Source organism: Pseudomonas sp. TH49, assembly GCF_016650625.1.
GTDB lineage: Bacteria > Pseudomonadota > Gammaproteobacteria > Pseudomonadales > Pseudomonadaceae > Aquipseudomonas > Aquipseudomonas fluorescens_H.
Genome location: NZ_JAEKFL010000001.1, coordinates 280,340 through 395,682 on the forward strand (window position 1 = coordinate 280,340; position 115,343 = coordinate 395,682).

Sequence of the window (115,343 nt, forward strand, 5' to 3'; positions counted from 1 at the left end):
CCGCCAGCGCAGCATAAAGCGCGGCGAGACCGGGTGCGGTTACCCCATCGTCGTTAGAAATCAGAATACGCATGGGCTGTCCGTCTGCCCCACCGGCACCAGATCAACGAGTTCGCGCACCAATACGGTGGCGAAGCATCCGGCCGGGAGGACGAATTCCAGTTGCAGAATGTCAGGCTGGGGATAATGCCACGACAACCCGCCAATGGGCAGTCGCAGGATGCGACGTTCGTGGCTCATTCCGGCATTGATCAACCAATCGCGCAGATCCGCCTCGCGCTCGGCAATCCCCTGCTCCAGGTCATGGACAGCGCCGGCAGTCGGTGAGTCACCTTCGCCCCACTGCGGGCCGGTCGGGTGCAGGTCGAGAATCGCCAGGCGCGGATCGTTGCATTCGGCCTCACCGGCCGGGAAGAAACTGCGGCTGTCGGTAAACGCCAGCAGGTCGCCGACCTGCGCTTGCTGCCAGGTGCCATCGGCCACCCGGGCGGCCAGCACCTGATTGAACAGAAAACTGCGCGCCGTCGACAGCAGCCGCGAACGCACATTGCGCTGCTCGGGCAATGCCTTGCGCGCCGCCCAGGCACGCGCATCAACGACGTTGCCGCCGTCATGGCCGAAACGCTGGGCGCCGAAATAATTGGGAATGCCTTGCCTGGCGATCAGTTGCAGACGCTGTTCGATCGCGTCCTTGTCGCCGGCAAACTGGGTCAGGCGCAAGGTGAAGCCGTTGGCCGAATGCGCGCCGCGTTGCAGCTTGCGCTTGTGGCGCGTGGTCTTGAGGATCTTCAACGTGTCGTTTTCCGCCGCCGACAGATCCGGGTCGGCCTTGCCCGGCAGTTGCACGCTGAACCACTGACGGGTCAGTGCCTGACGATCCTTGAGCCCGGCATAACTGACGGTGCGCAATGGCACGCCGGCGGCCTTGGCGATGCGCCGTGCCGCTTCTTCGGTGTTCAGACCACGCTTTTCGACCCAGATCCACAGGTGTTCGCCATCGCCGCTGAACGGGATGTCGAGCACTTCATCGACCTGGAAATCTTCGGCGATGGCTTTCAGTACCGCAGTGCCGAGTGGTTCGCCATAGGCGCGCGGGCCGAGCAATTGCAGTTCGTTCATGCGCGCAGCAACAAGGCAACGGAGTGTACGGCGATGCCTTCTTCGCGACCGACAAAGCCGAGTTTTTCGGTGGTGGTAGCTTTCACGTTCACTTGATCCAGCTCAACTTGCAGATCGGCGGCGATCAACGCGCGCATCGCTTCGATATGCGGGGCCATTTTCGGCGCCTGAGCGACGATGGTGTTGTCGACGTTGCCGACTTTCCAGCCCTTGGCGTGGATCAGCGCGACCACATGCCGCAGCAGCACGCGGCTGTCGGCGCCCTTGAATTGCGGGTCGGTGTCCGGAAAGTGCTTGCCGATATCGCCCAGCGCGGCCGCGCCAAGCAACGCATCGCTCAAGGCGTGCAGCAGGACGTCACCGTCGGAATGAGCGAGCAGCCCGAAGCTGTGTGCAATGCGCACGCCGCCCAGAGTAATGAAATCGCCTTCAGCGAAACGGTGAACATCGTAGCCGTGGCCAATACGCATAAAAAAACGCCCCGATTTTTGTCAGGGCGTGATTCTACCTGCATTAGCCGCGCAGAGCGCGTGCGTGATGCTGCAAGTGGTCGTCTATGAAGCTTGAGATGAAGAAATAGCTGTGGTCGTAGCCCGGTTGCAGGCGCAACGTCAGCGGATGATCCGCTTGTTTTGCCGCTTGTTGCAGGGCTTCGGGCTTGAGCTGGTTTTCGAGGAAATCGTCGCGATCCCCCTGATCGACCAGTAACGGCAGTTTTTCGGCGGCTTCAGCGAGCAGCGCGCAGGCATCCCATTCTTTCCACTTGGAGCGATCTTCACCCAGGTAACGGGAGAACGCCTTTTGCCCCCACGGACAATCCATTGGATTGTTGATCGGCGAAAACGCCGACACCGACTGGTAACGCCCCGGATTGCGCAGCGCACAAACCAGTGCACCGTGGCCGCCCATGGAATGGCCGCTGATGCTGCGTTTATCCGACGCCGGGAAATGCGCTTCAACCAGTGAAGGCAATTCCTGCACGACGTAGTCATGCATCCGATAGTGCCGCGACCACGGTTCCTGCGTGGCATTCAGGTAGAACCCGGCTCCGAGGCCGAAATCCCAGGCGCCATCCGGATCACCCGGCACATCCGGGCCACGCGGACTGGTGTCCGGCGCGACGATGATCAGACCGAGTTCAGCGGCCATGCGCATCGCACCGGCCTTTTGCATGAAGTTCTCGTCGGTGCAGGTCAGGCCGGACAGCCAATACAGCACCGGCAGCTTGCCACCCTGCTCCGCTTGTGGCGGCAGATACACGGCAAACACCATGTCGCAGCCGAGCACGTCGGAACGGTGGCGATAGCGCTTGTGCCAGCCGCCGAAACTTTTCTGACAGGAGATGTTTTCCAGACTCATGTAAAGACTCCTACGCGGCCCCGGCTACAAACCTTCAAGTTCTGTAGCTGGGGCGTCGCGATTGATCAGAAATGAATGACGGTACGGATGCTCTTGCCTTCGTGCATCAGGTCGAAGGCCTTGTTGATGTCATCCAGACCCATGGTGTGGGTAATGAAAGTATCCAGCGGAATCTCGCCGCTCTGCGCCATGTCGACATAGCTTGGCAGCTCGGTACGGCCACGCACGCCACCGAACGCCGAACCACGCCAGACGCGACCGGTCACCAGTTGGAATGGACGGGTGGCGATTTCCTGGCCGGCACCGGCAACGCCAATGATCACCGACTCGCCCCAGCCCTTGTGGCAGCATTCCAGCGCGGCGCGCATCAGTTGCACGTTGCCGATGCATTCGAAGGAGAAGTCGACGCCGCCATCGGTCATGTCGACGATCACTTCCTGGATCGGACGATCGAAGTCTTTCGGATTGACGCAATCGGTAGCGCCCAGCTGCTTGGCGATTTCGAACTTGGCCGGGTTGATGTCGATGGCGATGATCCGCGCAGCCTTGGCTTTCACTGCGCCAATGACTGCCGACAGACCGATGCCGCCGAGACCGAAGATCGCCACGGTGTCACCTGGCTTGACCTTCGCAGTGTTGATCACCGCGCCGATACCAGTGGTCACGCCGCAACCGAGCAGGCAGACTTTTTCCAGCGGCGCATCCTTGGCGATTTTCGCCACGGAGATTTCCGGCAGCACGGTGTATTCCGAGAAGGTCGATGTCCCCATGTAGTGGAAAATCGTTTGGCCCTTGTAGGAAAAGCGCGAAGTGCCGTCCGGCATCAGACCTTTACCCTGAGTAGCGCGAATCGCCTGACACAGATTTGTCTTGCCCGACTTGCAGAATTTGCACTGACCGCATTCCGGGGTGTACAGCGGAATCACGTGGTCACCAACCGCAACAGACGTCACGCCCTCACCGATGGCCTCAACGATCGCACCGCCTTCGTGGCCGAGGATCGACGGGAAGATGCCTTCCGGGTCAGCACCGGACAGGGTGTAGGCGTCGGTGTGGCAAACCCCGGAAGCCACTACGCGCAGCAACACTTCACCGGCCTTGGGCATGGCCACATCGACTTCTACGATTTCCAGCGGCTTCTTGGCCTCGAACGCAACAGCGGCGCGCGACTTGATCATGCTGACTCTCCAGTGAATCCATTGAATAAAAAAACCAGATCGGCAGTGTAGTACAGCGCGATCTGATGAATAATCCGGACAAAAGCAAAACATTATTGCCATACAGGGATAATCCCGATGTCGGAAAACCGCTGGGAAGGCATCGACGAGTTCGTCGCCGTCGCCGAATGCAGCCAGTTCACCGCCGCAGCAGAACGCCTCGGGGTTTCGTCCTCGCACATCAGTCGACAAATCGTACGACTGGAGGAGCGATTGCAGACGCGTCTGCTCTATCGCAGTACCCGTCGCGTGGCTCTGACCGAAGCCGGACAGACCTTTCTGCAGCATTGTCAGCGCCTGCAGGACGGTCGCGAAGAAGCCCTGCGCGCGGTCGGCGATCTGACCAGCGAACCCAAAGGCATGCTGCGCATGACCTGTGCCGTGGCGTATGGCGAACGGTTTATCGTGCCGCTGGTGACGCGGTTCATGGGGCATTACCCACAACTGCGGATCGATATCGAGCTGACCAACCGCCAGCTCGATCTGGTGCATGAAGGGCTGGATCTGGCGATTCGTCTGGGTCGGCTGCAGGATTCGCGGTTGGTCGCCACCCGCCTGGCGCCGCGTCGGATGTATCTGTGCGCGTCCCCTTCCTACGTTGAACGGTATGGCCGCCCACACAGTTTGTCGGAACTGAGCCGCCACAATTGCCTGATCGGCAGCTCGGATCTGTGGCAACTGGAACAGAACGGTCGGGAATTTTCCCAGCGCGTGCAGGGAAACTGGCGCTGCAACAGCGGGCAAGCGGTGTTGGATGCGGCGCTGCAAGGGGTAGGCTTATGCCAGTTGCCGGACTATTACGTGCTGGAGCATTTGCACAGCGGGGCGCTGATTTCTTTATTGGAGGCGCATCAGCCGCCGAATACGGCGGTGTGGGCGTTGTATCCGCAGCAGCGGCATTTGTCGCCGAAGGTGCGCAAGCTGGTGGATTTCTTGAAGGAAGGATTGGCCGAGCGGCCGGAGTATCGGAGCTGAGTTATGCGGTGCCTGAGCAGCCGTCTTCGCGAGCAAGCTCGCTCCCACAGGGGATCCGTAGTGGATGCAGATTGGGTGTCAGGCGCCAATCAAATGTGGGAGCGAGCTTGCTCGCGAAGGCGGCAGAACAGGCGCCACAGCATTCAGCGCCGATTGGCCCAACGCTGACGCAACCACTCCAGGTCTTCCGGCCGGGTGACCTTGAGGTTGTCCGCCCGCCCTTCGATCAGTCGTGGCGCCAGACCGGCCCACTCCATCGCCGAGGCTTCATCGGTAATCACGGCATCCGCCACCAGACTGTCAGCCAACGCTCGATGCAACGCACCGAGGCGGAACATCTGCGGTGTATACGCCTGCCAGATCACGCTGCGATCAACGGTTTCGAGCACACGACCGTGCTTGTCGACCCGCTTCAGGGTGTCCCGCGCTGGCACGGCCAGTAAACCGCCAACGGCATCGTCCGCCAGTTCAGCCAACAACTTGTCGAGATCGTCACGACTCAGGTTAGGTCGGGCCGCATCGTGGACCAGCACCCAGTCATCGTCATCGGCACCCTGCGCATGCAAATGCAGCAAGGCATTGAGCACCGACCCGGAACGCTCGGAGCCGCCCTCGACCCGCTGAATTCGCGAGTCGCTGGCGCAGGCGAGGTTCGGCCAATAGGGATCATCAACAGCAAGACTGACCACCAGGCCTTTGAGGCTCGGGTGATCGAGGAAACAGCCGAGGCTGTGTTCAAGAATTGTGCGCCCGCCCAGTTGCAGGTATTGCTTGGGACGGTCCGCGGCCATTCGGGCACCGACGCCCGCGGCAGGAATCACGGCCCAGAAGGCCGGCAGAGAATCGATCATTGCGCGAGCTGGTAAAGGGTTTCACCGTCCTTGACCATGCCCAGCTCATGGCGAGCCCGCTCTTCAACGGTCTCCATGCCTTTTTTCAGCTCGCTGACCTCAGCGTCCATCACCCGGTTGCGCTCCAGCAGGGCTTCGTTCTCGGCGTGTTGATCAGCAATCTGCTGATTCAGCTCGGCGACCTGCGCCAGACTGCCATTGCCCACCCACAGGCGGTACTGCAGACCGGCCAGCAGCAAGAGCAAAACGAGAAACAACCAGTAAGGACTGCGCATCGAATATCAGGTATCCAGTGAAAAAAGACAGCCACGCGAAAACTTTGAAACGTCTGATAGCACGAAGCCTGGAAGATCCAGGCTTGTGCATATAAGGCATCAGATTAGTGGCAAATCCATCGCTGTCACGACTTTTCCGACACAATCCGGTGTCTTTTTACCATTTACCACTCAGCCGCGGAACTCGCTGCGACCGTTGTACTTGGCTTTGCCATTCAACTGCTCTTCGATACGCAGCAGTTGGTTGTACTTGGAAACGCGGTCGGAACGGCACAGCGAACCGGTCTTGATCTGGCCAGCCGAGGTGCCCACAGCCAGGTCGGCAATGGTCGAGTCTTCGGTTTCGCCCGAACGGTGCGAGATCACGGCGGTGTAACCGGCAGCCTTGGCCATCTGGATGGCTTCCAGGGTTTCGGTCAGGGTACCGATCTGGTTGAACTTGATCAGGATCGAGTTGGCGATCTTTTTATCGATGCCTTCTTTCAGGATCTTGGTGTTGGTCACGAACAGGTCGTCACCGACCAGTTGAGTCTTCTCGCCGATCTTGTCGGTGAGGATCTTCCAGCCAGCCCAGTCGGACTCGTCCAGACCGTCTTCGATCGAGATGATCGGATAACGTTCGGTCAGACCTTTCAGGTAGTCGGCGAAACCTTCAGCGGTGAACACCTGGCCTTCGCCGGACAGGTTGTACTTGCCGTCTTCGTAGAATTCGCTGGCTGCGCAGTCCAGCGCCAGGGTCACGTCGGTGCCCAGCTTGTAACCGGCGTTGGCCACGGCTTCGGAGATCACTTTCAGCGCGTCTTCGTTGGACGCCAGGTTTGGTGCGAAACCGCCTTCGTCGCCAACGGCGGTGCTCAGGCCACGGGCCTTCAGCACAGCTTTGAGGTGATGGAAAATCTCGGTGCCCATGCGCAGACCTTCCGAGAAGGTCTTGGCGCCAACTGGCTGCACCATGAATTCCTGGATGTCGACGTTGTTATCGGCGTGCTCGCCACCGTTGATGATGTTCATCATCGGCACCGGCATCGAGTACACACCCGGGGTGCCGTTGAGGTTGGCGATGTGTGCGTACAGCGGCAGATCCTGGTCCTGTGCAGCCGCCTTGGCCGCAGCCAGGGACACCGCGAGGATGGCGTTGGCGCCCAGGGTTGCCTTGTTTTCGGTACCGTCGAGCTTGATCATCGCGTGGTCGAGGGCTTTCTGGTCGCTTGGGTCAGTGCCCAGCAGCAGATCGCGGATCGGACCGTTGATGTTGGCTACCGCCTTGAGCACGCCCTTGCCCAGGTAACGGCTCTTGTCGCCATCACGCAGCTCGAGCGCTTCACGCGAGCCAGTGGATGCACCGGACGGCGCGCAAGCGCTGCCGATGATGCCGTTGTCGAGAAGCACGTCCGCTTCCACGGTGGGATTGCCACGGGAGTCGAGAACTTCACGACCTTTGATGTCGACGATTTTTGCCATTGTTGTAAACACTCCAAAGTTGACGAAAACGACGCAGCTAGAGGAAATCTTTTTACCGTCGGCAAGTGGTGTGCAGCGGGCAGCTTGCAGACGACAACGCACATGCCCGAGGGCATGTGCGACAAATCGTGCGGTACTTTACCGGAGAAATGAGGTTTACGCGGTTTCTACCGTCGGAAAACTCTTCACCAGTTCGTCCAAAGCTTTGAGCTGGGCCAGAAATGGCTCCAGTTTGTCCAGACGCAAGGCGCAAGGGCCGTCGCATTTGGCGTTGTCCGGATCCGGATGCGCTTCGAGGAACAGACCGGCCAGCGCCTGGCTCATGCCGGCCTTGGCCAGATCCAGAACCTGTGCACGGCGACCGCCGGCGGAGTCGGCACGACCGCCAGGCATTTGCAGCGCGTGGGTCACGTCGAAGAATACCGGGTACTCGAACTGCTTCATGATGCCGAAGCCGAGCATATCGACCACGAGGTTGTTGTAGCCGAAGCTCGAACCACGCTCGCAGAGGATCAATTGATCGTTACCCGCTTCCACGCACTTGTTCAGGATGTGTTTCATCTCCTGAGGCGCGAGGAACTGGGCTTTCTTGATGTTGATCACAGCGTTGGTCTTGGCCATCGCCACGACCAGATCGGTCTGGCGCGACAGGAAGGCCGGCAGCTGGATGATGTCGCAGACTTCAGCGACGACCGCGGCCTGATCAGGCTCGTGGACGTCGGTGATGATCGGCACGCCGAAGGCTTGCTTGATGTCCTGGAAGATGCGCATGCCCTCTTCCAGGCCAGGACCGCGATACGAGGTCACAGAAGATCGGTTGGCCTTGTCGAAACTGGCCTTGAACACGTAAGGGATACCGAGTTTCTCGGTGACCTTCACGTACTCTTCGCAAACCTGCATGGCCATGTCACGGCTTTCCAGCACGTTCATGCCGCCGAACAGCACCATGGGCTTGTCGTTGGCGATCTCGATGTTGCCAACGCGGATGATCTTCTGTGCCATCGGGTTACGCCTTCTTCTGGTGTTGAGCCAACGCAGCTTTCACGAAACCGCTGAACAGCGGGTGACCGTCACGTGGCGTCGAGGTGAACTCCGGGTGGAACTGGCAAGCGACGAACCATGGATGATCCGGTGCTTCGACCACTTCAACCAGCGCGGCATCAGCGGAGCGACCGGAGATTTTCAGGCCGGCTTCGATGATTTGTGGCAGCAGGTTGTTGTTCACTTCGTAGCGGTGACGGTGACGTTCGACGATCACGTCCTTGCCGTAGCAATCGTGCACCTTGGAGCCGGCTTCGAGCAGGCATTCCTGAGCGCCGAGGCGCATGGTGCCGCCCAGATCGGACGCTTCGGTACGCACTTCAACGGCGCCGGTGGCGTCTTCCCACTCGGTGATCAGACCCACGACCGGATGGCCGCTGGCGCGATCGAACTCGGTGGAGTTGGCGTCTTTCCAGCCCAGCACGTTACGGGCGAACTCGATGACCGCCACTTGCATGCCCAGGCAGATACCCAGGTATGGAACCTTGTTTTCACGAGCGTACTGAACGGCAGTGATCTTGCCTTCCACGCCGCGCAGACCGAAGCCGCCCGGAACGAGGATCGCGTCGACACCTTCGAGCAGCGCAGTGCCCTGGTTCTCGATGTCTTCGGAATCGATGTAACGCAGGTTGACCTTGGTACGGTTGGTGATGCCGGCGTGACTCATCGCTTCGATCAGCGACTTGTAGGCGTCCAGCAGCTCCATGTACTTGCCGACCATCGCGATGGTGACTTCGTGCTCTGGGTTGAGCTTGGCATCGACGACCTTTTCCCACTCGGACAGGTCGGCGCCATTGCATTGCAGGCCGAAACGCTCGACGACGAAATCGTCCAGACCCTGAGCGTGCAGCACGGCCGGGATCTTGTAGATGGTGTCGACGTCTTCCAGGGAAATCACCGCACGCTCTTCAACGTTGGTGAACAGCGCGATCTTGCGACGCGACGACACATCCACCGGATGGTCGGAGCGGCAGATCAGCACGTCTGGCTGCAGGCCGATCGAACGCAGCTCTTTAACCGAGTGCTGGGTTGGCTTGGTTTTGGTCTCGCCAGCGGTGGCGATGTACGGAACCAGCGTCAGGTGCATCAGCATCGCGCGCTTGGAACCGACTTCCACACGCAGTTGACGGATGGCTTCGAGGAACGGTTGCGATTCGATGTCGCCAACGGTACCGCCGATTTCCACCAGGGCCACGTCGGCATCGCCGGCACCCTTGATGATGCGACGCTTGATTTCGTCGGTGATGTGCGGAATCACCTGGATGGTTGCACCCAGGTAGTCACCACGGCGCTCTTTGCGCAGCACGTGCTCGTAGACACGACCGGTGGTGAAGTTGTTGTTCTGGGTCATGGTCGTGCGGATGAACCGCTCGTAGTGGCCCAGGTCCAGGTCGGTCTCGGCGCCGTCGTGGGTGACGAACACTTCACCGTGCTGGAACGGGCTCATGGTGCCCGGGTCGACGTTGATGTACGGATCCAGCTTAAGCATGGTGACCTTAAGCCCCCGCGCCTCCAGGATGGCCGCCAATGAAGCCGAGGCAATGCCTTTCCCCAATGAAGAAACAACACCGCCCGTGACGAATATGTAGCGCGTCATGAAAAACCCTAGAAGTCTGCGTTAAAGCGGTACGAGCCGCCGGGGAAAGCGAAGGAAGGCCGAAGCCCCCGATCACCTGCATTAATCACAGTGCACCTTTCAAAAAAACCGCCGCGTTGGGACAGACCGGCAGATGAAACACCGGTACGTTGCTCGCTACACATTTTTTGGAATCGCCCAGCAAAGACTGCTTGGTAATCGGCAACTCCTGCAATTCAGGCGAATCCACAGAAGTTGTATCAAGAAGGGAGCGTAGTCTACCGGAATGCCCCTTTCATCTCAAACCTTGATCTTCGTCTGTTGGCTGCCAATGCAATTTCCAGCCGTCCGGCCCCTGCCCGTCAAGGCCTGGCAGGTTCGCCACGGCGAGCAATTCTGCGCCGCGAAACAGCAGCGGCAATCTGCCACGGACGAAGCCCGGTACCGCGCGCTCATTGAGCAGGCGCTTGAGATCGCGGTGGCCACGCCCCGACAGATGCATCAGCTCGCCGCCCTGCCGATAGCCAATCCGCAACGGCCCGACCGGAGTCTGCCCGCTGAACATGACACGCCCGTTATTCGCCAAGCGTAGCGCTGTCGACGGGTCAGGCCAATCGACGCCGAGCGCTGGCGCGCGCAGCCAGTCGCCGCTCAGCCACCATAGCCGGCCGGCGCTGCGCTGCAATTCGCCATCAGCCAGACGCCAGACCGGCGATGCATCGCTGGCAGCGCCGCAGAGGTCATCCCAACCCGACCAATGGTCGGTGTCAGGCAGCCGGGTCAGCAGTTCGAGCCAGTGACTGAGTGCATTGCGTTGACGAGCGGCAGATAAACGCGCCAGCGGCGCCAGTTCCAGCGACGGCAGGCCCAGCCATGCAAACTCACTCGGCGTGGCGGCTTGTGCCAGATCGAGCTGCGCCAACTCATCGAGCAAACCTTGCGCCTCGCGCAGATGCGCCGCGCTGCGAGCCATGCTCGCCTGCGCCTGCGGCCAACGCGCCGTGAGCATTGGCAGCACCTGATGGCGCAGATAGTTGCGCGAGAACTTCCGATCTTCGTTCGAAGGGTCTTCGATCCAGCGCAACTGGTGCGCGCGGGCGTAAGCCTCAAGCTCGGAGCGCGTCACGTCGAGCAATGGGCGCAGCAGCGTGCCCTGCCCCAACGGCCGCTGCGCCGGCATCGCTGAAAGTCCGCGAACGCCGGCACCGCGCATCAGGCGAAACAGCAAAGTCTCCGCCTGATCATCCCGATGCTGACCGGTCAGCAACAAATCCCCGGCCTCGGTCAGCGATGTGAACGCCGCATACCGCGCCTCCCGCGCTGCTCGCTCCAGGCTGGCGCCGGGTTGCACCGTCACCCGCACCACTTGCAACGGGACGTCCAGTGCGTCGCAGACCGACTGACAATGCTCCGGCCACGCATCGGCCGCAGCCTGGAGGCCGTGGTGGATATGGATGGCGCTGAGCGCCGGCAGAGAGTGGTGTTGAGCGAGATGGGTCAGCAGATGCAGGAGGACGGTGGAATCCAGACCGCCGGAGAAAGCCACGCGCCAAGTCTTGGCATTGCGCCAAGCTGCAAGATTGCGCAGAAGCCGGGAAGGCAGATCATTCACGGACTGACCCATATCTTTCTCTTGGCCCAAATCAAATGTGGGAGCGGGCTTGCTCACGAAGGCGTTTCAACATTCAACACATCTGCCGAATGTTATACCGCTTTCGCGAGCAAGCCCGCTCCCACATTGGGTATTGCGAGATCTGTCAGAGACCGTAGCTCATCAGACGATCGTAACGACGCTTGAGTAGCGCTTCGTTGTCGAACTTCTTCAACATCGCCAGTTGCGAGCTCAGTTCGGCACGGATCGACGCAGCGGCAGCCGCCGGATCACGGTGAGCGCCGCCGAGTGGCTCGCCGATAACCTTGTCGACGATGCCCAGGCCTTTCAGGCGCTCGGCGGTGATGCCCATGGCTTCAGCGGCATCCGGTGCTTTTTCGGCGGTTTTCCACAGAATCGAAGCGCAACCTTCCGGCGAGATCACCGCGTAGGTCGAGTATTGCAGCATGTTCAGCTGATCGCAGACACCGATCGCCAGCGCACCGCCGGAACCACCTTCACCGATAACGGTGGCGATGATCGGGGTCTTCAGGCGCGACATCACGCGCAGGTTCCAGGCGATGGCTTCGCTCTGGTTGCGCTCTTCAGCGTCGATCCCAGGGTAAGCACCCGGGGTGTCGATGAAGGTCAGGATCGGCATCTTGAAACGCTCGGCCATTTCCATCAGACGGCAGGCCTTGCGGTAGCCTTCCGGACGCGGCATGCCGAAGTTGCGGCGTACCTTCTCGCGCACTTCACGGCCCTTCTGGTGGCCGATGATCATCACCGGCTGGTCTTCCAGACGTGCCACGCCACCCACAATGGCGGCGTCGTCGGAGAAGTGACGGTCACCGTGCAGTTCGTCGAACTCGGTGAAGATGTGCTCGATGTAGTCGAGGGTGTACGGGCGTTTCGGGTGACGCGCCAGGCGTGCGATCTGCCAGCTGGTCAGCTTGCCGAAGATGTCTTCGGTCAGCGTCTTGCTCTTGTCCTGCAGGCGGGAGATCTCATCGCCGATATTCAGCGAATTGTCATTACCGACCAAGCGCAACTCTTCGATCTTGGCTTGCAGGTCGGCGATCGGCTGTTCGAAATCTAGAAAATTCGGGTTCATAGGCGTCCGTCTTGGGTCGTGTCCCAAATGAGCTTGGGCCGGCCGGTTGTCTATTCGCGCCTACCTTAAGGGAGAGGCGCGCTGAGGTCGAGATTAAAAATTCAGGTTGTGGGCAAGCGCAATGATGGCACTTGCCGGTCAACGGTATTGGAGGAAGACGTTGTCTCGCCCGAACTGGTCACGCAGGGCTTGAATCAACGCATCCGCCGGGTCGATTCGCCAGGTCTCGCCAAACTGCAGCAAGGTCTTCGCATCGGGACTGGTGTACTCCATGGTGATCGGGCACGCCCCGCGGTGACGCTTGAGCAGTTCACCCAACCAGCGTAGCTGATCGCCTTTCAAATCCTGAGTGTGCAGCTTCAGGCGCAGGCTCTCGGCCAGATTGGTGCGTGCATCTTCCATGCTCATCACCCGCTTGACCCGCAGACGCAAGCCGCCGGAGAAGTCATCGTTACTGACTTCGCCTTCGACCACCACCATCGCGTCGGTCTGCAACAGCGATTGCGCGGAGTGGAACGCATCGGCGAACAGCGACGCTTCGATCCGTCCCGAACGGTCATCGAGGGTGATGAAGCCCATCTTGTCGCCCTTCTTGTTCTTCATCACCCGCAGGGCAATGATCATCCCGGCCACGGTTTGCGTGTCGCGGGCCGGCTTCAGGTCGATGATGCGCTGCCGGGCGAAACGGCGAATTTCGCCCTCGTACTCGTCGATCGGGTGACCGGTGAGGTACAGGCCCAGAGTGTCTTTCTCACCCTTGAGGCGTTCCTTGAGGGTCAGTTCCTTGGCCTTGCGATGGGTCGCGTAAACGTCGGCATCTTCCTCGCCGAACAGCCCGCCGAACAGGTCGGCGTGGCCACTGTCGTGGGTGCGTGCGGTCTGCTCGGCAGACTTGATCGCCTCTTCCATCGCCGCCAGCAGCACGGCGCGGTTGCGGTCGATGTTGGCCTGATAAGCCTTTTGCTCATCGTGGAAATAAGGCCCGAGACGATCCAGTGCACCGCTACGGATCAAGCCGTCCAGCGTACGCTTGTTGATGCGCTTGAGGTCGACCCGGGCGCAGAAGTCGAACAGATCCTTGAACGGGCCGGCCTGACGCGCTTCGGTGATCGCTTCCACCGGGCCTTCGCCGACGCCTTTGATCGCGCCCAGGCCATAGACGATGCGGCCGTCGTCGTTCACCGTGAACTTGAACTCGGAAGTGTTCACGTCTGGCGCATCGAGGCGCAGCTTCATCGTGCGCACTTCCTCGATCAAGGTCACGACCTTGTCGGTGTTGTGCATATCCGCCGAGAGTACCGCGGCCATGAACGGCGCCGGGTAGTGCGCCTTCAACCATGCGGTCTGGTACGACACCAGGCCATAGGCGGCGGAGTGGGATTTGTTGAAGCCGTAACCGGCGAATTTTTCCACCAGGTCGAAAATGTTACCGGCCAGGTCGGCGTCGATGTTGTTGGTCGCGCAGCCTTCAATAAAGCCGCCACGCTGCTTGGCCATTTCCTCGGGCTTTTTCTTACCCATGGCTCGACGCAGCATGTCCGCACCACCGAGGGTGTAACCGGCCATGACCTGGGCGATCTGCATCACCTGTTCCTGATACAGGATGATGCCGTAAGTCGGTGCCAATACCGGCTTGAGGCCTTCGTACTGGTAGTCCGAGTGCGGGTACGCCAGTTCGGCGCGACCGTGCTTACGGTTGATGAAGTCGTCCACCATGCCGGACTGCAGCGGGCCCGGACGGAACAGGGCTACCAGTGCGATCAAGTCTTCCAGGCAGTCGGGCTTGAGCTTTTTGATCAGCTCTTTCATGCCGCGCGATTCAAGCTGGAACACCGCGGTGGTTTCGGCTTTCTGCAACAGGCTGTACGTCGGCTTGTCGTCGAGCGGGATGAACGCGATGTCCAGCGGCTCTTCGCCGACCTTGGCGCGGTCGCGGTTGATCGTTTTCAGTGCCCAGTCGATGATCGTCAGGGTTCGCAGGCCGAGGAAGTCGAACTTCACCAGACCGGCCGCCTCCACGTCGTCCTTGTCGAACTGGGTTACCAGACCGTCACCGGCCTCGTCGCAATAGATCGGCGAGAAGTCGGTCAACTTGGTCGGGGCGATTACCACACCACCGGCGTGCTTGCCGACGTTACGCACCACGCCCTCGAGCTTGCGCGCCATCTCCCAGATTTCCGCCGCTTCTTCATCGACCTTGATGAAGTCACGCAGGATCTCTTCCTGTTCGTAGGCTTTTTCCAGGGTCATGCCGACTTCGAACGGAATCATCTTCGACAGACGATCCGCCAGACCATAGGACTTGCCCTGCACCCGCGCCACGTCACGCACCACAGCCTTCGCGGCCATGGAACCGAAAGTGATGATCTGACTTACCGCATTGCGGCCGTACTTCTCGGCCACGTAGTCGATCACCCGGTCACGACCGTCCATGCAGAAGTCGACGTCGAAGTCGGGCATCGAGACCCGTTCCGGGTTAAGGAAACGTTCGAACAGCAGGTCGTATTCCAGCGGGTCGAGGTCAGTAATCTTCTGCACGTAAGCCACCAGCGAGCCGGCACCCGACCCCCGGCCAGGACCTACCGGCACGCCGTTGTTCTTGGCCCACTGGATAAAGTCCATCACGATCAGGAAGTACCCGGGGAAGCCCATCTGGATGATGATATCCAGCTCGAAATTCAAGCGATCGACATAGACCTGACGCTTGGCTTCGTAGTCTTCGGTGGTGTCCTTGGGCAACAGCACCGCGAGGCGTTCTTCGAGACCTTCGAAGGACACCTTGCGGAAATATTCGTCGATGGTCATGCCATCGGGAATCGGGAAGTTGGGCAGGAAGTGCGTGCCCAGTTTCACCTCGATGTTGCAACGCTTGGCGATTTCGACGGTGTTTTCGATGGCGTCGGGAATGTCGCTGAACAACTCGGCCATTTCCTCGGCGCTTTTGAGGTATTGCTGATCGCTGTAATTCTTCGAACGCCGCGGATCGTCGAGCGCGCGGCCCTCGCCGATGCACACGCGGGTTTCGTGAGCGGCGAAGTCTTCCTGCTTGATGAAGCGCACATCGTTGGTCGCTACCAGCGGCGCGCCGAGCTTGTCGGCCAGGGCCACCGCACCGTGCAGTTGTTCTTCGTCGTTGGGACGGTTGGTGCGCTGGATTTCCAGATAGAAACGATCCGGGAACACCGCCATCCATTCACGCGCCAGCGCTTCGGCCTCGGCCGGGTTGCCGCCGATCAGCGCCATGCCGATCTCGCCTTCTTTGGCGGCGGACAACATGATCAGGCCTTCGTTGGCCTCGGCGACCCATTCGCGCTCGATGATGATCATGCCGTTACGCTGGCCCTCGATGAAGCCACGCGAGATCAGCTCGGTGAGATTGCGATAGCCCTTGGCGTTCATTACCAACAGGCTGATCCGGCTCAATGGCGCGTCCGGATCCTTGTTCGACAGCCACAGGTCGGCACCGCAGATCGGCTTGATGCCCGCGCCCATGGCGTTTTTATAGAATTTGACCAGGGAACACATGTTGTTCTGATCGGTGACTGCCACCGCCGGCATGTTCATGCCGGTCAGCGCCTTGACCAGTGGCTTGATCCGCACCAGCCCGTCGACCAGGGAGTATTCAGTGTGCAGGCGTAGATGAACGAATGAAGCCGGCATAGTGATCCTGTCCAGTTACATAGAGACAACAAGGCCCGGATTGTACCGGGCCTCGAACAAAACATCAGCCTTGCGCCTAAACCTGCGTCAGACCTTCCAGCGCCTCGTAAGCCTGACGCACCGGGGTGAACGAGCGCCGGTGAATCGGCGTCGGGCCAAGCCGCACCAACGCTTCCAGATGAACGGGCGTCGGATAGCCTTTATGGCCGCCGATGCCGTAACCCGGATAGATCAATTCGAACGCCGACATCTCCCGGTCGCGACTGACTTTGGCCAGAATCGATGCGGCGGCAATCGCCGGCACCTTGCTGTCGCCCTTCACCACCGCTTCGGCGCGCATCGGCAGTTTCGGGCAGCGGTTACCGTCGATCATCGCCAGTTTCGGCTGAATATGCAGCCCGGCCACCGCACGCTGCATGGCGAGCATGGTCGCGTGCAGGATGTTCAGCTCGTCGATTTCTTCGACTTCGGCGCGGGCGATGCACCAGCTCAGGGATTTCTCGATGATCTCGTCGTAAAGTTTCTCGCGCCGGGCTTCGGTGAGTTTCTTCGAGTCATTGAGACCGAGAATCGGCCGGTTCGGATCGAGAATCACCGCCGCCGTCACCACTGCCCCGCACAACGGGCCGCGACCGACCTCGTCGACACCGGCCACCAGCTCTTCAACTTCGGCGACCAGAGTGAAATCCAGGCCCATCTGCATCGTCTTGCTCATGGTTTCTGACCGATCAGGTTGAGGACGGCATCCGCCGCCTGATTGGAAGCATCCAGCCGCAATGTGCGGTGGATCTCGTCGAAGCCTCGGGTCTGCTCTTCGCCACCTTCGATCAGCGGCGCCAGGGTCTGGGCCAATGCTTCGACTGTCGCATCATCCTGCAACAATTCCGGTACCAGCAGACGCTGGGCCAGCAGGTTCGGCAGCGACACGTAGGGGCTCTTGACCATGCGCTTGAGAATCCAGAAGGTCAGCGGCGCCAGGCGATACGCAACGACCATTGGCCGCTTGTACAACAATGCTTCAAGTGTCGCCGTGCCGGAGGCGATCAACACCGCGTTGCACGCCGCCAGGGCCAGATGCGATTTGCCGTCGAGCAGGGTTACCGGCAAGTCGCGGCCAACCAGCAACTCTTCGAGCTGAGCGCGACGCTCGGCATTCGCGCACGGTATGACGAAGCGCAACCCCGGGCGCATGGCCCGCAGGCGCTCGGCCGTATCCAGGAACAGCGCACCGAGACGGCCGACTTCACCACCGCGACTGCCGGGCATCAACGCCACCAGCGGCCCGTCGGGCAAGCCGAGTTCGGCGCGCGCTGCGGCGCGATCGGCTTGCAGCGGGATGGTATCGGCCAGCGTATGACCGACGAACCGCACCGGCACGCCCTTCTCTTCGTAGAATTTTGCTTCGAACGGCAACAGGGTGAGCATCAGATCGCAACCTTCGCGAATCTTCAGCACACGCTTCTGGCGCCACGCCCACACCGAAGGGCTGACGTAATGCACGGTCTTGATCCCGGCCTGACGCAGCTTGAGTTCGATGTTGAGGTTGAAATCGGGAGCGTCGATGCCGATGAACACATCCGGTTTCTCGGCAATCAACGTGGCGATCAGGTGCTTGCGGCGCTTGAGCAACTCGCGCAGCCGCCCGAGCACTTCCACCAGCCCCATGACCGACAGACGCTCCATAGGGAAATAAGACGTCAGGCCCTCGGCCTGCATCAACGGACCGCCGACACCGATGAACTCGACTGCCGGGTGTTGAGCCTTGAGGGCGCGCATGAGCCCGGCGCCCAAAATATCACCGGAAGCCTCTCCCGCCACCAGCGCAATACGCAGACTGGCCATGATCAGCGGGTGATGCCGCGAGTCGACGACTGGATCGAGTCACGAAACACCGCGACTTCCGGGAACTGCGCAGCAGGCTCGGCCAACTCGGCCAACGCTTGCTCCACGGTCAGGCCCTGGCGATACACCGTTTTATAGGCGCGGCGCAGCGCATGAATCGCGTCTTCGCTGAAACCACGACGGCGCATGCCTTCGAAGTTCATGCTGCGCGCTTCGGCCGGGTTGCCGAACACGGTCACGAACGCCGGAACGTCCTTGCCGATGGCAGTGCCCATGCCGGAAAAACTGTGGGCGCCGATGTGGCAATACTGATGCACCAGGGTGAACCCGGAAAGGATCGCCCAGTCGTCGACATGTACATGCCCGGCCAAAGCCGTGTTGTTGACCAGAATGCAGTGGTTGCCGATCACGCTGTCATGTCCGATGTGGGCATAGGCCATGATCAGGTTGTGATCGCCAAGGGTGGTTTCCGAACGATCCTGAACGGTGCCACGGTGAATCGTCACGCCTTCGCGAATGACGTTGTGATCACCGATCACCAAACGGGTTTCTTCACCCTTGTACTTCAGGTCGGGAGTGTCCTCACCGACCGAGGAAAACTGGTAGATGCGATTGTGCTTGCCGATGCGGGTCGGGCCTTTGAGGACCACGTGCGGCCCGATCACAGTACCCTCGCCGATTTCCACACCTGCGCCGATGATCGACCACGGGCCGACCTCGACGCCGTCAGCCAGAACGGCCGACGGATCGATGATTGCGCGAGGGTCAATCAAACTCATAGCTTGCGTTCCGCACAGATGATTTCAGCCGAGCAGACCGGTTTACCGTCGACCGAAGCCTGGCATTCGAATTTCCAGATCTGACGCTTGCAGCTGATGAACTTGGCTTCAAGGATCAATTGATCGCCCGGCAGCACTGGCTGACGAAAACGCAGCTTGTCGGAACCGACGAAGTAGTAAAGCGTGCCATCGGCCGGTTTCACGTCGAGCATTTTAAAACCGAGGATCCCGGCAGCCTGGGCCATCGCCTCGATGATCAGCACGCCTGGCATGATTGGATGCGCAGGGAAGTGACCATTGAAGAATGGCTCATTGATGCTGACATTCTTGTAGGCGCGAATGCGCTTGCCTTCAGTGTCCAGTTCCACCACCCGGTCCACCAGCAGGAACGGGTAACGGTGAGGCAGGTATTCGCGAATCTCGTTGATGTCCATCATTTCGGGGGGAAGCCTATGTAAAGATTGGGAGCGCGACTGACGCGCACTCCTCTAGCAAATCAAGGAGGCAGTCTAGAGGCTGTGCACACTTGATATGGAAATGGTATCAGCCATCAGATGAAGCATTACTGCCGGGGGTCACTTCCCCAACGCGCTTTTCCAACTGCTTCAAACGTCGCGCGATGTCATCGAGCTGACGGATGCGGGCCGCGCTTTTGCGCCATTCGGCCGCCGGCTGCATGGCTGTGCCGGAAGAATAGGCGCCTGGCTCGGTAATCGAGTGGGTCACCATGGTCATCCCGGTCAGGAAAACGTTGTCGCAAATATCGATGTGCCCCACCAGGCCGACGCCACCGGCGAGCATGCAGTGCTTGCCGATCTTGGTGCTGCCGGAGATACCGACACACGCGGCCATGGCGGTGTGATCACCGACCTGGACGTTGTGCGCAATCTGGATCTGGTTGTCGAGTTTCACGCCGTTGCCGATCACGGTATCCGCCAGCGCGCCACGGTCGATGGCGGTGTTCACACCGATCTCGACATCGTCACCGATGGTCACGCCGCCGATCTGGGCGATCTTCTGCCAGACACCTTTCTCATTGGCAAAACCGAAGCCTTCGCCACCGAGCACGGCGCCGGACTGGATCACCACCCGCTTGCCGATGCGCACGTCGTGATAAAGCGTCACCCGCGGAGCGAGCCAGCCGCCCTCACCGATTTCACTGCGGGCACCAATGACGCAATGGGCGCCCAGGGTGACCTGTGCACCGATGCGCGCACCGGCCTCGATCACCACGAACGGGCCGATGCTGGCGCTTGGATCAACCACCGCATCCGGCGCAATCACCGCCGTGGGATGAACACCCGCGGTGGCTTTCGGTTTGGGATCGAACAGGTGAGAGATACGCGCATAAGCCAGGTAAGGATCCGGCACCACCAGCGCATTGCCGGCAAAACCTTCGACATCGGCTTCCTTGAGCAACAGCGCAGCCGCCTGGGAACTTGCCAGGTATTTGCGATATTGAGGATTTGCCAGAAAGCTCAACTGAGCTGGGCCAGCCTCCTGCAAGGTGGCTAGCCCAGTAATTTGCGTCTCGGGGTCGCCACGCAGGGTGGCGCCGAGGAACTCGGCCAACTGGCCGAGCTTGATAGTCACGGTCATGGGTTACTTCAGCTGATTCATGCGCTCGATAACCTGGCGCGTGATGTCGTACTGCGGTTTGACATCGATGACTGCGCCACGCTCGAACACCAGGTCAAAACCACCTTTCTTGATGACTTCTTCCACTGCGCTATCCAGTTTCGGCTTCAGTTGCTTGAGCATTTCGCGGTCGGCAACTGCCTTGGCTTCGTTCAGCTCCTTGGACTGGAACTGGAAGTCACGGGCCTTTTGCTTGAATTCAAGCTCCAGACGCTCACGCTCGCCCTGCTGCATCTTGTCGCCACCGGCCATCAGGCGATCCTGAATGCCCTTGGCGCTGCTTTCCAGCGTCTTGAGCTTGGTCAGTTGCGGACCGAACTTCTTCTCGGCATCCACGGCGTACTTCTTGGCCGCGTCGGATTCCAGCAGTGCCATCTGATAGTTCAGCACGGCGATTTTCATGTCGGCGAACGCCGGGCCTGCCACCAGTACGGAGGCCAGGAGAACCAATTGAGTCAACTTACGCACGATGCACTCCTACAAAATCCATTGTCGTTATCTTGGGTCAGACGCTTAGAACGTCTGGCCGAGGGAGAATTGGAACACTTGAGTTTCAGCGTTATCCGGCTTCTTGACCGGCATCGCCAGAGCAAAACTCAGAGGACCCAGTGCGGTGACCCAGGTCACGCCAACACCGACGGAACTTGCCATGTTGCTCAGGCTGATGTCGTTGCACTGAGTGTTGGCCTTTGTACCATCTGCGTTGGTGGTCGACTTGCAAGTCGAGTCGAACACGTTACCGACGTCCCAGAATACCGAGGTACGCAGGGAGCGCTGATCCTTCACGAATGGCAGCGGGAACAGGACTTCAACACCGCCCTGGATCAGCACGTTACCACCGAACGGCAGCGGGTCCTGGTCCGGGTCGGCCAGTGTACCGGCGTTACCTGTAACCCCGACGCCACGGCTAGGGGTACTGCGAGGACCCAAAGTGCTGTCCTTGAAGCCACGTACCGAGTTGAAACCACCAGCATAGTAGTTTTCATAGAACGGCAAGCCATCGGTCGAACCATAACCGTCGCCATAACCCAGCTCGGTGTGCAGACGCAGGGTGTAGTTTTCGGTGATCGGCTGGAACAACTGGCCACGGTAGTCGAGCTTGTAGAACGACAGGTCGCTGCCAGGAATCGTGGTTTCCAGAGTCAGGCTCTGGGAACGGCCACGGGTCGGCAACACGCCCTTGTTCAGGGTCGACTCGGACCAGCCGGCCGAAGCCTTGAAGTTCAGGTAGTTGTCGCCTTCCTTGTTAACGAAGTCGAAAATCTCGTCGACGGTGTACTGACCGGTCTTGATCTTGTCCTGCTGCGCGGACAGACCGAAGGTCAGACGCGAAGTCTCACTGATCGGGTAGCCAACGTTGACGCCGGCACCCAGGCTGTCTACCGCATAGCTCGCTACGTCGACGTCGAGGTCTTTGTAGTCGGTGGTGCGATAGAACGCGTTGTAACCCAGGCTCACGCCGTCGGCGGTCCAGTAGGGGTCAACGTAGCCGAAGTTGTAGCGGCTCTGGTATTCGCTGCGGGTCAGGCCCACGCTCACACGGTTACCAGTACCCAGGAAGTTGTTCTGGGTGATCGAACCACCGAGGATCAGGCCGGCGCTCTGCGCGAAACCGACGCTGGCGGTGATCGAGCCGGAGGCTTGTTCTTCAACGGCGTAGTTCACGTCAACCTGGTCGTCGACACCCGGAACAGCCGGTGTCTCGACGTTCACTTCCTTAAAGAAGCCCAGACGCTCAAGACGGGTCTTGGACTGGTCGATCAGGTAGGTCGAAGCCCAGCCACCTTCCATCTGACGCATTTCGCGACGCAGCACTTCGTCCTCGGACTTGGTGTTGCCACGGAAGTTGATGCGGTTGACGTAGGCGCGCTTGCCCGGATCGACGGCGAAGAGGATGTCCACAGTGTGATCGTCGTCATGCGGCTGAGGTATGCCGTTGACGTTGGCGAAGGTGTAACCCTCGTTACCCAAACGGCGCGTGATCAGTTCGGAGGTGGTGGTCATCAGCTTGCGCGAGAACACCTGGCCTTTCTGCACCAGCAACAACGACTTGACCTGGTCTTCAGGCACCTTCAGGTCACCGCTGAGCTTGACGTCACGAACGGTGTACTTCTCGCCTTCGGTGATGTTGACGGTGATGTAGACGTGTTTCTTGTCCGGGGTGATGGACACCTGGGTCGAAGCGATATCCATGTTGATATAGCCGCGGTCCAGGTAGTAGGAACGCAGACGCTCCAGGTCACCGGAGAGCTTTTCACGGGCGTACTTGTCGTCGTTCTTGAAGAACGACAGCCAGTTGGTGGTTTTCAGTTCGAACAGGTCGATCAAGTCGTCGTCAGGGAAAACCGTGTTGCCCACCACGTTGATGTGCTGGATGGCAGCCACAGTGCCTTCGTTGATCTTCACTTTCAGGGCTACGCGGTTACGCGGCTGCGAGACCACTTCGGTATCAACCGTAGCCGAATAGCGGCCCTGCGCAACGTACTGGCGCTGCAGCTCGTTACGCACACCTTCGAGGGTGGCGCGCTGGAAGATCTCGCCTTCCGAGAGTCCGGACTGCTTGAGGCCTTTCATCAGGTCTTCGGTAGAGATCGCCTTGTTACCTTCGATCTCGATACTCGCGACCGACGGGCGTTCGACGACCGTGATCACCAGAACGTTGCCTTCGCGGCCCAGCTGGATATCTTGAAAGAAACCGGTTTTGAACAACGCACGAGTGGATTCCACCAGGCGACGATCATCCGCCTGCTCGCCGACGTTCAACGGCAAGGCACCAAAGACGCTACCCGCGGAGACCCGCTGGAGGCCATTGACGCGAATATCAGAGATAGTGAAGGACTCGGCGTGAACTTCGGCGATCATCAATACGGTGAGAACCGCAGTTAGCAGCAGACGTTTCATGAAGTCCTTTCTTATTCCAACTGGCAATAAACAAACTGCCGCAAAATGCGGCAGATTCGCAATTCAGCGAAGCTTTACAGACGGCCCAGATCATTGACCAGAGCAAGCAACATCACTCCGACCACCAAACTGATACCGATCTGCACCCCCCAACCTTGCACCCGATCCGACAAGGGGCGACCACGCACCCACTCAATCAGATAAAACAACAAATGCCCCCCATCCAGTACAGGGATGGGCAGCAAATTCAGAACTCCCAGGCTAATACTCAGATAAGCAAGGAAATTCAGGAAATCAGCAACGCCCGACTGGGCAGAAGCGCCCGCCACTTTAGCAATGGTTATCGGCCCACTCAAGTTTTTTACCGAGAGCTCGCCAAACAGCATTTTCTTCAGTGAGTCCAGCGTCAGGATGCTCATGGTCCAGGTACGTCGGGCACCCTCGCCAATCGCGGCCAACGGGCCATAACTGACCTCGCGGATCATTTCCGGCGGCCAGTCCACGGCTTTTACGCCGGCCCCGAGATAACCGCTCGGCGCTTTGCTTTCGCCGCGCGCCGCCAAGGTCACCGGGACGTCGATTTGAGCACCGTCACGCTCGACGCGCAGCAAGATTTTGGTATCAGGACGCGTACGAACGGTATCGACCACTTGCTGCCAGTCACCCAGCGCCTGACCATCGAGCGACAGCAGACGGTCGCCGGTTTTCAGACCAGCGGCCTGCGCCGGACCTTTTGGATCGAGCTCGGCCAGCACTGGCGGCAGGGCCGGGCGCCATGGGCGAATCCCCAGCGAGCGAATCGGATCGGGCTCGTCCGCCCCTTTGAGCCAATGATCGAGCGCCAGTTCGCGCGGCGTATCCGCTGTAGAGCCCTGCTCACGCACGAGCAATTGCAGGGCCCCGCTTTCCCCAAGACGACGAACCAACTGCAAATTGACGGCCGCCCAGCCAGAAGTCGGCTCGCCATCAATGGCGACGATTTCCTGACCGGCACTCAAGCCAGCCCTGGCCGCGATGCTGCCGGACTCGACGGCACCGATGACCGGACGGATCTGCTCGCTGCCGAGCATGGCCAGCACCCAGAAAAACACCAGGGCCAACAGGAAGTTGGCGATCGGCCCCGCTGCAACAATAGCGATACGCTGGCGAACCGATTTGCGATTGAAGGATTGATGAAGCTGATCGGCCGGGACTTCGCCCTCACGCTCATCGAGCATTTTGACGTAGCCACCCAGCGGAATCGCGGCGACGACAAACTCGGTACCCTGCTTGTCGTGCCAGCGAAGCAAGGGCATGCCGAAGCCCACAGAGAAACGCAAAACCTTGACGCCACAGCGACGCGCGACCCAGAAGTGGCCGAATTCGTGAAAGGTGACCAGCACACCCAAAGCGATCAGGGTGCCGGCAATCATATAGAGCGCGCTCATCTACTTTCTCCGCAATCCTGTTCAGTGCCGCGTGAAGCCATGGTCCTGCAACGGCTATCGGCCGTGACGATCAAGCCATTGTCCGGCCAGAATCCGCGCTTTCGCGTCAGCGGTAAACACCGCGTCCAGATCCTCAAGCGCAACCACTGGCTCGAGATTCAGCACATCCTCGATGATACTCGCGATTTCCAGATAACCAACGCGTCCGTCGAGAAACGCCGCGACCGCCACTTCGTTGGCCGCATTGAGCATGGCCGGCGCGCTGTTGCCAGCCTCTGCCGCCTGTCGCGCCAGGCGCAGGCAAGGGAAGCGCTGCTCGTCCGGTGCTTCGAAATCCAGACGTGCAATGGCAAACAGGTCCAGCGGCGCCACACCCGAGTCGATCCGCTCAGGCCAGGCCAATGCGTTGGCAATCGGCGTGCGCATGTCAGGGTTGCCCAACTGCGCCAATACCGAGCCATCCACATAGTCGACCAGCGAGTGAATCACACTCTGCGGATGAATCACCACCTCGACCTGCGACGGCTTGGCGTCGAACAGCCAGCAAGCCTCGATCAACTCCAGGCCCTTGTTCATCATGCTGGCCGAATCCACCGAGATCTTGCGACCCATGGACCAGTTCGGGTGAGCACATGCCTGATCAGGCGAAACATGCGCCAGTTCGCTCATCGGCGTCTGACGGAAAGGACCGCCCGAAGCCGTCAGCAAAATCCGCCGCACGCCAACAGCGCCCAGACCACGGGAAAAATCCTGCGGCATGCACTGGAAGATCGCGTTGTGTTCGCTGTCGATCGGCAGCAATACCGAACCGCTCTTGTGCACGGCCTGCATGAACAACGCGCCGGACATCACCAACGCTTCTTTGTTGGCCAGAAGGATTTTCTTCCCGGCCTGCACCGCTGCCAGGGTCGGACGCAGACCCGCGGCGCCAACGATGGCGGCCATCACGGCATCGACTTCGGGCGCGGAGGCGACCTGGCACAGGCCCTCCTCCCCGACCAATACGCGAGTGGATAAACCGGCAGCACGCAGGTCGTCCTGCAAGCCACGCGCCGCCGCCACTTCCGGCACGACTGCGAATTGCGGCACATGGCGCACGCACAAGGCCAGCAACTCGCTCAGGCGCGTGAAGCCGCTCAGCGCGAAAACCTGATAACGCTCAGGATGACGAGCGATGACGTCGAGGGTGCTCAGACCGATCGAGCCGGTAGCCCCCAGAACGGTAATCTGTTGAGGGCGGCTCACGGCGCAGCCATCCACAGCAATACAGCGAAAATCGGGATCGCGGCGGTCAGACTGTCGATGCGATCAAGCACACCGCCATGACCGGGCAGCAGGTTGCTGCTGTCCTTGATGCCGGATTGACGTTTGAACATGCTCTCGGTGAGGTCACCCACCACCGAAATGAATACGATCAACGCAGCGCCGATCAGGCCCTTGAGCAGCTCGCCAACGGTCCAGTCACGCACCAGGCCGACGATCGCGGTAATCACCAGGCTCAGCGCCAGACCACCGTAAACGCCTTCCCAGCTTTTGCCAGGGCTGACTTGCGGCGCCAGTTTGCGCTTGCCAAAGGCACGGCCGGAGAAATAGGCACCGATATCGGCCCCCCAGACCAGCACCATCACCGCCATGATCAACCAGTTACCCAGCGGGTACTGCTTGATCTGCACCAGCCCTTGCCAGGCCGGCAGCAGGATCAGCAAGCCGATCACCAGTTTGGTGGCCGCCGTGGACCAGTGCTCGCTCGAACGCGGATAGGTCAGCACCAGATAGGTCGCCACCGCCCACCACAACACCGAGGCGCCCAACACCCAAGGGGCGAGGCCCGGCAGGACGTACATGACGAACAGCATCAGCGCGACGACAGCGGCAAAGCCGACACGGAACGACTGCGCGGTAAAGCCAGCCAGACGCGCCCATTCCCAGGCGCCCAGGCTCACGACCAGACCGATGAACAGCGCAAAACCAGACCCTTCGAGCAGGAAAAACCCGCACAGAGCGATCGGCAGCAGGATCAGCGCAGTGATGATTCGTTGTTTAAGCATTAAACCCGGGCTCCAGCTTCGACCTGTTCGCTCGTTTTACCGAAGCGACGCTGGCGCGAAGCGAAATCGGCCAGCGCGGTGCGCATGGCTTCGTGTTTGAAGTCCGGCCAGAACAGGTCGGAGAAGTACAACTCGGCGTACGCCAGTTGCCACAGCAGGAAGTTGCTGATGCGGTGCTCGCCACCGGTGCGGATGCACAGATCCGGCAACGGCAGGTCGCCGGTGGCCAGACAGGTCTGCAGCAGATCCGGAGTGATATCTTCCGGACGCAGATGCCCGGCCTGGACTTCACGCGCCAGACGCTGCGCCGCTTGGGCAATATCCCACTGACCACCGTAGTTGGCGGCGATCTGCAGGATGAAGCGGTTGGCACCGGCCGTCATGGCTTCCGCCTCGCGCATCGCCGCCTGAAGCTCAGGGTGGAAGCGCGAGCGATCACCGATGATGCGCAAGCTGATGTTGTTGTCGTTGAGGCGCTTGGCCTCACGACGCAACGCCTTGAAGAACAGATCCATCAAGGCACTGACTTCATCGGCCGGGCGCTGCCAGTTTTCACTGGAAAAGGCGAACAGGGTGAGCACTTCGACCTTGGCCTCGGCGCACACCTCGATTACCGCCCGCACAGCATCCACGCCAGCTTTATGCCCGGCGACACCCGGCATAAAGCGTTTTTTCGCCCAGCGATTGTTGCCATCCATGATGATCGCGACATGGCGCGGCACCGCGGACGGCGCAGACTGCTTGGTCTTGTCCATTTGAAACTCGACCCTTATACGGCCATCAGGTCTTTTTCTTTCTCGTCCGTGGCCTTGGTGATCTGGGCCTCGAAGTCTTTGGTCAGCTTGTCGATTTCAGCGGTGGCACGACGCTCTTCGTCTTCGCTGATTTCTTTATCCTTGACCAGTTTTTTCAGCTCACCCAGCGCATCACGGCGGATATTGCGCACAGCAACACGTGCATCTTCAGCGGCAGCACGCGCCTGCTTGGTGAAGCCCTTACGGGTTTCTTCGGTCAGGGCCGGCATGGAGATCAGCAGCAGTTCACCCAGGTTGGTCGGGTTCAGGTTCAGACCGGCGCTCTGGATCGCTTTGTCGACGGCCGCCAGCATGTTGCGCTCGAAAGCGACGACTTGCAGGGTGCGGGAGTCTTTTACAGTGATGTTGGCCACTTGAGTGATGGAAGTGTCTGCGCCGTAGTACGGCACCATCACGCTGCCCAGGATGCTTGGGTGAGCCTTGCCGGTACGAATCTGGCCGAATGCATGGGCCAGAGAGTCCAGGGATTTCTGCATGCGCTCTTGAGCGTCTTTCTTGATTTCGTTGATCATTGTTGACCTTCCTCGATCAGAGTGCCTTCAGCGCCGCCATGCACGATGTTCAGCAGGGCGCCGGGCTTGTTCATGTTGAATACGCGCAGCGGCATTTTGTGGTCGCGGCACAGGCAAATCGCTGTCAGATCCATTACACCCAGCTTGCGATCCAGTACTTCATCATAAGTCAGATGATCGAACTTCTCGGCATGCGGGTCTTTGAACGGGTCAGCGGTATAGACGCCATCGACCTTGGTCGCCTTCAGCACGACGTCAGCGTCGATCTCGATGGCGCGCAGGCAGGCTGCCGAATCCGTGGTGAAGAACGGATTACCGGTACCGGCGGCGAAAATCACCACGTCCTTGGAGTTCAGGTGGCGCATGGCTTTGCGGCGATCATAGTGATCGGTCACGCCAACCATGGAAATGGCCGACATCACGATGGCCGAGATATTGGCACGTTCCAGCGCATCACGCATGGCCAGGGCGTTCATCACAGTGGCCAGCATGCCCATGTGGTCGCCTGTCACCCGATCCATGCCAGCCTTGCTCAAGGCCTCGCCACGGAACAGGTTGCCACCGCCGATCACCAGACCGACCTGTACGCCGATGCCGACCAGTTGGCCGACTTCCAGCGCCATCCGATCCAGCACTTTTGGATCGATCCCGAACTCTTCCGAGCCCATCAGGGCCTCGCCGCTAAGCTTGAGTAGAATGCGTTTATAGCGAGCCTGATAACCACTGCCCTGCTGAGCCATTGCGAATCTCTCCTGCGGCGTATTTAAAAAATTCTTTGCAAGCTGTTTTACAGCTGGCGTTCACTCTAGCTTGGCGCTGCTTCAGCGCCATCGGAACCTGGCTTTGTAAGTCAGTTCCCAGTGGAAACCAATAAAAAATTGGTAACCCCATCTGAAAAGAGGCTGCGCGCGTGAGCGGGCAGCCTCTTTCGGGCGACAGTTGAAAAACCGTCTTATTGCTTGGCGGCAGCCAGCTGGGCAGCAACTTCTTCAGCGAAGTTGTCGACCGGCTTCTCGATGCCTTCGCCTACTTTGAAGTAGGTGAAGGAAACGATTTCTGCGCCGCCTTTCTTGGCCAGCTCGCCAACCTTGATTTCAGGGTTCTTGACGAACGCCTGCTCAACCAGGCTCGCTTCTGCCAGGAACTTGCTGATACGGCCTTTGACCATGTTCTCAACAATGTTTTCTGGCTTGCCCTTGATCTTCTCTTCGTTCAGCTGCAGGAACACAGCTTTTTCACGCTCGATCGCTTCAGCCGAAACTTGCGAAGGCAGCAGGAACTCAGGGTTGCTCGCAGCGACGTGCATCGCGATGTCTTTGGCCAGCTCGACGTCACCGCCTTTCAGAGCCACAACAACACCGATCTTGTTGCCGTGCAGGTAAGAACCTACAACGTCACCCTCGATACGGGTCAGACGACGGATGTTGACGTTTTCGCCTACTTTGGCAACCAGTGCTTCGCGAGCAGCTTCTTGCGAAGCGATCAGCGGAGCAGCGTCGGTCAGCTTGTCAGCGAAAGCTTTTTCAACGCTGGCAGCAACGAAGTTCTTGAAGTCGTCTTGCAGAGCCAGGAAGTCGGTCTGCGAGTTCACTTCCAGGATAACGGCAGCTTTACCGTCGTCCTTGATTGCGATTGCGCCTTCAGCGGCAACGTTGCCAGCCTTTTTCGCAGCCTTGATCGCGCCCGAAGCACGCATGTCATCAATGGCTTTTTCGATGTCGCCGTCAGCCTTTTCCAGGGCTTTCTTGCAGTCCATCATGCCTTCGCCGGTACGCTCGCGCAGTTCTTTAACCAACGCTGCAGTAATTGCTGCCATTTTCAAATTCCTCTTGGATAGGTTTTCAACCATTCCACCCGATCGAACGGGCGTTCAATTCTTCCCGAATCACCTTGTACCCGCCGCACGTTACAGATGCAGGGGCTGCGCCACCAGACACGGGCGCCAACAAACGGTTTTCGAGGTGGCAAAAAGGGGGCCAAGCCCCCTTTTTGCTTACTGAGTCAACGCCAGGGCGTCAATTACTCAGCTGCAGCCTGAGTTTCTTCAGCTGCGAACTCAACAGTGCCGCCAGCAACATTGTTGCGACCACGGATCACTGCGTCAGCCATCGAACCCATGTACAGCTGGATAGCGCGGATTGCGTCATCGTTGCCTGGGATGATGTAGTCAACGCCTTCCGGGCTGCTGTTGGTATCGACAACGCCGATGACCGGGATGCCCAGCTTGTTGGCTTCGGTGATCGCGATGCGCTCGTGGTCAACGTCGATCACGAACAGTGCGTCTGGCAGACCGCCCATGTCCTTGATGCCGCCCAGGGAGCGATCCAGCTTTTCCAGGTCACGGGAGCGCATCAGCGCTTCTTTCTTGGTCAGCTTGGCGAAAGTACCGTCTTCGGCTTGAACTTCAAGGTCACGCAGACGCTTGATGGAAGCACGAATGGTTTTGAAGTTGGTCAGCATGCCGCCCAACCAGCGGTGATCGACGTACGGCGAACCGCAACGTGCTGCTTCTTCAGCAACGATCTTGCCAGCGGAACGCTTGGTGCCGACGAACAGAATCTTGTTTTTGCCCTGGGCCAGACGCTCTACGAAAGTCAGAGCTTCGTTGAACATTGGCAGGGTTTTTTCAAGGTTGATGATGTGAATCTTGTTACGCGCGCCGAAAATGTACTTACCCATTTTCGGATTCCAGTAACGGGTTTGGTGACCGAAGTGCACACCGGCCTTCAGCATATCGCGCATGTTGACTTGGGACATGATAGTTCCTTAATAAGTCGGGTTTGGCCTCCACGTATCCCAATGACCAACCAGTGGCATAAAGCCAAAAGCACCCAGGTCATCGTGTCGACACGTGTGTGGATTTAAGCTTTTCGGGGTATCCCCGGAAAGCGGCGCATTTTATACCACAGGGTGCGCAGAAACGGAACCCGGAATCTGTAATCGCACCAAGGACATGGGCGCAGCCCCCTTGGAATCGCCTTCAGGCGCACCATTGTATAGACAGACGCGATGCACGCAGGCGCGGATTTGCTCCTTCCGTCTGATAGAATCGCGTTTTTCAGGGTCGCAAATCCTACACTTGCCACCCTCTCCGTATCAGTAAGCGCCGCCGAGCGCAGAGAGAGCCTGTATGACCGTCAACCTCAAAACCCCCGAGGACATCGCTGGCATGCGAGTCGCCGGCAAACTGGCCGCCGATGTGCTGGAAATGATTGCCGAACATGTCAAACCGGGTGTTACCACCGATCAACTGAACCAGATCTGCCACGACTACATCGTCAACGTGCAGCAGGCCATCCCTGCCCCGCTCAACTACAAGGGTTTTCCGAAGTCGATCTGCACCTCGATCAACCACGTGGTCTGCCATGGCATCCCAAATGACAAGCCACTGAAAAACGGCGACACGCTGAACATCGACGTCACCGTGATCAAGGATGGCTACCACGGCGACACCAGCCGCATGTTCCACGTCGGTGAAGTGCCGGTCTGGGCCGAACGTCTGTCGCAGGTCACCCAGGAATGCATGTACAAGGCGATTGAAATCGTCAAACCTGGCTGCCGCCTCGGCGACATCGGCGAAATCATCCAGAAGCACGCGGAAAAGAACGGCTTCTCGGTGGTTCGCGAATTCTGCGGCCACGGCATCGGTAAGGTGTTCCACGAAGAACCGCAGATCCTGCACTACGGCCGCGCCGGTACCGGCATGGAACTGAAGGCTGGCATGACCTTCACCATCGAGCCGATGATCAACCAGGGCAAGGCCGACACCAAGGTGCTGGGTGACGGCTGGACCGCGATCACCAAAGACCGCAAGCTCTCGGCACAGTGGGAACACACCCTGCTGGTAACCGACACCGGCTACGAGATCTTCACCCTGCGCGCCGACGACACCATCCCGCGCGTCTCGGCCTGATCCCAAGAACGCTCCCAGCCTTATAGAAGGAAAGCCAATCGATGCCGCAGGTGGATCCCGAACTGTTCGACCGCGGCCAGTTCCAGGCTGAACTGGCCCTGAAAGCGAGTCCCATTGCGGCGTTCAAGAAGGCGATCCGCCAGGCTCGCGAGGTCCTCGACACGCGTTTTCGCAGCGGCCGCGACATCCGCCGGCTGATCGAAGACCGTGCCTGGTTCGTCGACAACATCCTGCAAAAGGCCTGGGAGCAGTTCAACTGGAGCGAAGACGCCGACATCGCGCTGGTCGCGGTCGGCGGCTATGGCCGTGGTGAGTTGCACCCCTATTCCGACATCGACCTGCTGATCCTGCTGGACAGCGCCGACCACGAAGTTTTCCGCGATTCCATCGAGCGTTTTCTGACGCTGCTGTGGGACATCGGTCTGGAGGTCGGGCAGAGCGTGCGTTCGGTCGACGAATGCGCCGAAGAGGCCCGCGCCGACCTGACCGTGGTCACCAACCTCATGGAAAGCCGCACCATTTGCGGCCCTGAGCGTCTGCGCCAGCGCATGCTCGATGTCACCAGCACCGCACACATGTGGCCGGCCAAGGAGTTCTTCCTGGCCAAGCGCGCCGAGCAGAAGGCCCGCCACCACAAGTACAACGACACCGAATACAACCTGGAACCCAACGTCAAAGGCTCGCCCGGCGGCCTGCGGGATATCCAGACGATTCTGTGGGTGGCCCGGCGTCAGTACGGCACCCTGAACCTGCGCGCCCTCGCCGGCGAAGGTTTCCTGGTCGAGAGCGAAAACGCCCTGTTGGCCTCCTCCCAGGAATTCCTCTGGAAAGTCCGTTACGCCCTGCACATGCTCGCCGGCCGCTCGGAAGACCGCCTGCTGTTCGACCATCAACGAACCATTGCCGGCCTGCTGGGCTTTGAAGGTGACGACGCCAAACAGGCCGTCGAAAACTTCATGCAGCAATACTTCCGCGTAGTGATGAGCATCGCCCAGCTCAGCGACCTGATCATCCAGCACTTCGAGGAAGTGATCCTCGCCCCGGAAGACGAAGCACCACCGCAGCCGATCAACTCGCGTTTCCAGCTGCACGACGGCTACATCGAAGCGCGCAACGACAACGTGTTCCGCCGCACGCCGTTCGCCATGCTCGAGATCTTCGTGCTGATGGCCCAGCAGCCGGAAATCAAAGGCGTGCGCGCCGACACCATTCGTCTGCTGCGGGAAAACCGGCATCTGATCGACGACAATTTCCGCAACGACATCCGCAATACCAGCCTGTTCATCGAGCTGTTCAAGTGCAAGATCGGCATCCATCGCAACCTGCGGCGGATGAACCGTTACGGCATTCTCGGGCGTTACCTGCCGGAGTTCGGCTTTATCGTCGGACAGATGCAGCATGACCTGTTCCACATCTATACGGTCGATGCGCACACCCTGAACCTGATCAAGCACCTGCGTAAGTTGCAGTACAGCCAGGTGTCGGAAAAATTCCCGCTGGCGGCCAAACTCATGGCCAAACTGCCCAAGCCCGAACTCATCTACATGGCCGGTCTGTACCACGACATCGGCAAGGGCCGGCATGGCGATCACTCGGACATCGGCGCGGTCGATGCCGAAGCGTTCTGTCAGCGCCATCAGTTGCCGGTGTGGGACAGCCGCCTGATCGTCTGGCTGGTGCAAAACCATCTGGTGATGTCGACCACCGCACAGCGCAAGGATCTGTCCGACCCGCAGGTGATCCACGATTTCGCCCAGATCGTGGGTGACGAAACCCGTCTGGACTATCTGTATGTGCTGACCGTAGCCGACATCAACGCGACCAACCCGACCCTGTGGAACTCCTGGCGCGCCAGCCTGTTGCGCCAGCTCTACACCGAGACCAAACGCGCCCTGCGCCGTGGCCTGGAAAACCCGGTGGATCGCGAAGAGCAGATCCGCCAGACCCAGAGCGCGGCACTGGACATTCTGGTGCGCGGCGGCACCGATCCGGACGACGTCGAGCAGTTGTGGGCGCAGTTGGGCGATGACTATTTCCTCCGTCATACCGCCGGCGACGTGGCCTGGCACAGTGACGCGATCCTGCAGCAGCCGGCCGATGGCGGCCCGCTGGTGCTGATCAAGGAAACCACCCAACGCGAATTCGAGGGTGGCACGCAGATCTTCATCTACGCCCCGGATCAGCACGATTTCTTCGCCGTGACCGTGGCCGCGATGGACCAGCTCAACCTGAACATTCACGACGCCCGGGTTATCACCTCGAGCAGCCAGTTCACCCTCGACACCTACATCGTGCTCGACACCGACGGCGACTCGATCGGCGACAACCCGGCGCGGGTCAAACAGATTCGCGACGGTCTGACTGAAGCCCTGCGCAACCCCGACGACTACCCGACGATCATCCAGCGCCGGGTGCCGCGCCAGCTCAAGCACTTCGCCTTTGCGCCGCAGGTGACGATCCACAACGACGCCCAGCGTCCGGTGACGGTGCTGGAACTCACCGCCCCTGACCGCCCGGGCCTGCTAGCGCGGATCGGCGGGATCTTCCTCGAGTTCGACCTGTCGCTGCAGAACGCCAAGATTGCGACCCTGGGCGAACGCGTGGAAGACGTGTTCTTCATCACCGACGCCCACAACCAGCCGCTCTCCGACCCGCTGCTGTGCAGCCGCTTGCAGGACGCAATCGTCGAGCAACTGAGCGTCAATCAGGAACCGGATATCAAGCTTTCGCGCATCAGTATTTGATCCAGCAACTTCCCCCCTGTGGGAGCGGGCTTGCTCGCGAAAGCGGTGTGTCAGGCAACACATCATTCAATGACACACCGTTTTCGCGAGCAAGCCCGCTCCCACATTGAACGAGGCCCCCATGAACAACGCTCTGAACCAGCTCCAGCCCTACCCGTTCGAAAAGCTCCGCGCCCTGCTTGGCACGGTCACGCCGAACCCGGACAAACGCCCGATCGCCCTGTCGATCGGCGAGCCGAAACACCGCTCGCCAAGCTTTGTCGCCGAAGCGCTGGCGAACAATCTGGATCAGATGGCGGTGTATCCGACCACCCTTGGCATCCCGGCCCTGCGCGAAGCCATCGCCGGCTGGTGCGAACGTCGCTTTGGCGTACCGAGCGGCTGGATTGATCCGGCGCGCAATGTGCTGCCGGTCAACGGTACCCGCGAAGCGCTGTTCGCCTTCACCCAGACCGTGGTCAACCGTGGCGACGATGCGCTGGTGGTCAGCCCGAACCCGTTCTATCAGATCTACGAAGGCGCAGCGTTCCTCGCCGGGGCCAAGCCGCACTACCTGCCATGCCTGGACGAAAACGGCTTCAACCCGGATTTCGATGCGGTCTCGCCGGACATCTGGAAACGCTGCCAGATCCTTTTCCTGTGCTCGCCGGGCAACCCGACCGGCGCACTGATCCCGGTCGACGTGCTGAAAAAACTCATCGCCCTGGCCGACGAATACGACTTCGTGATCGCCGCCGACGAGTGCTACAGCGAACTGTACTTCGACGAACAGACCCCGCCGCCAGGCCTGCTAAGCGCCTGCGTCGAACTGGGCCGCAAGGACTTCAAGCGTTGCGTGGTGTTCCACAGCCTGTCCAAGCGCTCCAACCTGCCGGGCCTGCGCTCCGGTTTCGTCGCCGGTGACGCCGATATCCTCAAGGGCTTCCTGCTGTACCGCACCTACCACGGCTGCGCGATGCCGGTGCAAACCCAACTGGCCAGCGTTGCCGCATGGAATGACGAAGTGCATGTACGCGCCAACCGTGCGCTGTACCGCGAGAAATTCGATGCAGTGCTGGCAATCCTCAGCCCGGTAATGGACGTGCAGCGTCCGGACGGCAGCTTCTACCTGTGGCCGAACGTGGCCGGCGACGATGCCGCCTTCTGCCGCGACCTGTTCGAACAGGAACACGTGACCGTGGTGCCGGGCTCTTATTTGTCGCGAGATGTGGACGGCGTCAATCCGGGGGCCGGGCGTGTGCGCATGGCACTGGTCGCGCCACTGGCCGAGTGTGTCGAGGCCGCAGAGCGGATTCGCGCGTTCGTCACTCGCCAGTCCTAAGTTACTTTACCGTGCCAGTTCTGCTGGCACGGTAACCCGTCATAAAACCGCACACATATTCAATTTACCCACTCAAGTTCAGTCACTAGCATCCCTCATTCAAAGCGACTTGCCGGGAACACCAAGCAACCCGACAAGTTAAACCTGAAGAATGAAAACATGGATGTTCAGTTATGCACTCAACATGGCCTTACCCACGCAGAAAATCTGAAAACACACAAATATCCCGGCCTCTGAAACACGCTCGGGAGTTTCAGAAACATGTGGGCTAAAAAAAATCCGGCGAAATTCTGGACACCCGGCTGCACACTTCGCATCGCCTTCCTCAATGGCACGCAAGAATTCAAGGACGCGACCATCGCCGCCGCCAGCAACTGGTTGCCGCACATTAATTTGAAGTTTGATTTCGTCGAAGGTGAAGCGGGCGATATCCGCATACTCAGCCAGGAAGGAACGTTTTCTTCATTTATTGGTACCGATGCCCGGTTATTCCCCGATGAGCCGACCATGAGACTCTGGCCCCACCCAGCCGACAGCGCACGCTACTTCGCAGCCAATGTAATGCACGAGTTCGGCCACATGCTTGGCGCAGAGCATGAGCAAACCAACCCCACGGCAAACATCCCCTGGGACATGCCAGCCATTTATGAGGAACATGAATTAACTGCCAACCCGGAAGAAGACGACTACCGGGCCAGCGTGACGCGCAAACGCCTGCACGACTGGTACTTTGATCGCGGCAATCCCGACGAAAGCATCTATTCGGCGTACGATCGAACGTCGATCATGCACTATCGCATCAAGCAGTCCTGGACCCTCGGTGACTTTCAGCTCTTCATTAATCTGGATCTCAGCGAACAGGACAAAATCTTCATGTCGAACGCTTATCCTTACCCGGTGTGTGAGTGAACTTACCCCCTCAGGCTATTTGACCTGCCCCAGATTCGCCTCGCTCAAATCAAGTTCGCCCAATACTTCTCTGAGCACGTCATCACCAATCTGGTGATGACGGCTCAGGCTATACAACTCCAGGCGCTGCGCGCGCAGTGCCTTCAAGCGCAAACGGCGTTCCAGCAGATCCATCTGGAACGCCAGCGCCTGGGCTTCAGCCGAATCGTTGAACACCTCAAGCTGATGCCGATATTCGGACATGATCCGCGCCTTGAGTTCAGCCGAAAGCGCCGCCTGCGCGGCATCCTGCGGCGCAACTTCTTCGGTTTCCAGCGCATGGATTGCTGCTTCGGCGGTCTTGCGCCAGGCATCGCGCACTTCTTGACGACGCTTGTCGTCCGGACTTTTTTCGATACCGCGCAACAGCAACGGCAAGGCGATGCACGCCACAATCAGCGACAACAGGATCACCCCGGCGGCAATAAAGATCAGCAGATCACGCTCGGGAAACGCCTCAGCCCCCATCAGCATCGGCACCGACATCACACCGGCCAGCGTCACCGCGCCGCGCACACCGCCAACGGTCAGCAACCAGCAGGAGCGCGCCGTGGGTACTTGCGTCAGGTCACCCTTGCCGCGCAACCGCCGCAGCAGCACCGACAAACGCCAGATGCTCTGCACCCAGATAAAGCGCAGCAGCACCAGCGCGAGGAAAATCGCCACCACGTCGAGGCCGCGATACAGCAGGGTCGGCCACAACGTCGGTTCGTGGCTGACCACGGCTTTGATGATGTCCGGCAATTGCAGGCCCAGCAGCAGGAAGATCAAACCGTTGAAGGCGAACTCCAGCAATGACCAGACGCTACGGTTGAGCAGACGGGTGCTGGTCTGCCGTGGCAACAGATCGAGCCAGCTCTGCATCATCCCCGCCGCGACGGCCGAAAGAATCCCCGATGCACCCAGTCGCTCGGCCAGTACATAAGCGGCGAACGGCAACAGCAACATGAACACCACATGGGTGGCCGGATCGTCCCAGCCACGGGCAATCATCCATGCGCGCAAACGCCCGACCAGCCAGCTCAGCGCAACACCGACCGCCAGCCCGCCGACCGCCACCAGCACGAAGGTCAGGCTGGCATTGGCCAGCGAGAACACCCCGGTCACTGCCGCGACGAGGGCAAACTTGAACGTCACCAGACCCGAGGCGTCATTCATCAGCGCCTCGCCCTGCAACATGTGCATCAGCGGCGTCGGCAAACGGTTCTGCGAGATCGCCGAGACGGCCACGGCGTCGGTCGGCGACAGCACGGCGGCCAGCGCGAAGGCTACCGGCAGCGGAATGCTCGGCAACAGCCAGTGAATGAAGTACCCGGCGCCGACCACGGTGAACAGCACCAGGCCCACCGCCAGCGTCAGGATCGGCCCACGCAAATGCCAGAATTCGCGTTTGGGCATGCGCCAGCCGTCGGAAAACAGCAGCGGCGGCAGGAACAGAAACAGGAACAGTTCCGGATCCAGCGCCACGTGCAGGCCCAGCGTCGGCCAGGCCAGCAAGGCACCGGCGGCGATTTGCACGAGGGGTAGCGGCAGCGGAATGACCCGTCCAACCAGACGCGAAACGCTGACCAGCATCAGCAGGATAAGGACGGTGTAAGCGGTTTGCATAAAGCGGAAATCTCAGGCAATCGACAGCGTTGAACTGCCATATTAGCCGCTTAGGATGCGTCTGACCGTTGCACCTATGTCGCAGCCCTGTCGCAAATCCACTTGTAGGAGCGGGCTTGCTCGCGAATGCTGTGGGTCATTGAGCAATGATTTCGACTGACACGGCCCTTTCGCGAGCAAGCCCGCTCCCACAGGGTAATCTGCAAGCAGATAAACCTCGGCGCCGCGAAACCGTTTGGTCATGGCATAATCCGACACCATTTTTTTCCAGCACCTGTAAAGGGGGCGATTCCTTGACCGTTTCAAGTAAAACGTTGCACCTTTTCGGCATCAAAGCCTGCGACACCATGAAGAAGGCGCGCACCTGGCTCGATGAACACGCTGTCAGCTACGACTTCCACGATTACAAAACCGCCGGTATCGACCGTGAGCACCTGACCCAATGGTGTGACGAGCACGGCTGGCAAACGGTGTTGAACCGTGCAGGCACGACCTTTCGCAAACTCGACGACGAACGTAAAGCCGATCTCGACCAGTCGAAAGCCATCGAACTGATGCTCGCTCAACCCTCGATGATCAAGCGCCCGGTGCTCGATCTCGGTGACCGAACCCTGATTGGCTTCAAGCCAGACATCTACGCGGCCGCACTCAAGTAAAGCAGCCCGTCACTTATTGCTAGAGGTATTCACATGTCCAACTCTCTGTTCAGCATCGCCTTTGGTGTCGGCACTCAGAACCGTCAAGGCGCGTGGCTGGAAGTGTTCTACGCTCAGCCACTGCTCAACCCTTCGGCCGAACTGGTCGCCGCCGTGGCGCCGATCCTCGGTTACACCGAAGGCAACCAGGCCATCACTTTCACCACTGCACAGGCTGCGCAACTGGCTGAAGCGGTCAAAGGCATCGACGCCGTTCAAGGCAAGCTGCTGACTCGTCTGGCCGAGAGCCACAAGCCGCTGGTCGCCACTCTGCTGGCCGAAGACGCACAACTGACCTCGACGCCTGAGGCCTACCTCAAGCTGCACCTGCTGTCGCATCGTCTGGTCAAGCCGCACGGCGTAAGCCTGGCCGGGATCTTCCCGCTGCTGCCGAACGTGGCATGGACCAGCCAGGGCGCAATCGACCTGAGCGAACTGGCCGAAATGCAACTCGAAGCGCGTCTGCGCGGCGAGCTGCTGGAAGTGTTCTCGGTGGACAAGTTCCCGAAAATGACCGACTACGTGGTGCCGGCCGGCGTGCGCATCGCTGACGCGGCACGTCTGCGTCTGGGCGCTTACGTGGGCGAAGGCACCACCGTGATGCACGAAGGCTTCATCAACTTCAACGCCGGCACCGAAGGCCCGGGCATGATCGAAGGCCGCGTGTCCGCTGGCGTATTCGTCGGCAAGGGTTCGGACCTGGGCGGCGGCTGCTCGACCATGGGCACCCTGTCGGGCGGCGGCAACATCGTGATCAAGGTTGGCGAAGGCTGCCTGATCGGCGCCAACGCCGGTATCGGTATTCCGTTGGGCGACCGCAACACCGTCGAGTCGGGCCTGTACGTGACCGCCGGCACCAAGGTGGCGCTGCTGGACGAGCACAACAACCTGGTCAAGGTGGTGAAGGCGCGTGAACTGGCCGGTCAGACCGACCTGCTGTTCCGTCGCAACTCGGAAACCGGTGCCGTGGAGTGCAAAACCCACAAATCGGCGATCGAGCTGAACGAAGCGCTGCACGCTCACAACTAAGCAGCCACCCAATCCCCCTGTGGGAGCGGGCTTGCTCGCGAAGGCGGTGCGTCAGTCACCATTGATGTCGACTGACACGCCGCTTTCGCGAGCAAGCCCGCTCCCACAAGGTTCGGTGTACACCCGCCCAAGTTCACAGGGCTGAACAGATGATGATTCCCTCCCCCTGGCGCGCCGATTTTCCGGCCATCGCCGCCCTGCAACGGCAAGACCAGACCTATCTGGACAACGCCGCCACCACGCAAAAACCCCAGGCTCTGCTCGACGCGCTAACGCACTACTACGCCAACGGCGCAGCCAATGTGCATCGTGCGCAGCATCTGCCCGGCGCCCACGCGACGCAGGCGTTCGAAGACAGTCGGCTGAAAGTTGCCCAGTGGCTGAATGCCGGTGACAGCGGGCAGATCATCTTCACCCACGGCGCCACCAGCGCGCTGAATCTCCTGGCCTATGGCCTTGAGCATCTTTTCCAACCGGGCGATGAAATTGTCATCAGCGCCCTGGAGCATCACGCCAACCTGCTGCCGTGGCAGCAACTGGCACAACGGCGCGACCTGAAACTGGTGATCCTGCCGCTGGACGCCGACGGCGTGATCGACCTCGGCGCCGCTGTGCGTCTGATCACCCCGCGCACTCGCTTGCTGGCGGTCAGTCAACTGTCCAACGTGCTCGGCGCCTGGCAACCGCTGCCGGCGCTGCTGGCGATGGCCAAGGCGCAGAACGCGCTGACCGTGGTCGATGGCGCCCAAGGTGTGGTGCATGGTCGCCACGACGTGCAGGCACTGGGTTGCGACTTCTACGTGTTTTCCAGCCACAAACTGTACGGCCCCGATGGTCTCGGTGTGTTGTTCGGGCGCAACAAGGCGCTTGAGCAACTGCAGCCGTGGCAGTTCGGCGGCGAAATGGTGCTGGAAGCCAATTATCACGATTCACGCTTCCGCCCTGCCCCGTTGGGTTTCGAGGCCGGTACGCCGCCGATTGCCAGCGTGATCGGCCTCGGCGCCACTCTCGATTATCTGGCAGGGCTGGATCAGGACGCGGTGTCGGCCCACGAAGCGGCGCTGCACGCCTATCTGCTGCAAGGCCTGGCCGCGCGCAACGGCATTCGTCTGCTCGGCAAGCCGCAACTGGCGCTGGCGAGTTTTGTCGTCGAGGGTGTGCACAACGCCGATCTGGCGCATCTGCTGACTGAGCAAGGCATCGCCGTGCGCGCCGGGCATCACTGCGCCATGCCGTTGCTGAAAAGCTTTGAGCTGGCCGGTGCTATTCGTGTGTCGCTGGCGCTGTACAACGACTCCGAGGATCTGGAGCGTTTCTTCGAAGCGCTGGATCAGGCCCTGGAGTTGCTGCGATGAGCCTGCCGCTCGCCGCTGCCGAAGCGCTGCAGACCTTTCAGAATGCTGCCGGTTGGGAACAGCGCGCACGGTTGCTGATGCAGTTTGGCGATCGTCTGCCGCCGCTGGATGACGCGGACAAATGCGAGGCCAACCGCGTGCATGGCTGTGAAAGTCAGATGTGGCTGGTGGGGGAATTGCAGGACGGCCACTGGCAATTCAGCGCTGCCAGCGATGCGCGGATGATTCGCGGGTTGGTGGCGTTGCTGCTGTTGCGGGTCAACGGTTTGAGCGCTGCCGAGTTGCAGCAGGTGGATTTGCCCGACTGGTTCAATCAACTGGGGCTGTCGCGGCAATTGTCGCCGTCGCGCAGTAATGGCTTGAATGCCGTGCTCAAGCGCATGAATGAGTTGGCAGGCTGATCGCCTTCGCGAGCAAGCCCGCTCCCACAGGGGATTTGTGAACGCCACAGATCCAATGTGGGAGCGTGCTTGCTCGCGAAGAGGCCATCACTGACAACCTCAGACCTGAGGTTTGATGCGATCCGCCGGCCGCCGCACACCCGCCACAATCTTGTCCACAGCCTTGGTCGCCGCGACCATGCCGAACGTCGCCGTGACCATCATCACCGCGCCAAACCCGCCGGCGCAGTCGAGCTTCACGCCATCGCCGACAAAACTCTTCTGCAAGCAGATGCTGCCGTCCGGTTTCGGATAGCGCAGCTGTTCAGTGGAGAACACGCACGGCACGCTGTAATGGCGGGTCACGGTGCGCGAGAAGCCGTAGTCGCGGCGCAGGGTCGAGCGCACTTTCGAAGCCAGCGGGTCGTTGAAGGTCCGGTTGAGGTCGCAGACCTGAATCAGCGTCGGATCGATCTGCCCACCCGCACCGCCCGTGGTGATGATCTGAATCTTGCGGCGTTTGCACCAGGCGATCAGTGCAGCCTTGGCGTTGACCGCGTCGATGCAGTCGATCACGCAGTCGATGTTCGGCGTGATGTACTCGGCCATGGTGTCGCGGGTCACGAAGTCCGCCACCGCATGCACCGTACAATCCGGATTGATCCCGCGCAGGCGCTCGGCCATCACTTCGACCTTGGGTTTGCCGACGGTGCTGTCCAGCGCATGCAACTGGCGGTTGGCGTTGCTGACGCAGACGTCGTCGAGGTCGAACAGCGAAATCTCGCCCACGCCACAGCGGGCCATGGCTTCCGCCGCCCAGGAACCGACGCCACCGACGCCGACAATCGCCACATGGGCCGCACGCAGGCGCTCGAGGCCCTCGATGCCATACAAACGGGCGATGCCTGCAAACCGCGGATCTTCTGTACTCATGACCATTACCCCAAAAACCGGCGCGCATTATAGGGCCGTCGGCGGCCAAGAGCATCTTTGACGCTATGAACGGTGAACGCCGCCGTTTTGCGCAAGCCTTGTGGCGAGGGAGCTTGCTCCCGCTGGACTGCGAAGCAGGCCGCTTTTTGAAGGGCCGCTTCGCGACCCGGCGGGAGCAAGCTCCCTCGCCACGGGAATTGCTATAACTGAATAACAAAGTTTTCTCTTACAAGCTGTTACTAAAGAACTTAAATCAGGTTGGACTGCCCAATGTCGGGCATTTTCCTGCCCGGTGTACGAGCAGTGAACTGCCGGTGTAGGATTCGCGCCCTTTTGGCGTAAGCCGATCCGTTCCTTCGTTCCACAGCCTTTGGAACCCGAAATAGCTATGTCATCGCGTAAATTTGGTCTCAACCTGGTGGTGGTTCTGGCAATCGCCGCCCTGTTCACCGGTTTCTGGGCGCTGATCAACCGCCCGGTCTCCGCGCCCAACTGGCCGGAACAGATCTCCGGTTTTTCCTATTCGCCATTCCAGCAGGGCCAGTTCCCGCAGAAGGATCAGTATCCGACTGACGACGAAATGCGCCGCGACCTGGAGATCATGAGCAAGCTGACGGACAACATCCGCATCTACTCGGTCGACGGTTCGCTGCAGGACATCCCGAAACTGGCGGAAGAATTCGGTCTGCGCGTGACCCTCGGAATCTGGATCAGCCCCGATCAGGAACGCAACGAGCGGGAAATCCAGCGCGCCATCGAACTGGCCAACACCTCGCGCAGCGTGGTTCGTGTGGTGGTCGGTAACGAGGCGATTTTCCGCAAGGAAATCACAGCCGAGCAGCTGAGCGTGCTGCTGGATCGGGTGCGCGCGGCGGTGAAAGTCCCGGTGACCACCTCCGAGCAGTGGCACGTCTGGGAAGAACACCCGGAACTGGCCAAGCACGTCGACCTGATCGCTGCGCACGTTCTGCCGTACTGGGAATTCATCCCGGTCGACAAGGCCGGGCAGTTCGTCTTCGACCGTGCCCGTGACCTGAAAAAGCTGTTCCCGAAAAAACCGCTGCTGCTGTCCGAAGTCGGCTGGCCGAGCAACGGTCGCATGCGCGGTGGCGCCGATGCGTCGCCGGCAGATCAGGCGATCTACCTGCGCACGCTGGTCAACAAGCTCAACCGCCAAGGCTTCAACTACTTCGTGATCGAAGCGTTCGACCAACCGTGGAAGGCCAGTGACGAAGGTTCGGTGGGCGCCTACTGGGGCGTGTTCAACGCCGCGCGCCAGCAGAAATTCAACTTCGAAGGCCCGGTGGTCGCCATCCCGCAATGGCGCGTGCTGGCCATCGGTTCGGTGGTGCTGGCGCTGCTGTCGCTGACCCTGCTGATGATCGACGGCTCGGCCCTGCGCCAGCGTGGCCGGACCTTCCTGACCTTTATCGCGTTCCTCTGCGGTTCGGTGCTGGTGTGGATCGGTTACGACTACAGCCAGCAATACAGCACGTGGTTCAGCCTGACGGTGGGTTTCCTGCTGGCGCTGGGTGCGCTCGGGGTGTTTATCGTGTTGCTGACCGAGGCGCATGAACTGGCCGAAGCGGTCTGGACTCACAAGCGCCGGCGTGAATTCCTGCCGGTGGTGGGCGACTCGGATTACAGACCGAAAGTCTCGATCCACGTACCGTGCTACAACGAGCCGCCGGAGATGGTCAAACAGACCCTCGACGCCCTGGCCGCCCTCGATTACCCGGACTATGAAGTCCTGATCATCGACAACAACACCAAAGACCCAGCCGTGTGGGAGCCGGTGCGCGACTACTGCGCCACCCTCGGCCCGCGTTTCAAGTTCTTCCACGTCTCGCCCCTGGCCGGTTTCAAGGGCGGCGCGCTGAACTACCTGATTCCGCATACCGCCAAGGACGCCGAAGTGATCGCGGTGATCGACTCCGACTACTGCGTGCATCCGAACTGGCTCAAGCACATGGTGCCGCACTTCGCCGATCCGAAAATCGCCGTGGTGCAGTCGCCGCAGGACTATCGCGACCAGAACGAAAGCACCTTCAAGAAGCTCTGCTACGCCGAATACAAAGGTTTCTTCCACATCGGCATGGTCACCCGCAACGACCGCGACGCGATCATCCAGCACGGCACCATGACCATGACCCGCCGTTCGGTTCTGGAAGAGCTGGGCTGGGCCGACTGGTGCATCTGTGAAGACGCCGAGCTGGGTCTGCGCGTGTTCGAGAAAGGCCTGTCGGCGGCGTATTACCACGACAGTTACGGCAAGGGTCTGATGCCGGACACCTTCATCGACTTCAAGAAGCAGCGTTTCCGTTGGGCCTACGGCGCGATCCAGATCATCAAGCGCCACACCCGCAGCCTCTTGCGCGGCAAGGACACCGAGCTGACCCGTGGCCAGCGCTACCACTTCCTCGCGGGCTGGTTGCCGTGGGTCGCGGACGGCATGAACATCTTTTTCACCGTCGGCGCCCTGCTGTGGTCGGCGGCGATGATCATCGTGCCGCAACGGGTCGATCCGCCGCTGCTGATCTTCGCAATCCCGCCACTGGCGCTGTTCGTGTTCAAGGTCGGCAAGATCATCTTCCTCTACCGTCGCGCCGTGGGCGTGAACCTCAAGGATGCGTTCTGCGCGGCACTGGCTGGCCTGGCGTTGTCGCACACCATCGCCAAAGCGGTGCTGTACGGCTTCTTCACCAGCAGCATTCCGTTCTTCCGCACGCCGAAAAACGCCGACAACCATGGCTTCTGGGTGGCGATTTCCGAAGCACGCGAAGAGCTGTTCATCATGCTGCTGTTGTGGGGCGCGGCGCTGGGGATCTACCTGGTGCAGGGCATTCCGAGCAACGACATGCGCTTCTGGGTGGCGATGCTGCTGGTGCAGTCGCTGCCATACCTGGCCGCGCTGATCATGGCGTTCCTCTCGTCGCTGCCAAAACCTGCGACAGCGCCCGAACCGGCGCCTGTCGTCTAATTCCTCGACGAAGTACTAAACGGCGGCCAATGGTCGCCGTTTTGCTTTAAGATAACCGCCATTTTGCAGGGCACTCCTCTAATCCCTGTGGGAGCGAGCCTGCTCGCGAAGGCTTTGTAACATTCACCGATTATGTTGACTGACACACCGCATTCGCGAGCAGGCTCGCTCCCACATTGTTAGTCCGCGCCCACATTCATGACTCCGGAGTTTTCCATGACGGCCCACGCCGACCTTTCGCCGACCCTCCAACTCGCCATCGACCTGATCCGCCGTCCGTCCGTGACGCCGGTCGACGCCGATTGCCAGAAGCAGATGATGCAGCGCCTGGGCGATGCCGGTTTCACCCTGGAGCCGATGCGCATCGAGGACGTGGACAACTTCTGGGCCACCCACGGCAACGACGACGGTCCGGTGCTGTGCTTCGCCGGCCACACCGACGTGGTGCCGACCGGTCCGGTGACTGCCTGGCAGATCGAACCGTTCAACGCCGTGATCGACGAACACGGCATGCTCTGCGGTCGCGGCGCGGCCGACATGAAAGGCAGCCTGGCGTCGATGACCGTCGCCGCCGAGCGCTTTGTCGCCGACTACCCGAACCACAAGGGCAAGGTCGCGTTCCTGATCACCAGCGACGAAGAAGGCCCGGCGCACCACGGCACCAAAGCGGTGGTGGAACGTCTGGTGGCGCGCAAGGAACGTCTGGACTGGTGCATCGTCGGCGAACCGTCGAGTACCACGCTGGTCGGTGACGTGGTGAAAAACGGTCGTCGCGGATCGCTCGGCGCCAAGCTCACCGTGCGCGGCGTGCAGGGCCACGTGGCCTACCCGCACCTGGCGAAGAACCCGATCCACCTCGCCGCCCCGGCGCTGGCCGAACTGGCCGCCGAGCACTGGGATCATGGCAACGATTTCTTCCCGCCAACCAGTTTCCAGATTTCCAACCTCAACTCCGGCACCGGCGCGACCAACGTGATCCCGGGTGATCTGGTGGCGGTGTTCAACTTCCGTTTCTCCACCGAATCCACCGTCGAAGGCCTGCAGAAACGCGTGGCCGACATCCTCGACAAACACGATCTGGACTGGCACATCGACTGGGCGCTGTCCGGTCTGCCGTTCCTCACCGAGCCGGGCGCGCTGCTCGACGCGGTGTCGTCGAGCATCAAGGACATCACCGGCCGCGAGACCAAGGCGTCGACCAGCGGCGGTACCTCCGATGGCCGTTTCATCGCGACCATGGGCACGCAAGTGGTTGAGCTGGGCCCGGTCAACGCGACCATTCACCAGGTCAACGAGCGTGTGCTGGCGGCCGATCTCGACGTGCTGACCGAGATCTACTACCAGACCCTGATCAAGTTGCTCGCCTGATGCTCGCGTGCCCGATCTGCAGTGAACCGCTGAACAGCGTCGACAACGGCGTGGTCTGCCCCGCCGGCCACCGCTTCGACCGTGCGCGTCAGGGCTACCTGAACCTGTTGCCGGTGCAGCACAAGAACAGTCGCGACCCTGGCGACAATCAGGCGATGGTCGAGGCGCGCCGCGACTTCCTGAACGCCGGGCATTACGCGCCGGTGGCCAAGCGTCTGGCCGAACTGGCGGCAGGTTATGCGCCGGCACGCTGGGTCGACATCGGTTGCGGCGAGGGTTACTACACCGCACAGATCGCCGAGGCCCTGCCGGAAGCCGATGGCTACGCGCTGGACATCTCGCGCGAGGCGGTGAAGCGCGCCTGCAAACGCAACCCGGCGCTTACCTGGTTGATCGCCAGCATGGCGCGCGTGCCATTGGCGTCGGGCAGTTGCCAGTTTCTCGCCAGCGTTTTCAGTCCGCTGGACTGGGCAGAAGCCAAGCGCCTGCTCAGCGTCGGCGGCGGCCTGATGAAGGTCGGCCCGACCAGCGGCCACCTGATGGAACTGCGCGAACGCCTGTACGACGAAGTGCGCGAATACACCGACGACAAGCATCTGGCCCTGGTGCCGGAAGGCATGGCGCTGGCGCACAGCGAAACCCTGGAATTCAAACTGACGCTCGACAAGCCCGAGGATCGCGCCAACCTGTTGGCGATGACACCCCACGGCTGGCGCGCCAGTGCCGAACGCCGCGCCGCAGTGATCGAACAGGCCGAGCCGTTCGTGACCACCGTGTCGATGCGCTACGATTATTTCGTTCTTCAATAACTTTTGGTCTCGGGCAACTGCCCGGGGCCGGCTAAATCCGCGAATGGATTTTTCAGACCCGCAGTGAGGACATCCATGCGCCAACCGGATATCGAGATTTACCTGAAAGACGCCGACGTCGACCACAAGGCGATTTCCGCCTGGCTCGGCGCAGCCCTGGGCCCGTGCAGCGACTGGGTACAGAAAGGCCAGACCTACAAATGCAAGGCCGGCAATGTGCCGGTGACCTGGCTGCCGAAAGCCGTGGGCAAATGGAACAGCCTGTACCTGGAAAGCGATGCGACCCCATGGGACGACGACATCGCCTGCGCCCGCGCCGCCTTTGCCGCGCTGAACGTCGAAGTGCGTTGCGCACCGGGCACGTGGGTCGAGGAAGAAGGCGAAGAGACAGCGGATCGCTGGATTCGCATCAGCGAAGATGGTGAAGAAGAGATCACCTGGAAAACCGCGTAATCCCGGGCAACACAGATCTTATGTGGGAGCGGGCTTGCTCGCGAATGCGGTGTATCAGCTACAGATGTGCTGAATGACACGACGCATTCGCGAGCAAGCCCGCTCCCACATTTGGTTTTGGGGTGTTTTGGAGCGTTGTATTACAGACCTACCACATCCTCAGCCTGCAACCCCTTCTCCCCCGTCACCAGCGCATACTCAACCTGCTGACCTTCAGTCAGCGAGCGATGCCCTTCACCGCGAATCGCGCGGTAGTGCACGAACACGTCCACGCCGTCGTCGCGCTGAATGAAGCCGTAGCCCTTGGCGTCGTTGAACCACTTCACATTGCCGGTTTCACGTGTTGCCATCTGTTCATACTCCTTTTTTATTATTGAACAGGCTTTTCGCAGGAAAGCCTTTGCGGAACGTCAGACTGCGCCCGACGTCCATAAAGGGCCCCGGCGACAGATTGCCGAGTATATGACAGGCACGAAAACTCTCAACAGGAGTTTACTTCGCCGCTTTTTTGCCGATTTTCGGCGAATACGGCAAACTGTCGACCGCCCGAGCAGTTGCTCGGTTTTATTCACTCACGCAGAAGCCGTATGACCCGTTCCCCGTTCCGCCGTCTTGTGTTTGGCACCTTGCGCCGACTGTTGTATCTCTGGGTTCGCTCGGAGACGATCAACCAGTCGTCGTTCACCCTCAACCTCGACCGCAGTCGTCCGGTGTTCTACGTCCTGCAAAATCCCTCGCTCACCGATCTGGCAGTAGTCGACACCGAGTGCACCAAGGCCGGCCTGCCGCGTCCGGTGCTGCCGGTGTCGGTCGGGCCGTTGATCGAACCGGCGGCGTTTTTCTACCTGACGCCGGACCCGGACTGGCTCGGCCGTCAAGACAAGCGCGGCGCACCGCCGACCCTGACCCGCCTGGTCAGCGCCCTGACCCAGAACGCCGCCGAAGACGCGCAGATCATTCCGGTCAGCGTGTTCTGGGGCCAGTCGCCGGACAGCGAAAACAGCCCGTGGAAGCTGCTGTTCGCCGACAGCTGGGCGGTCACCGGGCGTTTGCGCCGGCTGCTGAGCATCATCGTCCTCGGGCGCAAGACTCGCGTGCAGTTCTCAGCGCCAATCCACCTGCGCGAACTGATCGACCACAACAAGGGCCACGAGCGCACCGTGCGCATGGCCCAGCGCATCCTGCGCGTGCATTTCCGCAACCTCAAAGCCGCGGTGATCGGCCCGGACATTTCCCACCGGCGCAATCTGGTCAAGGGCCTGCTCAACCAGCCACTGGTCAAGCAAGCGATCGTTGAAGAGGCCGAGCGCGAGAACATCTCTCTGGAAAAAGCCAAGGCCCAGGCGTTGCGCTACGGCAACGAAATCGCCTCGGACTACACCTACACCGCGATCCGCTTCCTCGAAGTGGTGCTGAGCTGGTTCTGGAACAAGATCTACGACGGGATCAAGGTCAACCACATCGAAGGCGTGCAGAAGGTCGCTCAGGGTCACGAAGTGATCTACGTGCCGTGCCACCGCAGCCACATCGACTACCTGCTGCTTTCGTACCTGCTGTTCCGCAACGGTCTGACCCCGCCGCACATCGCCGCCGGGATCAACCTCAACATGCCGGTGATCGGCAGCCTGCTGCGCCGTGGTGGCGCGTTCTTCATGCGCCGGACGTTCAAGGGCAATCCGCTGTACACCTCGGTGTTCAACGAATACCTGCACACCCTGTTCACCAAAGGCTTCCCGGTCGAATACTTCGTCGAGGGCGGCCGCTCGCGCACCGGGCGCATGCTGCAACCGAAAACCGGGATGCTCGCGATCACGATGCGCAGCTTCCTGCGCTCGTCGCGCATGCCGATTGTCTTCGTGCCGGTGTACATCGGTTACGAGCGCGTGCTTGAAGGTCGTACTTACCTTGGCGAACTGCGTGGCGCGAGCAAGAAGAAAGAGTCGATCTTCGACATCTTCAAAGTCATCGGCGCGCTCAAGCAGCGCTTCGGTCAGGTCGCGGTGAACTTCGGCGAGCCGATCAAACTCGCGGAGTTCCTCGACAGCGAACAGCCGGATTGGCGCCAACAGGAACTCGGCCCTCAGTACAAACCGGCGTGGCTCAACGAAGCCACCAATCGCCTCGGCGAGAAAGTCGCACAGCACCTGAACGAAGCGGCGGCGATCAACCCGGTCAATCTGGTGGCGCTGGCGCTGCTCTCGACCACTCGCCTGGCGCTGGACGATCGGGCGATGGCGCGGGTGCTGGATCTGTATCTGGCGCTGCTGCGCAAAGTCCCGTACTCGCCACACACGACCCTGCCGGAAGGCGATGGCCGTGCGCTGATCGAACACGTGAAGGACATGGATCTGCTGTCCGAGCAGAACGATGCGCTGGGCAAGATTCTCTATCTGGACGAGCAGAACGCCGTCCTGATGACCTACTACCGCAACAACGTGCTGCACATCTTCGCCCTGCCGGCGCTGCTGGCGAGCTTCTTCCAGAGCACCTCGCGCATGAGCCGCGAACAGATCCTGCGCTACACCCGCGCGCTGTATCCGTACCTGCAGGCGGAGCTGTTCATTCGCTGGAGCCTGGACGAACTCGATGCCGTGGTCGATCAATGGCTGGAAGCCTTCGTCGAGCAAGGCCTGCTGCGCTTCGAGAAGGACGTGTATATGCGTCCGGCGCCAAGTTCGCGGCACTTTGTGCTGCTGACCCTGCTGTCGAAAAGCATCGCCCAGACCCTGCAGCGCTTCTACATGACCGTGTCCTTGCTGCTCAACAGCGGCCAGCACAGCATCAGCGCCGAAGAGCTGGAAGACCTCTGCACCGTGATGGCCCAGCGCCTGTCGATCCTCCACGGCTTGAACGCCCCGGAGTTCTTCGACAAGAGCCTGTTCCGTCACTTCATCCAGACCCTGCTCGACCTCGACGTACTGCGGCGCGACGAAGCCGGCAAGCTGAGCTATCACGAACTGCTCGGCGAACTGGCCGAAGGCGCGGCCAAACGCGTATTGCCGGCGGAGATTCGTTTGTCGATTCGTCAGGTAGCCCTGCATCGCAGTGAAGATGCCGCCGAAACAGCGGATGCACCGCAAGTCTGAAACTTGCCGACAACTAACGGGGACGCACTGCAATGGCCCCGTTAGTTGATTCATGAATTAATAGGCGCCATCAACCAATCACGATACGGATATCGAGATGAGCCTGTTAAATCGGCAACCCCCCAGCGTCACTTTGAACTTCAGTCTGCCAGCGGACTTTGTTGCCCCACAGGGCGGCATCAGCGAAACGCGGGTCAGCGTCAAACGCCTCAACTCTGCAGCGCCCGTCACGATCAAGGACTGGCGCCATGCTTCGCTCTATGACGCCGGATGGAAGTTTGACTTTCCCCACCCTTACAGCGATGTGGGCGTGAAGTATCAGGTCAATGTCCAGATGATCCACAACCGCCAACCGTTGCTGATCGAGCTGGACTACTTCGTCACCGTCAACAAGGCGCCGCATCGTCAGACCTTGCACTTGAGCCCGATCGGGCAACTTTATGTCGAAGTACAGGAACCCACGACGGTCCCGGCTGAAGAAGCCGTGACCATCAGATTGCATCAACTCGAGCAGCCGCAAGTTGAACTGGTACGCGTCAACCATGACGAACAGACCGCCACTTCGTTTTATCTGAAATACGATCCCGAGAGTGTCATCCCTGGCAAACGTTATGTGCTGAGCGCCGTTGAAAACCGCTACCACCAAGCGGTTCCGGTTTCGCCGGGATCGATCGAACTGTCCCCTGTAGCACGCGAACAACAGGCGTGGTCATTTCAGGCCCTGATGCATTGGCTGGAAAAACCCTTACGTTTGTTCACTGACGCTGACGCCAAAATCCGCTAGATTTCCTTCGGCGCCGGGATTCTTCCGGCGCAAACGTCTCAGAGGTCCCCAATGAAAAAACTCACCCTCCTCGCCGCAGCCACCCTGTTGAGCGCCTGCCAGTCGACCACCCCCGCCGGCAAGGTCGGCCTCGATGGCGAAGTGTTCTACCTGCAACGCATCGCCCTGCCACCGAGTGCGACCCTGAGCGTGAGCCTGCAGGACGTATCGCTGGCCGACGCCCCGGCGGTGGTCCTCGACGAACAGAAAGGCCCGGTCAAAGGCCAGGTGCCACTGCCGTTCCACTTGAGTTACGATCCGGCCCAGGTCAAACCCGGCCACCGCTACTCGGTCAGCGCGCGCATCGAAGTCAACGGCGAGCTGATGTTCATCACCACCGAGAACCACGCCGTGCAACTGGACGGCAACGATCCGCAGCCGCTGAAAATCCGCGTCGACGCCATTCGCTAATTGTCTTTCAAGGAAGCTGCCATGCTCCGTCCTACCCTTCGCTTCGCCGGCCTGTGCGCGGGCTTGATGATCTCTGCCAGCGCCCTGGCACTGTCGCTCAGCGACCTCTCGCAACAAGACGCCACCGGCGGCCTCAAGGACGCCCTGACCCAAGGCGCGCAAATCGCCGTCAAACAACTCGGCACCCCGGGCGGCTTCAGCAACAACCCGGAAGTGAAAATCGAACTGCCGGGCAAACTCGGCAAAGTCGCCGGCAAGATGAAAGCCTTCGGCATGGGCGCCCAGGTCGACGAACTCGAAACCGCGATGAACAAAGCCGCGGAAAGCGCCGTGACCCAGGCCCAACCGATCCTCGTCGACGCCGTGAAGAAAATGACCGTGGCCGACGCCAAGGGCATCCTCAGCGGCGGCACCGACTCGGCCACCCAATACCTGGACAAAACCAGCCGCGAACAAATCCGCGCCAAGTTCCTGCCCATCGTCAAACAAGCCACCGACAAAGTCGGCGTAGCACAAAAGTACAACGCCTTCGCCGGCCAGGCCGCGACCCTGGGCGTGGTGGACGCAAAAAGCGCCAACGTCGAAAACTACGTCACCGAACAAGCGCTGAACGGCCTGTTCGAAATGATCGGCAAACAGGAAGAAACCATCCGCAAGAATCCCGCCGCTGCAGCGACGGGTCTGGCGAAGAAAGTGTTCGGCACCTTGTAATTTTTGCCGCTGCACGAAAAAACCCGCTGAACCTGTGAAGGTCAGCGGGCTTTTTATTGTGGGTCAGCCTTGCGGATCGACTTGATCGGGGACGCGGTTAACCGAGAGCTCAGCGAGCGATTTTTAAATAGACCAAAGAGGTTGGGTGGCTGGGCGGGCCTCTTCGCGAGCAAGCCCGCTCCCACAGTTGGATTGGGTGCAGGCAGTTGGAGATTGGTCGGCTCATAGGCCGCCATCGCTGGCAAGCCAGCTCCCACATTTGGATTGGGTGCAGGTAGTAGGAGATTGGTCGGCTCATAGGCCGCCATCGCTGGCAGGCCAGCTCCCACATTTTGGATTGGGTGCAGGTAGTTGGAGATTGGTCGGCTCATAGGCCGCTATCGCTGGCAAGCCAGCTCCCACATTTGGATTGGGTGCAGGTAGTTGGAGATTGGTCGGCTCATAGGCCGCTATTGCGAGCAGGCTCACTCCTACAGTGGGATTGGGTGAATCAGTTGGCGATTGGTCGGCTCGTAGGCCGCCATCGCTGGCAAGCCAGCTCCCACAGTGGGATTGGGTGCAGGCAGTTGGAGATTGGTCGGCTCATAGGCCGACATCGCCGGCAAGCCAGCTCCCACATTTTGGATTGGGTGCAGGTAGTTGGAGATTGGTCGGCTGTCAGGCCGCCATCGCGAGCAGGCTCACTCCTACAGTGGGATTGGGTGCAGGCAGTTGGAGATTGGTCGGCTCGTAGGCCGCCATCGCGAGCAGGCTCACTCCTACAGTGGGATTGGGTGCAGGCAGTTGGAGATTGGTCGGCTCGTAGGCCGCCATCGCGAGCAGGCTCACTCCTACAGAAAAGCAAAAGTCGACCACATGCTTTTCACCACTCAACAGGATGAGCGCAAGCTCGGCTGCAGCTCTTGATCTTGCCGTGCCGGCCCCATCGGCAGGCTGAGTGGAGGGGTTCATCCGGGGGTGGGAGCGCAGCGACCGTTTGGCGAAGCCAAATGCATCGAGAGGAGGTGCAGCGAAGCAAACCGGAGGCGATGCCCCCGGATGAACCCCGCAACGAAGGAACCCGAGCCCAAGCGAGGGCCGTACGCCGGGGCCAAGACCTTTGCTTCCTTTGGGGCGTTTGCCAAAGGGAATCGCTGTAAAAGCGAAACCGCCAGCGGCAGCACCCGAAGCAATGGATATTCACAAAGAACCCCCAGAACCTGGTCGGCCCAAAGGCCGCCACGTCCAAAACCATCAAGCGTCGCGACGAACCCTGAACCAAGCCGCATACAAAGCAGGCAAAAACAAAAGCGTCAAAGCCGTAGCCACAATCAACCCCCCCATAATCGCCACCGCCATCGGCCCGAAAAACACACTCCGCGACAAAGGAATCATCGCCAGCACCGCCGCCAAAGCCGTCAAAACGATCGGCCGAAACCGCCGCACCGTCGCCTCGATAATCGCCTGCCAAGGATTAAGACCAGAGGCAATATCCTGCTCGATCTGATCCACCAGAATCACCGAGTTACGCATGATCATCCCCGACAGCGCGATCGTCCCCAGCATCGCCACAAACCCGAACGGCTGGCGGAACACCATCAGAAACAACACCACCCCGATCAACCCCAGCGGCGCCGTCAGAAACACCATCGCCGTGCGCGAAAAACTGCGCAGTTGCACCATCAGCAACGTCAGCACCACCACAATGAACATCGGCACCCCGGCATTCACCGACTTCTGCCCACGCTCCGAGTCCTCCACCGTACCGCCAACATCCAGCAGATACCCGTCAGGCAATTCGGCGCGAATCGGATCCAGCGTCGGCTGAATCTGCTGCACCAGCGTCGCCGGCTGCTCCTTGCCGTAAATGTCCGCGCGCACCGTCACCGTTGGCAACCGATTGCGATGCCAGATGACGCCTTCCTCAAACCCATATTCCAGCGTGGCAATCTGCGACAACGCCACACTGCGCCCGTTATCCGTCGGCACCGCCAGGCTCGGCAGCAACGACAACTCGGTGCGCTCATGCACGGTGCCGCGCAGCAGAATCTCGATCAGTTCGTTGTCCTCGCGGTACTGGCTGACACTCGAACCCGTCAGCGAACTCTGGAGGAATTTCGCCAGATTGGCCGTGCTCACACCGAGCGCCCGTGCACGGTCCTGATCGATGTTCAGGTACACCACCTTGCTCGGTTCTTCCCAATCCAGGTGCACGTTGACCACGTGCGGGTTCTCGCGCACCTTGGCCGCCACTTTGCGCGCCAAGGCGCGGACCTCTTCGATGTGTTCACCGGTGACGCGGAACTGCACCGGATAGCCAACCGGCGGGCCGTTTTCCAGACGCGTGACCCGCGAACGCAAGGCCGGGAATTGCTCGTTCAACGTGTCGATCAACCAGGTGCGCAGGGTCTCGCGCTCCTCGATGTTTTTCGCCAACACCACAAACTGGGCGAAGCTCGCCGCCGGCAGTTGTTGATCCAGCGGCAGGTAGAAACGCGGCGAACCGGTACCGACATACGCCACATAGTTGTCGATGCCGGCGTGATCCTTGAGCATCGCCTCCAACCGTTTGACCTCCGCCGTGGTGTTGGCCAGCGACGCCCCTTCAGCCAGTTTCAGATCGACCATCAATTCGAGCCGGTTGGAGGCCGGGAAGAACTGCTGCGGCACGAAACGGAACAGCATCACCGACGCAATAAACAGCCCCACCGTCAGCACAATCACGGTTTTACGGTGCGCGACGCACCACTCCACCAGACGCCGGACCCGTTGATAGAACGGCGTGCCATACGGGTCGGCATGCCCATCGGTCGTGCCGTGTTTGGCCGCATGAATCTTCGCCAGATCCGGCAAGAGTTTTTCCCCCAGATACGGCACGAACATCACCGCCGCCACCCATGACGCGAGCAACGCGATGGTCACCACCTGGAAGATCGAACGGGTGTATTCGCCGGTGCCGGACTGCGCGGTGGCAATCGGCAGGAAGCCTGCGGCGGTGATCAGCGTGCCGGTGAGCATCGGGAACGCGGTACTGGTCCAGGCGTAGCTCGCAGCCTTGATCCGGTCGAAGCCCTGCTCCATTTTGATCGCCATCATTTCCACAGCGATGATCGCATCGTCCACCAGCAAGCCCAACGCCAGCACCAGCGCGCCGAGAGAGATTTTGTGCAGGCCGATGCCGAGGTAATACATGCAGGCGAACGTCATCGCCAGCACCAGCGGAATGGTCAGCGCGACCACCATGCCGGTGCGCACACCGAGGGAGAAGAAGCTCACCAGCAACACGATCGCCAGCGCCTCGACCAACACCTGGACGAATTCGCCGACACCGGTTTTCACCGCTGCCGGTTGGTCGGACACCTTGCGCAGCTGCATTCCGGCCGGGAGGTTCTTTTGCAGGCGCGAGAATTCGCCCTCCAGCGCTTTACCCAGTACCAGAATGTCGCCGCCGTCCTTCATCGCCACCGCAAGACCGATGGCGTCCTCGCCCATGAAACGCATGCGTGGCGCCGGTGGATCGTTGAAACCACGACGCACATCGGCCACATCGGAGATGCGGAACGTCCGATCACCGACCCGGATCGGGAAGTTCTTGATCTCGTCGACCGTCTGAAAATTCCCCGAGACCCGTAGCTGCACACGCTCGCTGCCGGTCTCGAAGAAGCCGGCGGTGGACACCGCGTTCTGTTCTTCCAGCGCCTGCTGTACCGCCGCCAGTGGCAAGCCAAGGGTGGCGAGTTTGACGTTGGACAGCTCGACCCAGATCTTCTCGTCCTGCAAACCGAGCAGATCGACCTTGCCGACATCCTTGACCCGTTGCAGTTGGATCTGGATGCGGTCGGCGTAATCCTTGAGCACCGCGTAGTCAAAACCGTCGCCGGTCAGCGCGTAGATATTGCCGAAGGTGGTGCCGAATTCATCGTTGAAAAAAGGCCCTTGAATCCCTGGCGGCAAGGTCTGGCGAATGTCGCTGACCTTCTTGCGCACCTGATACCAGAGGTCGGGAATGTCCACCGAATGCATGGAGTCGCGGGCAATAAAGGTGACCTGGGATTCACCCGGGCGGGAGAACGACACGATGCGTTCGTACTCGCCGGTTTCCATCAGTTTCTTTTCGATGCGTTCAGTGACCTGACGCGAGACTTCCTGCGCGGTCGCCCCCGGCCAACGGGTCTGGATGACCATGGCCTTGAAGGTGAACGGCGGGTCTTCGCTCTGGCCAAGTTTGGTGTAGGACAAGGCGCCGACGATGGCCAGCAAAAGCATCAGGAACAGTACGATCTGGCGATTACGCAACGCCCATTCGGAAAGGTTGAAGCGCATCGGGACTTACTCCTTGTCCGCCAGATTGACCACACGGTTGGAGCGATCCACAGGCCGCACCTGCTGACCTTCGAGCAATACGTGAACGCCGGCGGCAACTACCCAGTCGTTGGCGTTGAGGCCTTCGAGCACCGGCACGCTTTTCTCGCCGAACGGGCCGATGCGCACCGGGGTCTTTTTCAGGGTGTTGTTGGCGCTGACGACCCAGACGTAGGTCGCGCCGTTTTCCGCGGTGAGCGCCGAGAGCGGCACCGACAGTGGCACGGCATCCGCCGATTGCACAAACACCCGGGCGCTCTGCCCGAGTTCCGCTGGGACCTTGCCACTGGTGAACGAGATGCGTGCAGCGAAGGTACGGGATTTCGGATCGGCTGCCGGCGACAGTTCACGAATCTGCCCGGCGAATCGCTGGTTCTGCTGCGTCCACAGTTCAACGGACACTGGCTGGCCGACCTTGAACCGTCCGAAGCTCTGCTCCGGCAGGCTGATCGACACTTCGCGCTCGCCATCGGTGGCGAGGGTGAACACGGTTTGCCCGGCGGCGACCACTTGCCCGACTTCCACCGAACGCTTGGCCACCACGCCGTCCTGCGGCGCGCGCAGCACAGCGTAACTGGCCTGGTTGGTCGAGACGTTGAATTCGGCTTTGATCTGCTTGAGACGGGCTTCGCCGGAGCGGTAGAGGTTTTCCGCATTGTCGTAGGCGGAACGGCTGACCATCTGCCGCTCCATCAGGGTCTTGTAGCGGTCACGCTCGGCGCGCACCAGATTCAGATTGGCTTCAGCGGCGGCGACCTGTGCGCGGGTGGCTTCGAGTTGCAGGCGCACATCCTGCGGATCGAGTTCAGCCAGTGGCTGATCGGCTTTGACCCGCTGACCTTCTTCGACCAGTCGTCGGCTGACTTTGCCGCCAATGCGGAACGCCAGATCGGGTTCGTAGCGCGCGCGCACTTCGCCCGGATAACTTTCCATCGCCTGCGCCGAAGGCTCTGGCTGCACCACCATGGCCGGTCGAACGCTGACTTGCGTCGCCTCTTCCTGACCGCACGCGGACAATAAAAAAGCCAGGCTGACTGGCACGGCAAAGCACAACGCATGGCGGAACATGGTGACGGACCTTTCGCTAATGGTGCTTGGAATATTTATACTGGCCGGTATGGTATTAATAGCAAACTCACCAGTCCAGTATTAAAAGCGAAGAATGTCGAACAATCTTTCAGCTCCAAACGGCCCGGGCCGTCCGAAGGACCCGGCCAAGCGCCGGGCGATCCTCGATGCGGCGAAAACCCTGTTTCTGAGTCACGGCTACGCCAACACCAGCATGGACGCGGTCGCCGCCGAGGCTGGCGTGTCGAAACTGACGGTTTACAGCCATTTCAACGACAAGGAGACGCTGTTCTCCTCCGCCGTAATGGCCAAATGCGAGGAGCAGCTACCGCCGCTGTTCTTCGAATTGCCCGCCGGAATCCCCGTGGAAAAAGTGTTGCTGAACATTGCCCGGGGCTTTCATCAGCTGATCAACAGCGACGAGTCGGTGAATCTGCACCGTTTGATGATGGCGCTGGGTACGCAAGATCCGAAGCTGTCGCAGATTTTCTTCGAAGCCGGTCCCGAGCGCATGGTGCAAGGGATGGAGCGGCTGCTGAAACGCATCGACGAAACCGGCGCGCTGCGCATCGATCAGCCGCGTAACGCGGCCGAGCATTTCTTCTGCCTGATCAAGGGCGCGGGGAATTTTCGCTTGCTGTATTGCTGCGGTGAGCCGCTGAGCGAAGAAGCTTCAGAGAGTCACGTGCAGGAAGTGGTGGGGTTGTTCATGCGGGCGTATCGGCCCTGATTCTACGGTGTTTTTGCGGACGCCTTCGCGAGCAAGCTCGCTCCCACATTGGATTGCATTTCAAATGTGGGAGCGAGCTTGCTCGCGAATGGACGCAACTCGGTCTTAAGGTTTTAACGCTTTCTTCGGGTAAATGTCATACCGACTGGATTTGCCATCCAGCGCATGGCTCGGTTTCGGCCCCTCGATGCACTGCGCCTTGCGCGGACGCTTGACCACCACCCGATGCGTCGCCAGTGCCAATGCCGCTTCGAGCAGCGCCGGTGCATCCGGATCATCCCCGACCAGTGGCCGGAACAGGCGCATTTCCTTCTTCACCAGCGCGGTTTTCTCGCGGTGCGGGAACATCGGGTCGAGGTAGATCACCTGCGGCGGCTCGCCCTCCCAGTTGCGCATGACTTCGATGGAGTTGCCCTTGAGCAGCTTCATCCGCGCGACAATCGGCGCCACATCGAAATCTTCCGCCGCCCGCGCCAGACCATCCTCCAGCAGCGCGCCGATCAAGGGCTGACGCTCGATCAGGCTCATCTCGCAACCCAGACTGGCCAGCACGAAAGCGTCCTTGCCCAGCCCCGCCGTAGCGTCCAGCACCCGTGGGCGCACGCCCTGGGCGATGCCGACCGCCTTGGCGATCATCTGCCCGCTGCCGCCGCCGTACAGACGCCGATGCGCCGCGCCCCCCTCGACGAAGTCCACCCGCACCGGCCCCGGGGCATCCGGGCCGAGCTGTTGCAGCTGCAAACCCTGCTCGCCGACCTGCAAGGCAAACTCGCCGTCGTCCACCTGCAGCGGCAGGCCCAGACGCTCGGCCCACTGCTCGGCCTGCGCTTCAAACGTCGGGGCAAGGGCCTGGACATGGATGCGGCAGGCCGCGGGTTGCTCAATCATGAAAACACGCTCAAAAAAGTTAAGGATCGGCAAAAAGTGGCCGATAAACCAATCAACGCGCATTTTGCCAGAGCTGAGCGTCAACCGAAAAAAATGTCAGGCATTCTTCCCACATCGATTGGCTACATTTCGCCCAAGGGCGACTTCAGCCGTCATAACACTCAAGCATTGGGCGGCGTCAGTCACCTGTGGCAGGATTTCTTTGCCCAGGCTCTGGCCGAACAGACGAGTGATGTGGTGCCGGCCTGTGGCACCTTTCCACCGGTTGACCTGAACAGCCCGGAAGAACCGACCCTGGGCAGCGAGCTGCACGCGCACATCGTCGAGCAGCGTCAGTGCGACGTGGTCGACACCGAAGTGCGTCCGCCAGAGCCGCTGTTCCTGCCGATCGCCGAGTTCGAAACCGACCTGCTGGACAAGCCGTTCCCACCGTTCCCGCCAGAAGAACTCAAGGCTCAGCAAGAGCAGCAGGATTTTGACAGCAGTTGGGTCCGGCCGATCGTGATCAACAACGGTCAGCCTGTGCCAGAGCCTGGCCCGGCGCCGCAGAAAAAGCCGCTGTACCTGCCGATTGCCGAATTCGATCTCGATCTGCTGCAAAAACCTTATCCGCCGTTCCCGCCGGAAGAAATTGCCGAGCAACAGAAGGCACTGGACTTCGATAACGGCTGGGCGCGCCCGATCGTGTTGCAGAACCTGCGCCTCGCCGCCTGACACCTCAGCGACACACGCTCCAGCGCCCGACATCGACATGGAAATGATTGCGATGGGCGGCGTTGTAATCCGGACTCAACACCACATTGAACGCCTCACAGGCGCCATCGCGCACCTGACGCAGAAACTGCGCATCCTGATTCTGTTTCGGCCAGTCCTTGAGCACGCTGATGCTGCGCCCGTCCGCCAGACGAAAACCGGCAATGTCCAGCGCATCGGCACTGGCATGCCGGCTGAGCGCTCCGCTCTCGCGGTTATAGACATTGCGACAGGCAAAGCTGCCGAGGTGATCAAGCCGCGCCACCCTCTGCCCGTAAACAGATTGCGCGGCGGGTTGCAGGGTATGCCGCTCAAACATCGCGTAAGCCACCGCCAGCGGGCAACTGGCGAGGAAGCTGCTGCTCAGCGCCACCTCGCCGCCCTGCACGCGCACGGCGTCAATCAAAGGACACTTGGCGTCGGGGCTGTCGGCTTGCGCTGTGACGCGCAGACCCGAGCGGCTCAGGACTTGTGCGCATAACTCGGGATTGCCGCGCAGGCGCATCAGCTTGAAACCGGTCAGCCAGTTCGGCGCGGCCGTCACGTCCAGCGGCGCCCACGGATTCCACTCGACCGGTACGTTGAGCCAGCCACGCCAGACGCTGACCACGGCGCCAGCAATCATCAACAGTACCGACAGCGCGATCCAGCGGCCCATGCTCAGCCTTTGAAAAACTGATTGGCCTTGGCGTAAGGCATCGATTGCGACGTGAAGCCGAACGTGCCGTGCTGCTGGATTTCTTCTGCCGCGCGGAAGAACTCACCGAACGCCGCCAAGGCCAGGGCCGAACCGGTACTGATGCGCCGCACGCCCATTTCTTCGAGCTCCTTCACGGTCAGTTTCAAACCGCCGGACATCAACACATTGACCGGTTTCGGCGCCACTGCGCGCACCACCGCCAGCACTTCTTCGGCGTTACGCAAACCCGGCGCGTACAGCACGTCGGCGCCGGCCTCGGCGAAGGCTTGCAGGCGGCGAATGGTGTCGTGGAGATCGGGATTACCGTGCAGGTAGTTTTCCGCGCGAGCGGTCAGGGTGAAGGGAAATGGCAGCGTGCGCACGGCGGCGACGGCAGCTTCGATGCGTGCCACGGCATGTTCAAAGCAGTAGATCGGTGCGTCGGCACGGCCCGTGGCGTCCTCGATCGAACCGCCCACCGCGCCGGCCTCGGCGGCACGCAGCAAGCTTTTGGCGCACTCGGCCGGGTCATCGGCGAAACCGTTTTCCAGGTCCACCGCCACCGGCAGATCGGTGGCCGCGACAATTGCCCGGACGTTGGCCAGAGTGTCATCGAGACTCAAGGCGCCGTCGGCCTTGCCTTGGGAAAATGCGTAACCGGCACTGGTGGTCGCCAACGCCTGATAGCCCAGACTGGCGAGCATCTTCGCCGAGCCGGCATCCCACGGGTTGGGAATCACGAAAATCCCCGCACCTTCATGCAGAGCTTTGAAGGCTTGGGCTTTGCGGGCTTGTTCGTTACGGGCGTGGGCGTCCATCGGCAGGCTCCTGAGCAGGGAAAATCCGCCTCAGAGCAAGCCGAGTTGCTCGGCGGCGGGTTCTCTGTATAGCTCAGGCAGGGATGGCAGGCCAGGCAAACGTTGCATCAATTGTGCGTGAAAACGTTGCGCCAGCTTCGCCGCCATGACGTTGTCGGCGGTGTGCAGGAAGATGTAGGGCGTGCGGCCCTCTTCGATCCACTCGGCAATTTTCGCCACCCATGGCACCAGGAACGGGTCGTTGGCCTCAAGCTCGGGGTGGCCGATGAAGCGCACCTGCGGGAACTGGGTGAACGCCGCCGGACGGGTCGGTACCCGGGGCTTTTTCGATTGCGCGTGGATCACCGAAGACTCGGTCGACAGGCAACTGAACAGCGCCCGTGGATCGAGGCAGATGCGTTCTACGCCACGGTCGAGCAGCAAGCGATTGAGCAGGCGTTCGCTCTCACCCTTGGCGAAGAACTGTTCGTGACGCACTTCCACCGCCAGCGGCCGGTCCAGCGCGTCGATGAACGCGGTCAGCTCCGGCAGTCGATGCGGGGTGAAGCTTTTCGACAATTGCAGCCACAGCGGCGAAACACGTTCGCCGAGCGGGCTGAGCAGGTTGACGAAAGTTTCGGCGGCGGTCAGTTGATCGCGCAGGTCACCGCTGTGGCTGATGTCGCCGGGAAACTTGGCGGTGAAGCGAAAGTGTTCGGGCATGGTCTCGGCCCAGCGCTGCACGGTGGCCGGCGACGGACTGGCGTAGAAGGTCGTGTTGCCTTCGACGGCGTTGAACACTTGCGAATAAAGACTGAGGAAGTCCGAGGTCTTGGCGTCTTCGGGGTACAGATACTCGCGCCAGGCGTTTTCACTCCAGGACGGACAACCGAGGTAGTAAGGCAGATCCATCAGATGTACAGGTCGAGGCCCAGCACATCCGCATCCCAATCGACAAAACCGGCGGTGCTCAGGTAGCTGGCGAGGGCCATTGCTACGCTTTTGCTCATGGCACGGTGATAAATCATGTCTTGCTGACGGGCAGGCAGATTGGCAAGGCGTTGTGCGGAGGCTTTGGCAGCGCGGGCGGCCAGTTGCTCTTCAGTCGGGAATTCCAGCTCGCCGTCGATATCGTCGACGGATTCATCCAGCGCCACATTGCCTTTGCGAGGCTTGCGCTTGATGGGGTAGGACTGAGAGGAGAGGCCGTCTATACGCATAAATTCATGCTCGGTATCGATGATGGCAATTTAGCGGCACTTGACCGACTTAGCAAACTGCCGAGTGATAACTAGAACACATAAAGCGTAAAAGGTTTAAAGCGCGGGGTTGGAAACTGACGATTGGCAGTGACTTTAATTGAACATCGGATCTGTGGGAGCGGGCTTGCTCGCGAAAGCGGTGTGTCAGGCACCTGGATAGAGACTGACATGGCCTCTTCGCGAGCAAGCCCGCTCCCACAGGTTTTGTGGTGAATCAGCGAGCCTTCGGGGTGGCGACTTTGTCGCGCAGATAAACCGGTTGCGCATCATCGGCAGGGATCGACTCACCGCGTTCCCAGGCAAACCGCGCCAGGGTCAGCAGGTCTTCAGCGTGAGGCAGCATGCCGGCGTCCTGACCAGACAGACTGACCGCGATCCGCTCACCATAGCCCCACCCGGTACCGGCACCGAACCACTCGCCGCTGGCATCGGCCGGCAATGCCGCCACTTCCGGCGGCAGTACCGCTTCGACACCGACCAGACGCATCTCGCCCGCGGTTTCGCGGTAGCAGCCCCAATACACTTCATCCATCCGCGCATCGATGGCCGCCGCAACCTGGCTCACGCCGTGTTCGCGATACGCACGTTGCGCCAGTACGGCCAGGTTCGACACCGGCAGCACCGGACGATCCAGCGCGAACGCCAGCCCCTGCACCACGCCGATGGCAATCCGCACGCCGGTAAACGCACCCGGCCCGCGACCGAACGCGATCGCATCCACCGCTTGCAGCGTGGTGCCGGCATCGGCCAGCAGTTGCTGGATCATCGGCAGCAGTTTCTGCGCGTGCAAACGCGGGATCACCTCGTAATGGCTCGTGACCTTGCCGTCATGCAGCAAGGCAACGGAGCAAGCTTCGGTCGCGGTGTCCAGGGCCAGCAAGGTGCTCATCGATGTATCCAAAACAGGTGGTGGAAAAAGTGCGTCAGTATAAACAACTACGGCCCGCAAGCGGGCCGAGGATGATGCAGCCAATCAGCTTTTTCAGCTCAGCGCTTCGAGCACCTTGGCGGTGATCGCTTCCACCGAACCAACGCCCGGGATGTGGCTGTACTTCGGCTTGCCGTTGGCAGCGGAGAGCTTCTGGTAGAAGTCCACCAGCGGCTTGGTCTGCGAATGGTAGACCGACAGGCGATGACGCACGGTTTCTTCGGTGTCGTCCTTGCGCTGCACCAGATCGTCGCCGGTAACGTCGTCTTTGCCAGCCACTTTCGGCGGGTTGTAGACGATGTGGTAAACGCGGCCGCTGGCCTCGTGAACGCGACGACCGGCGATACGCTGAACGATTTCTTCGTCTTCAACAGCGATTTCAACCACGGCATCCAGCTCGACGCCGGCGGTTACCAGTGCTTCGGCCTGTGGAATGGTGCGCGGGAAACCGTCGAACAGAAAGCCGTTGGCGCAGTCTGGTTGAGCGATGCGATCCTGCACCAGCGCGATGATCAGGTCATCCGACACCAGACCGCCGGCATCCATGATGCTCTTGGCTTGAACGCCCAGCGGAGTGCCGGCCTTGACCGCAGCACGCAGCATGTCGCCGGTGGAGATTTGCGGAATGCCGAATTTCTCGGTGATGAACTTAGCCTGAGTACCTTTACCGGCCCCGGGAGCTCCCAGCAGAATGACGCGCATCGATGTGCTCCTCAATTTTTTATATAGAAAACAACAGGATTCGCCTCTTGGGGCGGATCTTAAAAATATGGGTCGTGGCCGCACAAACGGCCAAAGGCTGATCAAGATACACAGCAGGCTGCGCCCACACAAGACGCCAAAAGTCGGAGAAACCGCCGCCTGCCGCGACCTTGCGACCCGGTGAGCCAAGTCGCAACCCCATCACTAACTGTCGCCTGCCCGCACTTGCTCGCCGTATACAAGGCGACACCCGGCCTGTGCACCGGGCGCCTGACACGACAGCAAAAACCTTAGCCGGTATTACGCAAACCGGCGGCGATCCCCGCCACAGACACCAGCAGCGCCTGTTCCACCGGGCTGCCCTGCTCGACATTCTGTTGCCGCGAACGGGCCAACAGTTCGGCCTGCAATAGATGTAGCGGATCGAGATAGGTGTTGCGCAGACGGATGAATTCCAGGGTGTCCGGGCTATGTGCCAGCAACTGCGACTGGCCGGTCAGGCCGAGTACCACCGCGCACGCCTGCGACAATAGGTCGCGTAACTGCGCGCCCAACGGCAGCAAGTCCGGCTCGACCAGACGCTGATCGTACGACAGCGCGATGTCGGCGTCGGCCTTGGCCAGAACCATTTCCAGCATGTCGATACGGGTGCGGAAGAACGGCCACTGTTCGCGCATCTGCCCGAGCAGTTCGCCCTCGCCACGCGCCAGCGCCTTGCTCAACGCGGTTTCCCAGCCGAGCCAGGCCGGCAGCATCAGACGGGTCTGGGTCCAGCCGAAAATCCACGGAATCGCCCGCAGGCTCTCGATCCCACCGGCACGGCGCTTGGCCGGACGGCTGCCAAGGGGCAAGCGCCCCAGTTCCTGCTCCGGCGTCGATTGGCGGAAATACTCGACGAACTGCGGATTTTCCCGCACCACGGCGCGATACGCGGCGACGCCGTCGGCGGCCAGTTCATCCATCAGGTGGCGCCATTCGGGCGTCGGTGGCGGTGGTGGCAACAACGTCGCTTCCAGCACGGCAGCCAGATACAGATTGAGGTTCTGCTCGGCGATGTCCGGCAGGCCGAATTTGAATCGAATCATTTCGCCCTGCTCGGTGGTGCGGAAGCGCCCCGCCACCGACCCCGGCGGCTGCGACAGAATCGCCGCGTGCGCCGGACCGCCGCCTCGGCCCACGGTGCCACCGCGACCATGGAACAGCAGCAGTTCGACTTGCTGCTCGCGGCAGATCTCCACCAGCCGCTCCTGGGCGCGATATTGCGCCCAGGCCGCAGCGGTGGTGCCGGCGTCCTTGGCCGAGTCGGAATAACCGATCATCACTTCCTGCGGGCCTTGCAGCCTGGCGCGGTAGCCCGGCAACAGCAACAGACGTTCCATCACCGGCCCGGCGTTGTCGAGGTCGGCGAGGGTTTCGAACAGCGGCACCACGCGCATCGGCCGCAGCACACCGGACTCTTTGAGCAGCAGTTGCACCGCCAGCACGTCGGAGGCGGCGCCTGCCATCGAGATCACGTAGGAACCCAGCGATGCACTCGGTGCGACAGCGATTTCCTTGCAGGTGGCGAGCACTTCAGCGGTGTCGGCGGACGGTTTGAAATGCGCCGGGAGCAGTGGCCGACGATTGCTCAATTCGCGGGTGAGGAAGCTGATGCGCTGTTCTTCGTCCCAGTCTTCGTAGCGACCGAGGCCGAGGTAGTCGGTGATTTCAGTCATCGCCGAGCTGTGTCGCGTCGAATCCTGACGCACATCGAGGCGCACCAGGAACAGGCCGAAGGTCACCGCCCGGCGCAGGCAATCGAGCAACGGCCCGTCGGCGATCACGCCCATGCCACATTCGTGCAACGAGTTGAAACACAGTTCCAGCGGATCGAGCAGATCGCGATTGTTGTGCAACACGTCAGCCGGTGCCGGCGTGTTGGCCGTCAGCGACGCCTGTGCCCAGTTGCGCGTGGCGCGCAGGCGTTCGCGCAATTGCTTGAGCACCGCCCGATAGGGTTCGGCGCTGTCGCCGGCCTTGGCCTTGAGCGCGTCGCTGGCCTGCTGCATCGACAGTTCAGCAGCGAGGTGATCGACATCGCGCAGGTACAGATCGGCAGCCATCCAGCGCGCCAGCAACAGCACCTCGCGGGTCACCGCTGCCGTGACGTTCGGGTTGCCGTCACGGTCGCCGCCCATCCACGAAGCAAAGCGGATCGGCGCCGCTTCCAGTGGCAAACGCAGGCCGGTGGCAGCAAACAACGCCTGATCGGCCTTGCGCATGTGGTTGGGAATCGCCTGCCACAGCGAGTGTTCGATCACCGCAAAACCCCACTTGGCCTCGTCGACCGGGGTCGGCCGGGTGCGGCGGATTTCTTCGGTGTGCCAGGCTTCGGCGATCAGCCGTTGCAGGGTGTTGTGGATCTGTTCGCGCTCGGCGCTGGTCAGGTCGCGATGATCCTGAGCGGCCAGTTGTCCGGCAATCGCATCGTATTTCTGGATCAACGTGCGCCGTGCCACTTCAGTGGGGTGCGCGGTCAGCACCAGTTCGATTTCCAGTCGCGCCAGTTGCCGGGCCAGGGATTCGGCGCTGTGGCCTTCATTGCGCAGGCGGGCGAGCAGTTCCGGGAGCACGCGGGATTCGAACGGCGCCGGCTGCGACTCTTCGCGACGATGAATCAATTGATACTGCTCGGCGATGTTCGCCAGGTTGAGAAACTGGTTGAACGCCCGCGCCACCGGCAGCAGTTCGTCTTCACTCAACTGATTGAGGCTGGCGCTGAGTTCGGCGTCCATCGAGCCACGCCGGTCGGCCTTGGCGCCCTTGCGGATCTGCTCGATCTTGTCGAGAAATCCCTCGCCGTACTGGTCGCGGATGGTATTGCCCAACAGCTCACCCAACAGGTGAACGTCCTCGCGCAAGCGTGCATCAATATCGGTCATCAGCAGTTCTCCAGCGGTAATCGGGACGGCTCAGAAACGAATGCTTTGCCCAGAGAGTGCCGCTCTACGGCGCTTCTTACAAGCAGACGACGAAGGGACTTTAAACCTTGGGGCTTGGAGCTAGTCTCAATAGCAAGCCGTACAACGGCTTGCCGCCGGCCCCGCCGGACACTCACCCAGGCCTGCCACGAGCAGGCACGAAATGAGGTCATCATGAAAATTCGTGAACTCGCCCAGCATTGGGAAGAAAACGCCAAGGGTCGCCTGACCGACACCGGCTACACGATTCATCTGGACGTCGAGGCCGCCGCGCGGCTGGCGGCGATTGCCGAGATGTACCCCAAACGCCACCCGGAAGAACTGCTCGGCGAACTGATCGGCGCCGCGCTCGAAGAATTCGAGGCGAGCCTGCCGTATGTGAAAGGTTCGACCGTGGTCGCCACCGATGAGGAAGGTGATCCGCTGTATGAAGACGTCGGGCCGACACCGCGTTTTCTGGCGCTGTCGCGGCGGCATTTGCAGGATTTATCCGCCGCTGCCGGCAAGCAAAAACACTGACACAACACACATCAAACTGTGGGAGCGAGCTTGCTCGCGAATGCGGTATTTCAGCCGACATTGATAGCGACTGATTCACCGCATTCGCGAGCAAGCTCGCTCCCACATTGATCGTGTTCAATTTCAAAAATCCCACACTTTTTACCCCGCGCGTACCTCTCCCCGCCTCCAAAGTTCCCGGTTTAGAGCCTTGTCCGTTTGGTCAAAAAAAAATTTGGCGATAGGCCATCTTTTCTGAACTTTTGAAAAACGCCTCCGGTCGGAAGCTGTAACCACGCCTGGAACGAGCGTTTCAAAAACTCGCTTTACACGACGCTCGCGGCTCCTCGACCAGGATGGATTTTCAGTTTTATCAGGAGTTAAACAATGGAGTTGAAGACCATGAAGACCCAAACCTCGTTCTCCCACCTGCGCGGTCTGAAACTGGCTGCTCTGGCTATCGGTACCAGCTTCGTTCTGGCCGGTTGCGCCGGTAACCCACCGACCGAGCAGTACGCCGTGACCCAATCGGCGGTCAACAGCGCCGTCAGCGCCGGTGGTACCGAGTTTGCTGCGGTGGAAATGAAGCAGGCGCAGGACAAGCTGAAACAAGCCGAAATCGCCATGCACGACAAGAAGTATGAACAAGCTCGCACCCTCGCCGAACAGGCTGAATGGGATGCGCGTGTAGCAGAACGCAAGGCTCAGGCCGCCAAGGCCGAACAGGCTCTGAAGGATTCCCAGAAAGGTGTTCAGGAACTGCGTCAGGAAAGTCAGCGCACCGTGCAGTAAGCGCGCATCCCGAATCGCAAAGCTGAAACTTTTATCGATAGAAAGGACGACAAATTATGCGTAAGCAACTGATGATCCCCGCTCTTCTGGCCGCAAGCGTTGCCCTGGCTGCCTGCTCCACTCCGCCTAACCCGAACCTGGAACAGGCGCGCACCAACTACGCCGGCCTGCAGGCCAACCCACAAGCCAGCAAAGTCGCTGCCCTGGAAACCAAGGACGCCAGCGATTATCTGGACAAGGCTGACAAGGCTTATCTGGACAAGCAAGACGCAGCCAAAGTTGACCAGTTGGCCTACCTGACCAACCAGCGCGTGGAAGTGGCCAAGCAGACCATCGCTCTGCGCACCGCTGAAAACAACCTGAAGAACGCTGCCGCGCAACGTGCCCAGGCCCGTCTGGACGCTCGCGATCAGCAGATCAAACAGCTGCAGAACAGCCTGAACGCCAAGCAGACCGATCGCGGTACCCTGGTGACCTTTGGTGACGTGCTGTTCGCCACCAACAAGGCTGACCTGAAATCCAGCGGTCTGGTGAACATCAACAAACTGGCGCAATTCCTCCAGGAAAACCCTGATCGCAAAGTGATCGTCGAAGGCTACACCGACAGCACCGGCGCGGCGTCTTACAACCAGTCGCTGTCCGAGCGTCGTGCGACCTCGGTTCAAGTCGCACTGATCAAGATGGGCGTAGATCCTTCGCGCATCGTGGTTCAGGGTTATGGCAAGGAATACCCGGTTGCCGACAACGGCAGCGTCTCGGGCCGTGCGATGAACCGTCGTGTGGAAGTGACCATTTCCAACGACAACCAGCCAGTGCTGCCACGTTCGGCCGTCAGCTCGAACTAAGCGTCACGCAGTAACGCAAAAGCCCCGCCTGACTGAGTCAGGCGGGGCTTTTTTTGGCCATACATATTCCCCTGTGGGAGCGGGCTTGCTCGCGAAAGCGGTGGATCAGTCGGAATATAGAGTGACTGACACACCGCTTTCGCGAGCAAGCCCGCTCCCACAGTTTTGATCGGGTTATTGCTCGAGTTTCTGCGGGGTTTCCTGCCCCATGCAACGCACGGCTTTCTTCTGCGCATTGATCAGCACACCGGTCAGGCCTTTCTGCTCGGTATCAAACAGCACCAGCACGCCATCGATGCACTGCGCCACTTGCGGCGCCGGGTCCAGCGAGATTTTGTAGTCTTCACCCGGCACGGTCTTGAGCATGGTGAATTCGTTGAGCAGCAGCGCATCCTCGGGTTTGGCGAAGTGCAGGTAGCCGTAGTACCACAGCGCCCCAACCGTGCCGAGGATGCTGCAGATACCGGTGATGATCAGCGGGATGGCGTTACGTTCTTCAGTCATTGCGGACTCTCATTTTCAGAATTCGGGGGTTGCGGGTAGTTCGGGATCTCGCCGAGGCGGCGCAGGCCGTTGAAATGCTCGGGGTCTTCCAGATAACGCAGCATCACCTGGCGCCAGACCGGGTCGCCGAAGGTCTGCACGTGGCCGCCGCGGGTCAGTTGCAGCACACGCGGTGGCGGCGCTGCCTGATACAGGCGGATGGCGTTGGACATTGGCACCAGTGGGTCGTCGATGCTGTGAAAGATCAGTTTCGGCACACCCTTGAGCTGCGGCATCGAGTGGATGGCGCTGTCGCCGTCCGGCACCAGCCACGACAGCGGCACCTGGAACGGCCATGTCAGCCATGAGGTGCTGAGGGCGTACTGGCCGACGCTGCGGTAACTGGCGGGCACACCATCGAGCACGAAAGCCTTGAGCTGTTTTTGCCGCTCGGGGTGCTGCGCCAGCCAATGCACAGCCATCGAGCCGCCGAGGCTCTGACCGAGCAGGATCAGCGGCTTGCCTTTGACCTCGGGCGCCTGATCCAGCCAGGCGAACGCGGCGTCGATGTCCTGATAGATCGCCGGCAGGCTCGGTTCACCCTCCGACAAGCCATACCCGCGATAGTCCACCAGCAGCACCTGATAGCCGTTTTTCGGCAACCACCAACTGCCGCCGAGGTGCATCGGCAGATTGCCGCCATTGCCGTGCAGGTGCAGAACCGTGCCCTTGACCTCGACCCCGGGTTTGGCCGGCAGCCACCAGGCATTGAGCTTGAGGCCGTCAGCCGTGGTCAGCGTGACGGTACGGTATTCGAGCTTGGCTTTTTCCGGGGTGAAGATCTGGCCCGGCTCGGGGTAGAACAACAACGAACTGCAACCACTGAGGGTCAGGAGCAGGCAAAGGATGCCGAGGATTCTCATCCGGTGAAACCTCGCAGAATTCGAATTGGAATACAGTCAAAAACTGTAGGAGTGAGCCTGCTCGCGATAGCAGTGTGTCAGTCGATATTTATGTTGATTGACACACCGCTATCGCGAGCAGGCTCACTCCTACAAGGGGTTTGTGTGTGGTTACAGGATATTCGAATAATCCGCCTCGATCCGGTCCAGGCTCAGGTGATTGAGGAAGTTGGAGAAGCACATCCACGCAGACAGTGCGTTCATGTCGCGAAACTGTTCCGGCAAATACTTGGGCGGTACCACCAGACCTTCATCGACCAACTGACGCAGGGTACGCATGTCCTCCAGGGTAGTCTTGCCGCAGAACAGCAGCGGCACCTGTTCGAGCTTGCCTTTACGCACGGCCAACTGAATGTAGTTGTAAACCATGATAAAGCCCTTGAGATAGGACAAGTCTTTGGTGAATGGCAGGCCGGTCGGCGTCGAGCCACGGAACACCCGACTGGCGTTGCCGTAGCTTTCGGCCATTTCAAAACCCTGCTCGCGGAAGAACTCGAACACCTGCAAGAAGTCCGCGCCCTCCTCGACCATGTGAATCGCGCGGGTACGGTTGGTCAGCTTGCGCAGGCGACTCGGGTAGGAGGCGAAGGTGATGATTTCCATCAGGATCGCCAGGCCTTCCTGGGTCACCGTCGACGAGGGCGGGCCCTTGGACAGGAAGGTGCAGATCGGCTGGTTCAGACCGTTGAGGGTGGTGCCGACATGCACCAGGCCTTCGTGGACTTCCAGTGCGCGCACGTCGCGGTCGTTGAACAGCGCGTCGGTGCGGATCTTGATGTAGTCGGCGCCCGCCGCCGCGTCAGCGACAATCCCGTCGGACTCGAACACGCGGATGGTTTCCTCGGCCTCGCCAAACACCTTATTCAAACGGGTTTGCAGCAGGTGCACGGCGTCCTTGGCGGTGAGGATCTTCGGCTCGTCCTTCAGGTCGCCCCGGCCATCAATGTTGTTCAGGTAGTCGGACATCATCAGGCCGAGGTCGGCCAGGGTCGGGTCGCCGGCGTGAAACGCATCGGAGGCGGCGCCATACAGCTCTTGCGAGATCAGGCCGAAATCCTCGGTGCCGCGCGCTTCGAGCATGCGCACCACCATGCGGTATTCCTTGCACATGCGCCGCATGATCTGCCCGACCGGGTTGAACTGGCCGAGCTGGCGGGTGATGTCGCGCTCGATGTTCTGGAATTCCAGTTTGACCTTGCTCGAATCGAAGGACAGCGGCCGATTGAGGTAGTAGTCGCGATCCACCGCCGGCATTTCCTTGCCCTTGGCCTTGAGAAAACCCTTGCGGATGTTCTCGTCCCACTTCACCGCGTCGAGCACGCGGATCGGCGTCTGCGCCAGCACAATGCGATCGGACAGCGTGCGTATCGTCTGCTGGTAATCGTCCACCCGAAACTCCTGTAGAAAACTGAATTATTTGGCGCGGGCCTGGCGCTGATAGCGTGCGGCTTCGACGAATGCATCGGAATTGGCCGGATCGTCGAGGTAAGCAAAGACCTTGTCGAGACTGCTGTCGACCTGCACGCCGTCACCATCGTCGGTCGGGAATGGCTGACCGTCGAGGGTTTTCTGTTTGATCGCCTGATTGATCTGTTCGAGATCGAGGCTGTACACCACCAACTCGTGTTTGTCGGTGAGTTCGAAACCGGCGATGGTGTATTGGCCACCGTAACGCGCCGGCACTTTCGCCGACAGATACCAGCGACTGCCATGGTGCGACACGGTGAACGGGTACGCCTCGCGCTCGTGGGGTCTGGCCTTGAACCAGGTGATGGCCTGATAGCGATCAGTGCCGACGCGGTTCAGCTCAAGGTTCATCGGCTCGCCCCAGGCATTGGTGCTCGACCATGTGCCCAGCAACCCCTTGGGCGCCGGGGCACTGGCAGGCAGCGGATCCTTGAAGGTCACCAGACAGCCACTGAGCAGCAGGAACGACAAGGCGATCAGCACGCCACGCCAGGCTTTCATTCAACACTCCCTATGAACACGCGTCGCCCTGATGATCGGCTCAGTCCCCTTGTGGGAGCGGGCTTGCTCGCGAAGGCGGTGGGTCAGTCAACTGAAGCGTTGAATGTGATACCGCATTCGCGAGCAAGCCCGCTCCCACAGGGGATCTCCATCAGCTGTCACACCGAGGCGAGGACCAGATGCATATACCGCGTCAGAATCCCGAGCATGTCCTGTTCGGCCAAAGGCTCGGCGTCGTTGAGCAGGCCCTGATATTCCATCCGTCCGATAATCGCCGTCAACACCTTGGCATCTTGCTGCGGTTCACGCGAGCCCAGTACCTGGAACAACTGGCAGGTGCCCTGCAGCAGAATCTGCTGATGGGAGCGCACCAGATCCGCCAGCCGCGGGTTGAGCAGCGCTTCCTGGCGGAACGCCTGCTCGGCCATCAGGTGCTCGCGGCGATTGACCAGTTGCCGGTGCACGTAATCAGCCATCAGCCGCGCGATGTCATCCGCCAGTTTCGAGCGCGACTCGGGGCTGCCGTCGCCACTGACGACCATCTCGCGCAGCAGGCCTTCGTTGTTGATCCACAGCTTGGCCATGTAGGCCGCGCTGCGCTCGACGTATTGAGCGAAGGTATCGGTGAGCAGGTCATCGATATCCTTGAAGTAATAGGTGGTGGCCGACAGCGGCACACCGGCCTCGGCCGCCACGGCGCGGTGGCGTACGGCACGCACGCCGTCACGCACGACAATGCGCATCGCCGCGTCGAGAATGTCCTGGCGACGCTGCTCGCTGCCCTGTCGGCTGGCCTTGCGGCCCTGGTACTGAACACTTTCAGCGACCGCAGTGGCGATACCCGCTGCACCTTCTTGAGCGATTGCAACCATCACGACTGGACTTCCTCTGCTATTTCAAAAGTAACCAATTGATACATTTGTACCAGACAGGCAATAAAAAGCCGCCTGTTTTAGGCGGCTTTTTAACTGAAACGTTTACGCTTGCGGTCGCATGTGCGGGAACAGGATCACATCGCGGATCGACGGCGAGTTGGTCAGCAACATCACCAGACGGTCGATGCCGATACCTTCACCGGCCGTTGGCGGCATGCCGTACTCCAGCGCACGCACGAAGTCGGCGTCGTAGTGCATGGCTTCGTCGTCGCCGGCGTCCTTGTCGGCCACCTGCGCCATGAAGCGCTCGGCCTGGTCTTCCGCGTCGTTCAACTCGGAATAGGCGTTGGCGATTTCACGGCCGCCGATGAACAGCTCGAAACGGTCGGTGACGTTCGGGTTCTCGTCGTTACGACGGGCCAGCGGCGACACTTCGAACGGGTACTGGGTGATGAAGTGCGGCTGTTCCAGCTTGTGCTCGACCAGTTCTTCGAAAATCATCACCTGCAGCTTGCCCAGACCTTCGAAGCCCAGCACCTTGGCGCCGGCCTTCTTGGCGATGGCGCGCGCCTTGTCGATGTCGTTCAGGTCATCGGCGGTCAGCTCAGGGTTGTACTTGAGGATCGAGTCGAACACCGACAGACGGGCAAACGGCTCGCCGAAGTGGAACACCTTGTCGCCGTACGGCACGTCGGTGCTGCCCAGAACCAGCTGCGCCAGTTCGCGGAACAGTTCTTCGGTCAGGTCCATGTTGTCTTCGTAGTCGGCGTAAGCCTGATAGAACTCCAACATGGTGAATTCAGGGTTGTGACGCGTCGAAACGCCTTCGTTACGGAAGTTGCGGTTGATCTCGAACACTTTTTCGAAACCGCCAACCACCAGACGCTTGAGGTACAGCTCAGGCGCGATACGCAGGAACATTTCCATGTCCAGCGCGTTGTGGTGGGTTTCGAACGGCTTGGCTGCGGCGCCGCCAGGAATGGTCTGCAGCATCGGCGTTTCGACTTCGAGGAAGTCGCGCTTCATCAGGAAGCTGCGGATGTGCGCGATCACTTGCGAGCGTACGCGGAAGGTCTGGCGCACGTCTTCGTTGACGATCAGGTCAACGTAACGCTGACGGTAGCGTTGTTCGGTGTCGGTCAGGCCGTGGTGCTTGTCCGGCAGCGGGCGCAGCGACTTGGTCAGCAGGCGCACATTGGTCATTTCGACGTACAGGTCGCCCTTGCCGGAACGCGCGAGGGTGCCTTCGGCGGCAATGATGTCGCCCATGTCCCAGGTCTTGACCGCGGCCAGAGTGTCTTCGGACAGGGTTTTACGGTTGACGTAGACCTGGATGCGACCGGTCATGTCCTGGATCACCATGAACGAGCCACGGTTGAGCATGATGCGACCGGCAACCTTGACCGGGATAGCAGCCTCGGCCAGCTCTTCCTTGGTCTTGTCCGCGTACTTCTTCTGCAGATCTTCGCAGTAGTTTTCGCGGCGAAAGTCGTTCGGGAAGGCGTTGCCCTTGGCGCGCTCGGCAGCCAGCTTTTCCTTGCGCAGGGCGATCAGCGAGTTTTCTTCCTGTTGCAGGGCTTGCGGGTCGAGTTGTTGGTCGCTCATGTCTTTAGATATTCCATCAGGTTCGTTGCCCCCGGGCCTGGCGGCCCGGGAATCGCCAGCAGGGCTGGCTCCTACAGGGATCGCATTGCATCAGCGATCCTGTGTGCGTCTTTTACAGCCCCGATTTCAGGCTGGCTTCCAGGTATTCGTCGATGTCGCCGTCGAGCACCTTGTCGCAGTCGCTGCGTTCGATGTTGGTGCGCAGGTCCTTGATCCGCGACGCGTCGAGCACGTACGAACGGATCTGGTGACCCCAGCCGATGTCCGACTTGGTGTCTTCCAGCGCCTGGGAAGCGGCGTTGCGCTTCTGCATTTCCTGCTCGTACAACTTGGCCCGCAGCATTTTCATGGCGGTGTCCTTGTTGGCGTGCTGGGAACGTTCGTTCTGGCAGCTGACCACGGTGTTGGTCGGTACGTGGGTGATCCGTACGGCCGAGTCGGTGGTGTTTACGTGCTGACCACCGGCACCGGAGGAACGATAGGTGTCGATCCGCAGGTCTGCCGGGTTGATTTCGATTTCGACCTTGTCGTCGATCTCTGGCGAGACGAAAACGGCAGAGAACGAGGTGTGGCGACGGTTGCCGGAGTCGAACGGGCTCTTGCGCACCAGACGGTGCACGCCGATCTCGGTGCGCAGCCAGCCAAAGGCGTATTCGCCCTTGATGTGCACGGTCGCACCTTTGATACCGGCGACTTCACCGGCCGACAGCTCCATGATGGTCGCGTCGAAACCGCGTTTGTCCGCCCAGCGCAGGTACATGCGCAGCAGGATGTTGGCCCAGTCCTGGGCCTCGGTGCCGCCGGAGCCGGCCTGGATGTCCAGGTAGGCGTTGTTCGGGTCCATTTCGTGGCTGAACATGCGGCGGAATTCAAGCTTGGCGAGGTTTTCCTCGAGACGGGCCAGTTCGGCGACGACATCGCCCACTGCGCCTTCGTCGTTTTCTTCGACAGCCATGTCCAGCAGGTCGCGGCAATCGGCCAGACCGCCGTTCAGTTCGTCGAGGGTATCGACGATCTGCGCCAGCGCCGAGCGCTCGCGGCCCAGCTCCTGGGCGTATTCAGGTTTGTTCCAGACACTCGGATCTTCAAGCTCGCGATTGACCTCGGTCAGACGCTCATGCTTTTGATCGTAGTCAAAGATACCCCCGAATAGTTTCGGAGCGCTCGGACAGGTCCTTGATGGTGTTCAGGATCGGGTTGATTTCCATGACGGGCAGCACTCGTTGGCGAACTTTTGAAAGCCGGCGAGTATAACGTAATCAGGCTGTCACGGCAGCCCGTCTGGCGGCTGTTACGACGATTCACTTGACATGGACTGACGCAGATCCCCTGTGGGAGCGGGCTTACTCGCGAAGGCGGTGTGTCATTAAGCATCGATGTCGACTGATACTCCGCATTCGCGAGCAAGCCCGCTCCCACAGGGGGATTGCGAACCTATTCGATACCCACCTGATTACGCCCGTTGTTCTTCGCCAGGTACAACCCGCGATCCGCCGCCGAAATCAGCAGCCGGCAATCGCTGCCCGATTGCGGCACCATGGTCGCCAGGCCGATGCTGATGGTCAGGCTCGCCCCGTCGCTCGGGGTATTGTGCGGAATCTTCAAGGCCGCCACGGTCTGACGCAGTTTCTCCGCCACCAGGCGTGCGCCGCCCGGAGAGGTGTTCGGCAGCACCAGGGCGAACTCTTCACCGCCGTAGCGCGCCGGCAGATCCGACGGTCGGGCGCTGGCGTCGCGGATCGCTGTGGCGACCTTGCGCAGCGCCTCGTCCCCTTCGACGTGGCCAAAGCTGTCGTTGTAGGACTTGAAGTAATCGACGTCGATCATCAGCAGCGACAACTGGCTCTGATCACGCAACGACCGGCGCCATTCCAGCTCCAGATACTCGTCGAAGTGCCGGCGGTTGGACAGCCCGGTCAGGCCGTCGGAGTTCATCAGCCGTTGCAGCACCAGGTTGGTGTCGAGCAACTGCTGCTGGCTGACGCGCAACGCACGGTACGCCGCATCCCGCTGCAGCAGGGTCATGTAGGAGCGCGAGTGGTAACGGATGCGCGCCACCAGTTCGATGGTGTCCGGCAGCTTCACCAGATAATCGTTGGCCCCGGCGGAAAACGCCGCACTCTTGATCAGCGGGTCTTCCTTGGTCGACAGGACGATGATCGGGATGTCCTTGGTCGCCGGGTGATTGCGGTACTCGCGCACCAGGCTCAGGCCGTCGAGGCCGGGCATCACCAGATCCTGCAGGATTACCGTCGGTTTGATCCGTACCGCCTGGGCGATGGCCTGGTGCGGGTCGGAGCAGAAGTGGAAGTCGATGTTCTCTTCATTCGACAGCCCACGGCGCACGGCCTCGCCGATCATCGCCTGATCGTCCACCAACAACACCATGGCGGCGTTTTCGTCGGTTTTAATGTCGTCGATCTGTAAATCATTCATGGGCGGTCACCTGAATACTGCGGGGGCCAGGATTGCGGAATAGCCTGTTCATTTGGGGAAAACCTCCAGCAACCGTGGCGCTATCTTTTCCAGTGGGCGGATTTCGACGGCAGCATCGATGGCCGCTGCTGCCTTGGGCATGCCGTAGACCGCACTGCTTTGCTGGTCCTGCGCGATGGTCAGATAACCCTGCTGGCGCATGAGCTTAAGCCCTTGCGCCCCGTCGCGTCCCATTCCGGTCAATAAAACCCCGATCGCATCGCCGTTCCAATAACTGGCGACACTTTCGAAAAACACGTCGATCGAAGGTCGGTAGATCTCATTGACCGGCTCGGCGGTGTAGGCCAGCGTGCCGTTTTTCAATAAGCGAATATGGTGGTTGGTGCCGGCCAGCAGCACCGCGCCAGCCTGCGGCGGCTCGCCTTCGCGGGCCAGGCGTACATCGAGGCCGCTGGCGCTGGCCAGCCATTCGGCCATGCCGGCAGCAAACACCTGATCCACGTGCTGCACCAGCACGATGGCCGCCGAGAAGTTGCGCGGCAGGCCCTTGAGCAACACTTCCAGCGCTGCCGGTCCGCCGGCAGACGAGCCGATCGCCACCAGCCGCTTGCACGACGCCGAACTGCGGTGGGGCGTCGGCACCGGACGCGAGCGCGGGGTTTTCTCGCCGATCAGCCAGCCAATGTTGAGGATCTTGCGCAGCAACGGCGCCGCAGCCTCCTGCGCGTTGCCGGCACCAAGGGCCGGGGTATCGACCACGTCCAGCGCGCCGTGGCCCATGGCTTCGAAGACCCGGTGTACGTTCTGCTGGCGGTCGACCGTGACGATGACGATGGCGCACGGGGTTTCGGCCATGATCCGCCGGGTAGCCTCGACGCCATCCATCACCGGCATGATCAGGTCCATCAGGATCAAATCCGGAGTGTTTTCGGCGCACAGTTGCACCGCCTCGGCGCCATCTCTGGCGACCCAGATCACCTGATGCGCCGGCTCGAAGGCCAGCGCACGGCGCAGCGCCTCCACCGCCAGGGGCATGTCGTTGACGATTGCGATTTTCATGCCCGCGCTCCTCCAATGAGCTCAACCACTGCATCAAGCAGGGCGTCGTCATGAAAACTGGCCTTGGCTAAATAATAGTCGGCGCCGGCATCCAGTCCACGACGCCGGTCCTCTTCACGATCCTTGTACGAGACCACCATCACCGGCAGCGACTGCAGACGGTTGTCGCGGCGCAACAGGGTGACCAGCTCGATGCCGTCCATGCGCGGCATGTCGATGTCGGTGATCAGCAAATCGAAGTCCTCCGAACGCAAGGCGTTCCAGCCGTCCATGCCGTCTACCGCCACCGCCACGTCGTAGCCGCGATTGAGCAGCAGCTTGCGTTGCAGCTCGCGCACGGTCAGCGAGTCGTCGACCACCAGAATCCGCTTGCGCGCCACTTCGGCGGCCTGATTGCCATAGCGGGCGATACGTTCCAGACGCCCGGTATTGAGCAGTTTGTCCACCGACCGCAGCATGTCCTCGACATCGACGATCAGCACCACCGAACCGTCGTCGAGCAACGCCCCGGCGGAAATGTCCTGAACCTTGCCCAGCCGCTCATCCAGCGGCAGCACCACCAACGTGCGCTCGCCGACAAAACGCTCGACCGCCACGCCGTAGACCGCATCGCGCTCGCGGATCACCACGACCTTGAGGGTTTCGCTGCTGCTCTGACTGGCCGGACGGTTCAACAACTGGCTGGCGGCGACCAGTCCGACGTGCCGGCCTTCGTGCCAGAAATGCTGGCGCCCCTCGATCTGCACGATGTCCTGTGGCTGCAGATCGCACATGCGCTCAATGTGCGCCAGCGGAAAGGCGTAGGCTTCTTCGCCGACTTCCACCACCAGACTGCGCACCACCGACAGGGTCAGCGGTACTTCCAGATGAAAGCGGCTGCCCTCGCCTGCCGTCTGCTCCAGCACCACCGCACCGCGCAACTGCCGCACCATGTGCTGCACCGCATCGAGACCGACGCCACGTCCGGACACTTCGGTGACCGTGTCGCGCAGGCTGAAGCCCGGCAGAAACAGGAATGTCAGCAGCTCGTCTTCGCTCAACTGAGCCGCCGTTTCGGCGGGCGAAAGCTGACGTTCGACGATGCTGCGGCGGACCTTTTCCAGATCAACGCCATTGCCGTCATCGCTCAATTCCAGCACCAGCAAACCAGCCTGATGCGAGGCACGCAGGCGGATCAGGCCTTCTTCGGACTTGCCTTTGAGCAGGCGTTGTTCCGGGGTTTCGATGCCGTGATCGACCGCGTTACGCAACAAATGAGTCAGCGGCGCTTCGAGCTTTTCCAATACGTCGCGATCGACCTGCGTCTTCTCGCCCTCGATCTCCAGCCGCACCTGTTTGCCAAGGCTGCGCCCCAGATCCCGGACCATGCGCACCTGACCGGTGAGCACATCGGCGAACGGGCGCATGCGGCAGGCCAGCGCAGTGTCGTAGAGCACCTGGGCGCGCTGGCTGGCTTGCCAGGCGAATTCGTCCAGTTCGGCGTTCTTTTCCGCGAGCAATTGCTGAGACTCGGCCAGCAAGCGTCGGGCATCTTCAAGGGCTTCCTGGGCTTCGAGGCTCAGCGCATGTTCCTTGAGATGCACGTTGAGGCTTTCCAGTGCCCGCAAGCCGTTATTCTGCATGCGCTTGAGGCGCTGCATGGTCGCCAGATGCGGTTTGAGGCGCTGGGTTTCGACCAGCGATTTACTCGACAGGTCGAGCAGGCTGTTCAGGCGTTCGGCGGTAACCCGCAGCACCCGCTCGCCACCTTCGGTGGTGCGTTTGTTCTTGCGCGGAGCCGGGTCAGAGGTTTCCAGCGGTGTATCGATCACTGGCGCTGGTGGCTCAATCGGAGTCGGTGTTGGCGCCTGCATCTGCAACTCGGCCATCGGCGGCGGCGCCACTGCGGGCGGTGCCGAAGGGTCAAGCAGGCGCCCCATCAACGCCACATACGCTTCGATGTCCGGCGCTTGCGGGGCATTGGCCGGCGTGGCGATACGCATCAACAGATCGGTGCCCTGCAACAACGCATCGATGTGTTCGGGGCGCAGCAACAGCCGCCCTTCCTGAGCGCTGACCAGGCAATCTTCCATCACGTGGGCGACGCTGACACCGCTGTCGATTCCGACGATGCGCGCCGCGCCCTTGAGCGAGTGCGCCGCGCGCATGCACGATTCCAGATAATCGGCCTGGGTCGGATTGCGCTCCAGCGCCAGCAGCCCGCTGCTGAGCACCTGGGTCTGGGCTTCGGCTTCGAGACCGAACAGCTCCAGCAGCGAGGCGTCGCGCATTTGCTCGGGGGTCATGTGAGGCTCCGGGTCACGGCGGACAGCAGTTGTTCTTCATCCAGCCAACGCAGGCTGCGCCCCCGGAATTGCAGAACACCACGGGTGTATTTGGCGCTGGCGGTGCTGTGGTGTTCACCGCCGGCACGCGACGCGGCGTCGAGAATTTTTTCGTCGATGGCGTGGATGCCGTCAACTTCGTCCACCGGCACCACCACTGGCCCGCCGTGGGCGGCGATGATCAGCATGCGCGGCATGATCCGCGCGCCGCTGGCCGGTGCGGCGTTGCCGTCCAGATCGAGCAGTTCGACCAGCGACAGGCAGGCGACCAACGCCCCGCGCACGTTCGCCACGCCGAGCAAGGCCCGCGAACGCTGATGCGGCAACGAGTGAATCGCCTGCAGCGGCGCCACCTCCACCAGAGTGCGGGTGGCCAGTCCCAGCCATTCCTCGCCGAGGCGGAACATCAGCAGCGAACGGGTTTTCACATCGGTTTCAACCGCCACGGCGACCGGATCACGCTCGTCCTGCTGCAACGCATAACGGTCAAGCAGACGGGTGGCGGCGGCGGAATACACCGCGCAGTTGCGGCAATGAATATGCTCGGCCAGCAACGGGCAGGACTTGTCGCCATGAATGCCGATACGGTTCCAGCAATCATCGATGGCCCGGGCGTCTTCGTGGGTGACGTTCAAGGTGTCGGACGGGATCATCGTTTACGCTCACTGTCGGCGGTGCGGCCGCTGCGGGCGGCGCGTTCCTGCAATCGTCTGGCACCGGCGCTGTCACCCTGGGCCTGCAGCAAGGCAGCCAGGTGCATCAACGCTTCGGGATGTTGCGGTTCAAGATACAAGGCCTTGCGGTAATAACTCTGGGCTTCGAGGGCGGCGCCGGCAACGTCGCTGAGCAGGCCGAGCCAGTAGAACACCTGGGCTACCGGTTCGTGACTGCGCAGGTACTGCTCACATGCCGCGCGGGCTTCGGCACTCTTGCCTTCGTTGGCCAGCGCAGCGATGTTGGCGAGCAAGGTCGCCGCGTCCGAGGTGGCGCTTTTGCTGTTGACGGGCAGCGGTGCAACGCTGGCAAACGGACGCGGGCGCACCGGCGGTGGCGGCGGCGGACTGCGCAACGGTTGGCGCACGGGCAGTGGCGTGGGGGTCGGCAATGACACCGGCTCCGGCAGCGGATCATTGTGCCGACTGAAGGCGAACGACTGCGGAATGCCGATCGAACGCATGCCCAGGCGCCCGAGCAGACTGCCTTCGGCCGGGCCGATGAACAGCACGCCATCGACGTGAGTCAGGCGCTTGAGCACTTCGAAGACTTGCTTCTGGGTCGGCTGATCGAAATAGATCAACAGGTTGCGGCAGAACACGAAATCGAACGGCGGCTCCCCCGCCAGCAGCGTCGGATCCAGCACATTGCCGGCCTGCAGGCGCACCTGCTCGCGCACCGCTTCGTTGACCCGATGCCCCTCCGGCTCGGCGGTGAAATGACGCTCGCGATAGTCCAGATCCTGACCACGAAACGAGTTCTTGCCGTAAAGAGCCCGCCGCGCCTTGTCCACCGACAGCGGGCTGACGTCCATGCCGTCGACCTTGAACTGATGCGGTTTGAGACCGGCATCGAGCAAAGCCATGGCAATCGAATAGGGCTCCTCGCCGGTCGAGCACGGCAAGCTGAGGATGCGCAGCGCGCGCATGTTGTTCAATTCATCCAGACGCTTGCGCGCCAGCTTGCCGAGCGTGGCGAAGGATTCCGGGTAACGGAAAAACCAGGTTTCGGGGACGATCACCGCTTCGATCAGCGCTTGCTGCTCGTCACGCGAGCCTTGCAGCAGTTGCCAGTACTCATCGCTGTGCGCCGCTTGCGAAAGCGTGGTGCGCTGACGCACCGCCCGCTCGATGATCGCCGGGCCCACAGAGGTGACATCCAGACCGATGCGTTCCTTGAGGAAATCGAAAAAACGCTGGTCGCTGCTCATGACTGCGCCTCAAGCGGTGCCGGGAACAGCAGGCTGCGCACCGCGTCATCCAGCAAGTCGTTGACCCGCACCCACTGCACCAGCCCCTGGGCATCTTCGCGCACCGGGCCGAGGTACGGCGCCTGGCGATTGTCCAGACCATAAGGCTGAAAATCTTCGGGATTGCAACGCAGGGTATCGGTCGCCTGCTCAAGGATCAGCCCGAGCCAGCGCGGCGGCCGCCGTTCATCCGGGCGGTAATGCACCAGCACCAGTCGCGTACTGGTGCGCGCCTCGGCAGGCTGGCCGAAGGTCAGCGCACTGAGGTCGAGCGCCGGTACCACCGTACCGCGATAGGCGAACACCCCGGCGACCCAGTCCGGTGCCTGGGCAATCGGCTTCAACGGCAGGCGCGGCAACACTTCCGCCACCTCGGTGGCGCGCAAGGCGTAACGCTCGCTGCCGATGCGAAACAGCAGGAACAACGCCTGCTTCGCCACCGGCGCAGCGCTGCGTTTGGCGGTGATTTCACTCATCAGACTTTGAATCGCGAAACGCCGCTGCGCAGCCCGACGGCCACCTGGCTCAGTTCGTCAATTGCGAAACTGGCCTGACGCAACGACTCGACGGTCTGGCTGCTCGCATCGCCCAACTGCACCAGCGCGTGGTTGATCTGCTCGGCACCGGTGGCCTGGGCCTGCATGCCTTCGTTGACCATCAACACCCGCGGCGCCAGCGCCTGCACCTGATGGATGATCTGCGACAGCTGCTCGCCGACCTGCTGCACTTCGGACATGCCACGGCGCACTTCTTCGGAGAACTTGTCCATGCCCATCACGCCGGCGGACACCGCCGACTGGATCTCGCGAACCATTTGTTCGATGTCGTAAGTGGCAACGGCGGTCTGGTCCGCCAGACGCCGCACTTCGGTGGCGACCACGGCAAAACCGCGACCGTATTCACCGGCCTTCTCGGCCTCGATGGCGGCGTTGAGCGACAGCAGGTTGGTCTGGTCGGCGACTTTTACGATGGTCACCACCACCTGATTGATGTTGCCGGCCTTCTCGTTGAGGATCGCCAGTTTGGCGTTGACCAGATCGGCCGCGCCCATCACCGAGTGCATGGTGTCTTCCATCCGCGCCAGACCTTGCTGGCCGGAACCGGCGAGCACCGAGGCCTGATCGGCAGCGGTAGACACCTCGGTCATGGTGCGCACCAGATCCCGCGAGGTGGCGGCGATCTCCCGCGAGGTCGCGCCGATCTCGGTGGTGGTGGCCGCAGTTTCGGTAGCGGTGGCCTGTTGCTGCTTGGAGGTGGCAGCGATTTCGGTCACCGAGGTGGTCACCTGCACCGAGGAGCGCTGGGCCTGGGACACCAGCGACGTCAGCTCGGTCATCATGTCGTTGAAGCCGGTTTCCACCGCGCCGAACTCGTCCTTGCGGTCGAGGTTCAGACGGCTGCTCAAGTCCCCGGTACGCATGATTTCGAGGATCTTCACGATGCGGTTCATCGGCGCCATGATCGCGCGCATCAGCAGCAGACCGCAGGCACCGGCCGCCAGCACCGCCACCAGCAGCGAGACGAACATGCTGACCTTGGCCGCTGCCACCGCTTCGTCGATGTTGGCCATGGCCTGATCGGCAACTTTCTTGTTCTCGCCGATGATGTCATTGAGTTTCATGCGGCCGGTGTACCACGCCGGGGTCAGTTTCTCGGTGAACAGCTTGACCGCTTCGGCTTCCAGGTTGCGCTTGTGCAAGTCGAGCACCTGATCCTGGATCTGCATGTAGACGTCGTGGTCTTTCTCGAACGCGGCGAACTCGACCCGGTCTTCATCGGTGGTGACGGTGTTGCGGTAGTTGGCCATCTGCTCTTGCAGGCGCGTCTCGAACGCCTTGTAGTCCGCCGCGTCTTCGCTGCTGATGCCCTGCCCTTCCTTGAGGCCCAGCAGTTCCTGAGTCTGCAGATAGCTGTCGACCCAGGCGCCACGAATCATCGAGCTGTAATAGACGCCGGGCACCGCGTCGTCACGCACACTGCTTTCACTGGCTTCGATCTTCAGCAAGCGTGAATACGAAACAACGACCATCAGCAACATGATGGCGATAATCACCGCAAAGCTCGCCAAAATGCGTTGGCGCAACGTCCAGTTCTTCACAGTGAGTCCTCGTGCCTAAGTCGAAATGCGGGGAGTATAGCCGAGGGCGGTGTTTCATTTATAAGACGCTTTTTAACCCTCGGGCCCGCCCGACGTGCTTGGCGGGAAGGCTCTGGGGTGGGACTGTCCGACAATCCCGGGCTGGCGTGCCAGCGATGGAATGGCAAAAAGGGGCGATGGATCGGCCATTGCTGTTGTTGTGAGGCTGGAAACGCAATCGCGAGCAGGCTCACTCCTACAAAGGAACGCATTCCAAAGGTAAGAGCGAGCGTGCTCGCGAAGGGCCCGCCGGCATTACGCAGCGGACAAGCGCACCTGTTTCTCCAGCTCTACCTTCAACCCCGGCTCCAGCTTCAGCTGCTTCGCCAACTCTTCCAGATAGGCCTTTTCCATAAAGCTTTCCTCATCCACCAACATCACACTGGCGATGTACATCTCCGCGGCCATTTCCGGGGTGCCGGCGGCGCGGGCGACATCGGCTGGGTCGAGGGGTTTATTGAGTTCGGCGTGCAGCCAGTGTTGCAGTTCCTGATCGTTGTCGAGTCTGGTGAACTCGCCTTCGATCAACTGACGTTCGCGATCGTCGATATGGCCGTCGGCTTTGGCCGCTGCAACGAGGGCTTTGAGAATCGCCTGGCTGTGCTGCTCGGCTTGCGCGGGTGGCAGTCGATCCAGCGTCTGCGGTTCGGTTTGTGGCGCGGTGCCTTTCTGGGCGTTCCAGTTGCCGTAAGCCTTATAGGCCAGCACACCAAGGGCAGCGAGGCCACCGTAGACCGCAACTTTACCGCCGACCTTGCGCGCTTTTTTGCTGCCGAGCAGCAGGCCCATCGCCCCGGCAGCCAACGCGCCACCGCCCGCCCCCGAGAGCAGGCCACCCAGCGCACCAGCGCCTGAAGTGCCACCGAGCAAACCGCCCAGGCCACCAGCCGCCGGTTTGTTCTGCGCGCCACCGGCCTTGTTCTGCAACAGATCCTGGCCGGATTTGAGTAGTTGATCGAGCAATCCACGGGTGTTCATGTTCCGCCTCCAAAACAGGGGTTATCCGGATCTATCAGGCCCTCAGCCTAGTTCGAAAGTGCCCCGGCCCGGCCTGCGAGTGTGCTTCCAGATGTTGCTCCGCCTGCACCAGCCCTTCGTGAAAATAGATATACACTCCAGCCAATCTATAAAAACCGCCCACCGGGTACCTTCCTCATGATGACCCTGCGTCAGATCCGTCACTTCATCGCGGTAGCCGAGACCGGCTCGATTTCCGCGGCGGCGCAAACCGCGTTCATTTCCCAATCGACGTTGACCCTGGCGATCCAGCAACTGGAGGAGGAAATCGGCGTCAGCCTGTTCAGCCGTCACGCCAAGGGCATGACCCTGACTCATCAGGGCCATCAGTTCCTGCGTCAGGCGCACCTGATTCTGGCCACGGTGGATAACGCCAAGCGCAGCCTGCAACAGAGCACCGATCAGGTCGCCGGGCAGTTGATTGTCGGCGTGACCAGCCTGGTCGCCGGTTACTACCTCGCCGATCTGCTCACCCGTTTTCAGCGCGCCTACCCCAACGTCGAGATCCGCGTGATGGAGGACGAGCGGCCGTACATCGAGCACTTGCTGGTCAGCGGCGAAATCGATGTTGGCGTACTGATCCTCTCCAACCTCGAAGACCGTCACGCCCTGCAGACCGAAGTGCTGACCCACTCGCCGCACCGTCTGTGGCTGCCGGCCCAGCATCCATTGCTGGAACACGACAGCATCAACCTCGCCGACGTCGCTCGCGAACCGCTGATTCAACTGAATGTTGATGAAATGGATCGCAATGCCCAGCGCCTTTGGCGCGGCGCCGGGCTGCAACCGAAGATCACCCTGCGCACGGCCTCCACCGAAGCCGTGCGAAGCCTCGTAGCGGCGGGTCTGGGCGTATCGATTCAACCGGACATGACTTACCGCCCGTGGTCACTGGAGGGCGACATCATCGAAGCGCGGCCGATTGCCGACCTCAACCAGACCCTCGATGTCGGTCTGGCCTGGCGCCGCGGTACTGCACGCCCCGCTCTGGTCGACCCGTTTTTGACTGTGGCCCGCGAACAACCGCACGGCGGACGCAAGCCATCTATTTAATCGAATGCCACCTTCAGTATTTAGAATTTGTCGACCTCGGAGCCGCGCACTAGTCTTGCAGCATCTATAAGACGGTCGGCTCCCGGGCACGGGAGCACCAATGACCACACAAGAAAAGAGATCGCGGAAAATGGCTGGCGTGCAGACCCCGATGTGTACCGCGTTGTTGATCGACGGCGAACTGGTCGCCGGGCAAGGTTTTGTCGAACCGATCCTCAACCCGGCCACCGGTGAAATCCTCACCCACATTGCCGAGGCCAGCACCGAGCAGGTCGAAACTGCGATCCTCGCCGCCCACCGCGCCTTTGCCGAATGGTCACGGACCACGCCGCAACAACGCTCGAACCTGCTGCTGGACATCGCCAACGCCGTCGAGAAACACGCCGACTACCTCGCCCGCCTCGAATCCTTGAACTGCGGCAAGCCGCTGCACCTGGCGCGGCAGGACGATCTGACCGCCACCGTCGACGTGTTCCGCTTCTTTGCCGGCGCTGTGCGCTGCCAGACCGGTCAGCTCAGCGGTGAATACCTGCCGGGTTACACCAGCATGGTGCGCCGCGATCCGATTGGCGTGGTGGCGTCGATTGCGCCGTGGAACTACCCGATCATGATGGCCGCGTGGAAAATCGCCCCGGCCCTCGCCGCCGGCAACACCCTGGTGTTCAAGCCATCCGAACACACGCCGCTGTCGATCCTCGCACTGGCGCCAGCGCTCGCCGAGATCCTGCCGCGCGGGGTGATCAACATTATCTGCGGCGGTGGCGAAGGCGTCGGCAGTCATCTGGTCGGTCACGCCAAGGTGCGCATGGTCTCGCTGACCGGCGATATCGTCACCGGGCAGAAGATCCTTCAGGCGGCGGCAAAAACCCTCAAGCGCACACACCTTGAACTCGGCGGCAAGGCCCCGGTGATCGTCTGCAACGACGCCGACATTCAAGCGGTGGTCGACGGCGTGCGCACTTACGGTTACTACAACGCCGGGCAGGACTGCACCGCTGCGTGCCGGATCTACGCCCAGGCAGGAATTCACGACAAACTGGTCGCCGAGCTCGGCGCAGCAGTCAGCAGCCTGCGCTTCGCCGGCAAGCGCGATGCCGACAACGAGATCGGCCCGCTGATCAGCACCCGCCAGCGCGACCGCGTCGCCAGTTTCGTCGAGCGCGCCCTCGGCCAGCCGCACATCGAGCGCGTGACTGGCGCGGCGGTGCATTCCGGCGCCGGGTTCTTCTACCAGCCGACGTTGCTGGCCGGTTGCAAACAGACTGATGAAATCGTCCAGCGCGAAGTGTTCGGCCCGGTGGTCACCGTGACCCGCTTCGACGAACTCGCGCAAGCGGTGGACTGGGCCAACGACTCCGAATACGGCCTCGCGTCGTCGATATGGACGCAGAATCTGGACAAGGCGATGCAGGTCGCCGCCCGTTTGCAGTACGGCTGCACCTGGATCAACAGCCACTTCATGCTGGTCAGCGAAATGCCCCACGGCGGGCTGAAACGTTCGGGTTACGGCAAAGACTTATCCAGTGATTCGTTGCAGGACTACAGCGTGGTGCGGCACATCATGGCCCGCCACGGCCAGCATCTCTGACTACGCTAATAACAAGCCGCAAAACGGCATGGCTTCACCGCGTTCACAACTGCCCCGACCATAATTTAAAGAAGAGGGTTCAACCATGTTCGTGCACAAGACCGCACTGTTCAGTGCAATCACCACAGCCTTTCTGGCCAGCGCCAGCCTGCAAGCGGCCGAGCCGCTGAAGGCTGTCGGCGCCGGCGAAGGTCAGTTGGATATCGTGGCCTGGCCGGGCTACATCGAACGTGGCGAAAGCGACAAGGCCTACGACTGGGTGAGCGGTTTCGAGAAGGAAACCGGCTGCAAGGTCAACGTCAAGACCGCTGCCACCTCCGACGAGATGGTCAGCCTGATGGCCAAGGGCGGTTACGACCTGGTCACCGCCTCGGGCGATGCCTCGTTGCGCCTGATCGTCGGCAAGCGCGTGCAACCGATCAACACCGCGTTGATCCCGAACTGGAAAACCCTCGACCCACGTCTGAAAGATGCGCCGTGGTACGTGGTCAACAACCAGACCTACGGCACCCCGTATCAGTGGGGTCCGAACGTGCTGATGTACAACACCAACGTGTTCAAGACGCCGCCGACCAGCTGGAACGTGTTGTTCGACGCGCAGAATTTCCCCGATGGCAAGCCGAACAAGGGCCGCGTGCAGGCGTATGACGGCCCGATCTACATCGCCGACGCGGCGCTATACCTGAAAACCGCCAAGCCCGAATTGGGGATCAAGGATCCGTATCAACTGACCGAAGCGCAGTACAAAGCCGTGCTCGATCTGCTGCGCGCGCAGCAGCCGTTGATTCACCGCTACTGGCATGACACCACCGTTCAGATGAGCGACTTCAAGAACGAAGGTGTGGTGGCGTCAAGTGCCTGGCCGTATCAGGTCAACGGCCTGATCAACGAGAAACAGCCGATCGCTTCGACCATTCCGAAAGAAGGCGCCACCGGTTGGGCCGACACCACCATGCTGCACGCCGAAGCCAAGCATCCGAACTGCGCGTACAAGTGGATGGACTGGTCGTTGCAGCCGAAAGTCCAGGGTGACGTGGCGGCGTGGTTCGGTTCGCTACCAGCCGTGCCGGCGGCGTGCAAGGAGAGCGAACTGCTCGGCGCCGAAGGTTGCAAGACCAATGGCTTCGACCAGTTCGACAAGATCGCCTTCTGGAAAACCCCGCAGGCCGAGGGCGGTAAGTTCGTGCCTTATAGCCGCTGGACTCAGGACTACATCGCGATCATGGGCGGCCGCTGACACGCCGCTCACCTGTGGCGAGGGAGCTTGCTCCCGCTGGGTGGCGAAGCCGCCCCAACACCTGTCAATGCGGTCTGCCAGTCAAATCGCATGAGGCCAATCCGGGAGTGCTGCGCACTCCAGCGGGAGCAAGCTCCCTCGCCACAAAAGCAACAAGATTCAGTTTTTTCAGAAGTCCAGGCAGGGCCGCTGCGACGGCCCGCGCCTTTTTGGAGCACCGCACCATGACGCTTGCAGTCCAGTTCACCAACGTTTCCCGGCAGTTCGGCGAAGTGAAAGCCGTTGACCGGGTTTCCATCGATATCCAGGACGGCGAGTTCTTTTCCATGCTCGGCCCTTCCGGCTCGGGCAAGACCACCTGCCTGCGCCTGATCGCCGGGTTCGAACAACCGAGTGCCGGCTCGATCCGCATTCACGGCGCCGAAGCCGCCGGTCTGCCGCCGTATCAACGCGATGTGAACACCGTCTTCCAGGATTACGCGCTGTTCCCGCACATGAACGTGCTGGACAACGTCGCCTATGGCTTGAAGGTCAAAGGCGTGAGCAAAAACGAACGCCACAAGCGCGCCGAAGAGGCGTTGGACATGGTCGCCCTCGGTGGCTACGGCGCACGCAAACCGGTGCAGTTGTCCGGCGGTCAGCGCCAGCGTGTCGCCCTCGCCCGCGCCCTGGTCAATCGCCCACGGGTGCTGTTGCTCGATGAACCGTTGGGCGCTCTCGATCTGAAACTGCGCGAGCAAATGCAAAGTGAATTGAAGAAGCTGCAGCGCCAGCTCGGCATCACCTTCATCTTCGTCACCCACGACCAGACCGAAGCGCTGTCGATGTCCGACCGCGTGGCGGTGTTCAACAAGGGCCGTATCGAGCAGGTCGACACCCCGCGCAATCTGTACATGAAACCCACCACCACCTTCGTCGCCGAATTCGTCGGCACCTCGAACGTGATTCGTGGCGATCTGGCGCGCCAGCTCAGCGGCCATCCGCAGCCGTTTTCGATTCGCCCCGAGCACGTGCGTTTTGCCGAAGGGCCGCTCGCCAGCCATGAAATCGAAGTCAGCGGTCTGCTCCACGACATCCAGTATCAGGGCAGCGCCACGCGCTATGAACTGACGCTGGAAAACGGCCAGACCCTGAGCATCAGCCACGCCAACAATCAGTGGATCGACAGCAGCGCGCAGCACCAGACCGGCCAGCGCCTGAGCGCACGCTGGGCGCGGGAAGCGATGATCCCGCTGCATGACACCGTCGCGAGCGGGGTCTGACATGAGCACGCTCGCAATGACCCAGGCACCGCCCTTGCGGCGGTTTTCCAACCTGCTCTATCGCAAGCCGAATCTTTATCTGTCGCTGCTGCTGGTGCCGCCGTTGCTGTGGTTCGGCGCGATCTACCTCGGCTCGTTGCTGGTGCTGTTGTGGCAGGGTTTCTACACCTTTGACGACTTCACCATGGCGGTCACCCCTAACCTCACGCTGGCGAATTTTGCCGCGCTGTTCCAGCCGTCGAACTTCGACATCATCCTGCGTACGCTGAGCATGGCCATCGTCGTGTCGATCGCCAGCGCCATCGTCGCGTTCCCGATTGCCTACTACATGGCGCGCTACACCACGGGCAAGACCAAGGCGTTTTTCTACATCGCGGTGATGCTGCCGATGTGGGCCAGTTATATCGTCAAGGCCTACGCCTGGACGCTGCTGCTGGCCAAGGGCGGCGTCGCGCAATGGTTCGTCCAGCATCTGGGACTGGAGCCGGTGTTGCAGTTCATCCTCGGCATTCCCGGAGTGGGCGGCAGCACCCTGTCGACCTCGCACTTGGGGCGCTTCATGGTGTTCGTCTACATCTGGCTGCCGTTCATGATCCTGCCGATTCAGGCGTCGCTGGAGCGTCTGCCGCCGTCACTGCTGCAAGCCTCTGCCGACCTCGGCGCCAGGCCGCGCCAGACCTTCATGCAGGTGATTTTGCCGTTGTCGATCCCGGGGATTGCTGCCGGTTCGATCTTCACGTTTTCGCTGACTCTGGGCGATTTCATCGTGCCGCAACTGGTGGGCCCGCCGGGCTACTTCGTCGGCAGCATGGTCTACGCGCAGCAAGGTGCGATCGGCAACATGCCGATGGCCGCGGCGTTCACGTTGGTGCCGATTGTGTTGATCGCGGTTTACCTGTCCATCGTCAAACGACTGGGGGCCTTCGATGCACTCTGAGCGCGCTTCACTGGGTCTGCGCATTGCCGCCTGGGGCGGGCTGGTGTTTCTACACTTCCCGATCCTGATCATCTTTCTTTACGCCTTCAACACCGAGGAAGCCGCGTTCAGTTTTCCGCCGAAGGGCTTCACCCTGCACTGGTTCAGCGTGGCCTTTTCGCGGCCGGATGTGCTGGAGGCGATCAAGCTCTCGCTGCAGATTGCCGCCATCGCCACGTTGATCGCGATGGTGCTCGGCACATTGGCTTCCGCCGCGTTGTATCGCCGGGACTTCTTCGGCAAGCAGGGCATTTCGCTGATGCTGATTTTGCCGATCGCCCTGCCGGGGATCATCACCGGGATCGCGCTGTTGGCAACGTTCAAGACGCTGGAGATCGAGCCGGGGATGTTCACCATCATCGTCGGCCACGCGACCTTCTGTGTGGTGATCGTCTACAACAACGTCATCGCCCGCCTGCGCCGCACGTCACACAGCCTGATCGAAGCCTCGATGGACCTCGGCGCCGACGGCTGGCAGACCTTCCGCTACATCATCCTGCCGAACCTCGGCTCGGCGTTGCTGGCCGGCGGCATGCTCGCCTTTGCGCTGTCGTTCGACGAAATCATCGTCACCACGTTCACCGCCGGGCATGAGCGCACGTTGCCGTTGTGGCTGCTCAATCAACTCAGCCGCCCACGGGATGTACCGGTGACCAACGTGGTTGCCATGCTGGTGATGATGGTGACCATGCTGCCGATTCTTGGCGCGTATTACCTGACCCGGGGTGGCGAGAGCGTCGCCGGTAGCGGCGGGAAATGAATATCTGACAGACACCAAAATCCCCCTGTGGGAGCGAGCTTGCTCGCGAAGGGGCCATGACATCCAACATTGATGTCGGCTGACACACCGCCTTCGCGAGCAAGCTCGCTCCCACAGGTTTCTCAATTCGGCCAGAACAATAAAAGTGTTAGCGAGGACAATGAAATGCAAACCAGACTCTTGATCAACGGCCACCTGGTCAACGGCGAAGGCCCGGCCCAACCGGTGCTCAACCCGGCGCTCGGCAGCGTGCTCGTGGAAATCAACGAAGCCTCCGAGGCCCAGGTCGACGCCGCCGTGCGCGCCGCCGACAACGCCTTCGCCGAGTGGTCGCAAACTTCGCCGAAAGACCGTTCGCTGCTGCTGCTCAAACTCGCCGACGCCATCGAAGCCCACGGCGAGGAACTGGCCAAACTCGAATCCGACAACTGCGGCAAACCCTACAGCGCCGCACTGAACGACGAGATCCCGGCGATTGCCGATGTGTTCCGTTTCTTCGCCGGCGCCAGCCGTTGCATGAGCGGTTCGGCCGGTGGCGAATACCTGCCCGGCCACACCTCGATGATCCGCCGCGACCCGGTGGGTGTGATCGCCTCCATCGCGCCGTGGAACTACCCGTTGATGATGGTCGCCTGGAAAATCGCTCCGGCCCTCGCCGCCGGTAACACCGTGGTGCTCAAGCCGTCGGAACAGACCCCGCTGACCGCGTTGCGTCTGGCCGAACTGGCGTCGGAAATCTTCCCGGCCGGTGTACTCAATCTGGTATTCGGTCGCGGTCCTAGCGTCGGCAGCCCGCTGGTGACTCACCCGAAAGTGCGCATGGTCTCGCTGACCGGCTCTATCGCCACTGGCTCGAACATCATTTCCAACACCGCCGACAGCGTCAAACGCATGCACATGGAGCTGGGCGGCAAGGCCCCGGTGATCATCTTCGACGACGCCGACATCGATGCGGCGGTCGAAGGCATTCGTACGTTCGGTTTCTACAACGCCGGGCAGGACTGCACCGCCGCGTGCCGGATCTATGCGCAACAAGGCATTTACGACCAGTTCGTCGAGAAGCTCGGCGCAGCGGTCAGCAGCATCAAGTACGGCTTGCAGGATGATCCGTCGACCGAACTGGGGCCGCTGATCACCGCACAGCATCGCGACCGCGTCGCCGCGTTCGTCGAGCGCGCCGTAGCGCAGTCGCACATTCGCTTGATCACCGGCGGCAAGGCTGTTGAAGGCAATGGGTTCTTCTTCGAACCGACGGTGCTGGCCGACGCGCAACAGGATGACGAGATCGTTCGCCGCGAAGTGTTCGGGCCAGTGGTCTCGGTGACCAAATTCACCGATGAAGCGCAGGCGCTGGAGTGGGCCAACGATTCGGACTACGGCCTCGCCTCCTCGGTATGGACGGCGGATGTCGGACGCGCGCATCGCTTGTCCGCGCGGTTGCAGTACGGCTGCACCTGGGTCAACACGCACTTCATGCTCGTCAGCGAAATGCCGCATGGCGGTCAGAAGTTGTCCGGCTATGGCAAGGACATGTCCATGTACGGGCTGGAGGACTACACCACGGTTCGGCATGTGATGTTCAAGCACTAAAGCATCGCCAGCAGGCTGGCTCCTACAAGGAATCGCATTTCAACCTGTAGGAGTGAGCCTGCTCGCGATGGCGTCAACTCCGGCTTCAAGGCAGAAACCGGCCACACGCACCACCAGGATTCAACACCTAACAATAACTACCGACCCGGGCGGCGCCCGCAAAGCCCCGCCACGGCATCGGCCATCCGAAATCTGCCGATTTCCCGGAGCAAAACACATGAGTGCCTCACCCGAACTCTCGGCCGCCGTTGCCGACAGCGATGCCGAACAACTGCGCAAACTCGGCTACACCTCGAACTTCAACCGCAGCATGAGCCTGTGGGAAAACTTCGCTTTAGGGTTCACCTATCTGTCACCGGTCGTAGGGGTTTATACCCTGTTCGGCCTGTGCCTCGCGGCCGGCGGGCCACCGATGTTCTGGGCTTACTTGCTGGTCGGTTGCGGCCAGTTGCTGGTGTGCCTGATCTTCGGCGAAGTGGTCTCGCAGTTCCCGATTTCCGGCGGCGTCTATCCATGGGCGCGACGTCTGGTCGGCAAGAAATGGGCGTGGATGGTCGGCTGGATCTACTCCATCGCCCTGTGCGTGACCATCGCGGCGGTGGCCGTCGGTGCCGGCCCGTATCTGGCGGCGATGCTCGGGTTTGAACCGAGCAACAACACCAACATCGTCATCGCGCTGGTGCTGACCTTGTTCGCCACGCTGGTCAATCTGAGCGGCACCAAAGTGCTCGCGCGCATCGCCATGTTCGGCTTCCTCTGCGAACTGGTCGGCGCGGTAATCGTGGGCGTGTACCTGCTGATCTTCGAGCGTCACCAGCCGCTGAGCGTGCTGTTCAACACCTTCGACATCCGCGTCGACGGCTCGTACCTGCCGGCGTTTCTCACCGCTTCGCTGGCGGGGATGTTCCTCTACTACGGCTTCGAGGCCTGCGGCGATGTTGCCGAAGAAACCCCGAACCCCAGCGCGAAAATCCCGGTGGCCATGCGCATGACCATCTACATCGGCGGCATCGCGGCGATGTTCGCCTGCCTGGCGCTGATCCTCGCCGTGCCGGACATGCAAGCGGTGATCAACGGCACCGACAAGGACCCGGTCACCACCATCCTCAACAACGCCTTCGGCCCGGTCGGTTCGAAAGTGGTGATGGGCGTGGTAATGATTTCCTTCATCTCCTGCGTCATCAGCCTGCAGGCTGCGGCGAGCCGTCTGCTGTACTCCTACGCTCGCGATGAAATGGTCATCGGCAGCCGACTGCTGAAAAAGATTTCTCCTACCACTCAGGTGCCCGTTGCCGCGCTGTTCGTGTCCGGCGTCCTGCCCGCCCTGATCATCGCCCTCGGCTTCTTCCTGCAAGACGCCGTGGCCACCATCGTCAGCTTCGCGGCGATCGGCATCTACCTCGCGTTCCAGATGATCGTACTGGCCGCTTTGTACGCGCGAATGAAAGGCTGGAAACCCAGCGGCAAATTCACCCTCGGCGCGTGGGGCTGGCCCGTGAACATCGGCGCGCTGGTGTATGGCGTCGGCGCAATCATCAACATGGCCTGGCCACGTACGCCGGATGCGGCGTGGTACGTGAACTATGCGATGGTGTTGAGCACGGTGATCGTGATTGGTCTGGGGCTGGTTTACATGTGGATTGGCAAGCCGTATGACCATGGGAAGGCGCCGGCTGGGGATGCGTGGAAGGTGAGTCGCTAAATATCAGCAACCGGCCCGCAAGGATGCGGGCCGGTGCAGGGTGCTAGATGAGTTGAGGCTTGGATAATGTCTCGAACTCATCCATCAGCAAATGGATTTCCGTACTGGGATTGGGCTCACCACTGACCGCGACATCCTCAAGCACTTTCGGCGCAAGCGTTCTCGCCCGCTGGAACGGCTCACCCAGCAACCGGGTGAAATAACTGATGTCTCTGCCCTTCTCATAACCCGCCATATCCGGCTTAGTCCTCAAGCACTTGTTCACCAGATCACCTGGGGAGTTTTTCCCGGCGGCCCGATATGGCTTCCGACTGAAGCCAAAGTGCAAAAGGAGCCAGAACTCGAAGCACGGATACGATGCGATGACGTTGATTTTTGGATGCAATTTGGCCGTCCTCAACGCACGCTCGAAGCACAGATGCGTATCGCGATCCAATACACAAAATACCTTATCGAAGCGTTTCTGCCGCATCACTGCCCGCTCAACGATACCGCTCGGGTGTGTCACACCGCAGTGGACGATCTCAACCTGAGCCCTGGCCCGAAAGTGAAATGCGGCTTCCTCCAGATAACGCTTTCCCGACTTGCTGTCCTCACAGAGCACAAGCACTTTGGGTTGCGGTTTGAAGCGTGACGCTTTTCGATCAAACGACTTGTTCAAACTCACCATTGTCAGCCCTGCCTGATCAGCGGCAGCCCGCGATAGCGTCCCTCGAAATAACGTTTCTCAACGTCCTCGCTTTCTCGGCCTTCAAAGTCGTGAACGGAAAACAGACTCGTCGCACCGTAAGCATCACGTTCCGTAATCCAGAACTGATCACGCCGCAGAATCTTTTCATTCATCAGGTGCGTGTCGTGAGTGGTGAAAATCAACTGGGTATTCAGCCCGCTGTCCAAATGTTTGCCAATCAAGTCCACGACAATTTCAGGATGCAGACTGCTGTTCAACTCATCGACACAGAGAACGCCGCTGCCACCAGCCTGATTCATCATGAACCAAGGCAACCAGAAGCCGATCAGGTTCCTGGTACCGCATGACTCTTCGGCAAAATCGAATTCGGCTTCGCCTGAGATACTGGAGTGCGTAAGGGTCAATCTGTCTCCTTGTGCAGCCGCAACGAACTCCTTCAATGTCATTTTTCTGTTGGTTGGAGGCGCCACAGAATGTTCCGAACTGAGCTGGATGGCTGATACAGGAATATCCAGAGCACAGAGAAATTCGCGTAGATCGCTGGTATGACTTTCAGCCATCTGAAGAAAGCGAATCGATGCTGAAGACAGGCTGCGCATGTTGCTCTGTTCGACCACCAGCAGGCCTCTTTGAAACCAGCAAAACGGTGCGCGCAACTGGGTCAGCTCTTCGCTGCTATGGATAACGGCTTGCGCGATGAACAGCATCTTAGGACTGGTCAAACGCCCCCAGGCACAATGTACGTCTTTACCGCCTTCAAGAGTTTTGCCAAAGGTGTAATGCTCGCCCTGAGTATCAACTTGACGGTTGTACAGCAAAGTCTCTTTTCCTTTTGGATAGCAGAGTAATTGTTCATGAACAATTCGCTGTGCCGTCAACGCGAGCACAAATCGGTAGCGCAGTCCACATTGCACGAAATCGTATTCAAAAATGCTGGGAGACTCTTTGAGCGCTGCGTCAAAGCGAAAGGATGCAACGGGTAACACGTCATCCTGGATGCCTGCTGGCGTCGCCAGCAACCTGCTCACTATCCCCATCGCACGAACTAGTGAGGACTTGCCTGAAGCGTTCGGGCCATAAATGGCAGCGACCTTGAGCAGGTCCGGAAGTTTTTCAGTGGTCGTGGTGACGTTGAAAGTGTTTCGGGTTTTGCTCAAGCGCGGGCTTGCTGCCATGGACAGGGTTTGCCTGTCACGGAACGAGCGATAATTGGAAACCGAAAATTCGATCAGCATGGAGAAAACCTGCAGTTCGTTGCATGGATCTCCATAAATAAATGAAAAAACGCGCCCCAGATGCAGGCTAGCTGCAGACAGTGCAAAAACAGGCATTTCCTACAGATACAGCCTTCGCGAAAAAGTACTGTTTCCTACGCTGTACTTGCACCTGGACTTGGCGCCGCTAGCGCCTGAACGATGGCGTTTATCCCGCTACTGCAGATTCAGCAGTCCGGGGTCAGAGGCTTGGAGTGCTGGAGTTGATGCACGGCCAGAAGCCGTATCCGGTGTTGGCTACTTGTCGCTGATGCTCACCCGAACAACAAACTTGTGGCTAAGGAGCTTGCTCCCTAGCCACAAGTGGCTATCCAAACACTAAAACCGCGAAACACTCCGCATCGCATCCACCAGATACCTCATCGCTATCCGGTCACTCTCTGACAACTCGCGATAACGCTCCACCAGCTTCAGCTCTTCAGAACTCAAACGACGCCTTCTACGGCCGCTGCCGAGGCAGGGGAAGATGCCGAGCATTTCGGCGATGCCTTGTATTTTTGCCATGGACGATGTCCTTCTCTGATACTTCGAAGAATTGCTTGATCACCACATCGCCCTGCCCCTTACAGCAGCGCCTGTGCCCCGCCGGTCGTGCCGGCCATGTTCATAGAATAGAAATTTAATCGGCGCTGAAAAGCGGTTTTTAGAGTAATTAGTCGAAAAAAGCAGAAATGCCCTGTAAATCAGAAAGTGCCGTCGGACATTTAACCGACATGTCTTGTTTCATTGACACTCTGTCGGTGTGTATCAACGAATTTTGCAACGCGAGCGAACCGTTTAAGCTAGCCGGCATCTGTTTATAGTCCGTTGCGTTTGGCCGAAGGCTTGTCCGAACCGTAATTTCTGATCCAGCACGTGCCAGGAAAGGCGCGGGATTGCTCACGACAGGTTGTATTTATGCACCGCAGGAATTTGCTCAAAGCGTCGATGGCCATTGCGGCTTACACCGGTCTCTCGGCCTCCGGCCTGCTGGCCGCCCGTGCCTGGGCAGCCAATGGTGGCGCCGCCGATGGCGAGGCCCAGGCTTTCGACTTCGAAGCGTTGAAGCGCCAAGCCAAGCAATTGGCCGGAACGGCCTATCAGGACACCAAACAGGTGCTGCCGCCAACTTTGGCGACCATGACCCCGCAGAACTTCAACGCGATCCGCTACGACGGCGATCATTCGTTGTGGAAAGAGAACAAGGGTCAGCTGGACGTGCAGTTCTTCCACGTCGGCATGGGTTTCCGTCAACCGGTGCGCATGTACAGCGTCGATCCGAAGACCCGGACCGCGCGCGAAGTGCATTTCCGTCCGACGCTGTTCAACTACGAAAACACCTCGGTCGATACCCAGCAGCTCAAGGGTGACCTGGGCTTTGCTGGTTTCAAGCTGTTCAAGGCGCCGGAGCTGGATCGCCATGACGTGGTGTCGTTCCTCGGCGCCAGCTATTTCCGCGCGGTGGATGCCACTGGCCAATATGGCCTCTCCGCCCGTGGCCTGGCCGTCGACACTTACGCGAAAAAGCGCGAAGAATTCCCGGACTTCATCAAATTCTGGTTCGAGACCCCGGATCAGAACGCGACCCGCTTCGTGGTCTACGCCCTGCTCGACTCGCCGAGCGCCACCGGTGCGTACCGCTTCGACATCGATTGCCAGGCCGAGCGCGTGGTGATGGAAATCGACGCCCACATCAATGCGCGTACCGCCATCGAACAACTGGGCATTGCGCCGATGACCAGCATGTTCAGTTGCGGCACCCACGAACGCCGCATGTGCGACACCATCCACCCGCAGATTCACGACTCCGATCGCCTGGCGATGTGGCGCGGCAACGGCGAATGGATCTGCCGCCCGCTGAACAACCCGGCGACCCTGCAGTTCAACGCATTCGCCGACACCGATCCGAAGGGCTTCGGTCTGGTGCAGACCGACCACGAGTTCGCCAACTATCAGGACACCGTCGACTGGTACAGCAAGCGCCCGAGCCTGTGGGTCGAGCCTACAACCGCGTGGGGCGAAGGCTCCATCGATCTGCTGGAAATTCCTACCACCGGCGAAACGCTCGATAACATCGTCGCGTTCTGGACGCCGAAGAAGCCAGTGGCCGCAGGCGACTCGCTGAACTATGGCTACAAGCTCTACTGGAGCGCCCTGCCACCGGTCGGTACGCCGCTGGCGCGGGTGCATGCGACCCGTTCGGGCATGGGTGGCTTCGTCGAAGGCTGGGCACCGGGCGAGCATTACCCGCCAGTCTGGGCGCGGCGTTTTGCCGTGGACTTCACCGGCGGCGGTCTCGATCGCCTGCCGCAGGGTACCGGGATCGAACCGGTGGTTACCTGCTCCAACGGCAAGGTGCAAGACTTCAGCGTGCTGGTGCTCGATGACATCAAGGGTTACCGGATCCTGTTCGACTGGTACCCGACCAGCGACAGCGTCGATCCGGTGGAACTGCGCCTGTTCATCCGCACCAATGACCGCACGTTGAGCGAGACCTGGTTGTACCAGTACTTCCCGCCGGCGCCGGACAAGCGCAAGTATCCTTGATGATTTGAGGCGCCTGCGCGGGCCTCTTCGCGAGCAAGCCCGCTCCCACTCTGGCTCGCGGTCGATCACACAATTTGTGACTGACACGGAACCAGGGTGGGAGCGGGCTTGCTCGCGAAAGCGGCAGAACATTCAACATCGGATATTGAAGAAACTGCGTCAGGTCAGTGGGCAATACAGATGAATGTCTTTGGGTTCTTGATCAAACAGCTCAGGATCCGGTTGATCAACCAACCGGCAACCCTGTCTCTGATAAAACTCCACGGTGTTGCGCGATTCAGTGGCTGAGACATACAACGCCTCGGCACCGAATCGCAGCCCCTGCTCACAGGCCAGCGCAAACAACTTCGCCCCCAGCCCCTGACCACGGTAGTCGCGGCTGATGTGCAGAAACGTCATCTGCCGCATGCTCAGTCCCTGATTGTGAACAACCTGGTTATCCACAACCACCGCCGCGACCAGCGCCTGCCCGTCGAAAATCCCGTATAACCAGCCACCGCGCCGCAAGCACTTCGCCAGCGTCAGCGCATTCTCTTCGGCTTCGCCTTCCGGCCATCCGCGCATGTCGAAACGTGCCGGGTAAAGCACCAGCACGCCGTTCTCCAGGCGATAGCACTCTTCCACCAGCTCACTGCGGTCGATCTGCGCCAGCAGCGGCAAGTCGTGTTCGGTGAGTTCTCGTTCGATCAACATGCTCGACTTCCTTGGCAAATGGCAGGCAAGAAAAAACCCGCCGGTTCAATGGCGGGTTTTATAGACGTTACGTCGGTTTGAAATCAATCGCGCAGGTCAGACTCGTGGATCGGCTGATCACGATGGGTCGCGCGTTGATACTGCGCCGGCCACACCGCCTGACGCCCGCCGAGATCATCGTCGGCGTGCAGCGGCCAGTAAGGATCGCGCAGCAACTCGCGGGCGAGGAAGATGATGTCGGCCTGGCAGGTGCGCAGAATGTGCTCGGCCTGCGCCGGCTCGGTAATCATGCCCACGGTGCCGGTGGCAATGCCTGACTCCTTGCGCACCCGTTCGGCGAAGCGCGTCTGATAACCCGGCCCCACAGGAATCTCGGCGTTGGCGGCGGTACCACCGGAGGAGACGTCGATCAAATCCGCTCCCAGTGCCTTGAGGCGCCGCGCCAGTTCCACGGTTTCATCCGGGTTCCAGCCGTCTTCAACCCAGTCGGTGGCCGAGACCCGGACGAACAGCGGCAGCTCTTGCGGCCACACCTCGCGAACGGCCTCGGTGACTTGCAGCACCAGACGAATGCGGTTTTCGAACGAACCACCGTATTGATCGCGGCGCTGATTGCTCAGCGGTGACAGAAACTGATGCAGCAGATAACCGTGGGCGGCATGTACCTCGACCACGCTGAAACCCGCGGTCAACGCGCGTTTGGCGGCCGCAACGAAGGCCTGAATGACCTCGGCGATCTGCCCTTCATCGAGCTGTTTCGGTTGCGTGTGTTGCGGATCGAAAGCAATCGGCGATGGCCCGACCGGGGTCCAGCCGCCATCCTCCGGTTTGACGCTACCGTGTTTGCCGATCCATGGCCGATGGGTGCTGGCCTTGCGCCCGGCGTGGGCCAGTTGAATGCCGGCAACAGCGCCCTGAGCGGTGATGAAGCGGGTGATGCGTTGCAGCGGTTCGATCTGTTCGTCGTTCCACAAACCGAGGTCTTCGGCGGTGATCCGCCCGTCGGCGGTGACCGCCGTGGCTTCAGTGAATATCAGGCCGGCGCCGCCCACCGCGCGGCTGCCCAGATGCACGAGATGCCAGTCGTTGGCCAGACCGTCGACGCTGGAGTATTGGCACATCGGCGACACGGCGATGCGGTTGGGCAGGATCAGTTGGCGGAGGGTAAAGGGTTCGAGCAGCAGACTCATGGGGCACCTCTCAAATCAGTGGGCAGGCTCCAGGGTTCTGTTTGAAAAGTCGACGAGTGACAGGAAAAGGTGCAGCACCCGCCCCCGCGGGCAAAAAATTCGACAAGACGTCACAAGGCCAATCAAGCAGTGCTTAGAGCCTAGTCGACAACCGGGGATGAGGGAGGGTTCAAGACATTTTCCATGAGTGCCACCGAACCTGTGGCGAGGGAGCTTGCTCCCGCTCGGCTGCGCAGCAGTCGTAAAACCCTGCACTGTGATTTTCCTGCAGCAACCCGTTTGCAGGGTCTGGGGCCGCTTCGCAGCCCAGCGGGAGCAAGCTCCCTCGCCACAAAAGCACTCAGGGGATCAGCGCGGTTCGATGTGGGCAATCATCAGTTGCACCGTCTCGTTGCCACGAAACTCGTTGACGTCGAGCTTGTAGGCCAGCTCGACCCACTGAATGGTCGGGTTCGGCCACACATCGCGGTCAATACCAAAGGCAATGCCATCCAGCTTCACCGAACCGCATTCGCTTTTCAGCACCACTTTCAGGTGCCGCTCGCCGACCACTCGCTGCTCGACCAACTGGAACACGCCATGGAACAGCGGCTCCGGGAAGTGCTGGCCCCAAGGCCCGGCATGACGCAGTGCGCGGGCCAGCTCCAAGTGGAACTCCTCGACCGCAAGCGTGCCGTCCGAGAGCATGCGCCCGGTCAGGTCTTCTTCGCGAAGTTGCCGCCGCACTTCAGCGTCAAACGCCTCGGCGAACAGCGGAAAATTCTCTTGCGGCAAGGTCAGGCCGGCCGCCATCGCGTGACCGCCGTACTTGGCGATCAGGTTCGGATGCTGCGCCGCCACCACGCTCAAAGCATCGCGGATGTGGAAACCCTGCACCGAACGGCCCGAGCCCTTGAGCAAACCGTCACCGGCATCGGCGAAGGCAATGGTCGGGCGGAAATAACGCTCTTTCATGCGCGAGGCGAGAATGCCGATCACGCCCTGATGCCACTCGGGATCGAACAGGCACAGGCCGAACGGCATCGACTCCACCGGCAAATCCTTGAGCTGGGCCAACGCCTCGCGCTGCATGCCCTGCTCGATGGATTTGCGATCCTGGTTCATGCCGTCCAGTTGCGCGGCCATTTCCCGGGCCAGATTGGCGTCGGCGGTGAGCAGGCATTCGATCCCGAGGCTCATGTCGTCCAGACGCCCCGCCGCGTTCAAACGCGGGCCGACGATGAATCCCAGGTCTGTGGAGGTAATCCGCGCCGCGTCACGCTTGGCGACTTCAAGAATCGCCTTGATCCCCGGACGGGCACGACCGGCGCGAATCCGCTCGAGGCCCTGATGCACCAGAATCCGGTTGTTGGCATCCAGCGGCACCACGTCGGCGACGCTGCCCAGCGCCACCAGATCCAGCAGTTCGCCGATGTTCGGCTGCGGCTTGCTCTCGTACCAGCCGAGGCTGCGCAGGCGCGCGCGCAAGGCCATCAACACGTAGAAAATCACCCCCACCCCGGCCAGCGCCTTGCTCGGAAACTCACAGCCCGGCTGGTTCGGGTTGACCAGCGCATCGGCTTGCGGCAGTTCATCGCCGGGCAAGTGGTGGTCGGTGATCAACACCTTGAGCCCGGCCTTTTTCGCCGCGGCCACGCCTTCGACGCTGGAGATGCCGTTGTCGACGGTGATCAACAACTGCGGCTCGCGCGTCAGGGCGACTTCGACGATTTCCGGGGTCAGGCCATAGCCGTATTCAAAGCGGTTCGGCACCAGATAATCGACATACGCCGCGCCCAGCAGACGCAAGCCGAGCACGCCTACCGTACTGGCGGTCGCGCCATCGGCGTCGAAGTCGCCGACGATCAGAATCCGCTGACGCTGCTCCAGCGCCGTCACCAGCAGATCCACCGCCGCCTCGATGCCCTTGAGCTGCTGGAACGGAATCAGCCGCGCCAGACTTTTATCCAGCTCCGCCTCGGACTGCACGCCCCGCGCGGCGTACAAACGCGTCAGCAAAGGTGGCAGGTCACCGAGAAACGGCAGCGTGGCAGGCAACGGTCGAGGATCAATACGCATGGGGTAACGGAAACTTCTCTTGAATACGTGGGATTAATCAGTGAACGACGCAGGATCAGCCGCGCTCACCGGCCAGCCATTCCAGCTGGACTTCGTGCTGACCACGATCGTCAGTGACGAAGATCGTGCCTTCGCTGATCATCACGTCCCACTTGATGACGCGCGGCATGTCCTTGGCCAGGGTTTCCAGCACCTCTTGCGGCACGGCGGCGATGTTGACGTTTTTCAGGTTCTTCGCCACCGGTACCACTTTGCCTTCCCACACGCGCAGGCTGCCGTAGGCCAGCAGGCTGGTGCGTTCGGTACGACGCGAGCACCAGGTCAGACGATCGGCGTCCGGCTGACCGACTTCGATCCAGTGCAGAACGCGGTCATCCAGGCTTTTTTCCCACAGCGCAGGTTCATCCACGTCCGACAGACCACGGCCAAACGACAGCAGTTCGTTGTACCAGAGGGCGTAGGCCAGCAGCCGCACGGTCATGCGCTCTTCGGTTTCCGAAGGGTGACGGGCGATGGTCTGCTTGACGCTCTCGTAGACGCTACGGTCGAGGTCGGTGAGGTTCAGTTCGAATTTGTACGTGGTAGACGGCTGGGCCATGAACGGGCTTCTTGATACGAGGAAAGTCGGCAAGTCTAACCGATGCCGTAGGCAATCATCGAATTGATGGCGATCAACCTGCGGCGTCTGACAGCCGGCTATGTTAAAACGCTGTATCCGCTCAGCCTTGTCCTACAGGATTCAGTATGCCGTTCGCCAACAAACCGCTCAGCGGTGTGAAAGTCATTGAATTGGGTACGTTGATTGCCGGGCCGTTTGCCTCGCGCATTTGCGGCGAGTTCGGCGCCGAAGTGATCAAGATCGAATCGCCCGACGGCGGCGATCCGCTGCGCAAGTGGCGCAAATTGTATGAAGGCACCTCGCTGTGGTGGTTCGTCCAGGCGCGCAACAAAAAGTCGCTGACGCTGAACCTCAAGCACCCCGAGGGTTTGGCGATCCTGAAAAAACTCCTCGGCGAAGCCGACATCCTGATCGAGAACTTTCGCCCCGGCGTGCTGGAAAAACTCGGGCTGAGCTGGGAAACCCTGCACGCGCTGAATCCGAAACTGGTGATGGTGCGCCTCTCCGGTTTCGGCCAGACCGGGCCGATGAAGGATCAACCGGGCTTCGGCGCGGTCGGCGAGTCCATGGGCGGTTTGCGCTATATCACCGGTTTCGAGGACCGGCCACCGGTGCGCACCGGGATTTCCATCGGCGATTCGATTGCCGCGCTGTGGGGCGTGATCGGCGCGCTGATGGCGCTGCGTCATCGCGAGGTCAACGGCGGTCTCGGCCAAGTGGTCGATGTGGCGTTGTACGAGGCGATTTTCGCCATGATGGAAAGCATGGTGCCGGAGTTCGACGTGTTCGGTTTCATCCGCGAGCGCACCGGCAACATCATGCCGGGCATCACGCCGTCATCGATCCACACCAGTGCCGACGGCAAGCACGTGCAGATCGGTGCCAATGGCGACGCGATCTTCAAGCGCTTCATGCTGATCATCGGCCGCGAGGATCTGGCCAACGACCCGACGCTGGCGAGCAACGATGGGCGCGATAATCGTCGCGACGAGTTGTATGGCGTGATCGACCGCTGGGTCAATTCGCTGCCGCTGCAAAATGTGCTCGACCTGCTCAATCAGGCGGATGTACCGGCCAGCCGGATCTTCAGTGCCGAAGACATGTTCAGCGATCCGCAGTATCTCGCCCGGGAAATGTTCCTGCAGGCGAAACTGCCGGACGGCAAGCCTTTCAAGATGCCGGGCATCGTGCCGAAACTCTCTGAGACACCGGGCTCTTCCGAATGGGTCGGGCCGCAGCTCGGTGAACACAATGCGCAGGTACTCCAGGATCTTGGCTACGACGAACAGCAGATCGCCCGACTGCGCGCAGACGGAGCCATTTAACCTGAAACATCACCGGACATCGGACGCCAACCGCGCCCACCACTGGTGGACGTGGCGGCTGTTCGGCCTGTTGTTTCTGCTGATTCTGCCCGCCTGGGCGCAGGCAAAACCGACGCTGATCTGGTTACTGCGCGATCTGCCGCCCCTGACCATCTTCGAAGGCCCGAAAAAGGGCCAGGGCGTCATCGACCAACTGCTGCCGATGCTGATCGCCGGCATGCCGCAATACGAACACACGCTGATGCGGGTCAATCGCGCCCGCGGCATGCAGATGCTGCACGAGCCGTCCTTTACCTGCGACCCCTCGCTGATCTGGAGCAAGGAGCGCACGCAATGGATCGCTTTTTCTATCCCGGCGTTTCGCGCTGTCAGTAATGGTCTGGTGGTGCGGCAGAAAGATCGCGACGTACTGGCACCTTACCTGGTCGATGGCGAAGTCGATCTGACGGCATTTCTGGCCAATGGCGAAATCAAGGTCGGGGTCGTCGCAGAGCGTAGTTACGGCGAATTTCTCGACAATCTGCTCAAGCAGGCACCCGGCGGCGCACTGACGCCGCACTACGGCAACGATGCCCTGAGCAGCCTGCTGTCGATGCAGCGTCTGGGGCGGCTGCAAGTGGTTTTGGGTTACTGGCCGGAGATCCGCTATCAGGCGCAGCAGGCGCAAATTGCCGAAGATGAATTGGTGTTCTACACGATTCGCGGCACCGGCAAATATCTGTCTGGCTATGTCGGATGTTCCGATACGCCCCAGGGCCGTCAGGCGATCAGCGAGATCAATCAACTGCTGCGTACCCTGCCCCATGCGCAACTTGACCAGTCGTACGCCGACTGGCTGGATCCCGAGATGCGCACGGATTACCTGCAACAGGCGCGGATGTTTTTCGAGCAGCAGACCGCGCAATAAAACCTGCGGGCAAAAGAAACCCCGAGAAGTGGGGAGACGACTCGGGGTTAAACGTGGTCTACATAAAGACCCGTAGCAGCAAGCGACAAGCACCGGAGCACAATGCTTGATCCTGCTGTTATGGGGTCTGACTGACGAGAGTGCAGGAAGGTTCCCACAAAAAATATTTCATCTTTACAGTGCCGCGCGCTTATCCAGCGCTGCATTGCGCAAAGCCGCGATCACACAGGGCTCCAGTCGACCTTCGGCGATCAGCACATCGCGGTGCAGACCGTCGACCACATCGGTCAGCAGGCGCTTGTCGGTCAATTGCGCCTGATTGAATTCGCGCTCCACCACGATGGCCCCGTTGCTGTTCTTCAGCGTCACCAGGCATTCGCCATGGGCGCCACACGGAGTCAACGTGACCTGGTACGGGCTCAGAGCCTCACCGAGCAATAGACTGATACTTTCCATCTCGATCTCCACTCAATAGTCCGAAAACATTGTGCCTGGGGCGTGTTCACAATAAATGACCACCCGCCCGAGAAGAAAGTTCTGAATACCGCGCTGCTCCCGGAGCAGTTAGCGGTCTGTCAAAGAATGCACGGTGAAGATGACAGAAACAAAACCGTCGGTTCAGGCACCCGACGGATGGGCTGCCGTTTGCAGGTAGCTGTCCAGCAACCCGCGCATCAGTACCGCCGAGACCGGCGTCTGCAAGCGCCCGAGCAGCTTCAGGTCCTGAGCGTGCAGCATGCTTTCGAGATCGCTCAGCAGACCCGCTGCCATCCGCCCCAGCAGGATGACGGCGCTGGCCTCCCGTCGGGCCGCCAGATGCCGGATCAGTGCCAGGCCTTCCCCGCCTTCCAGTTGCGGATCGCAGATCGCGATGTCGACCCGGGTACGACGCTCCAGCGAACAGCGCGCCGAAGCCAGCGACGGCGCCGTCAGTACGTCATAGATGCCGACCGCGTTGAGCATCTGGTGCAACGCCATCATTCGATAAGGATCAGGTTCTAGGATCAGGACTTTGAGCGAGCGCATGGGCGACCTCGGAAACGGCAATCGCGGATTTGTCCGCAGTTGCCGCCCACTTTAGGGCAGCCTCCTTCAGTCCCCCATCGGAAAAGGAGGCGCGTGACATAGGAAATTTCCCTGTATCACTGCGATGTCATACCGTTGTTGCGTCGCGCTGGGTGATATCCGTCCAGCCGCCGAGCAGGCCTCGCAATTCGCCTTTCGCGCTGTAGAACGGCACGGTCCACTGGTAGATTTCCCGATTGCCATTATTGAATTGCAGGCGGCGTCGGCTAAAGCGGGTTCTGCGTGTCCTCAACTGAATCATGAACTCATCATGCAGCATCCCGGCAGTGGCTCGTGGCAGCGCATCGACGTCGATCAAGCGGCATCCTTTCACCTGTTCAAAGCGGATCGACAACGCCTCTTCATAACTTTTGTTGCACAGAATCAGGCGCCCCTCCAGGTCTCGAACGAACACCGGATCAGGCATGGCATCAATCAACGCACGCTGGAACACCAATTGATCGCCGAGTTCGCTTTGCACGTCTCGATGCTGTTTGATCACGGCCGCCATTCGTCGATTCCATAACAGCGACATCACACAAAAGCCCCCCACCAGAACCACGCCCCAGCAGCTCGAGCGGAGCCAGTGCTGCCAACCGGCGGCGGCCGGCTTCTGGCCGATGCCGCCCAGCCATTTCAGGCGAATGGCTCGTAGCTCTGAGGCCGGGAATGCTTCCAGGGCCTTGTTCAGAATGCTCAGCAATTGCGGCTGGCCTCTGCGCACCGCCAGAAGATCGGCCTCCCACTTGCCCTCCAGCAGTTCGCCGACCTTCAGCAGGCCCGAAGGGTAGAGTTGCGCGCCGATCTCGTTTTCGATGGTGGCATAGGCTTCGCCGCTTTCGACCAACGCTCGCGCCTCGGCATAGGTTTTGACCGAACGTAATTCGATGGACGGATAATCGCGCCGGATCATCCCCTCCAGCGCGTGCCGGCCAGGTAATACCAGCACCCGTTTGGCCAACTGCTCCAACGAATGCAGCCCGGGTTCGCCGGTACGGCCGACAAACACCCAGCCGGCACCGCCAAAGGCATGGCTGAAATCCAGACTCGATCTGCGCTCGTCATTCATCGCCAGGGTCGTGCTCATGTCCGCTGCACCGGTTTCCAGGCGCTCGAGCATCTGCGCAGTCGAGAAGGATTCCCGGTAGATGAACTGTAATCCGGTCATGGCACTGATGCGTTTGAGCACATCACTGTTAAGGCCACTCCAGTGACCGTGCTCATCCAGGAACAGGTACAACGGGTATTGCTCCGCTGCCACGATCACCGTCGGGTTATCCCGGATCCATTGCAGCTCTTCCTCATCCAGCACCACGGTGCCGATGTTCAACTGCTCTTCATCATGCGCCAGGTGCGCCGCCGCACCCACGCGCCAACCCCACAACAGGCACAACAGAAGTACCCGCTTCAGGGTGTGTTTCCATCCTCTTTCAAACAGCATTGCCACTTCCTTCGTGATCGACTCACCCGTCCTTCATGGGCGAAAACCCGAGCAGTGTGGCAGCAGAAACAAAAAAGCCCGTCAGGAGACGGGCTTCAAAATGTGACAGCTTTTTCGACTTACAGCGGCTTGCCGCGGTTGCCATGCTGGCTGACAAAGGCCTGTACGGCTTTCAGTTCGTTTGGCAAAACGGTGCAGCGCTCGTTTCGCTCAAACAAATCAGAAAGATGTGCAGGCAGTTCGAGAGCTTTTCCTACACCTGCTTTCTCTACGGCATCCGGGAACTTCACCGGATGCGCCGTGCCCAGGATCACCATCGGGATGTCCAGACTGCGACGGCATTCGCGTGCGGCCTTGACGCCGATGGCGGTGTGCGGATCCAGCACTTCGCCGCACTGCGCGTAGACTTCGGCAATGGTTTCGCAGGTTTGCGCATCGTCCACGGCCAGCGAGTCGAACAGCTTGCGGGCTTCAGTCCAGCGCTCTTGCTCGACGCTGAAACCGCCGCCCTGCTTGAACGAATCCATCAAACCGGCAATCGCCGCACCGTTGCGACCGTGCAGGTCGAACAGCAGGCGTTCGAAGTTCGACGAGACCATGATGTCCATCGACGGCGACAGCGTGGCGTGCAGGGTTTCCTTGACGTACTGGTTGCCGCTCATGAAGCGGTGCAGGATGTCGTTGCGGTTGGTGGCGACGATCAACTGGTTGATCGGCAGGCCCATGTTGCGTGCCAGGTAACCGGCGAAGATGTCGCCGAAGTTGCCGGTCGGTACCGAGAACGCCACCGAACGTGCCGGGCCGCCCAACTGCAGGGCTGCGTGGAAGTAGTAAACGATCTGGGCCATGATCCGCGCCCAGTTGATCGAGTTCACCGCGACCAGGCGCGTGCCCTTGAGGAAGCTCTGGTCGGCGAAGCTGTTCTTGACCATTTCCTGGCAGTCATCGAAGTTGCCTTCGATGGCGATGTTGTGGATGTTCTCGCCGACAATGGTGGTCATCTGCCGACGCTGCACTTCGGACACACGGTTGTGCGGGTGCAGGATGAAGATGTCGACGTTTTCGCAGTGCTTGCAGCCTTCGATGGCGGCCGAACCGGTGTCACCCGAGGTGGCACCGACGATGACCACGCGCTCGCCGCGCTTTTCCAGCACGTAATCGAGCAGACGACCGAGCAGTTGCAGGGCGAAGTCCTTGAACGCCAGGGTCGGGCCGTGGAACAGCTCGAGCACCCATTCGTTGCCGTTGAGCTGACGCAGCGGCGCAACGGCGCTGTGCGAGAACACACCGTAGGTTTCTTCGAGGATCTTTTTGAAATCGGCGTCAGGAATGCTGCCGGTGACGAACGGGCGCATGACGCGGAAAGCCAGCTCGTGATACGGCAGGCCGGCCCAGGAGGCAATTTCTTCCTGGGTGAAACGTGGCAGGTTTTCCGGGACGTACAGACCGCCGTCAGTGGCGAGACCGGCCAGCAGGACGTCTTCGAAATTCAGGGCCGGTGCCTGGCCGCGGGTACTGATGTAACGCATGACTGACTCCAATGCAGAGTGTTCGCAATGCCGGACCCGCGCACGGGTCCGGGCAACGATGGCGACTTAGTTCAGGTGCTCGACGCGGATCCGCACAACCGGACCGTTGACGCCGGCCAAGGCTTCCAGAGCGGCAATCGCATCGTTCATGTGCTGTTCCAGCACGCGGTGGGTCAGCAGGATCATCGGCACCAGACCGTCGTGTTCCTCGACTTCCTTCTGCATGATCGACTCGATGTTGATGCCGCGCTCCGAGAGGATGCTCGCCACCTGAGCCAGTACGCCCGGATGGTCCTTGGCCTGGATGCGCAGGTAGTAGGCGCTTTCGCAGGCTTCGATCGGCAGGATCGGATGCGCCGACAGCGAGTCCGGCTGGAAGGCCAGGTGCGGCACGCGGTTTTCCGGATCGGACGTCATGGCGCGAACCACGTCCACCAGGTCGGCGATCACCGACGAAGCGGTCGGCTCCATGCCCGCACCGGCACCGTAGAACAGCGTCGAACCGGCAGCGTCACCGTTGACCATCACGGCGTTCATCACGCCGTTGACGTTGGCGATCAGACGATCCGCCGGGATCAGCGTCGGGTGTACACGCAACTCGATGCCGGCCGCAGTGCTGCGCGCCACGCCGAGGTGCTTGATGCGGTAGCCCAGCGCTTCGGCGTAGTTCACGTCAGCGGTGGTCAGTTTGGTGATGCCTTCGGTGTAAGCCTTGTCGAATTGCAGCGGAATGCCGAACGCGATCGACGCCAGAATCGTCAGCTTGTGCGCTGCGTCGATGCCTTCGACGTCGAAGGTCGGATCCGCTTCGGCGTAGCCCAGCGCTTGCGCTTCGGCCAGCACGTCTTCGAAGGTGCGACCCTTCTCGCGCATTTCGGTGAGGATGAAGTTGCCGGTGCCGTTGATGATCCCGGCGACCCAGTTGATGCGGTTGGCGGACAGGCCTTCACGGATCGCCTTGATCACCGGAATGCCACCGGCCACGGCCGCTTCAAACGCCACGATCACGCCTTTCTCGCGTGCCTTGGCGAAAATTTCATTACCGTGAACGGCAATCAGTGCCTTGTTCGCGGTGACCACATGCTTGCCATTCTCGATGGCCTTGAGTACCAGCTCGCGGGCAACGGTGTAGCCGCCCATCAGCTCTATGACGATGTCGATCTCAGGGTTCGTGGCCACTTCGAAGACATCGTTGGTAATCGCAATACCGGTCGTCTGGAACTGAGGCTTTGGCGTGCGCGTGGCAATTTGTGCCACTTCGATCCCACGCCCGGCACGACGAGCAATTTCCTCGGCGTTGCGCTGAAGTACGTTGAAGGTACCGCCACCGACGGTCCCTAACCCACAGATGCCTACTTTGACCGGATTCACTGTGAACTCCCCATGAAACGGCCGACGCAAGGTCGGCCGGAAAACAACCGCGTGTTCGCGGCTCTCTATTAATGGCCCGGCGAAGTTACCGCCGGACCATGATCGTCAAAGGCTGACCGTGACGATGCGAATTACTTGGCGCCCAGCGCCAGTTTGGCGACTTGTGGCGCCGGCTGGTAGCCCGGAATGACCTGTCCGTCGGCCAAAACGATGGCCGGTGTACCGTTCACACCGATCGACTGACCCAAAGCGAATTGCTTGGAAACCGGGTTATCGCACTTGGCGGCCTTGATTTCCTTGCCATCGACCATTTTGTCCATGGCCGCTTTCTTGTCTGCCGAGCACCAGACCGCTTGCAACTGCTCGTCACCCGGCGAACCGAGGCCCTGACGCGGGAACGCTACGTAACGCACTTCGATGCCGCGCTTGTTCAGCTCAGGCACTTCGGCATGCAGCTTGTGGCAGTACGGGCAGGTGGTGTCGGTGAACACGGTGATGTGCGATTTGGTCTCGCCCACGGCCGGATACACCACGGTTTCGGCCACCGGAATGGCATTGATCAGTTTGGAAATGCCCGCGCGTTCGGCTTTCTCGGTCAGGTTGACCGGCTTGCCGTCCTTGAGCTGGAACAGGTAGCCCTGAACGA

The 115,343-nt window shown here is 60.7% G+C and carries 103 protein-coding genes (2 of these 103 running past the window's edge); 33 read left to right on the forward strand and 70 right to left on the reverse strand.

The annotated features are described in order from the left end of the window. The 5 genes from surE to JFU48_RS01480 form a co-directional block, all read right to left on the reverse strand. Positions 1-73 carry the 5' portion of a 5'/3'-nucleotidase SurE gene (surE, locus tag JFU48_RS01460; RefSeq protein ID WP_003222170.1) on the reverse strand. 677 nt of this gene lie to the left of the window's left edge, so only the first 73 of its 750 coding nucleotides appear in the window; its start codon is at positions 71-73; the stop codon falls past the left edge of the window. Then, the gene (gene truD / locus JFU48_RS01465) at positions 61-1,119 is read right to left on the reverse strand and encodes a tRNA pseudouridine(13) synthase TruD (RefSeq protein ID WP_201135686.1); all 1,059 of its coding nucleotides are present in this window, start codon (positions 1,117-1,119) and stop codon (positions 61-63) included. Before truD ends, surE begins: the two co-directional genes overlap by 13 nt. Beyond that, on the reverse strand, positions 1,116-1,589 hold the full coding sequence (gene ispF / locus JFU48_RS01470; RefSeq protein WP_007964300.1) for a 2-C-methyl-D-erythritol 2,4-cyclodiphosphate synthase: 474 nt from the start codon (positions 1,587-1,589) through the stop codon (positions 1,116-1,118). The genes truD and ispF overlap by 4 nt, the downstream gene beginning before the upstream one ends. A 43-nt stretch (positions 1,590-1,632) precedes the next feature. Beyond that, positions 1,633-2,478: an S-formylglutathione hydrolase gene (fghA, locus tag JFU48_RS01475; RefSeq protein WP_201135687.1), complete on the reverse strand. Its 846-nt coding sequence runs from the start codon at positions 2,476-2,478 to the stop codon at positions 1,633-1,635. A gap of 65 nt (positions 2,479-2,543) precedes the next feature. Beyond that, on the reverse strand, positions 2,544-3,656 hold the full coding sequence (locus JFU48_RS01480; RefSeq protein ID WP_201135688.1) for an S-(hydroxymethyl)glutathione dehydrogenase/class III alcohol dehydrogenase: 1,113 nt from the start codon (positions 3,654-3,656) through the stop codon (positions 2,544-2,546). Positions 3,657-3,773: 117 nt separating this feature from the next. On the opposite strand from JFU48_RS01480, the gene JFU48_RS01485 reads away from it, so the two are divergent. Then, positions 3,774-4,670 carry a LysR substrate-binding domain-containing protein gene (locus JFU48_RS01485; protein WP_103486008.1) on the forward strand — a complete coding sequence of 299 codons (897 nt, stop codon included), beginning with the start codon at positions 3,774-3,776 and terminating at the stop codon, positions 4,668-4,670. A gap of 143 nt (positions 4,671-4,813) precedes the next feature. Here JFU48_RS01485 and ispD read toward each other — a convergent pair whose 3' ends face one another. The 23 genes from ispD to rpsB all read right to left on the reverse strand — a co-directional run bounded on the left by ispD (position 4,814) and on the right by rpsB (position 30,958). Then, the gene (gene ispD / locus JFU48_RS01490; protein WP_201135689.1) at positions 4,814-5,521 is read right to left on the reverse strand and encodes a 2-C-methyl-D-erythritol 4-phosphate cytidylyltransferase; all 708 of its coding nucleotides are present in this window, start codon (positions 5,519-5,521) and stop codon (positions 4,814-4,816) included. After that, positions 5,518-5,796, reverse strand: a complete 279-nt coding sequence (gene ftsB, locus JFU48_RS01495; protein WP_003222158.1) for a cell division protein FtsB — start codon at positions 5,794-5,796, stop codon at positions 5,518-5,520. Before ftsB ends, ispD begins: the two co-directional genes overlap by 4 nt. 171 nt (positions 5,797-5,967) lie before the next feature. Further along, positions 5,968-7,257, reverse strand: coding sequence for a phosphopyruvate hydratase (gene eno, locus JFU48_RS01500; protein ID WP_003222156.1), 1,290 nt, complete (start codon positions 7,255-7,257; stop codon positions 5,968-5,970). A 156-nt stretch (positions 7,258-7,413) separates the two neighbouring features. Then, complete coding sequence (gene kdsA, locus JFU48_RS01505) at positions 7,414-8,259, reverse strand: 3-deoxy-8-phosphooctulonate synthase (protein ID WP_003222154.1); 846 nt, start codon at positions 8,257-8,259, stop codon at positions 7,414-7,416. Between the two features lie 4 nt (positions 8,260-8,263). After that, positions 8,264-9,895 carry a CTP synthase gene (locus tag JFU48_RS01510; RefSeq protein WP_003222153.1) on the reverse strand — a complete coding sequence of 544 codons (1,632 nt, stop codon included), beginning with the start codon at positions 9,893-9,895 and terminating at the stop codon, positions 8,264-8,266. Positions 9,896-10,169: 274 nt separating this feature from the next. Beyond that, positions 10,170-11,498: a tRNA lysidine(34) synthetase TilS gene (tilS, locus tag JFU48_RS01515; RefSeq protein ID WP_201135690.1), complete on the reverse strand. Its 1,329-nt coding sequence runs from the start codon at positions 11,496-11,498 to the stop codon at positions 10,170-10,172. Positions 11,499-11,631: 133 nt separating this feature from the next. Beyond that, positions 11,632-12,579, reverse strand: coding sequence for an acetyl-CoA carboxylase carboxyltransferase subunit alpha (locus JFU48_RS01520; RefSeq protein WP_045122315.1), 948 nt, complete (start codon positions 12,577-12,579; stop codon positions 11,632-11,634). A gap of 138 nt (positions 12,580-12,717) precedes the next feature. After that, complete coding sequence (gene dnaE / locus JFU48_RS01525) at positions 12,718-16,239, reverse strand: DNA polymerase III subunit alpha (RefSeq protein WP_201135691.1); 3,522 nt, start codon at positions 16,237-16,239, stop codon at positions 12,718-12,720. Between the two features lie 76 nt (positions 16,240-16,315). Continuing rightward, a complete protein-coding gene (gene rnhB, locus JFU48_RS01530; protein WP_201137043.1) occupies positions 16,316-16,942 on the reverse strand; it encodes a ribonuclease HII in 627 nt (208 codons plus the stop codon). 8 nt (positions 16,943-16,950) lie between these two features. Beyond that, positions 16,951-18,081 (reverse strand): lipid-A-disaccharide synthase, encoded by a 1,131-nt coding sequence (gene lpxB / locus JFU48_RS01535; RefSeq protein WP_003222145.1) that lies wholly within the window; start codon positions 18,079-18,081, stop codon positions 16,951-16,953. Positions 18,082-18,083: 2 nt separating this feature from the next. Beyond that, positions 18,084-18,860 carry an acyl-ACP--UDP-N-acetylglucosamine O-acyltransferase gene (gene lpxA, locus JFU48_RS01540; RefSeq protein ID WP_103486496.1) on the reverse strand — a complete coding sequence of 259 codons (777 nt, stop codon included), beginning with the start codon at positions 18,858-18,860 and terminating at the stop codon, positions 18,084-18,086. Beyond that, positions 18,857-19,297, reverse strand: coding sequence for a 3-hydroxyacyl-ACP dehydratase FabZ (gene fabZ, locus JFU48_RS01545; protein WP_003222142.1), 441 nt, complete (start codon positions 19,295-19,297; stop codon positions 18,857-18,859). Before fabZ ends, lpxA begins: the two co-directional genes overlap by 4 nt. 106 nt (positions 19,298-19,403) lie before the next feature. Further along, a complete protein-coding gene (gene lpxD, locus JFU48_RS01550; RefSeq protein ID WP_045122314.1) occupies positions 19,404-20,459 on the reverse strand; it encodes a UDP-3-O-(3-hydroxymyristoyl)glucosamine N-acyltransferase in 1,056 nt (351 codons plus the stop codon). Between the two features lie 3 nt (positions 20,460-20,462). Next, positions 20,463-20,966 carry an OmpH family outer membrane protein gene (locus JFU48_RS01555; RefSeq protein WP_003222140.1) on the reverse strand — a complete coding sequence of 168 codons (504 nt, stop codon included), beginning with the start codon at positions 20,964-20,966 and terminating at the stop codon, positions 20,463-20,465. 45 nt (positions 20,967-21,011) lie between these two features. After that, positions 21,012-23,399, reverse strand: a complete 2,388-nt coding sequence (bamA, locus tag JFU48_RS01560) for an outer membrane protein assembly factor BamA (RefSeq protein ID WP_003222136.1) — start codon at positions 23,397-23,399, stop codon at positions 21,012-21,014. 74 nt (positions 23,400-23,473) lie between these two features. Continuing rightward, positions 23,474-24,826 carry a sigma E protease regulator RseP gene (gene rseP / locus JFU48_RS01565; RefSeq protein ID WP_003222134.1) on the reverse strand — a complete coding sequence of 451 codons (1,353 nt, stop codon included), beginning with the start codon at positions 24,824-24,826 and terminating at the stop codon, positions 23,474-23,476. A 54-nt stretch (positions 24,827-24,880) separates the two neighbouring features. Then, on the reverse strand, positions 24,881-26,071 hold the full coding sequence (gene ispC, locus JFU48_RS01570) for a 1-deoxy-D-xylulose-5-phosphate reductoisomerase (protein ID WP_003222132.1): 1,191 nt from the start codon (positions 26,069-26,071) through the stop codon (positions 24,881-24,883). Beyond that, complete coding sequence (locus JFU48_RS01575) at positions 26,068-26,874, reverse strand: phosphatidate cytidylyltransferase (RefSeq protein ID WP_003222130.1); 807 nt, start codon at positions 26,872-26,874, stop codon at positions 26,068-26,070. Before JFU48_RS01575 ends, ispC begins: the two co-directional genes overlap by 4 nt. Further along, positions 26,874-27,629, reverse strand: a complete 756-nt coding sequence (uppS, locus tag JFU48_RS01580; RefSeq protein WP_003222128.1) for a polyprenyl diphosphate synthase — start codon at positions 27,627-27,629, stop codon at positions 26,874-26,876. Before uppS ends, JFU48_RS01575 begins: the two co-directional genes overlap by 1 nt. A gap of 14 nt (positions 27,630-27,643) precedes the next feature. After that, on the reverse strand, positions 27,644-28,201 hold the full coding sequence (gene frr, locus JFU48_RS01585) for a ribosome recycling factor (RefSeq protein ID WP_103520496.1): 558 nt from the start codon (positions 28,199-28,201) through the stop codon (positions 27,644-27,646). Beyond that, positions 28,198-28,941, reverse strand: a complete 744-nt coding sequence (gene pyrH, locus JFU48_RS01590) for a UMP kinase (RefSeq protein WP_003222124.1) — start codon at positions 28,939-28,941, stop codon at positions 28,198-28,200. The genes frr and pyrH overlap by 4 nt, the downstream gene beginning before the upstream one ends. A 212-nt stretch (positions 28,942-29,153) precedes the next feature. Beyond that, positions 29,154-30,017, reverse strand: a complete 864-nt coding sequence (gene tsf, locus JFU48_RS01595; RefSeq protein ID WP_003222121.1) for a translation elongation factor Ts — start codon at positions 30,015-30,017, stop codon at positions 29,154-29,156. 203 nt (positions 30,018-30,220) lie between these two features. Beyond that, positions 30,221-30,958, reverse strand: a complete 738-nt coding sequence (gene rpsB / locus JFU48_RS01600; RefSeq protein ID WP_003222119.1) for a 30S ribosomal protein S2 — start codon at positions 30,956-30,958, stop codon at positions 30,221-30,223. A gap of 373 nt (positions 30,959-31,331) precedes the next feature. Between rpsB and map the strand changes: the two genes are divergently transcribed. The 4 genes from map to JFU48_RS01620 all read left to right on the forward strand — a co-directional run bounded on the left by map (position 31,332) and on the right by JFU48_RS01620 (position 37,088). After that, complete coding sequence (gene map / locus JFU48_RS01605; RefSeq protein ID WP_103486500.1) at positions 31,332-32,114, forward strand: type I methionyl aminopeptidase; 783 nt, start codon at positions 31,332-31,334, stop codon at positions 32,112-32,114. A 41-nt stretch (positions 32,115-32,155) separates the two neighbouring features. After that, on the forward strand, positions 32,156-34,858 hold the full coding sequence (locus tag JFU48_RS01610; protein ID WP_201135692.1) for a [protein-PII] uridylyltransferase: 2,703 nt from the start codon (positions 32,156-32,158) through the stop codon (positions 34,856-34,858). 121 nt (positions 34,859-34,979) lie between these two features. Next, entirely contained in the window at positions 34,980-36,179 is a 1,200-nt protein-coding gene (gene dapC / locus JFU48_RS01615; RefSeq protein ID WP_003222115.1) for a succinyldiaminopimelate transaminase, read from the forward strand. 261 nt (positions 36,180-36,440) lie between these two features. Further along, complete coding sequence (locus JFU48_RS01620; protein WP_201135693.1) at positions 36,441-37,088, forward strand: hypothetical protein; 648 nt, start codon at positions 36,441-36,443, stop codon at positions 37,086-37,088. Between the two features lie 15 nt (positions 37,089-37,103). Here JFU48_RS01620 and JFU48_RS01625 read toward each other — a convergent pair whose 3' ends face one another. After that, positions 37,104-38,735 (reverse strand): Na+/H+ antiporter, encoded by a 1,632-nt coding sequence (locus JFU48_RS01625; protein WP_201135694.1) that lies wholly within the window; start codon positions 38,733-38,735, stop codon positions 37,104-37,106. Positions 38,736-39,028: 293 nt separating this feature from the next. Here JFU48_RS01625 and JFU48_RS01630 point away from each other — a divergent pair, with 293 nt between their 5' ends. From JFU48_RS01630 to JFU48_RS01645, 4 genes are all read left to right on the forward strand, one after another. Continuing rightward, positions 39,029-39,391, forward strand: a complete 363-nt coding sequence (locus tag JFU48_RS01630) for an ArsC family reductase (protein ID WP_003222107.1) — start codon at positions 39,029-39,031, stop codon at positions 39,389-39,391. A gap of 33 nt (positions 39,392-39,424) precedes the next feature. After that, positions 39,425-40,459, forward strand: coding sequence for a 2,3,4,5-tetrahydropyridine-2,6-dicarboxylate N-succinyltransferase (gene dapD / locus JFU48_RS01635; RefSeq protein WP_003222105.1), 1,035 nt, complete (start codon positions 39,425-39,427; stop codon positions 40,457-40,459). Positions 40,460-40,608: 149 nt separating this feature from the next. Further along, positions 40,609-41,814: an aminotransferase class V-fold PLP-dependent enzyme gene (locus tag JFU48_RS01640; protein WP_201135695.1), complete on the forward strand. Its 1,206-nt coding sequence runs from the start codon at positions 40,609-40,611 to the stop codon at positions 41,812-41,814. Continuing rightward, positions 41,811-42,215, forward strand: a complete 405-nt coding sequence (locus JFU48_RS01645) for a SufE family protein (RefSeq protein WP_103486506.1) — start codon at positions 41,811-41,813, stop codon at positions 42,213-42,215. The genes JFU48_RS01640 and JFU48_RS01645 overlap by 4 nt, the downstream gene beginning before the upstream one ends. 99 nt (positions 42,216-42,314) lie before the next feature. On the opposite strand, the gene tcdA is transcribed toward JFU48_RS01645, so the two are convergent. Beyond that, complete coding sequence (tcdA, locus tag JFU48_RS01650; protein ID WP_102355646.1) at positions 42,315-43,133, reverse strand: tRNA cyclic N6-threonylcarbamoyladenosine(37) synthase TcdA; 819 nt, start codon at positions 43,131-43,133, stop codon at positions 42,315-42,317. Positions 43,134-43,515: 382 nt separating this feature from the next. Between tcdA and JFU48_RS01655 the strand changes: the two genes are divergently transcribed. From JFU48_RS01655 to JFU48_RS01670, 4 genes are all read left to right on the forward strand, one after another. Further along, positions 43,516-46,107, forward strand: coding sequence for a glycosyltransferase (locus tag JFU48_RS01655; protein WP_003222095.1), 2,592 nt, complete (start codon positions 43,516-43,518; stop codon positions 46,105-46,107). Positions 46,108-46,323: 216 nt separating this feature from the next. Further along, on the forward strand, positions 46,324-47,475 hold the full coding sequence (gene dapE, locus JFU48_RS01660; protein WP_003222093.1) for a succinyl-diaminopimelate desuccinylase: 1,152 nt from the start codon (positions 46,324-46,326) through the stop codon (positions 47,473-47,475). Next, a complete protein-coding gene (locus JFU48_RS01665; RefSeq protein WP_201135696.1) occupies positions 47,475-48,284 on the forward strand; it encodes a putative RNA methyltransferase in 810 nt (269 codons plus the stop codon). The genes dapE and JFU48_RS01665 overlap by 1 nt, the downstream gene beginning before the upstream one ends. A gap of 75 nt (positions 48,285-48,359) precedes the next feature. After that, positions 48,360-48,737 (forward strand): hypothetical protein, encoded by a 378-nt coding sequence (locus JFU48_RS01670; protein ID WP_103486309.1) that lies wholly within the window; start codon positions 48,360-48,362, stop codon positions 48,735-48,737. Positions 48,738-48,877: 140 nt separating this feature from the next. On the opposite strand, the gene JFU48_RS01675 is transcribed toward JFU48_RS01670, so the two are convergent. Continuing rightward, on the reverse strand, positions 48,878-49,087 hold the full coding sequence (locus JFU48_RS01675) for a cold-shock protein (RefSeq protein ID WP_102355641.1): 210 nt from the start codon (positions 49,085-49,087) through the stop codon (positions 48,878-48,880). Positions 49,088-49,324: 237 nt separating this feature from the next. Here JFU48_RS01675 and plsB point away from each other — a divergent pair, with 237 nt between their 5' ends. From plsB to JFU48_RS01695, 4 genes are all read left to right on the forward strand, one after another. After that, positions 49,325-51,823 (forward strand): glycerol-3-phosphate 1-O-acyltransferase PlsB, encoded by a 2,499-nt coding sequence (gene plsB / locus JFU48_RS01680; protein ID WP_003222085.1) that lies wholly within the window; start codon positions 49,325-49,327, stop codon positions 51,821-51,823. A 97-nt stretch (positions 51,824-51,920) separates the two neighbouring features. Then, complete coding sequence (locus JFU48_RS01685) at positions 51,921-52,607, forward strand: hypothetical protein (RefSeq protein ID WP_201135697.1); 687 nt, start codon at positions 51,921-51,923, stop codon at positions 52,605-52,607. Positions 52,608-52,658: 51 nt separating this feature from the next. Next, positions 52,659-53,057 (forward strand): YbaY family lipoprotein, encoded by a 399-nt coding sequence (locus tag JFU48_RS01690; protein WP_003222082.1) that lies wholly within the window; start codon positions 52,659-52,661, stop codon positions 53,055-53,057. Between the two features lie 21 nt (positions 53,058-53,078). After that, complete coding sequence (locus tag JFU48_RS01695; RefSeq protein ID WP_086792179.1) at positions 53,079-53,768, forward strand: DUF4197 domain-containing protein; 690 nt, start codon at positions 53,079-53,081, stop codon at positions 53,766-53,768. Positions 53,769-54,425: 657 nt separating this feature from the next. On the opposite strand, the gene JFU48_RS01700 is transcribed toward JFU48_RS01695, so the two are convergent. From JFU48_RS01700 to JFU48_RS01710, 3 genes are all read right to left on the reverse strand, one after another. Next, positions 54,426-54,719 carry a hypothetical protein gene (locus JFU48_RS01700; protein ID WP_201135698.1) on the reverse strand — a complete coding sequence of 98 codons (294 nt, stop codon included), beginning with the start codon at positions 54,717-54,719 and terminating at the stop codon, positions 54,426-54,428. A gap of 282 nt (positions 54,720-55,001) precedes the next feature. Continuing rightward, positions 55,002-58,070 (reverse strand): efflux RND transporter permease subunit, encoded by a 3,069-nt coding sequence (locus JFU48_RS01705; protein WP_201135699.1) that lies wholly within the window; start codon positions 58,068-58,070, stop codon positions 55,002-55,004. 6 nt (positions 58,071-58,076) lie between these two features. Next, positions 58,077-59,177, reverse strand: coding sequence for an efflux RND transporter periplasmic adaptor subunit (locus JFU48_RS01710; RefSeq protein ID WP_201135700.1), 1,101 nt, complete (start codon positions 59,175-59,177; stop codon positions 58,077-58,079). 94 nt (positions 59,178-59,271) lie between these two features. Here JFU48_RS01710 and JFU48_RS01715 point away from each other — a divergent pair, with 94 nt between their 5' ends. Continuing rightward, a complete protein-coding gene (locus tag JFU48_RS01715) occupies positions 59,272-59,907 on the forward strand; it encodes a TetR/AcrR family transcriptional regulator (protein ID WP_045122312.1) in 636 nt (211 codons plus the stop codon). A 105-nt stretch (positions 59,908-60,012) separates the two neighbouring features. Here JFU48_RS01715 and JFU48_RS01720 read toward each other — a convergent pair whose 3' ends face one another. Continuing rightward, entirely contained in the window at positions 60,013-60,795 is a 783-nt protein-coding gene (locus JFU48_RS01720; protein WP_207198938.1) for a class I SAM-dependent methyltransferase, read from the reverse strand. Between the two features lie 93 nt (positions 60,796-60,888). Between JFU48_RS01720 and JFU48_RS01725 the strand changes: the two genes are divergently transcribed. Then, a complete protein-coding gene (locus JFU48_RS01725; protein ID WP_103485399.1) occupies positions 60,889-61,509 on the forward strand; it encodes an energy transducer TonB in 621 nt (206 codons plus the stop codon). A gap of 4 nt (positions 61,510-61,513) precedes the next feature. On the opposite strand, the gene JFU48_RS01730 is transcribed toward JFU48_RS01725, so the two are convergent. From JFU48_RS01730 to ppc, 7 genes are all read right to left on the reverse strand, one after another. Beyond that, a complete protein-coding gene (locus tag JFU48_RS01730) occupies positions 61,514-62,206 on the reverse strand; it encodes an extensin-like domain-containing protein (protein ID WP_201135701.1) in 693 nt (230 codons plus the stop codon). A gap of 2 nt (positions 62,207-62,208) precedes the next feature. Continuing rightward, entirely contained in the window at positions 62,209-63,045 is an 837-nt protein-coding gene (locus JFU48_RS01735; protein ID WP_201135702.1) for an isocitrate lyase/PEP mutase family protein, read from the reverse strand. 30 nt (positions 63,046-63,075) lie between these two features. Next, positions 63,076-63,936 (reverse strand): DUF72 domain-containing protein, encoded by an 861-nt coding sequence (locus tag JFU48_RS01740; RefSeq protein WP_103485392.1) that lies wholly within the window; start codon positions 63,934-63,936, stop codon positions 63,076-63,078. Then, the gene (locus JFU48_RS01745) at positions 63,936-64,244 is read right to left on the reverse strand and encodes a hypothetical protein (protein ID WP_003222071.1); all 309 of its coding nucleotides are present in this window, start codon (positions 64,242-64,244) and stop codon (positions 63,936-63,938) included. The genes JFU48_RS01740 and JFU48_RS01745 overlap by 1 nt, the downstream gene beginning before the upstream one ends. A gap of 256 nt (positions 64,245-64,500) precedes the next feature. Further along, positions 64,501-65,175: a tRNA (adenosine(37)-N6)-threonylcarbamoyltransferase complex dimerization subunit type 1 TsaB gene (tsaB, locus tag JFU48_RS01750; protein ID WP_103485391.1), complete on the reverse strand. Its 675-nt coding sequence runs from the start codon at positions 65,173-65,175 to the stop codon at positions 64,501-64,503. A gap of 93 nt (positions 65,176-65,268) precedes the next feature. Beyond that, a complete protein-coding gene (gene adk / locus JFU48_RS01755) occupies positions 65,269-65,916 on the reverse strand; it encodes an adenylate kinase (protein ID WP_003222067.1) in 648 nt (215 codons plus the stop codon). Positions 65,917-66,206: 290 nt separating this feature from the next. Beyond that, positions 66,207-68,837, reverse strand: coding sequence for a phosphoenolpyruvate carboxylase (ppc, locus tag JFU48_RS01760; protein ID WP_201135703.1), 2,631 nt, complete (start codon positions 68,835-68,837; stop codon positions 66,207-66,209). A gap of 213 nt (positions 68,838-69,050) precedes the next feature. Between ppc and JFU48_RS01765 the strand changes: the two genes are divergently transcribed. From JFU48_RS01765 to JFU48_RS01775, 3 genes are all read left to right on the forward strand, one after another. Continuing rightward, positions 69,051-69,395, forward strand: a complete 345-nt coding sequence (locus tag JFU48_RS01765; RefSeq protein WP_003222064.1) for a hypothetical protein — start codon at positions 69,051-69,053, stop codon at positions 69,393-69,395. 366 nt (positions 69,396-69,761) lie between these two features. Next, complete coding sequence (locus JFU48_RS01770) at positions 69,762-70,166, forward strand: DUF4398 domain-containing protein (RefSeq protein ID WP_003222062.1); 405 nt, start codon at positions 69,762-69,764, stop codon at positions 70,164-70,166. A 56-nt stretch (positions 70,167-70,222) separates the two neighbouring features. Next, complete coding sequence (locus tag JFU48_RS01775) at positions 70,223-71,011, forward strand: OmpA family protein (RefSeq protein ID WP_003222060.1); 789 nt, start codon at positions 70,223-70,225, stop codon at positions 71,009-71,011. 174 nt (positions 71,012-71,185) lie between these two features. On the opposite strand, the gene JFU48_RS01780 is transcribed toward JFU48_RS01775, so the two are convergent. The 15 genes from JFU48_RS01780 to JFU48_RS01850 form a co-directional block, all read right to left on the reverse strand. Next, the gene (locus JFU48_RS01780; protein WP_003222058.1) at positions 71,186-71,515 is read right to left on the reverse strand and encodes a hypothetical protein; all 330 of its coding nucleotides are present in this window, start codon (positions 71,513-71,515) and stop codon (positions 71,186-71,188) included. Continuing rightward, entirely contained in the window at positions 71,512-72,417 is a 906-nt protein-coding gene (locus tag JFU48_RS01785) for an alpha/beta hydrolase (protein WP_201135704.1), read from the reverse strand. The genes JFU48_RS01780 and JFU48_RS01785 overlap by 4 nt, the downstream gene beginning before the upstream one ends. Positions 72,418-72,567: 150 nt before the next feature. Then, complete coding sequence (locus tag JFU48_RS01790) at positions 72,568-73,845, reverse strand: flavohemoglobin expression-modulating QEGLA motif protein (RefSeq protein WP_003222055.1); 1,278 nt, start codon at positions 73,843-73,845, stop codon at positions 72,568-72,570. A 24-nt stretch (positions 73,846-73,869) separates the two neighbouring features. Next, positions 73,870-74,424, reverse strand: coding sequence for a hypothetical protein (locus JFU48_RS01795; RefSeq protein WP_103520596.1), 555 nt, complete (start codon positions 74,422-74,424; stop codon positions 73,870-73,872). Between the two features lie 158 nt (positions 74,425-74,582). Continuing rightward, entirely contained in the window at positions 74,583-75,296 is a 714-nt protein-coding gene (locus tag JFU48_RS01800; RefSeq protein ID WP_003222051.1) for a TetR/AcrR family transcriptional regulator, read from the reverse strand. A gap of 105 nt (positions 75,297-75,401) precedes the next feature. Then, entirely contained in the window at positions 75,402-76,904 is a 1,503-nt protein-coding gene (gene lysS, locus JFU48_RS01805) for a lysine--tRNA ligase (protein ID WP_003222049.1), read from the reverse strand. A 112-nt stretch (positions 76,905-77,016) separates the two neighbouring features. Continuing rightward, positions 77,017-78,112 (reverse strand): peptide chain release factor 2 gene (gene prfB, locus JFU48_RS01810; protein WP_103485386.1). Its coding sequence is split into 2 segments (ribosomal slippage): positions 77,017-78,039 and positions 78,041-78,112, totalling 1,095 coding nucleotides; the frame shifts between segments, so codons are not numbered across the junction. Between the two features lie 226 nt (positions 78,113-78,338). Beyond that, complete coding sequence (locus JFU48_RS01815; RefSeq protein WP_201135705.1) at positions 78,339-79,340, reverse strand: response regulator; 1,002 nt, start codon at positions 79,338-79,340, stop codon at positions 78,339-78,341. Positions 79,341-79,388: 48 nt separating this feature from the next. Next, entirely contained in the window at positions 79,389-80,399 is a 1,011-nt protein-coding gene (gene cheB, locus JFU48_RS01820; RefSeq protein ID WP_003222043.1) for a chemotaxis response regulator protein-glutamate methylesterase, read from the reverse strand. Beyond that, complete coding sequence (locus JFU48_RS01825; protein WP_201135706.1) at positions 80,396-82,684, reverse strand: hybrid sensor histidine kinase/response regulator; 2,289 nt, start codon at positions 82,682-82,684, stop codon at positions 80,396-80,398. Before JFU48_RS01825 ends, cheB begins: the two co-directional genes overlap by 4 nt. After that, the gene (locus JFU48_RS01830; protein WP_003222039.1) at positions 82,681-83,376 is read right to left on the reverse strand and encodes a chemotaxis protein CheW; all 696 of its coding nucleotides are present in this window, start codon (positions 83,374-83,376) and stop codon (positions 82,681-82,683) included. Before JFU48_RS01830 ends, JFU48_RS01825 begins: the two co-directional genes overlap by 4 nt. Then, positions 83,373-84,647, reverse strand: a complete 1,275-nt coding sequence (locus JFU48_RS01835; RefSeq protein WP_003222037.1) for a CheR family methyltransferase — start codon at positions 84,645-84,647, stop codon at positions 83,373-83,375. Before JFU48_RS01835 ends, JFU48_RS01830 begins: the two co-directional genes overlap by 4 nt. Beyond that, complete coding sequence (locus JFU48_RS01840; protein ID WP_201135707.1) at positions 84,644-85,162, reverse strand: chemotaxis protein CheW; 519 nt, start codon at positions 85,160-85,162, stop codon at positions 84,644-84,646. The genes JFU48_RS01835 and JFU48_RS01840 overlap by 4 nt, the downstream gene beginning before the upstream one ends. Next, entirely contained in the window at positions 85,162-86,784 is a 1,623-nt protein-coding gene (locus tag JFU48_RS01845) for a methyl-accepting chemotaxis protein (protein WP_003222034.1), read from the reverse strand. The genes JFU48_RS01840 and JFU48_RS01845 overlap by 1 nt, the downstream gene beginning before the upstream one ends. Before the next feature lie 294 nt (positions 86,785-87,078). Then, entirely contained in the window at positions 87,079-87,801 is a 723-nt protein-coding gene (locus JFU48_RS01850) for a tellurite resistance TerB family protein (protein WP_201135708.1), read from the reverse strand. Between the two features lie 177 nt (positions 87,802-87,978). Between JFU48_RS01850 and JFU48_RS01855 the strand changes: the two genes are divergently transcribed. The 8 genes from JFU48_RS01855 to JFU48_RS01890 all read left to right on the forward strand — a co-directional run bounded on the left by JFU48_RS01855 (position 87,979) and on the right by JFU48_RS01890 (position 98,008). Further along, a complete protein-coding gene (locus JFU48_RS01855) occupies positions 87,979-88,893 on the forward strand; it encodes a LysR family transcriptional regulator (RefSeq protein ID WP_007967749.1) in 915 nt (304 codons plus the stop codon). A gap of 130 nt (positions 88,894-89,023) precedes the next feature. Continuing rightward, entirely contained in the window at positions 89,024-90,481 is a 1,458-nt protein-coding gene (locus JFU48_RS01860; protein ID WP_201137045.1) for a gamma-aminobutyraldehyde dehydrogenase, read from the forward strand. Positions 90,482-90,566: 85 nt separating this feature from the next. Beyond that, complete coding sequence (gene ydcS / locus JFU48_RS01865) at positions 90,567-91,718, forward strand: putative ABC transporter substrate-binding protein YdcS (RefSeq protein ID WP_201135709.1); 1,152 nt, start codon at positions 90,567-90,569, stop codon at positions 91,716-91,718. 224 nt (positions 91,719-91,942) lie between these two features. Then, entirely contained in the window at positions 91,943-92,980 is a 1,038-nt protein-coding gene (locus tag JFU48_RS01870; protein ID WP_166221079.1) for an ABC transporter ATP-binding protein, read from the forward strand. A 1-nt stretch (position 92,981) separates the two neighbouring features. Continuing rightward, positions 92,982-93,917 carry an ABC transporter permease gene (locus tag JFU48_RS01875; protein ID WP_201135710.1) on the forward strand — a complete coding sequence of 312 codons (936 nt, stop codon included), beginning with the start codon at positions 92,982-92,984 and terminating at the stop codon, positions 93,915-93,917. After that, entirely contained in the window at positions 93,907-94,716 is an 810-nt protein-coding gene (locus JFU48_RS01880; RefSeq protein ID WP_201135711.1) for an ABC transporter permease, read from the forward strand. Before JFU48_RS01875 ends, JFU48_RS01880 begins: the two co-directional genes overlap by 11 nt. A 165-nt stretch (positions 94,717-94,881) precedes the next feature. Beyond that, positions 94,882-96,306: a gamma-aminobutyraldehyde dehydrogenase gene (locus tag JFU48_RS01885; protein WP_201135712.1), complete on the forward strand. Its 1,425-nt coding sequence runs from the start codon at positions 94,882-94,884 to the stop codon at positions 96,304-96,306. Positions 96,307-96,523: 217 nt separating this feature from the next. Beyond that, the gene (locus JFU48_RS01890) at positions 96,524-98,008 is read left to right on the forward strand and encodes an APC family permease (RefSeq protein WP_201135713.1); all 1,485 of its coding nucleotides are present in this window, start codon (positions 96,524-96,526) and stop codon (positions 98,006-98,008) included. Positions 98,009-98,051: 43 nt separating this feature from the next. Here JFU48_RS01890 and JFU48_RS01895 read toward each other — a convergent pair whose 3' ends face one another. From JFU48_RS01895 to JFU48_RS01905, 3 genes are all read right to left on the reverse strand, one after another. Further along, a complete protein-coding gene (locus JFU48_RS01895) occupies positions 98,052-98,678 on the reverse strand; it encodes an RloB family protein (protein WP_003222016.1) in 627 nt (208 codons plus the stop codon). A gap of 2 nt (positions 98,679-98,680) precedes the next feature. Next, the gene (locus JFU48_RS01900) at positions 98,681-99,934 is read right to left on the reverse strand and encodes an AAA family ATPase (RefSeq protein ID WP_201135714.1); all 1,254 of its coding nucleotides are present in this window, start codon (positions 99,932-99,934) and stop codon (positions 98,681-98,683) included. A gap of 357 nt (positions 99,935-100,291) precedes the next feature. Further along, positions 100,292-100,477, reverse strand: a complete 186-nt coding sequence (locus JFU48_RS01905) for a hypothetical protein (RefSeq protein ID WP_003222012.1) — start codon at positions 100,475-100,477, stop codon at positions 100,292-100,294. A gap of 393 nt (positions 100,478-100,870) precedes the next feature. On the opposite strand from JFU48_RS01905, the gene JFU48_RS01910 reads away from it, so the two are divergent. Further along, positions 100,871-102,499: a glucan biosynthesis protein D gene (locus tag JFU48_RS01910; protein ID WP_201135715.1), complete on the forward strand. Its 1,629-nt coding sequence runs from the start codon at positions 100,871-100,873 to the stop codon at positions 102,497-102,499. 159 nt (positions 102,500-102,658) lie between these two features. Here the strand turns inward: JFU48_RS01910 and JFU48_RS01915 are convergent, their stop codons facing one another. The 4 genes from JFU48_RS01915 to JFU48_RS01930 form a co-directional block, all read right to left on the reverse strand. After that, on the reverse strand, positions 102,659-103,192 hold the full coding sequence (locus JFU48_RS01915; RefSeq protein WP_201135716.1) for a GNAT family N-acetyltransferase: 534 nt from the start codon (positions 103,190-103,192) through the stop codon (positions 102,659-102,661). Positions 103,193-103,275: 83 nt separating this feature from the next. After that, positions 103,276-104,382 (reverse strand): NADH:flavin oxidoreductase/NADH oxidase, encoded by a 1,107-nt coding sequence (locus JFU48_RS01920; RefSeq protein ID WP_003222005.1) that lies wholly within the window; start codon positions 104,380-104,382, stop codon positions 103,276-103,278. Between the two features lie 348 nt (positions 104,383-104,730). Next, the gene (gene recJ / locus JFU48_RS01925) at positions 104,731-106,440 is read right to left on the reverse strand and encodes a single-stranded-DNA-specific exonuclease RecJ (RefSeq protein ID WP_201135717.1); all 1,710 of its coding nucleotides are present in this window, start codon (positions 106,438-106,440) and stop codon (positions 104,731-104,733) included. 55 nt (positions 106,441-106,495) lie between these two features. Then, entirely contained in the window at positions 106,496-107,038 is a 543-nt protein-coding gene (locus JFU48_RS01930; protein WP_003222001.1) for a YaeQ family protein, read from the reverse strand. A gap of 146 nt (positions 107,039-107,184) precedes the next feature. On the opposite strand from JFU48_RS01930, the gene JFU48_RS01935 reads away from it, so the two are divergent. Together JFU48_RS01935 and JFU48_RS01940 are read left to right on the forward strand one after the other, a co-directional pair. Beyond that, positions 107,185-108,384: a CaiB/BaiF CoA transferase family protein gene (locus JFU48_RS01935; RefSeq protein ID WP_201135718.1), complete on the forward strand. Its 1,200-nt coding sequence runs from the start codon at positions 107,185-107,187 to the stop codon at positions 108,382-108,384. Continuing rightward, positions 108,332-109,291, forward strand: coding sequence for a TIGR02285 family protein (locus JFU48_RS01940; RefSeq protein WP_201135719.1), 960 nt, complete (start codon positions 108,332-108,334; stop codon positions 109,289-109,291). Before JFU48_RS01935 ends, JFU48_RS01940 begins: the two co-directional genes overlap by 53 nt. 174 nt (positions 109,292-109,465) lie before the next feature. Here the strand turns inward: JFU48_RS01940 and JFU48_RS01945 are convergent, their stop codons facing one another. The 6 genes from JFU48_RS01945 to dsbC form a co-directional block, all read right to left on the reverse strand. Then, positions 109,466-109,747 carry a DUF3509 domain-containing protein gene (locus tag JFU48_RS01945; protein WP_003221998.1) on the reverse strand — a complete coding sequence of 94 codons (282 nt, stop codon included), beginning with the start codon at positions 109,745-109,747 and terminating at the stop codon, positions 109,466-109,468. Positions 109,748-109,909: 162 nt separating this feature from the next. Continuing rightward, positions 109,910-110,317 (reverse strand): response regulator, encoded by a 408-nt coding sequence (locus JFU48_RS01950; protein ID WP_201135720.1) that lies wholly within the window; start codon positions 110,315-110,317, stop codon positions 109,910-109,912. 127 nt (positions 110,318-110,444) lie between these two features. Further along, complete coding sequence (locus JFU48_RS01955; RefSeq protein ID WP_201135721.1) at positions 110,445-111,797, reverse strand: transporter substrate-binding domain-containing protein; 1,353 nt, start codon at positions 111,795-111,797, stop codon at positions 110,445-110,447. Positions 111,798-111,916: 119 nt separating this feature from the next. Beyond that, entirely contained in the window at positions 111,917-113,326 is a 1,410-nt protein-coding gene (gene thrC / locus JFU48_RS01960) for a threonine synthase (protein WP_027610971.1), read from the reverse strand. A gap of 66 nt (positions 113,327-113,392) precedes the next feature. Continuing rightward, positions 113,393-114,697 (reverse strand): homoserine dehydrogenase, encoded by a 1,305-nt coding sequence (locus JFU48_RS01965; protein WP_003221992.1) that lies wholly within the window; start codon positions 114,695-114,697, stop codon positions 113,393-113,395. Between the two features lie 131 nt (positions 114,698-114,828). Continuing rightward, positions 114,829-115,343 carry the 3' portion of a bifunctional protein-disulfide isomerase/oxidoreductase DsbC gene (dsbC, locus tag JFU48_RS01970; protein ID WP_003221989.1) on the reverse strand. Its footprint extends 217 nt past the window's final position, so only the last 515 of its 732 coding nucleotides appear in the window; the start codon falls outside the window, past its right edge — the gene reads right to left on this strand; the stop codon is at positions 114,829-114,831.

Excerpts from the sequence above, each read along its gene's own strand:
- tsaB (WP_103485391.1), bottom strand. The coding sequence starts at position 65,175 with ATGAGCACCTTGCTGGCCCTGGACACCGCGACCGAAGCTTGCTCCGTT.
- bamA (WP_003222136.1), bottom strand. The coding sequence starts at position 23,399 with ATGAAACGTCTGCTGCTAACTGCGGTTCTCACCGTATTGATGATCGCC.
- rseP (WP_003222134.1), bottom strand. The coding sequence starts at position 24,826 with ATGAGCGCGCTCTATATGATTGCCGGCACCCTGATCGCTTTGGGTGTG.
- ftsB (WP_003222158.1), bottom strand. The coding sequence starts at position 5,796 with ATGCGCAGTCCTTACTGGTTGTTTCTCGTTTTGCTCTTGCTGCTGGCC.
- JFU48_RS01695 (WP_086792179.1), top strand. The coding sequence starts at position 53,079 with ATGCTCCGTCCTACCCTTCGCTTCGCCGGCCTGTGCGCGGGCTTGATG.
- JFU48_RS01670 (WP_103486309.1), top strand. The coding sequence starts at position 48,360 with ATGCGCCAACCGGATATCGAGATTTACCTGAAAGACGCCGACGTCGAC.
- ispD (WP_201135689.1), bottom strand. The coding sequence starts at position 5,521 with ATGATCGATTCTCTGCCGGCCTTCTGGGCCGTGATTCCTGCCGCGGGC.
- JFU48_RS01740 (WP_103485392.1), bottom strand. The coding sequence starts at position 63,936 with ATGGATCTGCCTTACTACCTCGGTTGTCCGTCCTGGAGTGAAAACGCC.
- JFU48_RS01895 (WP_003222016.1), bottom strand. The coding sequence starts at position 98,678 with ATGGTGAGTTTGAACAAGTCGTTTGATCGAAAAGCGTCACGCTTCAAA.
- JFU48_RS01655 (WP_003222095.1), top strand. The coding sequence starts at position 43,516 with ATGTCATCGCGTAAATTTGGTCTCAACCTGGTGGTGGTTCTGGCAATC.
- JFU48_RS01640 (WP_201135695.1), top strand. The coding sequence starts at position 40,609 with ATGATGATTCCCTCCCCCTGGCGCGCCGATTTTCCGGCCATCGCCGCC.
- JFU48_RS01675 (WP_102355641.1), bottom strand. The coding sequence starts at position 49,087 with ATGGCAACACGTGAAACCGGCAATGTGAAGTGGTTCAACGACGCCAAG.
- JFU48_RS01850 (WP_201135708.1), bottom strand. The coding sequence starts at position 87,801 with ATGAACACCCGTGGATTGCTCGATCAACTACTCAAATCCGGCCAGGAT.
- JFU48_RS01480 (WP_201135688.1), bottom strand. The coding sequence starts at position 3,656 with ATGATCAAGTCGCGCGCCGCTGTTGCGTTCGAGGCCAAGAAGCCGCTG.
- lysS (WP_003222049.1), bottom strand. The coding sequence starts at position 76,904 with ATGAGCGACCAACAACTCGACCCGCAAGCCCTGCAACAGGAAGAAAAC.
- JFU48_RS01730 (WP_201135701.1), bottom strand. The coding sequence starts at position 62,206 with ATGGGCCGCTGGATCGCGCTGTCGGTACTGTTGATGATTGCTGGCGCC.
- JFU48_RS01875 (WP_201135710.1), top strand. The coding sequence starts at position 92,982 with ATGAGCACGCTCGCAATGACCCAGGCACCGCCCTTGCGGCGGTTTTCC.
- JFU48_RS01880 (WP_201135711.1), top strand. The coding sequence starts at position 93,907 with ATGCACTCTGAGCGCGCTTCACTGGGTCTGCGCATTGCCGCCTGGGGC.
- tcdA (WP_102355646.1), bottom strand. The coding sequence starts at position 43,133 with ATGGTCATGAGTACAGAAGATCCGCGGTTTGCAGGCATCGCCCGTTTG.
- JFU48_RS01945 (WP_003221998.1), bottom strand. The coding sequence starts at position 109,747 with ATGGAAAGTATCAGTCTATTGCTCGGTGAGGCTCTGAGCCCGTACCAG.
- JFU48_RS01935 (WP_201135718.1), top strand. The coding sequence starts at position 107,185 with ATGCCGTTCGCCAACAAACCGCTCAGCGGTGTGAAAGTCATTGAATTG.
- kdsA (WP_003222154.1), bottom strand. The coding sequence starts at position 8,259 with ATGGCACAGAAGATCATCCGCGTTGGCAACATCGAGATCGCCAACGAC.
- JFU48_RS01775 (WP_003222060.1), top strand. The coding sequence starts at position 70,223 with ATGCGTAAGCAACTGATGATCCCCGCTCTTCTGGCCGCAAGCGTTGCC.
- JFU48_RS01710 (WP_201135700.1), bottom strand. The coding sequence starts at position 59,177 with ATGTTCCGCCATGCGTTGTGCTTTGCCGTGCCAGTCAGCCTGGCTTTT.
- dapE (WP_003222093.1), top strand. The coding sequence starts at position 46,324 with ATGACGGCCCACGCCGACCTTTCGCCGACCCTCCAACTCGCCATCGAC.
- map (WP_103486500.1), top strand. The coding sequence starts at position 31,332 with ATGACCGTCAACCTCAAAACCCCCGAGGACATCGCTGGCATGCGAGTC.
- eno (WP_003222156.1), bottom strand. The coding sequence starts at position 7,257 with ATGGCAAAAATCGTCGACATCAAAGGTCGTGAAGTTCTCGACTCCCGT.
- cheB (WP_003222043.1), bottom strand. The coding sequence starts at position 80,399 with ATGAAAATCGCAATCGTCAACGACATGCCCCTGGCGGTGGAGGCGCTG.
- dapD (WP_003222105.1), top strand. The coding sequence starts at position 39,425 with ATGTCCAACTCTCTGTTCAGCATCGCCTTTGGTGTCGGCACTCAGAAC.
- ydcS (WP_201135709.1), top strand. The coding sequence starts at position 90,567 with ATGTTCGTGCACAAGACCGCACTGTTCAGTGCAATCACCACAGCCTTT.
- JFU48_RS01885 (WP_201135712.1), top strand. The coding sequence starts at position 94,882 with ATGCAAACCAGACTCTTGATCAACGGCCACCTGGTCAACGGCGAAGGC.
- JFU48_RS01645 (WP_103486506.1), top strand. The coding sequence starts at position 41,811 with ATGAGCCTGCCGCTCGCCGCTGCCGAAGCGCTGCAGACCTTTCAGAAT.
- JFU48_RS01915 (WP_201135716.1), bottom strand. The coding sequence starts at position 103,192 with ATGTTGATCGAACGAGAACTCACCGAACACGACTTGCCGCTGCTGGCG.
- JFU48_RS01855 (WP_007967749.1), top strand. The coding sequence starts at position 87,979 with ATGATGACCCTGCGTCAGATCCGTCACTTCATCGCGGTAGCCGAGACC.
- JFU48_RS01735 (WP_201135702.1), bottom strand. The coding sequence starts at position 63,045 with ATGGACGCCCACGCCCGTAACGAACAAGCCCGCAAAGCCCAAGCCTTC.
- JFU48_RS01620 (WP_201135693.1), top strand. The coding sequence starts at position 36,441 with ATGTGGGCTAAAAAAAATCCGGCGAAATTCTGGACACCCGGCTGCACA.
- JFU48_RS01780 (WP_003222058.1), bottom strand. The coding sequence starts at position 71,515 with ATGACTGAAGAACGTAACGCCATCCCGCTGATCATCACCGGTATCTGC.
- dnaE (WP_201135691.1), bottom strand. The coding sequence starts at position 16,239 with ATGCCGGCTTCATTCGTTCATCTACGCCTGCACACTGAATACTCCCTG.
- lpxD (WP_045122314.1), bottom strand. The coding sequence starts at position 20,459 with ATGACCGTGACTATCAAGCTCGGCCAGTTGGCCGAGTTCCTCGGCGCC.
- lpxA (WP_103486496.1), bottom strand. The coding sequence starts at position 18,860 with ATGAGTTTGATTGACCCTCGCGCAATCATCGATCCGTCGGCCGTTCTG.
- JFU48_RS01770 (WP_003222062.1), top strand. The coding sequence starts at position 69,762 with ATGGAGTTGAAGACCATGAAGACCCAAACCTCGTTCTCCCACCTGCGC.
- JFU48_RS01520 (WP_045122315.1), bottom strand. The coding sequence starts at position 12,579 with ATGAACCCGAATTTTCTAGATTTCGAACAGCCGATCGCCGACCTGCAA.
- JFU48_RS01715 (WP_045122312.1), top strand. The coding sequence starts at position 59,272 with ATGTCGAACAATCTTTCAGCTCCAAACGGCCCGGGCCGTCCGAAGGAC.
- JFU48_RS01575 (WP_003222130.1), bottom strand. The coding sequence starts at position 26,874 with ATGCTTAAACAACGAATCATCACTGCGCTGATCCTGCTGCCGATCGCT.
- JFU48_RS01800 (WP_003222051.1), bottom strand. The coding sequence starts at position 75,296 with ATGGTTGCAATCGCTCAAGAAGGTGCAGCGGGTATCGCCACTGCGGTC.
- JFU48_RS01705 (WP_201135699.1), bottom strand. The coding sequence starts at position 58,070 with ATGCGCTTCAACCTTTCCGAATGGGCGTTGCGTAATCGCCAGATCGTA.
- JFU48_RS01485 (WP_103486008.1), top strand. The coding sequence starts at position 3,774 with ATGTCGGAAAACCGCTGGGAAGGCATCGACGAGTTCGTCGCCGTCGCC.
- dapC (WP_003222115.1), top strand. The coding sequence starts at position 34,980 with ATGAACAACGCTCTGAACCAGCTCCAGCCCTACCCGTTCGAAAAGCTC.
- frr (WP_103520496.1), bottom strand. The coding sequence starts at position 28,201 with ATGATCAACGAAATCAAGAAAGACGCTCAAGAGCGCATGCAGAAATCC.
- tilS (WP_201135690.1), bottom strand. The coding sequence starts at position 11,498 with ATGGGTCAGTCCGTGAATGATCTGCCTTCCCGGCTTCTGCGCAATCTT.
- JFU48_RS01825 (WP_201135706.1), bottom strand. The coding sequence starts at position 82,684 with ATGACCCCCGAGCAAATGCGCGACGCCTCGCTGCTGGAGCTGTTCGGT.
- JFU48_RS01625 (WP_201135694.1), bottom strand. The coding sequence starts at position 38,735 with ATGCAAACCGCTTACACCGTCCTTATCCTGCTGATGCTGGTCAGCGTT.
- JFU48_RS01905 (WP_003222012.1), bottom strand. The coding sequence starts at position 100,477 with ATGGCAAAAATACAAGGCATCGCCGAAATGCTCGGCATCTTCCCCTGC.
- JFU48_RS01510 (WP_003222153.1), bottom strand. The coding sequence starts at position 9,895 with ATGACGCGCTACATATTCGTCACGGGCGGTGTTGTTTCTTCATTGGGG.
- JFU48_RS01930 (WP_003222001.1), bottom strand. The coding sequence starts at position 107,038 with ATGGCCCAGCCGTCTACCACGTACAAATTCGAACTGAACCTCACCGAC.
- uppS (WP_003222128.1), bottom strand. The coding sequence starts at position 27,629 with ATGGACAAGACCAAGCAGTCTGCGCCGTCCGCGGTGCCGCGCCATGTC.
- JFU48_RS01795 (WP_103520596.1), bottom strand. The coding sequence starts at position 74,424 with ATGAAAGCCTGGCGTGGCGTGCTGATCGCCTTGTCGTTCCTGCTGCTC.
- JFU48_RS01870 (WP_166221079.1), top strand. The coding sequence starts at position 91,943 with ATGACGCTTGCAGTCCAGTTCACCAACGTTTCCCGGCAGTTCGGCGAA.
- JFU48_RS01700 (WP_201135698.1), bottom strand. The coding sequence starts at position 54,719 with ATGAACCCCTCCACTCAGCCTGCCGATGGGGCCGGCACGGCAAGATCA.
- JFU48_RS01890 (WP_201135713.1), top strand. The coding sequence starts at position 96,524 with ATGAGTGCCTCACCCGAACTCTCGGCCGCCGTTGCCGACAGCGATGCC.
- fabZ (WP_003222142.1), bottom strand. The coding sequence starts at position 19,297 with ATGATGGACATCAACGAGATTCGCGAATACCTGCCTCACCGTTACCCG.
- JFU48_RS01725 (WP_103485399.1), top strand. The coding sequence starts at position 60,889 with ATGTCAGGCATTCTTCCCACATCGATTGGCTACATTTCGCCCAAGGGC.
- JFU48_RS01840 (WP_201135707.1), bottom strand. The coding sequence starts at position 85,162 with ATGAGTGAAATCACCGCCAAACGCAGCGCTGCGCCGGTGGCGAAGCAG.
- recJ (WP_201135717.1), bottom strand. The coding sequence starts at position 106,440 with ATGCGTATTGATCCTCGACCGTTGCCTGCCACGCTGCCGTTTCTCGGT.
- ppc (WP_201135703.1), bottom strand. The coding sequence starts at position 68,837 with ATGACCGATATTGATGCACGCTTGCGCGAGGACGTTCACCTGTTGGGT.
- pyrH (WP_003222124.1), bottom strand. The coding sequence starts at position 28,941 with ATGGCTCAGCAGGGCAGTGGTTATCAGGCTCGCTATAAACGCATTCTA.
- plsB (WP_003222085.1), top strand. The coding sequence starts at position 49,325 with ATGACCCGTTCCCCGTTCCGCCGTCTTGTGTTTGGCACCTTGCGCCGA.
- fghA (WP_201135687.1), bottom strand. The coding sequence starts at position 2,478 with ATGAGTCTGGAAAACATCTCCTGTCAGAAAAGTTTCGGCGGCTGGCAC.
- JFU48_RS01815 (WP_201135705.1), bottom strand. The coding sequence starts at position 79,340 with ATGAATGATTTACAGATCGACGACATTAAAACCGACGAAAACGCCGCC.
- JFU48_RS01950 (WP_201135720.1), bottom strand. The coding sequence starts at position 110,317 with ATGCGCTCGCTCAAAGTCCTGATCCTAGAACCTGATCCTTATCGAATG.
- rpsB (WP_003222119.1), bottom strand. The coding sequence starts at position 30,958 with ATGTCCCAAGTCAACATGCGCGATATGCTGAAGGCCGGTGTGCACTTC.
- JFU48_RS01690 (WP_003222082.1), top strand. The coding sequence starts at position 52,659 with ATGAAAAAACTCACCCTCCTCGCCGCAGCCACCCTGTTGAGCGCCTGC.
- JFU48_RS01745 (WP_003222071.1), bottom strand. The coding sequence starts at position 64,244 with ATGCGTATAGACGGCCTCTCCTCTCAGTCCTACCCCATCAAGCGCAAG.
- JFU48_RS01765 (WP_003222064.1), top strand. The coding sequence starts at position 69,051 with ATGAAAATTCGTGAACTCGCCCAGCATTGGGAAGAAAACGCCAAGGGT.
- JFU48_RS01900 (WP_201135714.1), bottom strand. The coding sequence starts at position 99,934 with ATGCTGATCGAATTTTCGGTTTCCAATTATCGCTCGTTCCGTGACAGG.
- JFU48_RS01955 (WP_201135721.1), bottom strand. The coding sequence starts at position 111,797 with ATGCTGTTTGAAAGAGGATGGAAACACACCCTGAAGCGGGTACTTCTG.
- JFU48_RS01910 (WP_201135715.1), top strand. The coding sequence starts at position 100,871 with ATGCACCGCAGGAATTTGCTCAAAGCGTCGATGGCCATTGCGGCTTAC.
- rnhB (WP_201137043.1), bottom strand. The coding sequence starts at position 16,942 with ATGCAGATGGGCCTGGATTTCACTCTGGTCGCCGAAGTTGAAGAGCTG.
- lpxB (WP_003222145.1), bottom strand. The coding sequence starts at position 18,081 with ATGGCCAGTCTGCGTATTGCGCTGGTGGCGGGAGAGGCTTCCGGTGAT.
- tsf (WP_003222121.1), bottom strand. The coding sequence starts at position 30,017 with ATGGCAGCAATTACTGCAGCGTTGGTTAAAGAACTGCGCGAGCGTACC.
- JFU48_RS01665 (WP_201135696.1), top strand. The coding sequence starts at position 47,475 with ATGCTCGCGTGCCCGATCTGCAGTGAACCGCTGAACAGCGTCGACAAC.
- JFU48_RS01610 (WP_201135692.1), top strand. The coding sequence starts at position 32,156 with ATGCCGCAGGTGGATCCCGAACTGTTCGACCGCGGCCAGTTCCAGGCT.
- JFU48_RS01860 (WP_201137045.1), top strand. The coding sequence starts at position 89,024 with ATGGCTGGCGTGCAGACCCCGATGTGTACCGCGTTGTTGATCGACGGC.
- ispF (WP_007964300.1), bottom strand. The coding sequence starts at position 1,589 with ATGCGTATTGGCCACGGCTACGATGTTCACCGTTTCGCTGAAGGCGAT.
- JFU48_RS01920 (WP_003222005.1), bottom strand. The coding sequence starts at position 104,382 with ATGAGTCTGCTGCTCGAACCCTTTACCCTCCGCCAACTGATCCTGCCC.
- JFU48_RS01685 (WP_201135697.1), top strand. The coding sequence starts at position 51,921 with ATGAGCCTGTTAAATCGGCAACCCCCCAGCGTCACTTTGAACTTCAGT.
- truD (WP_201135686.1), bottom strand. The coding sequence starts at position 1,119 with ATGAACGAACTGCAATTGCTCGGCCCGCGCGCCTATGGCGAACCACTC.
- JFU48_RS01785 (WP_201135704.1), bottom strand. The coding sequence starts at position 72,417 with ATGAGAATCCTCGGCATCCTTTGCCTGCTCCTGACCCTCAGTGGTTGC.
- adk (WP_003222067.1), bottom strand. The coding sequence starts at position 65,916 with ATGCGCGTCATTCTGCTGGGAGCTCCCGGGGCCGGTAAAGGTACTCAG.
- JFU48_RS01720 (WP_207198938.1), bottom strand. The coding sequence starts at position 60,795 with ATGATTGAGCAACCCGCGGCCTGCCGCATCCATGTCCAGGCCCTTGCC.
- JFU48_RS01830 (WP_003222039.1), bottom strand. The coding sequence starts at position 83,376 with ATGATCCCGTCCGACACCTTGAACGTCACCCACGAAGACGCCCGGGCC.
- JFU48_RS01835 (WP_003222037.1), bottom strand. The coding sequence starts at position 84,647 with ATGAGCAGCGACCAGCGTTTTTTCGATTTCCTCAAGGAACGCATCGGT.
- thrC (WP_027610971.1), bottom strand. The coding sequence starts at position 113,326 with ATGCGTTACATCAGTACCCGCGGCCAGGCACCGGCCCTGAATTTCGAA.